This window comes from Massilia sp. Dwa41.01b (assembly GCF_014171775.1).
Lineage (GTDB): Bacteria > Pseudomonadota > Gammaproteobacteria > Burkholderiales > Burkholderiaceae_D > Telluria.
The window spans coordinates 3,986,298-4,099,539 of the sequence record NZ_CP050454.1; the positions used below are offsets into that span (position 1 = coordinate 3,986,298).

At 66.2% G+C, this 113,242-nt stretch carries 100 protein-coding genes and 13 pseudogenes (2 of these 113 only partly in view); 55 read left to right on the forward strand and 58 right to left on the reverse strand.

Annotated elements, in window-relative coordinates; translation table 11 throughout:
• Together G4G28_RS18330 and G4G28_RS18335 are read right to left on the reverse strand one after the other, a co-directional pair.
• Nucleotides 1-1,022, reverse strand: partial view of a VanW family protein gene (locus G4G28_RS18330; RefSeq protein ID WP_182989372.1) — the 5' portion only. It extends 715 nt beyond the left edge of the window; the window shows 1,022 of its 1,737 coding nt (coding positions 1-1,022); the start codon lies at nt 1,020-1,022; its stop codon lies beyond the left edge, outside the window.
• 62 nt (nt 1,023-1,084) lie between these two features.
• A complete protein-coding gene (locus tag G4G28_RS18335; RefSeq protein ID WP_182989373.1) occupies nt 1,085-1,564 on the reverse strand; it encodes a hypothetical protein in 480 nt (159 codons plus the stop codon).
• 494 nt (nt 1,565-2,058) lie between these two features.
• On the opposite strand from G4G28_RS18335, the gene G4G28_RS18340 reads away from it, so the two are divergent.
• The 5 genes from G4G28_RS18340 (at nt 2,059) to G4G28_RS18360 (ending at nt 9,552) form a co-directional block, all read left to right on the forward strand.
• A complete protein-coding gene (locus G4G28_RS18340) occupies nt 2,059-3,270 on the forward strand; it encodes a GDSL-type esterase/lipase family protein (RefSeq protein WP_183107679.1) in 1,212 nt (403 codons plus the stop codon).
• Nucleotides 3,271-3,330: 60 nt separating this feature from the next.
• The gene (locus tag G4G28_RS18345) at nt 3,331-5,502 is read left to right on the forward strand and encodes an acyltransferase family protein (RefSeq protein WP_183107680.1); all 2,172 of its coding nucleotides are present in this window, start codon (nt 3,331-3,333) and stop codon (nt 5,500-5,502) included.
• A gap of 19 nt (nt 5,503-5,521) precedes the next feature.
• Nucleotides 5,522-6,280 carry a transglycosylase SLT domain-containing protein gene (locus G4G28_RS18350; RefSeq protein WP_182989377.1) on the forward strand — a complete coding sequence of 253 codons (759 nt, stop codon included), beginning with the start codon at nt 5,522-5,524 and terminating at the stop codon, nt 6,278-6,280.
• A 118-nt stretch (nt 6,281-6,398) separates the two neighbouring features.
• Nucleotides 6,399-7,856 (forward strand): GDSL-type esterase/lipase family protein, encoded by a 1,458-nt coding sequence (locus G4G28_RS18355; RefSeq protein WP_183107681.1) that lies wholly within the window; start codon nt 6,399-6,401, stop codon nt 7,854-7,856.
• 277 nt (nt 7,857-8,133) lie between these two features.
• The gene (locus G4G28_RS18360) at nt 8,134-9,552 is read left to right on the forward strand and encodes a M20/M25/M40 family metallo-hydrolase (RefSeq protein ID WP_182989379.1); all 1,419 of its coding nucleotides are present in this window, start codon (nt 8,134-8,136) and stop codon (nt 9,550-9,552) included.
• A gap of 59 nt (nt 9,553-9,611) precedes the next feature.
• On the opposite strand, the gene G4G28_RS18365 is transcribed toward G4G28_RS18360, so the two are convergent.
• The 3 genes from G4G28_RS18365 to G4G28_RS18375 form a co-directional block, all read right to left on the reverse strand.
• On the reverse strand, nt 9,612-10,073 hold the full coding sequence (locus tag G4G28_RS18365; RefSeq protein ID WP_182989380.1) for a DUF3592 domain-containing protein: 462 nt from the start codon (nt 10,071-10,073) through the stop codon (nt 9,612-9,614).
• Between the two features lie 21 nt (nt 10,074-10,094).
• Nucleotides 10,095-10,475: a hypothetical protein gene (locus G4G28_RS18370; RefSeq protein ID WP_182989381.1), complete on the reverse strand. Its 381-nt coding sequence runs from the start codon at nt 10,473-10,475 to the stop codon at nt 10,095-10,097.
• A gap of 145 nt (nt 10,476-10,620) precedes the next feature.
• Nucleotides 10,621-13,791: an error-prone DNA polymerase gene (locus G4G28_RS18375; protein WP_183107682.1), complete on the reverse strand. Its 3,171-nt coding sequence runs from the start codon at nt 13,789-13,791 to the stop codon at nt 10,621-10,623.
• 271 nt (nt 13,792-14,062) lie between these two features.
• Between G4G28_RS18375 and G4G28_RS18380 the strand changes: the two genes are divergently transcribed.
• The 3 genes from G4G28_RS18380 to G4G28_RS18390 are packed head-to-tail and all read left to right on the forward strand — an operon-like array spanning nt 14,063 to nt 15,935.
• On the forward strand, nt 14,063-14,755 hold the full coding sequence (locus tag G4G28_RS18380) for an NnrU family protein (RefSeq protein WP_183107683.1): 693 nt from the start codon (nt 14,063-14,065) through the stop codon (nt 14,753-14,755).
• A 26-nt stretch (nt 14,756-14,781) separates the two neighbouring features.
• Nucleotides 14,782-15,588, forward strand: coding sequence for a PhzF family phenazine biosynthesis protein (locus G4G28_RS18385; protein ID WP_229507713.1), 807 nt, complete (start codon nt 14,782-14,784; stop codon nt 15,586-15,588).
• A gap of 56 nt (nt 15,589-15,644) precedes the next feature.
• Nucleotides 15,645-15,935 carry a hypothetical protein gene (locus G4G28_RS18390; RefSeq protein ID WP_183107684.1) on the forward strand — a complete coding sequence of 97 codons (291 nt, stop codon included), beginning with the start codon at nt 15,645-15,647 and terminating at the stop codon, nt 15,933-15,935.
• 262 nt (nt 15,936-16,197) lie between these two features.
• Here G4G28_RS18390 and G4G28_RS18395 read toward each other — a convergent pair whose 3' ends face one another.
• Entirely contained in the window at nt 16,198-16,554 is a 357-nt protein-coding gene (locus G4G28_RS18395) for a hypothetical protein (RefSeq protein ID WP_182989384.1), read from the reverse strand.
• Nucleotides 16,555-16,939: 385 nt separating this feature from the next.
• Here G4G28_RS18395 and G4G28_RS18400 point away from each other — a divergent pair, with 385 nt between their 5' ends.
• Nucleotides 16,940-17,155, forward strand: a complete 216-nt coding sequence (locus tag G4G28_RS18400) for a hypothetical protein (protein ID WP_183107685.1) — start codon at nt 16,940-16,942, stop codon at nt 17,153-17,155.
• A 181-nt stretch (nt 17,156-17,336) separates the two neighbouring features.
• Complete coding sequence (locus G4G28_RS18405) at nt 17,337-19,733, forward strand: TonB-dependent siderophore receptor (RefSeq protein ID WP_183107686.1); 2,397 nt, start codon at nt 17,337-17,339, stop codon at nt 19,731-19,733.
• A gap of 141 nt (nt 19,734-19,874) precedes the next feature.
• Here G4G28_RS18405 and G4G28_RS18410 read toward each other — a convergent pair whose 3' ends face one another.
• On the reverse strand, nt 19,875-20,918 hold the full coding sequence (locus tag G4G28_RS18410; protein ID WP_182989386.1) for a DUF4034 domain-containing protein: 1,044 nt from the start codon (nt 20,916-20,918) through the stop codon (nt 19,875-19,877).
• Nucleotides 20,915-22,108 (reverse strand): hypothetical protein, encoded by a 1,194-nt coding sequence (locus G4G28_RS18415; RefSeq protein WP_182989387.1) that lies wholly within the window; start codon nt 22,106-22,108, stop codon nt 20,915-20,917. The genes G4G28_RS18410 and G4G28_RS18415 overlap by 4 nt, the downstream gene beginning before the upstream one ends.
• Before the next feature lie 198 nt (nt 22,109-22,306).
• Between G4G28_RS18415 and G4G28_RS18420 the strand changes: the two genes are divergently transcribed.
• Nucleotides 22,307-22,753: an SRPBCC family protein gene (locus G4G28_RS18420; RefSeq protein WP_182989388.1), complete on the forward strand. Its 447-nt coding sequence runs from the start codon at nt 22,307-22,309 to the stop codon at nt 22,751-22,753.
• Between the two features lie 249 nt (nt 22,754-23,002).
• Here the strand turns inward: G4G28_RS18420 and G4G28_RS26725 are convergent.
• The 10 genes and pseudogenes from G4G28_RS26725 to G4G28_RS18465 all read right to left on the reverse strand — a co-directional run.
• Nucleotides 23,003-23,233: pseudogene (locus tag G4G28_RS26725) on the reverse strand (NADPH-dependent FMN reductase); the annotation flags it as partial.
• A gap of 102 nt (nt 23,234-23,335) precedes the next feature.
• Nucleotides 23,336-24,097, reverse strand: coding sequence for an ATP-binding protein (locus G4G28_RS18425; protein ID WP_183107688.1), 762 nt, complete (start codon nt 24,095-24,097; stop codon nt 23,336-23,338).
• Nucleotides 24,034-25,572 (reverse strand): histidine kinase dimerization/phospho-acceptor domain-containing protein, encoded by a 1,539-nt coding sequence (locus tag G4G28_RS18430; RefSeq protein WP_182989392.1) that lies wholly within the window; start codon nt 25,570-25,572, stop codon nt 24,034-24,036. Before G4G28_RS18430 ends, G4G28_RS18425 begins: the two co-directional genes overlap by 64 nt.
• A gap of 215 nt (nt 25,573-25,787) precedes the next feature.
• The gene (locus G4G28_RS18435; protein WP_182989393.1) at nt 25,788-27,272 is read right to left on the reverse strand and encodes a sodium:alanine symporter family protein; all 1,485 of its coding nucleotides are present in this window, start codon (nt 27,270-27,272) and stop codon (nt 25,788-25,790) included.
• Nucleotides 27,273-27,706: 434 nt separating this feature from the next.
• A complete protein-coding gene (locus G4G28_RS18440) occupies nt 27,707-27,847 on the reverse strand; it encodes a hypothetical protein (RefSeq protein ID WP_182989394.1) in 141 nt (46 codons plus the stop codon).
• A 168-nt stretch (nt 27,848-28,015) separates the two neighbouring features.
• A complete protein-coding gene (locus G4G28_RS18445; protein WP_229507714.1) occupies nt 28,016-28,513 on the reverse strand; it encodes a hypothetical protein in 498 nt (165 codons plus the stop codon).
• Nucleotides 28,514-28,515: 2 nt separating this feature from the next.
• Nucleotides 28,516-29,846: pseudogene (locus G4G28_RS18450) on the reverse strand (ATP-binding protein).
• Nucleotides 29,843-30,505: pseudogene (locus tag G4G28_RS18455) on the reverse strand (response regulator). The pseudogenes G4G28_RS18450 and G4G28_RS18455 overlap by 4 nt, the downstream one beginning before the upstream one ends.
• A gap of 45 nt (nt 30,506-30,550) precedes the next feature.
• On the reverse strand, nt 30,551-32,077 hold the full coding sequence (locus tag G4G28_RS18460; RefSeq protein WP_183107689.1) for a Do family serine endopeptidase: 1,527 nt from the start codon (nt 32,075-32,077) through the stop codon (nt 30,551-30,553).
• A gap of 338 nt (nt 32,078-32,415) precedes the next feature.
• Nucleotides 32,416-32,880: an Hsp20 family protein gene (locus G4G28_RS18465; protein WP_182989396.1), complete on the reverse strand. Its 465-nt coding sequence runs from the start codon at nt 32,878-32,880 to the stop codon at nt 32,416-32,418.
• A gap of 227 nt (nt 32,881-33,107) precedes the next feature.
• Between G4G28_RS18465 and G4G28_RS18470 the strand changes: the two genes are divergently transcribed.
• Nucleotides 33,108-35,033, forward strand: a complete 1,926-nt coding sequence (locus G4G28_RS18470) for a M61 family metallopeptidase (protein ID WP_183107690.1) — start codon at nt 33,108-33,110, stop codon at nt 35,031-35,033.
• A 23-nt stretch (nt 35,034-35,056) separates the two neighbouring features.
• Nucleotides 35,057-35,404, forward strand: coding sequence for a hypothetical protein (locus G4G28_RS18475; protein ID WP_182989398.1), 348 nt, complete (start codon nt 35,057-35,059; stop codon nt 35,402-35,404).
• 219 nt (nt 35,405-35,623) lie between these two features.
• Here G4G28_RS18475 and G4G28_RS18480 read toward each other — a convergent pair whose 3' ends face one another.
• From G4G28_RS18480 to G4G28_RS18490, 4 genes and pseudogenes are all read right to left on the reverse strand, one after another.
• Nucleotides 35,624-36,388 carry a S9 family peptidase gene (locus G4G28_RS18480; protein WP_183107691.1) on the reverse strand — a complete coding sequence of 255 codons (765 nt, stop codon included), beginning with the start codon at nt 36,386-36,388 and terminating at the stop codon, nt 35,624-35,626.
• Between the two features lie 69 nt (nt 36,389-36,457).
• Entirely contained in the window at nt 36,458-36,664 is a 207-nt protein-coding gene (locus G4G28_RS18485; RefSeq protein WP_183107692.1) for an SEL1-like repeat protein, read from the reverse strand.
• Between the two features lie 82 nt (nt 36,665-36,746).
• Nucleotides 36,747-36,794, reverse strand: a pseudogene (locus G4G28_RS29405) (hypothetical protein); the annotation flags it as partial.
• 73 nt (nt 36,795-36,867) lie between these two features.
• Nucleotides 36,868-37,689: pseudogene (locus G4G28_RS18490) on the reverse strand (tetratricopeptide repeat protein); the annotation flags it as partial.
• 454 nt (nt 37,690-38,143) lie between these two features.
• Here G4G28_RS18490 and G4G28_RS18495 point away from each other — a divergent pair.
• Nucleotides 38,144-39,338, forward strand: a pseudogene (locus tag G4G28_RS18495) (RNA ligase RtcB family protein).
• Between the two features lie 108 nt (nt 39,339-39,446).
• The gene (gene prfH, locus G4G28_RS18500) at nt 39,447-39,977 is read left to right on the forward strand and encodes a peptide chain release factor H (protein WP_374039742.1); all 531 of its coding nucleotides are present in this window, start codon (nt 39,447-39,449) and stop codon (nt 39,975-39,977) included.
• Here prfH and G4G28_RS28565 read toward each other — a convergent pair.
• From G4G28_RS28565 to G4G28_RS18510, 3 genes are all read right to left on the reverse strand, one after another.
• Entirely contained in the window at nt 39,945-40,673 is a 729-nt protein-coding gene (locus G4G28_RS28565) for a hypothetical protein (RefSeq protein WP_308600984.1), read from the reverse strand. The genes prfH and G4G28_RS28565 overlap by 33 nt on opposite strands.
• A gap of 396 nt (nt 40,674-41,069) precedes the next feature.
• Nucleotides 41,070-41,408: an FAD-dependent oxidoreductase gene (locus G4G28_RS28570; protein WP_308600986.1), complete on the reverse strand. Its 339-nt coding sequence runs from the start codon at nt 41,406-41,408 to the stop codon at nt 41,070-41,072.
• An 87-nt stretch (nt 41,409-41,495) separates the two neighbouring features.
• Nucleotides 41,496-41,807, reverse strand: coding sequence for a helix-turn-helix transcriptional regulator (locus G4G28_RS18510; protein ID WP_182989403.1), 312 nt, complete (start codon nt 41,805-41,807; stop codon nt 41,496-41,498).
• Nucleotides 41,808-41,943: 136 nt separating this feature from the next.
• Here G4G28_RS18510 and G4G28_RS18515 point away from each other — a divergent pair, with 136 nt between their 5' ends.
• The 4 genes from G4G28_RS18515 to arsH are packed head-to-tail and all read left to right on the forward strand — an operon-like array spanning nt 41,944 to nt 44,707.
• Nucleotides 41,944-42,270, forward strand: coding sequence for a helix-turn-helix transcriptional regulator (locus G4G28_RS18515; protein WP_182989404.1), 327 nt, complete (start codon nt 41,944-41,946; stop codon nt 42,268-42,270).
• Nucleotides 42,271-42,275: 5 nt separating this feature from the next.
• A complete protein-coding gene (locus tag G4G28_RS18520) occupies nt 42,276-43,556 on the forward strand; it encodes an arsenic transporter (protein WP_183107694.1) in 1,281 nt (426 codons plus the stop codon).
• Nucleotides 43,557-43,571: 15 nt separating this feature from the next.
• Nucleotides 43,572-43,994 (forward strand): arsenate reductase (glutaredoxin), encoded by a 423-nt coding sequence (arsC, locus tag G4G28_RS18525; RefSeq protein WP_182989405.1) that lies wholly within the window; start codon nt 43,572-43,574, stop codon nt 43,992-43,994.
• The gene (gene arsH, locus G4G28_RS18530; protein WP_182989406.1) at nt 43,991-44,707 is read left to right on the forward strand and encodes an arsenical resistance protein ArsH; all 717 of its coding nucleotides are present in this window, start codon (nt 43,991-43,993) and stop codon (nt 44,705-44,707) included. Before arsC ends, arsH begins: the two co-directional genes overlap by 4 nt.
• Nucleotides 44,708-44,811: 104 nt before the next feature.
• Here the strand turns inward: arsH and G4G28_RS18535 are convergent, their stop codons facing one another.
• The 6 genes and pseudogenes from G4G28_RS18535 to imuA all read right to left on the reverse strand — a co-directional run bounded on the left by G4G28_RS18535 (nt 44,812) and on the right by imuA (nt 49,991).
• Nucleotides 44,812-45,552 carry an SDR family NAD(P)-dependent oxidoreductase gene (locus G4G28_RS18535; protein WP_182989407.1) on the reverse strand — a complete coding sequence of 247 codons (741 nt, stop codon included), beginning with the start codon at nt 45,550-45,552 and terminating at the stop codon, nt 44,812-44,814.
• A 107-nt stretch (nt 45,553-45,659) separates the two neighbouring features.
• Nucleotides 45,660-46,418 (reverse strand): hypothetical protein, encoded by a 759-nt coding sequence (locus tag G4G28_RS18540; protein WP_182989408.1) that lies wholly within the window; start codon nt 46,416-46,418, stop codon nt 45,660-45,662.
• 171 nt (nt 46,419-46,589) lie between these two features.
• Nucleotides 46,590-47,213, reverse strand: coding sequence for a proteophosphoglycan 5 (locus G4G28_RS18545; protein ID WP_182989409.1), 624 nt, complete (start codon nt 47,211-47,213; stop codon nt 46,590-46,592).
• Between the two features lie 78 nt (nt 47,214-47,291).
• Entirely contained in the window at nt 47,292-47,675 is a 384-nt protein-coding gene (locus G4G28_RS18550; protein WP_182989410.1) for a hypothetical protein, read from the reverse strand.
• Between the two features lie 196 nt (nt 47,676-47,871).
• Nucleotides 47,872-49,352: pseudogene (locus G4G28_RS18555) on the reverse strand (DNA polymerase Y family protein).
• Nucleotides 49,282-49,991, reverse strand: a pseudogene (gene imuA, locus G4G28_RS18560) (translesion DNA synthesis-associated protein ImuA). The pseudogenes G4G28_RS18555 and imuA overlap by 71 nt, the downstream one beginning before the upstream one ends.
• 288 nt (nt 49,992-50,279) lie before the next feature.
• Here imuA and G4G28_RS18565 point away from each other — a divergent pair.
• Together G4G28_RS18565 and G4G28_RS18570 are read left to right on the forward strand one after the other, a co-directional pair.
• Nucleotides 50,280-50,624, forward strand: a complete 345-nt coding sequence (locus G4G28_RS18565; protein WP_182989412.1) for a PadR family transcriptional regulator — start codon at nt 50,280-50,282, stop codon at nt 50,622-50,624.
• Complete coding sequence (locus G4G28_RS18570; protein WP_182989413.1) at nt 50,621-51,145, forward strand: DUF2812 domain-containing protein; 525 nt, start codon at nt 50,621-50,623, stop codon at nt 51,143-51,145. The genes G4G28_RS18565 and G4G28_RS18570 overlap by 4 nt, the downstream gene beginning before the upstream one ends.
• Nucleotides 51,146-51,239: 94 nt before the next feature.
• Here G4G28_RS18570 and G4G28_RS18575 read toward each other — a convergent pair whose 3' ends face one another.
• Complete coding sequence (locus G4G28_RS18575; protein WP_183107695.1) at nt 51,240-51,659, reverse strand: hypothetical protein; 420 nt, start codon at nt 51,657-51,659, stop codon at nt 51,240-51,242.
• Between G4G28_RS18575 and G4G28_RS18580 the strand changes: the two genes are divergently transcribed.
• The 5 genes and pseudogenes from G4G28_RS18580 (at nt 51,640) to G4G28_RS29415 (ending at nt 54,574) form a co-directional block, all read left to right on the forward strand.
• Complete coding sequence (locus tag G4G28_RS18580; protein ID WP_183107696.1) at nt 51,640-52,650, forward strand: alpha/beta fold hydrolase; 1,011 nt, start codon at nt 51,640-51,642, stop codon at nt 52,648-52,650. The two genes, G4G28_RS18575 and G4G28_RS18580, sit on opposite strands and share 20 nt — an antisense overlap.
• A 10-nt stretch (nt 52,651-52,660) precedes the next feature.
• Nucleotides 52,661-53,079 (forward strand): annotated as a pseudogene (locus G4G28_RS26730) (ATP-binding cassette domain-containing protein); the annotation flags it as partial.
• A 75-nt stretch (nt 53,080-53,154) separates the two neighbouring features.
• A complete protein-coding gene (locus tag G4G28_RS26735) occupies nt 53,155-53,394 on the forward strand; it encodes a hypothetical protein (RefSeq protein WP_229508128.1) in 240 nt (79 codons plus the stop codon).
• Nucleotides 53,391-54,053 carry a hypothetical protein gene (locus tag G4G28_RS29410; protein ID WP_374039743.1) on the forward strand — a complete coding sequence of 221 codons (663 nt, stop codon included), beginning with the start codon at nt 53,391-53,393 and terminating at the stop codon, nt 54,051-54,053. Before G4G28_RS26735 ends, G4G28_RS29410 begins: the two co-directional genes overlap by 4 nt.
• Nucleotides 53,954-54,574, forward strand: a complete 621-nt coding sequence (locus G4G28_RS29415) for an ABC transporter permease (protein WP_374039744.1) — start codon at nt 53,954-53,956, stop codon at nt 54,572-54,574. The genes G4G28_RS29410 and G4G28_RS29415 overlap by 100 nt, the downstream gene beginning before the upstream one ends.
• A 48-nt stretch (nt 54,575-54,622) precedes the next feature.
• Here the strand turns inward: G4G28_RS29415 and G4G28_RS18595 are convergent, their stop codons facing one another.
• Nucleotides 54,623-54,823 (reverse strand): hypothetical protein, encoded by a 201-nt coding sequence (locus G4G28_RS18595; protein WP_182989416.1) that lies wholly within the window; start codon nt 54,821-54,823, stop codon nt 54,623-54,625.
• Between the two features lie 108 nt (nt 54,824-54,931).
• Here G4G28_RS18595 and G4G28_RS18600 point away from each other — a divergent pair, with 108 nt between their 5' ends.
• The 8 genes from G4G28_RS18600 (at nt 54,932) to G4G28_RS18635 (ending at nt 62,851) form a co-directional block, all read left to right on the forward strand.
• Nucleotides 54,932-56,170: a putative Na+/H+ antiporter gene (locus tag G4G28_RS18600; RefSeq protein WP_229507716.1), complete on the forward strand. Its 1,239-nt coding sequence runs from the start codon at nt 54,932-54,934 to the stop codon at nt 56,168-56,170.
• A gap of 11 nt (nt 56,171-56,181) precedes the next feature.
• A complete protein-coding gene (locus G4G28_RS18605; RefSeq protein WP_182989417.1) occupies nt 56,182-56,619 on the forward strand; it encodes a DUF86 domain-containing protein in 438 nt (145 codons plus the stop codon).
• A 252-nt stretch (nt 56,620-56,871) separates the two neighbouring features.
• On the forward strand, nt 56,872-58,899 hold the full coding sequence (locus tag G4G28_RS18610) for a TonB-dependent siderophore receptor (RefSeq protein WP_229507717.1): 2,028 nt from the start codon (nt 56,872-56,874) through the stop codon (nt 58,897-58,899).
• Nucleotides 58,900-58,901: 2 nt separating this feature from the next.
• Nucleotides 58,902-59,417: a YfiR family protein gene (locus G4G28_RS18615; RefSeq protein ID WP_183107697.1), complete on the forward strand. Its 516-nt coding sequence runs from the start codon at nt 58,902-58,904 to the stop codon at nt 59,415-59,417.
• Complete coding sequence (locus tag G4G28_RS18620) at nt 59,414-59,779, forward strand: CHASE sensor domain-containing protein (protein WP_183107698.1); 366 nt, start codon at nt 59,414-59,416, stop codon at nt 59,777-59,779. Before G4G28_RS18615 ends, G4G28_RS18620 begins: the two co-directional genes overlap by 4 nt.
• The gene (locus G4G28_RS18625; protein WP_183107699.1) at nt 59,776-61,257 is read left to right on the forward strand and encodes a bifunctional diguanylate cyclase/phosphodiesterase; all 1,482 of its coding nucleotides are present in this window, start codon (nt 59,776-59,778) and stop codon (nt 61,255-61,257) included. Before G4G28_RS18620 ends, G4G28_RS18625 begins: the two co-directional genes overlap by 4 nt.
• An 18-nt stretch (nt 61,258-61,275) precedes the next feature.
• Nucleotides 61,276-62,427, forward strand: a complete 1,152-nt coding sequence (locus G4G28_RS18630) for a diguanylate cyclase (protein WP_182989423.1) — start codon at nt 61,276-61,278, stop codon at nt 62,425-62,427.
• Nucleotides 62,428-62,614: 187 nt separating this feature from the next.
• Nucleotides 62,615-62,851, forward strand: coding sequence for a hypothetical protein (locus G4G28_RS18635; RefSeq protein ID WP_182989424.1), 237 nt, complete (start codon nt 62,615-62,617; stop codon nt 62,849-62,851).
• Nucleotides 62,852-62,920: 69 nt separating this feature from the next.
• Here the strand turns inward: G4G28_RS18635 and G4G28_RS18640 are convergent, their stop codons facing one another.
• From G4G28_RS18640 to G4G28_RS18660, 6 genes are all read right to left on the reverse strand, one after another.
• Nucleotides 62,921-63,814 carry an RMD1 family protein gene (locus tag G4G28_RS18640; RefSeq protein WP_183107701.1) on the reverse strand — a complete coding sequence of 298 codons (894 nt, stop codon included), beginning with the start codon at nt 63,812-63,814 and terminating at the stop codon, nt 62,921-62,923.
• Nucleotides 63,815-63,967: 153 nt separating this feature from the next.
• Entirely contained in the window at nt 63,968-64,894 is a 927-nt protein-coding gene (locus tag G4G28_RS18645; protein ID WP_183107702.1) for a ferritin-like domain-containing protein, read from the reverse strand.
• Between the two features lie 56 nt (nt 64,895-64,950).
• Nucleotides 64,951-66,186 (reverse strand): hypothetical protein, encoded by a 1,236-nt coding sequence (locus G4G28_RS18650; protein WP_229425189.1) that lies wholly within the window; start codon nt 66,184-66,186, stop codon nt 64,951-64,953.
• Between the two features lie 223 nt (nt 66,187-66,409).
• Nucleotides 66,410-68,371 (reverse strand): response regulator, encoded by a 1,962-nt coding sequence (locus G4G28_RS18655; protein WP_229508106.1) that lies wholly within the window; start codon nt 68,369-68,371, stop codon nt 66,410-66,412.
• On the reverse strand, nt 68,257-69,231 hold the full coding sequence (locus tag G4G28_RS26740; protein WP_229507718.1) for an ATP-binding protein: 975 nt from the start codon (nt 69,229-69,231) through the stop codon (nt 68,257-68,259). Before G4G28_RS26740 ends, G4G28_RS18655 begins: the two co-directional genes overlap by 115 nt.
• 3 nt (nt 69,232-69,234) lie before the next feature.
• On the reverse strand, nt 69,235-71,004 hold the full coding sequence (locus G4G28_RS18660) for a PAS domain-containing protein (RefSeq protein WP_183107704.1): 1,770 nt from the start codon (nt 71,002-71,004) through the stop codon (nt 69,235-69,237).
• Between the two features lie 378 nt (nt 71,005-71,382).
• Here G4G28_RS18660 and G4G28_RS18665 point away from each other — a divergent pair.
• The 4 genes and pseudogenes from G4G28_RS18665 to G4G28_RS18680 all read left to right on the forward strand — a co-directional run bounded on the left by G4G28_RS18665 (nt 71,383) and on the right by G4G28_RS18680 (nt 77,443).
• Nucleotides 71,383-71,906: pseudogene (locus G4G28_RS18665) on the forward strand (DUF2760 domain-containing protein).
• Nucleotides 71,903-73,758 (forward strand): annotated as a pseudogene (locus G4G28_RS18670) (Hsp70 family protein). Before G4G28_RS18665 ends, G4G28_RS18670 begins: the two co-directional pseudogenes overlap by 4 nt.
• A 10-nt stretch (nt 73,759-73,768) precedes the next feature.
• Nucleotides 73,769-76,606: pseudogene (locus tag G4G28_RS18675) on the forward strand (Hsp70 family protein).
• Between the two features lie 273 nt (nt 76,607-76,879).
• Nucleotides 76,880-77,443: a porin family protein gene (locus G4G28_RS18680; RefSeq protein ID WP_182989429.1), complete on the forward strand. Its 564-nt coding sequence runs from the start codon at nt 76,880-76,882 to the stop codon at nt 77,441-77,443.
• Between the two features lie 24 nt (nt 77,444-77,467).
• On the opposite strand, the gene G4G28_RS18685 is transcribed toward G4G28_RS18680, so the two are convergent.
• From G4G28_RS18685 to G4G28_RS18695, 3 genes are all read right to left on the reverse strand, one after another.
• Nucleotides 77,468-77,953 (reverse strand): MipA/OmpV family protein, encoded by a 486-nt coding sequence (locus tag G4G28_RS18685; protein ID WP_183107705.1) that lies wholly within the window; start codon nt 77,951-77,953, stop codon nt 77,468-77,470.
• Nucleotides 77,954-78,187: 234 nt separating this feature from the next.
• The gene (locus tag G4G28_RS18690) at nt 78,188-78,826 is read right to left on the reverse strand and encodes a response regulator transcription factor (protein ID WP_183107706.1); all 639 of its coding nucleotides are present in this window, start codon (nt 78,824-78,826) and stop codon (nt 78,188-78,190) included.
• Nucleotides 78,823-80,121, reverse strand: a complete 1,299-nt coding sequence (locus G4G28_RS18695) for a sensor histidine kinase (RefSeq protein WP_183107707.1) — start codon at nt 80,119-80,121, stop codon at nt 78,823-78,825. Before G4G28_RS18695 ends, G4G28_RS18690 begins: the two co-directional genes overlap by 4 nt.
• Before the next feature lie 147 nt (nt 80,122-80,268).
• Here G4G28_RS18695 and G4G28_RS18700 point away from each other — a divergent pair, with 147 nt between their 5' ends.
• Nucleotides 80,269-81,021: a hypothetical protein gene (locus G4G28_RS18700; protein ID WP_183107708.1), complete on the forward strand. Its 753-nt coding sequence runs from the start codon at nt 80,269-80,271 to the stop codon at nt 81,019-81,021.
• On the opposite strand, the gene G4G28_RS26745 is transcribed toward G4G28_RS18700, so the two are convergent.
• The 3 genes and pseudogenes from G4G28_RS26745 to G4G28_RS29420 all read right to left on the reverse strand — a co-directional run.
• The gene (locus G4G28_RS26745; protein WP_229507720.1) at nt 80,940-81,533 is read right to left on the reverse strand and encodes a hypothetical protein; all 594 of its coding nucleotides are present in this window, start codon (nt 81,531-81,533) and stop codon (nt 80,940-80,942) included. The genes G4G28_RS18700 and G4G28_RS26745 overlap by 82 nt on opposite strands.
• Entirely contained in the window at nt 81,518-82,663 is a 1,146-nt protein-coding gene (locus tag G4G28_RS26750) for a hypothetical protein (RefSeq protein ID WP_229508129.1), read from the reverse strand. The genes G4G28_RS26745 and G4G28_RS26750 overlap by 16 nt, the downstream gene beginning before the upstream one ends.
• A gap of 161 nt (nt 82,664-82,824) precedes the next feature.
• A pseudogene (locus G4G28_RS29420) lies at nt 82,825-83,247 on the reverse strand (gluconolaconase); the annotation flags it as partial.
• Between the two features lie 462 nt (nt 83,248-83,709).
• Here G4G28_RS29420 and G4G28_RS18710 point away from each other — a divergent pair.
• A complete protein-coding gene (locus G4G28_RS18710; RefSeq protein ID WP_183107709.1) occupies nt 83,710-84,330 on the forward strand; it encodes a PRC-barrel domain-containing protein in 621 nt (206 codons plus the stop codon).
• Between the two features lie 155 nt (nt 84,331-84,485).
• Here the strand turns inward: G4G28_RS18710 and hrpA are convergent, their stop codons facing one another.
• A complete protein-coding gene (hrpA, locus tag G4G28_RS18715) occupies nt 84,486-88,457 on the reverse strand; it encodes an ATP-dependent RNA helicase HrpA (protein ID WP_183108488.1) in 3,972 nt (1,323 codons plus the stop codon).
• 459 nt (nt 88,458-88,916) lie between these two features.
• Here hrpA and argA point away from each other — a divergent pair, with 459 nt between their 5' ends.
• Together argA and G4G28_RS18725 are read left to right on the forward strand one after the other, a co-directional pair.
• Complete coding sequence (argA, locus tag G4G28_RS18720) at nt 88,917-90,230, forward strand: amino-acid N-acetyltransferase (RefSeq protein ID WP_182989436.1); 1,314 nt, start codon at nt 88,917-88,919, stop codon at nt 90,228-90,230.
• A gap of 32 nt (nt 90,231-90,262) precedes the next feature.
• Entirely contained in the window at nt 90,263-90,535 is a 273-nt protein-coding gene (locus G4G28_RS18725; protein WP_182989437.1) for an oxidative damage protection protein, read from the forward strand.
• Nucleotides 90,536-90,734: 199 nt separating this feature from the next.
• Here the strand turns inward: G4G28_RS18725 and G4G28_RS18730 are convergent, their stop codons facing one another.
• On the reverse strand, nt 90,735-91,307 hold the full coding sequence (locus G4G28_RS18730; RefSeq protein WP_182989438.1) for a DUF488 family protein: 573 nt from the start codon (nt 91,305-91,307) through the stop codon (nt 90,735-90,737).
• Between the two features lie 119 nt (nt 91,308-91,426).
• Between G4G28_RS18730 and G4G28_RS18735 the strand changes: the two genes are divergently transcribed.
• The gene (locus G4G28_RS18735) at nt 91,427-92,269 is read left to right on the forward strand and encodes a DUF817 domain-containing protein (RefSeq protein WP_182991881.1); all 843 of its coding nucleotides are present in this window, start codon (nt 91,427-91,429) and stop codon (nt 92,267-92,269) included.
• 136 nt (nt 92,270-92,405) lie between these two features.
• Here the strand turns inward: G4G28_RS18735 and G4G28_RS18740 are convergent, their stop codons facing one another.
• Complete coding sequence (locus tag G4G28_RS18740) at nt 92,406-92,813, reverse strand: hypothetical protein (RefSeq protein ID WP_229425193.1); 408 nt, start codon at nt 92,811-92,813, stop codon at nt 92,406-92,408.
• A 222-nt stretch (nt 92,814-93,035) separates the two neighbouring features.
• Here G4G28_RS18740 and arfB point away from each other — a divergent pair, with 222 nt between their 5' ends.
• Nucleotides 93,036-93,434: an alternative ribosome rescue aminoacyl-tRNA hydrolase ArfB gene (gene arfB / locus G4G28_RS18745; protein WP_182989439.1), complete on the forward strand. Its 399-nt coding sequence runs from the start codon at nt 93,036-93,038 to the stop codon at nt 93,432-93,434.
• A 51-nt stretch (nt 93,435-93,485) separates the two neighbouring features.
• Here the strand turns inward: arfB and G4G28_RS18750 are convergent, their stop codons facing one another.
• The 8 genes from G4G28_RS18750 to edd form a co-directional block, all read right to left on the reverse strand.
• A complete protein-coding gene (locus G4G28_RS18750) occupies nt 93,486-93,725 on the reverse strand; it encodes a hypothetical protein (RefSeq protein ID WP_182989440.1) in 240 nt (79 codons plus the stop codon).
• Nucleotides 93,726-93,828: 103 nt separating this feature from the next.
• The gene (gene rpiA / locus G4G28_RS18755) at nt 93,829-94,506 is read right to left on the reverse strand and encodes a ribose-5-phosphate isomerase RpiA (RefSeq protein WP_182989441.1); all 678 of its coding nucleotides are present in this window, start codon (nt 94,504-94,506) and stop codon (nt 93,829-93,831) included.
• A 148-nt stretch (nt 94,507-94,654) separates the two neighbouring features.
• Nucleotides 94,655-95,152, reverse strand: a complete 498-nt coding sequence (locus G4G28_RS18760; protein ID WP_182989442.1) for a hypothetical protein — start codon at nt 95,150-95,152, stop codon at nt 94,655-94,657.
• Between the two features lie 119 nt (nt 95,153-95,271).
• The gene (locus G4G28_RS18765) at nt 95,272-95,844 is read right to left on the reverse strand and encodes a Rhs element Vgr protein (protein ID WP_202033671.1); all 573 of its coding nucleotides are present in this window, start codon (nt 95,842-95,844) and stop codon (nt 95,272-95,274) included.
• 101 nt (nt 95,845-95,945) lie between these two features.
• The gene (locus G4G28_RS18770; protein ID WP_202033673.1) at nt 95,946-96,344 is read right to left on the reverse strand and encodes a hypothetical protein; all 399 of its coding nucleotides are present in this window, start codon (nt 96,342-96,344) and stop codon (nt 95,946-95,948) included.
• A 45-nt stretch (nt 96,345-96,389) separates the two neighbouring features.
• Entirely contained in the window at nt 96,390-96,950 is a 561-nt protein-coding gene (locus tag G4G28_RS18775; protein ID WP_229425194.1) for an SRPBCC family protein, read from the reverse strand.
• Between the two features lie 160 nt (nt 96,951-97,110).
• Nucleotides 97,111-97,737, reverse strand: a complete 627-nt coding sequence (gene eda, locus G4G28_RS18780; protein ID WP_183107710.1) for a bifunctional 4-hydroxy-2-oxoglutarate aldolase/2-dehydro-3-deoxy-phosphogluconate aldolase — start codon at nt 97,735-97,737, stop codon at nt 97,111-97,113.
• A gap of 13 nt (nt 97,738-97,750) precedes the next feature.
• Complete coding sequence (edd, locus tag G4G28_RS18785; RefSeq protein WP_182989444.1) at nt 97,751-99,670, reverse strand: phosphogluconate dehydratase; 1,920 nt, start codon at nt 99,668-99,670, stop codon at nt 97,751-97,753.
• Nucleotides 99,671-100,019: 349 nt separating this feature from the next.
• Between edd and pgi the strand changes: the two genes are divergently transcribed.
• From pgi to G4G28_RS18820, 8 genes are all read left to right on the forward strand, one after another.
• A complete protein-coding gene (gene pgi, locus G4G28_RS18790) occupies nt 100,020-101,663 on the forward strand; it encodes a glucose-6-phosphate isomerase (RefSeq protein ID WP_182989445.1) in 1,644 nt (547 codons plus the stop codon).
• Nucleotides 101,664-101,677: 14 nt separating this feature from the next.
• Nucleotides 101,678-102,574, forward strand: coding sequence for an SMP-30/gluconolactonase/LRE family protein (locus G4G28_RS18795; RefSeq protein ID WP_229425195.1), 897 nt, complete (start codon nt 101,678-101,680; stop codon nt 102,572-102,574).
• 473 nt (nt 102,575-103,047) lie between these two features.
• Nucleotides 103,048-104,523: a glucose-6-phosphate dehydrogenase gene (gene zwf / locus G4G28_RS18800; protein ID WP_182989446.1), complete on the forward strand. Its 1,476-nt coding sequence runs from the start codon at nt 103,048-103,050 to the stop codon at nt 104,521-104,523.
• A 405-nt stretch (nt 104,524-104,928) separates the two neighbouring features.
• On the forward strand, nt 104,929-105,783 hold the full coding sequence (locus G4G28_RS18805; protein WP_182989447.1) for an SIS domain-containing protein: 855 nt from the start codon (nt 104,929-104,931) through the stop codon (nt 105,781-105,783).
• A 199-nt stretch (nt 105,784-105,982) separates the two neighbouring features.
• Entirely contained in the window at nt 105,983-107,176 is a 1,194-nt protein-coding gene (locus G4G28_RS18810) for a multidrug effflux MFS transporter (RefSeq protein WP_229425196.1), read from the forward strand.
• An 89-nt stretch (nt 107,177-107,265) separates the two neighbouring features.
• The gene (locus G4G28_RS26760; RefSeq protein WP_229507721.1) at nt 107,266-107,583 is read left to right on the forward strand and encodes a hypothetical protein; all 318 of its coding nucleotides are present in this window, start codon (nt 107,266-107,268) and stop codon (nt 107,581-107,583) included.
• A 163-nt stretch (nt 107,584-107,746) separates the two neighbouring features.
• Entirely contained in the window at nt 107,747-109,471 is a 1,725-nt protein-coding gene (locus G4G28_RS18815; protein ID WP_229507722.1) for an ATP-binding protein, read from the forward strand.
• Nucleotides 109,468-109,797, forward strand: a complete 330-nt coding sequence (locus tag G4G28_RS18820; protein ID WP_183107711.1) for a low molecular weight protein tyrosine phosphatase family protein — start codon at nt 109,468-109,470, stop codon at nt 109,795-109,797. Before G4G28_RS18815 ends, G4G28_RS18820 begins: the two co-directional genes overlap by 4 nt.
• Nucleotides 109,798-109,822: 25 nt before the next feature.
• On the opposite strand, the gene G4G28_RS18825 is transcribed toward G4G28_RS18820, so the two are convergent.
• Entirely contained in the window at nt 109,823-110,656 is an 834-nt protein-coding gene (locus G4G28_RS18825; protein ID WP_183107712.1) for a class I SAM-dependent methyltransferase, read from the reverse strand.
• 74 nt (nt 110,657-110,730) lie between these two features.
• On the opposite strand from G4G28_RS18825, the gene G4G28_RS18830 reads away from it, so the two are divergent.
• On the forward strand, nt 110,731-111,171 hold the full coding sequence (locus tag G4G28_RS18830; RefSeq protein WP_183107713.1) for a helix-turn-helix domain-containing protein: 441 nt from the start codon (nt 110,731-110,733) through the stop codon (nt 111,169-111,171).
• Here G4G28_RS18830 and G4G28_RS26765 read toward each other — a convergent pair.
• Nucleotides 111,168-111,389, reverse strand: coding sequence for a hypothetical protein (locus tag G4G28_RS26765; protein ID WP_229507723.1), 222 nt, complete (start codon nt 111,387-111,389; stop codon nt 111,168-111,170). The genes G4G28_RS18830 and G4G28_RS26765 overlap by 4 nt on opposite strands.
• A 484-nt stretch (nt 111,390-111,873) precedes the next feature.
• Here G4G28_RS26765 and G4G28_RS18840 point away from each other — a divergent pair, with 484 nt between their 5' ends.
• Together G4G28_RS18840 and tal are read left to right on the forward strand one after the other, a co-directional pair.
• Nucleotides 111,874-112,371 (forward strand): GAF domain-containing protein, encoded by a 498-nt coding sequence (locus G4G28_RS18840; protein WP_182989451.1) that lies wholly within the window; start codon nt 111,874-111,876, stop codon nt 112,369-112,371.
• 216 nt (nt 112,372-112,587) lie between these two features.
• Nucleotides 112,588-113,242: the 5' portion of a transaldolase gene (gene tal, locus G4G28_RS18845; RefSeq protein ID WP_182989452.1), read on the forward strand. It continues 275 nt past the right edge of the window; the window shows 655 of its 930 coding nt (coding positions 1-655); it begins with the start codon at nt 112,588-112,590; its stop codon lies off the right edge, out of view.

Consider the following 113,242-nt stretch of genomic DNA (forward strand, 5'->3'; position numbering starts at 1 on the left):
AGCCGCTTGCGAAACGCCAGCGCCGACATCTGGCGCGCCGCTCCCTGGTTCGACAAGCGACGGGACACCAGCGAGCGCCACAGTGCCAGCATCGGGAAGGTGGCGACCTTTCCGAAACCCTCGGTATGCCAGGCGTACTGTGGCCGGCCGTGCCGACGACCGTCCAGGGGCAGCATCAGCGTATCGCGAGGGCCTTTACGGGTCGCGATCCAGGCATCGAACTCCGGCCACAGCGCATCGACCATGAAGACGGTCCGGTGCGCCGCAGTCGCCGGCCTCGCGGCGGCCTGGCGAAAGCACGCCGTCTCGCCGCAGCTGTGGCAGCTTCGTGGTACCGGCATTTTCGGCGCGAAGGCAATGGATGCGATGGAAACGGCGCTTTTCGCCGGCACCGCGCGGGGTGAATGTTTGAGGATTCGCACACGCAGCTGCCCGTCTTCAATCCGCGCCGAGATCCCAAACGCTTCGGCGGAGCGGAAACGCAGGTCGACATAATTCCAGAACACGGTCGCATCGCGCCCGCTCTGCGCGGCTGAGCCGGGAATGACGCGGGAGTGCGCGTGGCGTTCGACGATATCGAGCCCGGCGTCGAGCGCAGCCTGATACAAGGCGTTCGACAACTGGCACAGCCCTCCGCCCACGGCCGGGATGATGCATCCTTCGCGCAGCTCTCGGCCTTCGACGTAGCCCCGGCCACGCCGCGCCTGTCCGACCTGCTTCCAGAAGCTCAATAGCTGGCCCGCCGGCACGTGCACGCCATCGATGGAGCGAAGCGCCACACGCAAGTTCTGGATTTTGCCGAGTACCAGCGCACGGTGCTCATCGGCACCGACAGTGTCGAGGACCGAGATCGCTTCGCTCCATACATGCGGCAGCGGGGCACCTGATGACCACCGCTTCAGGTCCCGCTTGAACGCGTCGGCGATCCATCGCCGCAGACGCAGCAGCGCCACCTTGCACCCGAATACGGCAGCATCGGCGCGGGTTGGTAGGCGCACTGCGCTGTCACTAGTGGTGTCCATCGTTAATAGTGTCTCTCGAGCTCGTTTGTTTGCAGAGCGCTTGCGCGCTGCGGCTTCGTCCTTCACCAATCGTCCGCATAAGTGCCTGGAACGATGATCCTGAGTGCGCGGCTTTTGAGGCTGATGGCAAGGCATTTATCCTCAATGCCTTTGATTTGATCCCAGTTATCGTCGTTGATCAACACCAGCCTTTCAACCTCGTCCATGTCGATCCTGGAGGCATAGCGGCGCGCACGGATCGACAGCGTTGAAGCGTCAAGACTGACCGTCCATGGCACGCGTGGTGTCGAGATCAGCCCCTGGGCGTTCAGGCCCAGCATCTGCGCGGCGTACGCAAGCCCAATACCACCTGTCGAGCCGACGTAAAACAGGATGACGACGATTCTCCAAAAGATGTTATCGGACCCGCGCAAATCCGACTGCTCAGGCCAGGTGATGGCGATCGCACCGAACACGAACGCCACAATCACCGCCACTGGGATCAGCCGTACGGCTAACTGGATGGTGGCAAACCTGATCGGAGATATGAGCGTCGTTGACATGCAGCTTGTTTTGAGGTGACGGGTATTGCAGTCAAAATGCGACTGCCGAGCCCTGCAGTAGACATACCCCGGTACCCGTCCGCCAAAATCATTGTCCGAAAATTGGAGGTTGAGAGCGCCTGACGAAGTCGCGAAAGCGACATGATCGCGTGACCGATCACGGACGTTCGGAATAGCTCAGTGTAAGGTGTTGTTGCTGTATGTACAAGCAAGGGGTTGTGCTAGGCGCTCTGCGCCGATTTCCTCCTGCTGCACGCGCCGCATATTTACTTGTTTTTGTTTGGCCGGTCTGCATGATGTGCGCTGCTGCACAGCAGGATCGGGCCGTAGCCCCCCGGTTCCGTGGCACGCCTGCCAGCAACAGATCCGCAACAAACATGCATCAACCCCTATAGCAGTTCAATAACAATTGCTATAATTCAATTAATACCCCGATGCAATCTCTTTGCCATCGCTCGGGTGGATTTTCCCCGGACGAACAAGAAGATGCATCCATGAAGAATCGGTCGCTGTCCATCGCGATAGCTGGCGTGGGCCTGCTGGCGGCTGGAGCGCTGCACGCGGCCGGCCTCGGCACATGCCCACGGCTGGACGCGGATGGCGGGGCGGGCGGCAGCTTTACCTGGACGACCACGTCCACGCCGGCATCCCCTGCATACGCCCCCGGCCTGCGCATCGCGCTCTGGGGCGACAGCCTCAGCTCCTCGCGCGACTTCATCGGTGCCGCCCTCGACACTGCCGGCATCGCCAAGGGCGCCGTGGCGCCCTCTTTCATCCAGGCCGGCATTCCGGTGCCCGGCTTGCAGCTACCCGTGAAAGCCGCCTGTGCCAGCAAGGGTTGGCGCGTGGCCTACGCGCACAAGGAAAAGCGCAGCCAGCCCGGATTTTCCAAGGGTTTTCTCAGCATGACAGCGGACAGCCCCGGCGAGACCATCGCGCTGGACCTGCGCGCGCCTGGATCGTCGGCGCGGGTCAAGGCTGTGACCCTGCTCTACGAGAAACCCGCGCCGGACGCCTCGCTCATGCTGGCCGTGTCGGTCGACGGCGGTGCGGAAGAGTTCGTGTCGCTGAGCCGGCGCAACAGCTCGGTCCTGCGCATCGTGCCGGACGTGCCGCTGGCCACGATCAAGCTACGCGTGGTGTCGGGAAAGGTCACCGTGCACGGCTTTGCGCCCGTCTACGACAGCGCGCCCGCGCTGCTGCTCGATTCCTTCAGCGTGCCGGGTGGCTTGCTGCGCAGCTGGTCGAACACGGCCGCGGCGCATTTTTCGGCGGCGCCGGAAGTGGCGGCCGACTACAACCTCGTCCTCGTCCAGTACGGCACCAACGAGGGCGCCGTTCCCAGCTTTTCGCGCACGAATTACCTGAGCTACCTGCGCGAGAACCTGGGGCGCATGCGCAGCTTCTATCCACGCGCGCGCTGCATCCTGGTCGGCCCGCCGGACCGCGGCAATGCCGGCGGCGGCGGCGCGCTGAAATTCGCGAACGTGCATGCCCAGATCGCGTCGGCGCAGAAGCAGGTCGGGCTCGAGCACGGTTGTGCCTTCTGGGACTGGCAGGCGGCAATGGGCGGTCCTGGCAGCGCCGCGCGCTGGGCCGCGATGCAGCCGCCGCAGATGCAGCGCGACCTGACCCACCTGACGGCAAAAGGCTACCAGCTCAGCGGCCGCATGTTTGCCCAGGCGCTGCTGCTGAACAAGCACTGAATCACGAACTGAATCACGAACTGAACCAAGAACCGAACGAAGAACCGAGCCGCTAGAGCCATGTCCCATTCCCCGATCAATCAAGGCCACCCACGTTTCGCCGAACTCGACGGCCTGCGCGCGCTGGCGGTGGCATCCGTGATCCTGTTCCACTGCGATATCTCCGGGCTGTTCGACGCAGGCTTCCTCGGCGTGGACGTGTTCTTCGCGATCTCCGGCTTCATCATCACGGCCATGCTGGTCAAGGACTACCGCGACAAGGGCGACTTCCGCTTTCGCGCGTTTTACTTTCGCCGCCTGAAGCGCCTGCTGCCGCCGGTGGTCGGCCTGGTGCTGCTGGCCACCGGCACCGCGCTGGTGTCCGATGCGGCCTTCGCCGCCTTCCGCGCCGACGTTCCAGCCGCCCTGGCGTATTGGTCGAACGTGTGGCAGATCGTCGAGAAGCAGTCCTATTTCGACACCACGCCCCACGTGCTCAAGCACCTCTGGTCGCTGGCGGTGGAAGAGCAGTTCTACCTGGTGTGGCCGCCGCTGGCCTTTTTCGTCCTGAAGCGCCATGGCCCGAAAGCCACTGGCGTGTTCGCCCTCGCGCTGGCCTTCGCCAGTACCGCCTGGATGTGGTACGGCTATGACCCGGCCATCGGCAGCGACGACCTGAACCGCCTGTACCTCGGCACCGATACCCACGCCATGGGCCTGTTCGCGGGCGCCGCGCTGGGCTGCTTCTGGAATCCCTGGGCGCGGCCCACGGCCAGCCCGCGTGCCCGCTGGGGCTGGCGCATCGCGGCCCTGGTGTCGCTTGGCGTGCTCACTTGCATGAGCGTGAGCCTGAACCCGACCAGTCCGGCCTTCTACCAGGGCGGTTTCCTGCTGGTGCCGCTGCTGACGGGCGTGGTGGCCTACTGCACCATGAACGACCGCCGCTTTTTTGTTTCGCGCCTGCTGCGCACCGACCTCGCGCAGTGGCTGGGCTCGCGCTCCTATTCCCTCTACCTGGTCCATTGGCTGGTCTTCGTCTGGCTGCAGCTGCGTGGCCATGGCGACTTTTCCAATTGGGCGGTGCTGCTTGGCGCCCTGGCGGCGGTGGCCGGTTTGTCCGAACTGATGTACCGCTGGGTCGAGATGCCTTCGAAACGCTTCAACCCGCGCAGCCTCGACAACCGCCGCATGGCGGCCTGCGTGCTCGTCTACATGGGCTCGGCCTGGTCGATCTTCGCGATCACGCTGCTCCACGCGCCGGCGGCACCGGTCGTCGCCAGCGCGCCGGCGCCGACGAGCGAGGCCGCTGCGCCCGCCGCGCCCGTGGCGGGCGCGGAACCTGCCGCCGCCGAACCCGAGGCCGCGCTTGACCCCGACGAGATGATCGCCGGCGGCGAAGACATCTTCGCCATCGGCGACTCGGTACTGCTGGGCGTGAAGCACCACCTGTCGAAAACCATTCCCGGCATCCGCGTCGACGCCCAGGTGGGACGGCAGGCGAGCCAGGGCCTGGAAGCGGTCAAGGCATGGCGCGCCAAGTCCGGCAAGGCCTCGACGGTCCTGCTGCACCTGGGGACGAACGGCTACATCAACGAAGCGCAGTTCCGCGCGCTGCTGGACGAGCTGGCGGACCGCAAGTCGGTCATCGTCATCAACGTGCGCGCGATCCGCCGCTGGACGGCGCCGAACAACGAGATGATCGCGCGCCTGGCGCCGCTCTACCCGAACGTGCACCTGATCGACTGGCATGCGCTGTCGGACGGCCATGCCGAGTTCTTCGTCAAGGATGGGATCCACCTGACGACCAAGGGCATGCGCGCGCTGACCGCGCAAATCAAGACTGCCACCGGCGGCGAAGTCATCGTGCCGGAGGAACGCGCTACAATGTTGGCTAAAGGAAATGGCGGCGAGCGTGAGCGTGGGGAGGCAGACAGGTCTGCCAAGGCCGGCAAGGCGCATGCTGCCGACGCGTCAAGGGAAGCCACGGCGGAGAAATCGACCGGCCACGCGGCTGAGCAAGCGCCGGACAAGCCATCCGAAACATCACCCGAGAAGCCGGCTGACAAGGCCGCCGAGAAGCCGGCCGACAAGGCGGCATCGGCACACGAAGCGCCTGCCGTCGCGCCACCCGAAGCCGCGAACGGCGGTGAGGCGGCAACGGAAGCGCCACCCCCTCCCCTGCGCCCCACCTGCCGCAGCCTCGATAGCGGCAGCCGGGGTGCCGGGGTGCCGGCAAGCGGGTGGTCTGACTAATTATTTGTGAAGGAGTGCCATGACTGCGATACGTGGCTTATTGACGCTCGTGAGAGTGGTGGGCGTGCTGGCGCTGGCGCTGGTGCTGTATGCCTGGGTCTATCCCGAGCAGCTGGGCAAGTGGATCGGCGCGGCGAGCAGCGAACCTGCCGTACCGGTAGCGGCGGTCGCACCCGCCGTGCCCGCCGCATCCGTGCCGGCCCAGGCTGCCCTGGCAGCTACTGGCCCGGCCGCGCCCCCGGTGGCGGCACCGGCACCGGAACCGGCCAAGCCGGCCGTCCCGCCGCCCCCGCCCGTCCCTTCGGTCCAGCTGTCGAAGTCCCAGGCCGCCATGGCCCAGTGGCTGGGCCTGAAATACCGCGTCTCGCCGGCGGCGATCGGCGCATTGATCGCCGAAGCGGACAAACTGTCGAAGTCCTACCGCCTCTCGCCCAACCTGATCATCGCGGTGATGGCCATCGAATCGAATTTTCACCCCTACATCCAGAGCGAGGCCGGTGCCCAGGGCCTGATGCAGGTGATGCCGCGCATCCACGCGAAGCGCTACCAAAAATATGGCGGCAAATCCAGCTTCATCGATCCGATCGTCAGCCTGAAGGTGGGCGCGGAGATCCTGCGCGATTGCGTCAAGCTCAAGGGCTCCGAAACCGAGGCGCTGCGTTTCTATTTCGGTGGCGGCGCGTCCAGCGACGCCTATATCGACAAGGTGCGCGCGGAGCAGCGCCGCCTGAACCAGGTGGCGGCCGGGGCACGCGTGCCGGTCGATGCGGCGCCCTGAGCGGCCCGGGCTGCACCACAGGGCATAATAACCCTGGCGCCGCCCGCCTGGCGGCTTGACGCTTTCGCCTGAATTTCTTTCATCTTTCGCCCGGCAATGCCGGCGCACGGAGGCTGCCATGCGCATCCCGGTTTTCCTGACCCTGTTTGCAGCCGTGGCGCTGCCTGTCGACGCCAATGCCCGGAGGGCGCCTGCCGTCATGCAGCTGGCCGTGCGCGCGGGTGCCAATGTGCAGCCGCTCGCCTGCGAGAAGAAGCCGGCACTCGTACGGCCCGCGGCGGAACCGAACCCGGATCCGCTCGAGATCCCCAGCGAAGACATGCTCGACGAACTCCCGGCGCCCCCACTGGACGTGCCCACCGCCGCGAACTCGCCCCTGTCCTCGCTGCGCGCGCTGCCCTCGAACGAGGGCTTTCGCATCGCCATCTGGGGCGACAGCCACCTGGCCGCGAATTTCTTCACCGAAGAGCTGGCAAAGCTCCTCAAGATCCCGGGCGACGCCCTGCCGAACCTGCTGATCCCGGCAAACATGGGCAAGGCCGGCGTGCGCCTGCCGCTGCGCCAGTCCTGCGTGTCCCCGCAATGGAAGTATGAACCCGTCTATGTCAGCGGCGAGGGGACGACGGCGCCCGGCCCGGGGCTGGTGAACATGGTCAGCGACCAGGCCGGCGCCACGCTGGCCTGGGATGTGCGCAAGGACGCGCAGTCGCCCGGCTACGAACGGGTACGCGTCCTCTACCAGCAGACCGAGGCGCCGATGCTAGTGGCCGTCAGCGTCGACGGCGGAGCGGAACAGGAAGTGACGCTGCAGCAGAAGGCCGGCCCGGCCGTGCTGGAACTCGCGGCCGACGCGCCGCTGGCGCAGGTGCGCCTGCGCCTGGTCGATGGGCGCCTGCGCTTTCACGGCCTGGAACTGGCGTCCGCGCAATCGAAGCCCTACGTGCTGGATGTCTTCGGCTATCCCGGCGCCACCGCCGCCAGCTGGAGGAGCGCCAACCAGGACTACCTGCGCGCCTGGTTCGCGCAGCGCCAGTACCAGCTGGTCATGCTCGAATTCGGCACCAACGAAGGCAACGTCAAACCCTTCGACCTGGCGGCCTACCGCAAGATGCTGACCGAATCGGTACGCAACATGAAGGCCACCTTCCCGACGGCGGCCTGCGTGCTGATCGGGCCGGGCGACCGCGGCGTGCTGGTACCGCGTTCGTTGAACGTGCGTCGAAAAGGCGCGGGCGCGGACAGGAAAGCGGGCAAGAAGGCAGGGAAAAAAGCGGCGCGGATTGCGGCGGCCAAGGGCGCGAAAAGCGGCAGGAAACGCGCGGCGGTCGACCTGTTCCAGTATTCGACCATCCACGCCGCCATCAACCGCGTGCAGGCCGAAGTGGCACAAGATGCCGGCTGCCTGGCCTGGAGCATGCAGGACGCGATGGGTGGACCGGGCCGCGCCTACGGGTGGGCGCAGCAGTCGCCGGCGCTGATGTCGAAGGACCTGATCCACTTCACGGTGGCCGGCTACCGGCGCCTGGCGCAGGAATTTGCCAAGGACATGGGCTGGACGGACGCGCCGGCGCCGTGACTGGCGTTCGCCGGTGGCTTGTCCGCCCGGTCGATCGCACGAGGCCTGCGTTCCGTCACCAGTCTTCCCTCCTCCGGGAAGCATGTACTGACAATCGCGGGCGCGCATGACGACAAGTATCGATATGCATTTGAAGAACGGTATGTAAAGATAGTAATACGTTCGTTCGCTGGCCCGAGGGCCGTGCGTTAGCGTGGTGATTTCACGCCGCACGAACCCGCATGGCCGCACCGCCATTCCACTTCGCTGTTCGTTGGCACTTTACCGAGGATGCACGATGAATTTGCCCGGAAAACGCCTTGCCCTGCTGTTTGCCGCCTCCCTGCTGTCGAACACGCTCCACGCGCAATCGCCTGCCCTGACGCCGGTGCAAAAGGATTTCCGGGCCATCTACCAGGAACTGGTGGAAATCAACACGACCAACTCCAGCGGCAGCTGCACCAACGCGGTGACGGCCATGGCGGCCCGGCTCAAGGCCGGTGGCTACAGCGATGCCGACATGCAGATCATCGTGCCGCCGGACGGTCCGACGAAGGGCAACCTGGTCGCGCGGCTCAAGGGCAGCGGCGCCAGCAAACCGCTGCTGCTGCTGGCCCATGTCGACGTGGTCGAGGCCAAGCGCGCCGACTGGGTACGCGATCCCTTCAAGCTGATCGAGGAAAACGGCGTGTTCTACGCGCGCGGCGCGTCCGACGACAAGGCGATGGCGGCGGCCTTCGTGGAAAACATGATCCGCTACAAGCGCGAGCGCCCTGCTTTCAAGCGCGACATCATCCTCGCCCTCACCTGCGACGAAGAGATCGTTCCCTCCAGGTTCAATGGCCTGGCCTACCTGCTGCGCAACCACCGCAAGCTGATCGACGCCGAACTGGCCCTGAACGAGGGCGGCAGCGGCTATCTCGACAAGGACGAAAAGCCGGTGCGCCTGAGCATCCAGGTCGGCGAGCGCGTCACCCAGAACTACCAGCTGGAAGTGACCAATCCGGGCGGCCACAGCGCCCGTGCGCCGCGCGAGAATGCGATCTACCGCCTGGCCGATGGCCTGGCCCGGCTCGAGCGTTTCGATTTCCCCTTCACGCTCTCGCCGGTGACCCGCGCCTTCTACGAGCAGATGGCGCAGATCGAAAAGGGGCAAACGGCGGCCGACATGAAGGCGATCCTGCGCACTCCGCCGGATCGCGACGCCCTCGAACGCCTGTACGCCCTCAATCCGGAACACAACTCCACCGTGCGCACCACCTGCGTCGCCACGATGGTCGATGCCGGCCATGCCCCCAACGCCCTCGCCCAGCGCGCCCGCGCCAACGTCAACTGCCGCATCCTGCCCGGCGAACCGGTCGATTCGGTGCGCGCGACGCTGGTGCGCGTGCTGGCCGACGACAAGATCACCGTCACGCCGGTGGGCGAAGCCGACCTGGCGCCCTCGCCGCCGCTGACGCCCACGATCATGGGACCGGTCAAGGCGGTCGCCAACGAGATGTGGCCGGGCGTGCCCGTCGTCCCGACCATGCTCGTGGCCACCTCCGACGGCCGCTACCTCAACAACGCCGGCATCTGGACCTATGGGATCAGCGGCATGTTCGTCGGCGTCGAGGGTAACGGCATCCATGGGCTGGATGAACATATCCGGGTGAAGTCGCTCTACGACGGGGTCGAATTCCTGTACCGCCTGGGCAAGCGGCTGGGCCAGCAATAAGCGCCGCTTGAACCTATCCCGGTTGCGGTAGCCGGAGAAGCCGGAACCGCAACGGGGAGTCAGGCTTTCCTGGTAGCGACCACCCAGCCATACAGCGAACCCGCAAACAGGCTTGCCGCCATCAGCGTAATGAGAATGGTCCCGTTCCCCCACCTGCGGATGAGTACCGAAAACGCAGGGCGTTTGACGCTGTAATAGACCAGGACGCGGTTATCTCCCAGGTACAGCGGTGTCTGATCAATGGACCCGCATTGGTCGCCCAGGACATATCGATCGCCGTGATACACAATGCCTTTGACGGTGTACTGGTAGCGTACCCATTGTTCGGTTTGCTTACGCCGACCGCAGCGGGACTGGCCCGCATCCAGGATCAGGCCCTGGGCCGTTTCGTATTGCATGAAGGGGCGAAACCCTTGCGCGTAGAACCCGCCCCAATACCATCCCATGCTCGCCAGGATGGCGGCCGCAAAGACCAGACAGAAGCCGCCGCGGGCTCCCTGATACTGTTTTTTCCTGCTCAAGCTTGCCCCTTGCATCAGGCCCTACTGCCAGAACTTCCACCACGGCTTGCCGGTATTGGCCAGATCGGAAGCAGCAGTGTGCCGCTCGGCGACCGACTCCGCACGCTCGAACTTGACATCGAATGACCAGCTGTTCTCGTGGCGGGAATAGGCGACGACCGCCTTGTCCCAGGTATCGCCTGCCTGGCGCATGGCCACGTAGAAGTCTTCGCACAGTTGGCGCAAGGCCTCGCTCATCTGGGCTTTTTCTTCGCTGTCGCTGTTTTTCAATGCATAGTTGAGATAGGCGCCGTTACAGGTAATGGTCAGCTCACCCTTGTTCCAGCTCGCGGGGGAACACCGGATCGCCTCGCCGACGAGCGACTCAAGGATGGGTGTGTAGCGATCGAATTTGTCGGTCATGCGGTTCGAGGTCGTCATGGATAAAGTGCATGCGTGTTGGCGTCACGGTCCCGCCAGCTGCCCAGTGTACTGGATGTGATACCGGCGATGACATCCAATGCATGCGGTTCAGCACAATAAACACGCACAGCAAACTGTCCAGCACTCAGCAAAAATCCCGGCTATTGGTCGTCAGCTTCCCCAGCAAGTGCGACATGTCCACCAGCCGCTTGGCCACCAGGTGGCGCACCTGCCCCTGGCTTTGCCAGATGCCGTATACGCCGAGCAGGCTCGCGCCCAGCACTTCGCGGCGTTGCTGCTCGACCAGGGTAGGCCAGACGATCACGTTCACATTGCCTGTCTCGTCTTCCAGCGTCAGGAACAGCACGCCCTTGGCCGTGCCGGGCCGCTGGCGCACCGTGACGATGCCGCAGCCGCGCGCCAGCTGGCCGTCCTGGTATTCGTTCAATACGGACGCCGGCATGAAGCGCTGCGCCAGCAAGGCTTTGCGCAGCAGCGCGACCGGATGGCGCCCCAGCGTGAGCCCCTGCGCGCGGTAGTCGCCAACGATCTCGTCGCCCTCCGATGGCGTGGCCAGCTGCGGCATCTCTTCGACCGGCGAGGTCGGGCGCAGCAGGTCCTTGTCGGGCACGGCGCCCACGGCCTGCCACAGGGCTTCGCGGCGGTTGCCGGCGAGTGTACGCAATGCGTTGGCACCGGCCAGCACCTGCAGGTCGCCCCGGTCCAGCCCTGCCCTTCTCGCCAGGTCGGCCACGCTGTCGAAAGGACGGATCGCACGCGCCTCCTCGATGCGCGCAGCCGCCTCGAAGCTCATGCCGCGCTGCAGCGAGAGCCCGAGGCGCACGGCAGGCTGGCGCGTGGAGTCGTGCAGTTCTTCCAGGGTCGACTCCCAGCCGCTGATGGTGATGTCGACCGGACGCACCTCAATGCCGTGGCGCTGCGCGTCCTGCACCAGCTGCGAGGGAGAATAGAAACCCATCGGCTGGCTGTTGAGCAGCGCGCACAGGAAAGCCGCCGGCTCGTGGCATTTGACCCAGGAGCTGGCATAGGCCAGCAGCGCGAAGCTGGCCGCGTGCGACTCGGGAAAGCCGTATTCGCCGAAGCCCTGGATCTGGCTGAAGATCTGCTCGGCAAAAGCCAGGTCGTAGCCGCGCTCGAGCATGCCGCGCACGATGCGGTCGTAGTAGTGTTCCAGGCCACCCTTGCGCTTCCAGGCCGCCATGGCGCGGCGCAGCTGGTCGGCTTCGCCTGGCGTGAAACCGGCGCCCAGAATGGCCACCTGCATCACCTGCTCCTGGAAGATCGGCACGCCCAGCGTACGCCCCAGCGCTTCCTTCATCTTGTCACTCGGGTAGACCACCGGTTCGAGGCCCTGGCGCCGCCGCAGGTAGGGGTGCACCATGCCGCCCTGGATCGGCCCCGGGCGCACCACCGCCACCTCGATCACCAGGTCATAGAACACGCGCGGCTTCATCCGCGGCAGCATGCTCATTTGCGCGCGCGATTCGATCTGGAACACGCCCACCGTATCGGCGGCGCAGATCATGTCGTAAGTGGCCTTGTCGTCCGGCGGGATGTCCTGCATCTCGAACAGGTTCCCGTGGCGCAGGCTGATCAGGTCCAGCGCGCGGCGCAGCATCGACAGCATGCCCAGCGCCAGCACGTCCACCTTCATCAGGCCCAGTTCTTCCAGGTCGTTCTTGTCCCACTGGATGACGCTGCGATCAATCATGGTGGCGTTCTCGATCGGCACCAGGCGGGAGAGCTTGCCCTGCGCGATGACGAAGCCGCCCGGGTGCTGCGACAGGTGGCGCGGGAAGTTCAGCAGCTGCTGCGCCAGCGTCGCCCACTGGATCGACAGCGGCGCCTCCGGGTCGAGCCCGGACTCCTTCAGGCGATTCAATAAGTCGGCCTTGCTGTCGAACCAGTGGTGCGCCTTGCTGACCTTCTCGATGATGCCGAGGTCGACGCCGAGCGCGCGGCCGCTGTCGCGCAGCGCGCTTTTCGGACGGTAGCTGATCACCACCGCCGCCAGCGCGGCGCGGGTGCGGCCGTATTTGGCATAGATGTACTGGATGACTTCTTCGCGGCGCTGGTGCTCGAAGTCGACGTCGATGTCGGGCGGCTCGTTGCGTTCTTTCGAAATGAAACGTTCGAACAGCAGGTTGGCGCGCGCCGGATCGACCTCGGTGATGCCGAGGCAGTAGCACACCGCCGAATTGGCGGCCGAACCGCGGCCCTGGCACAGGATATTGTTCGAGCGCGCGAAGCGCACGATGTCGTACACGGTGAGGAAGTAGTGTTCGTAGCCCATTTCGGCGATCAGTCCAAGCTCATGCTCGACCTGCGCCTGCACCTTGGCCGGTATCCCCTCGCGAAAGCGCCGGTGCGCGCCGATATAGGTCTCGCTGCGCAGGAAACTGCTGGCCGTCTGGCCGGGCGGGACGACTTCGTTCGGGTATTCGTAGCGCAGCTCATCCAACGAGAAGGTGCACAGGGAAGCGATACGCAGTGTCTCGTTCAGCGCCGCCTTCGAATAGATGTTCGCCAGGCGCAGGCGTGCGCGCAGGTGCTGCTCGGCGTTCTGGGCCAGCCCATAGCCGCATTCGGCCACGGGTTTACCCAGGCGCGTGGCGGTCAGCGTGTCCTGCAGGGGTTTTCTCGAACGGACGTGCATCACCACGTGGCCCAGCGCCACGATCGGCAGCCGGTGCTGCCAGCCGACTTCTTCCACCGTGGCGCGGTGGGCATCGTCGAAAGCGCGGTGCAGCAGCACCAGGCCAAGCCAGGCGCGGCCCGGGAAGTGCTCGGCAATCCACGCGGCCTGGGCATGCAGGCGGTCGACATCCTTCGCCTCGTGGCCGGGGTAGGCCGGCAGCAGGATCGCCAGGCAATCGGGCATGCCCTTCAGGTGCGCCAGTTCGCGCGGCGGATTGACGATGTCCTCGACCGTGAGGAAGTAGGTCCCCTTGTCGGCGCGCGTGCGCCCGAGCGTGATGAATTCGGACAGGTTGCCGTAGCCATTGCGGTTCTGCGCCAGCAGGATCAGCGACAGGGCCGGGCTGCCGTCGGGCTGCTTGAGGTGGAAATGGGCGCCAACGATGAAGGGCAGCGCCGCCTTCTTTGCTTCGGCGTGCGCTCGCACCACGCCGGCCAGCGAGCACTCGTCGGTCAGCGCCAGCGCCGAGTAGCCCAGGCGCACGGCCCGCTCCACCAGTTCCTCCGCATGCGAGGCGCCCTGCAGGAACGAGAAGTTCGACAGGCAGAACAGCTCGGCATAGTCGGGCAGGCTGGGCGTGGGCGGCGGGGTCGGCATCGGTCAGGCAAGGATCATCATGGTAAGTGTCCGCACAGTAATACTACTGTATAAAAACACAGTATAACCGACGAGGTCAACTTATCAAGCTTTTGTGCGTGAACCGCGGTGTCGTGGGGCCGCGGTTGAGTTTCCACTACCGATTCACCCAGGCGGAATAGGTCCGCTGCTTTTCGGTCAAGCTTGTCAGCTTGCCAGCGCTTTCTGCTAGAGTGGAATGCGCGCGCATGCGCGTGGCGACATCCATGCAGACAACCACGAAAGGTGAACCATGACCGATTCGATGACCGTGCTGGCGGCGGCCGCCTCCTTCGCAGGAAGCCATTTTCTGCTGTCCCACCCGCTGCGCGCGCCGCTGGTGCGCGCCATGGGCGAGAAAGGCTTCCTCGCCTTCTACTCCCTCATCGCCGCTCTTACGCTGGGCGCCACCGTCTGGGCATTCCGGCGCGCGCCAACGACGGCATTTCTCTGGGAGGTCGGCGACGGCCTGTGGGCTTTCGTGACGGTGGCGATGCTGGTCGCCTCGATCCTGCTGCTCGGCTCTTTCATTCGCAATCCCGCCCTGCCCGGCGCCGCCGCCAGCGCCGCGACGGCCCAGGCGCGCGGCGTCTACGGCATCACCCGCCACCCGATGATGTGGGCCTTCGCCATCTGGGGCGCCTGCCACATCCTCGTGTACCCGGTCGAGAAGAACATCATCGTCGCCGGCGCCATCATCGTGCTCGCCCTCGTCGGCGCCGCGCTCCAGGACCGCAAGAAGGCGGCGCTGGATCCAGACGGCTGGCAAGCCTGGCAGGCTCGCACCAGCTACCTGCCTTTCGCCGCCATCGCAGCGGACCGCGCCCAATTTGGCGGCTTCGGCATGCATGCGATTGCCGGCGGCATCCTCGTCTGGCTGCTGGCCACCTGGGCGCATATTCCGGCCGCGGGCTGGGCGGCAGGCATCTGGCGCTGGCTGGTGTAATGCTGCACAACCCGGGAGTACACGTCGTGAGCACATCCATGCACCTGCATCGCTTCGCCTGTTTCACCCATGGCAGCCGCGGCGGCAACCTGGCCCCGGTCGTCGAAGGCGGGCCGCCCGACCCGCTTGCCCGTGCCGCACTGGCACGTCAGCGTGCGCTCACTTGCGTCTTTATCGACCCTGCGGACAGTCCCGAGCTCGCAGCAGTGCTCGACTTCGTCTACCCGCACATGCGCAGTCCCTTGTGCCTGCACGCGACGCTGGCGGCGGCAACACTGCTGTTCTCCCGCGATCCAGCCGTGGCTCCCGTCGTCAGGACCGCGATGCATGGCCAGCGCTTGTCCCTGTCGCACCAGGACAGCAACCTGTTCGTCGGCCTGACCCGGCAAGACGCGCCCTCGATCGATATCGATATCGCCCTGGCGGCCCGCCTGCTGGATGCGCCCGGCCTGGCCCTGGCGAGTCCGCCCGCGATCGCCTCGGTCGGCAGCCCGAAACTGTTGCTGGAAGTGGCCGATCCCGACACGCTCTACCGGCTCGCGCCCGACCTGTCCGCCATCGCGGCCTGGGGCCGCGAACATGGCGTGAATGGCTGCTATGTATGGTGCCGCAGGCCGGATGGCGACTACGAAGGCCGCAACTTCAACCACCTCGATCCGCTGCTCGAGGACAGCGCCACCGGCGTCGCTGCCGGCGCGCTGACGGTATTGCTCGGGCATGGCCTGACCGTCCACCAGGGCCGTGCCACCGGGCGCGACTGCCTGCTGCGAACCCAGGTACGAAGCGAGGACATCCTCGTTGGGGGACTGGTACGGGCACTTGGGACAGCCTGACGCAGGCGCCAAGGTTGCCGTCCGTTACCACGTCGAGGCAAGGAGAAACGGTGAGAGTGATCGATCACGCGCCACACGGGTGGTTCCTGCTTGAAGAGGATGGCGCGCTTTTCCTCGATGTGAACTGCAGCCACAGCTTCGTCAGTTACAACTTCATGCTGCGGCTGGATGCGCAGGAGCGCAGCGCATACGAAAGCGAAGGGCGCGCCTTCATCAACCGCCTGGCCACGGCTGTCCAGGACAGCGGGCCGAACTCGCGCAGCTCCAGGTTCTACGAACGGAACCTGTCGGGGACCTACTCCGACGAGGTCACGAAAACGATCGAGGACTGGCGGGCGAGTAGCTAAGTACTCACCCAAAAATAAATGTGTTTTTGGCTTCCAGAACCGGCGCGTTGCTGCGTCGGCTCGCGTCCGCTTGCGGGGCAGTGCTCGCACTGCGGCGCTCTCGCCGTCTTGCACCGCATCCGAACCGGCACGTCCGGTTCTGTTTGCCAAAATTCCCATTTATTTTCGGTCGAGTACTTAGCCGATCGAGTCGGGCAACCACATCGACGATCACCCGGATGGCAGCTCCGAACAGACAACGCGCGACGGTGCCATGGCAAGCTCACCCGTTTTTGCTGACCTCTCTCAGGCTGAGCCAGATCGTGACGGCGATAACGAGCCACGAAGCGGATTCGATCAGAACCTGGTTTTTCTGGTAGTTCGGCATAAGCCCCAATAACCAAAGCGCGGGAAGACTGCACGCGGTGGCCGCGAAAGCCCGCAGTCGAGCGCCGCTTTGGGTACGCCAGAAAGCGATGACGATCGCCAGCACGAGCAACGCGACAATCCGGGCAGCCGCGAAAAAGACAATGGTCGGATCGCCCGAGGCCGCGGCCCATGGCGAAACGGTTGCAAGCACACCCGCCAGGAGGTAACGGTGCAAGGTATTGCCCGCATATCTGTTCAAGGTGTATCCCACGGCCCCTCTCCTGTGCACTGTTGTGGCTGCATGCTCAGTATTTCCGCAATGGCTGAAGAATGGTATTCCCCCAACAAAAAGAGCGCAGCTAGAAATAGAATTTTCTACTTTAAGGCGGCCATCGACAGGCCGGCATGGCGACCTGGTCAAATAGAATTGTCGCAGCTGGAGTCAGCCTCCGAGTGCATCTTCGCTTGTTCCCAACAGTATTCCAGCAGTGCATTCAACTCGGTATCCGTCCCTGGAAACAGCCCGGAAGCCACCGACTCCTCGAAGCCATCGAAGCACGTGCCCCGCAAAAGATGACACAAACCGCCCGTCACGCGATGCTGCGTTTCATTGATCTTGCGAAGCAAGCGCGGGTTTGAGAGATCATCGGTCCCTGGTGTTTGCCCTCGCCCTCCCGCTACAGTTGGCAAACGAGTTCATGGGCGAGCTTCTTCGGAATAACAAAGCCACACGCCTGGTGGAGCAAGGAACCGCAGCGAAGTCGTTCTCGCTACTGCGCATCGCTTATGGGGTTCTTCTGTTCCTGATAGTTACCGGTCTGCTGGTGGGCGCAGGCTATGGATGGCGCCTGCTACGCCCCCTGTTGGCTTGATATCGGATCCGATTTTCGGACACGGTCGAAAGACACCCTTCTTCCGACCAGCGCTCGGCGCTGCTTCAGACAACAGTCCTGGCATACAAGATTTCACCCTAATCGTTGTGTTTCAGACACACCCAGTGGTGCCATCGATCAATATTGATTAGCATGCATTTTTCCCTCATGGAGATGTTGCGTGATCAAACAGACTCAACTGCGCCGCGCCGTGCTGCTCGCGCTCTACGGCAGTACCGCCCTCGCCGCTTTCGCTCCTACCGCTTCGGCCCAGACCGCAACCCCTGACGCCGCCCAGGCCAGCGCCGTCCAGAGCGTGCACGTGGTCGGCAGCCGCCGTACCGGCGCGGCCTCGTCCACGGACACCGCGGTCCCGGTCGACATCATCCCGATGACCCGCCTGGCCGAACAGGGCAGCCAGTTCGACCTGGCGCAGACGCTGACCAACATCTCCCCTTCATTCAACTCGACGCGCCAGAGCGGCGCGGACGGTGCCGACCTGGTCGATTCCGCCGCCCTGCGCGGCCTGGGCTCGGACCAGACCACGGTGCTGGTCAACGGCAAGCGCCGCCACACGACGGCGCTGGTGAACCTGTTCGGCGCGCGCAACCGCGGCAATACCGGCACCGACATGAACGCGATCCCACTGCTGGCGATCCGCAACGTGCAGGTGCTGCGCGACGGCGCCGCCGCCCAGTACGGCTCGGACGCGATTGCCGGCGTGATGAACATCGAACTCAAGAAAAGCCTCGGCTGCGAAGCGGTGGCGGGCTTCGGCCAGTATTCGGCCGGCGATGGCGAGAACTACCTGGCCTCGGCCTATTGCGGCGTGGCGCTGGCCGGCGGCACCTTCGGCGTGACCGGCGAATACCTGGACCGCGGCCGTTCGAACCGCGCGGAAGCGGGCAACCCGCGCATCATCGGCGACAGCAAGTCGGAAAACCAGACCCTGTATGTCAATGGCGACATCCCGCTCGGCGAGGGCAAGCTGTACCTGACGGCCGGCGCCCAGCGCCGTGATGCCTCGTCAGCCGCGTTCGCGCGCGGCGGTATCGGTTCCGACGACATCCCGTCGCGCAACTCGGCCGCCATGTACCCGGAAGGCTTCGTCCCCTTCATCAACGGCGACGTCGACGACCGCTACGGCACCCTCGGCTACCGCCTGAAGTTCGGCGAGTGGAATGGGGACTTCTCGCAGACCTACGGCTACAACCGCCTCGACTACACCATCGCCAACACGCTCAACGCCTCGATCGCCAACCTCGACCTGGCCAACGGCGGGCGCGGCACCAGCGCGAATTCGTTCGGCGCGGGCGGTTTCGACTTCCGCCAGCTGACCACCAACGCCGATTTTTCCCGCTTCTACCCGGGCATCATGCAGGGCCTGAACGCGGCCTTCGGCTTTGAATACCGCAACGAGAACTACCGCATCTTCGCCGGCGAACCGGGCTCCTGGATCGACGCCGACGGCGTGGGCGTGGGCGGCAATGCCGGCAGCCAGGGCTTCCCGGGCTTCCAGCCGGGCGACGCGACCGACCGCAGCCGCCACAGCAGCGCCGCCTACATCGACCTGGAAGCGGACGTCACCGACCGCTTCAAGGTCCTGGCCGCGCTGCGCCACGAGCGCTTCTCGGACTTCGGCTCGACCACCGACGGTAAACTCGCCGCCTCGTTCAAGCTGGACGGCGACGTGCTGCTGCGCGGTTCGGTCAGCACCGGTTTCCGCGCGCCCTCGCTGCAGCAGGTCTACTTCTCCTCGACCTTCACCGACTTCGTCAATGGCCAGCCGCTCGACGTGGTGCTGGCGCCAAACGGCGGCGCGGTGGCCAATGCCGCCGGCATCCCGGCGCTCAAGGAAGAAAAGTCGAAGAGCCTGACCTTCGGCGCGACCTGGTCGCCGTCGCAATCGACCTCGGTCACGGCCGACCTGTACCGCATCGACATCGACGACCGCATCGTGCTGTCGGGCCGTTTTGATGCCGACAACTACCCTGCCCTGGGCGCCACCCTGCAGTCGCTGGGCGTGGGCCAGGCCCAGTTCTTCGTCAACTCGATCGACACCAAGACGCAGGGCCTGGACGTGACGGCGTCGCACCGCATGCCTGTGGCTTCCGGCCGCCTGAACACCTTCCTCGCGCTGAACTTCAGCAAGACCGAAGTGACCGGCGTGCATGCACCGAGCGCGCTGGAGGGCTTCGAGGACGTGCTGCTGTCCGAACGCGAGCGCCTGTTCATCGAACAGGGCGGCCCGCGCCGCAAGGCCACGCTCGGCTTCGAATACACCCAGGGCAAGCTCGGCACCGACTTCCGCATCATCCACTTCGGTCCGCAGACCCTCGGCACCTTCTCGGGCCCGCCGGTACCGAATGCCCGCTACGAGGCGAAGACCTCGGCCGACCTCTCCTTCAGCTGGTCCTTCAGCGAGAAGACCCGCCTCACCGTGGGCGGCACCAACATCTTCAACGTAAAACCGACCGCCCAGGATCCGAACGAAACCGACAACGGCTTCAAGTACGAGAGCGTGCAGTTCGGCCTGAACGGCGCGGCTTATTTCGCGCGCCTGTGGCACAAGTTCTGATAGTTCATACCTCAGGCCTGGCCTGAACAGCGAAAAACCACGGGGCACGCAAGTGCCCCGTGGTTTTTTACGTTCCGCCTCCCTGTAATGCGAGTCCAGCGATGCCGACCCGCGTTGCCTGCCAACGCAAGCTGCACCCGCTCAGCCGGGTACCGACGTCGCCCAAAGCCGGCAGGTTTCGAAAGCCCGTTTCGGATTGCGGCCCCACTCCTTAGTACGCACCTCGCTGCCGATTTCCTTCAGCAGCCGCAACATGACTTCCTTGTCTTTCGCTACGCACGCCATATGGGCATAACGGTTGCGCTGGCGGACGCTGGCGGGGTACCTGGCCAGCAGGTCTTCGTAGCCCCGCTTCATCTTGTCCCAGTCGGCGTAGCTGTCCTCGAACAGGCCACTGCCGAACTGGTCTTCCGCCGCGGCCGAATACAGGCGTGCATACATCCCGGTGCCGAACTGGCCGCGGGTCTTCTCGGTCGCCTGCAGGATATAGGTGTCGAGCTCCCTGGGCGTACCGTTCCACTTGGGCAGCAGGTGGTCCACCACGGCGAAATGGAGGCTGACATCGTCCGGGTTGCGCTTCAAGCCATCCTCGGCGATGGCCACCATCTGCTCGCTGCTCCAGCCCAGGCCGCGGCCGATCGACAGCAGCACGTAATGCGCATCGCTGTCCGTCAGTGCGACCTCCGCATGGTCCTTCAGGTATTCCGCGGCCTGGCGCAAATATTCATGGTAGAACTTCCAGGCCTCCGGCGGCACGTCCTTTGCATAGCTGCCGCCGCGATACGACTGGCCATGTGCCAGCAGCGACCTGGCGTGCAGGATATGCGCCAGCGCCGAGCGCGGATGCTCCTTCGCCCACTGCAGCGTCAACGCGTCGAGTTCCTTCAGGTAGATTTCAGGGTTCTTCGTACTGGCGTAGAGGACGTTCCCATACCCCTCGCGAAACAGGGAAACCTGGGAAGTGCCGTCCGGTTCCAGCCGCCCCGGCTGCATGAAGTAGGCGTTCTGCTTTTCGAGTGCGCCGAAATCGCCCCACCACAGCGCACGTTCGGATGCTTCGGTAATGGGCGAGCGTTTCGCTTCGGGCTCGGCGGCAATGACGGCAGGGGCGAGGCTCGCCAGTGCCAGCGCGGCAGGCAGCAGGAGCCGGTGTGCCAGGCTCGTTCGTGATTGCGACAATCTCATGGTTTCTTCTTTCGTGCCTTGGGTTGCGCAGGCGCCGAGGTTTCCTTGGTGCTGTCGGGCGGCGCCTGCTCCACCTCCAGGCTCCATACCATCTCGAACTCTTTTGCCCGGGTACTTTCCGGTTTGGCCGACGCGGCAGATGCCAGTGCATGGTTCAACGACGCCGCGTCGAACGCATCCTCGAAGGCGATGGGGCGCACGCCCGGCAGGGCGCCCGCCGTGATCTTTCGCTTGACGACAGTGACGCCGACGGGTTTGCCGGCGGCGTCGAATTCGCGGCGCAACCGGGTCACACCCTCGACTTCGAAGAGGGCCGCCATCCTGGGATAGACCGGCCGTCCACTCGTCTTGTCCTCGTCCGTCGGCTCGTACATGCCCTCGTAGCGCTCGGTGGCGGTGATCAGCGTACCGTAGCGGAAGGCATTGAGCACGGCAGCGGGGGCTTGGCCCTGCGCCAGGCTTTCGCTCAACCACCAGCGCTGGATGGCGCACTGCTCTTCGGCAGGCAATTGATCATACTGGTTGCCTGCCGACAGCACATGGTCGGCAAGATGCGGCGCCAGCGCGATCGCCGGCCGGGCGGTGCCGGCGGCGAGATTTGCAATCGCGTGCATCGCCGCGTCCCTGGGCAGCGGATTAGGCCAAGGCAGAGGCTCGGGCCGCGGCTTGCCCCAGCGCTCGAGCATCCTGCTTTCGCTTGCCAGCGTCATTTCCCGCTGTGCAGGGGACATTGCCTGTATCCGCAGTATCCGGCTCGAGAAATCGCGAAAACGTGGTTTGTCGCCGAACTGGCAGACCTGCGGCGAAGTCCGCAGCACCTCGAGCGTGGCCTGTTCGTAGCCGGCGTCGCCCGGCTCGATGTGCCAGTAAGCCAGTTCGTTGAGCATGCGCGCCGTCAGCGCGTACATCATCCTCTCCGTGAACGCCTGGTCGCGGCTGGCCGGCCGCCTTTTTCTTTCTTCCGCGGCCCACTGGGCGAACTGCTTTTCCATGCGAGCGAGGTGGTCCGCGCCCATCCGCTGCGCTGCCTCGCGCAAGGCGGGGTCAAGCTGCAGGGCCGCCGGCAGCGTGAACAAGCGGGACAGATCCTTGGTGAGTTCCTTTGCAGCGCGCGCATCTTCCGGAACCACGTTCGCCGGTGCGGCTCCGGCCGACGCCAGCCATCCAGCCAGCATTCCCGCGCTCGCCAACAGCCTCCATTGCAATCCGATTCTTCTCACCCGGTCTCCATCTTGGCGAAATGCCAATGAAAATAATGTTTCAGTAGAGCATTTTCATGACAGAAGGTCAAGCTTCAAAAAACGTGGAGGCGATGTCGAATTCCGGGCATCCCATTCGTCGACTATCCCGAGGGCCGTCCTCTGCCATGTCCAGATAGGGAAATCACCATGTCCACCAACACCGTTGAACTGCACCGCGTCTTCAAATCGACGCCCGACCACGTCTTCCGTGCCTTCACGACGGCCGCCGCCTTCGCGAAATGGCTGCCGCCGCACGGCTTCACCGGGACCGTGCACGAGCTCGATGCCCGGGTTGGCGGCCGCTACCGGATGTCGTTCACGAACTTCACGACGGGCCACAGCCATGGGTTTGGCGGCGAATACCTGGAGCTCGAACCCGGCCGGCGCCTGCGCTACACGGCCACATTCGACGACGCGAACCTGCCGGGCCGGATGCAGACCACGGTGCTGCTGCGCGAAGTGTTTTGTGGAGTGGAAGTGAAGATCACGCAGGAAGGCATCCCCGCCATGATTCCCGCCGAGGCCTGCTATCTCGGCTGGCAGGAATCGCTCGAGCTGCTCGGCAAACTCGTCGAGGCGCAGGTGCGCGACTGAGCGCAGCGGCCGGCGCCGGCCGCGCTCAGCCTGCCGGCGCAGGCCCCTGCGCATCTGCACGTGGCCGGCAATGGCTTGCAGGGCCACCGAAATGGCCGCGCGAAACGCCGGCACTTCGCCGATGGCGTCCAGCTCCACTCTTGAACCGATGACCGGAATTCGGACGCAGGCCTCGGGAATGAGATCGGCGGACATGACGCGCAGCGTCTCCTTCAAGGCCTCGTCGCCGTGATAAGACTGGTAGGCAGGATTGAAGAGTGCAACCGGTTTGCCGGCGAAGCCCGGATGGCTTACCAGCCAGTCGAGCGTATTCTTGATCGTTCCGCTGACGCCATGGGCGTATTCCGGAGTGGCGATGAGCACCGCATCGGCGGCGCTGATCAGGGTGCGCAATTCCTGCACCGGTGGCGGCAAATCGCCTTCCAGGTCGGGATTGAAGAGCGGCCAGTGCTTGTGGCCCTCGTGGATGCGCACGCGCACCCCCGGCGGCGCCAACCCCTGCGCCGCCAGCAGCAGCGCCGTACTCCGGAGGCGGCGCGCTGACTGCCGGACAAGGCAAGTATGTCGATATCGGCCATATCGCTACAGGACAGCCGGTTCCCCAACCGCCACCGGGCGCGGTGCCGCCGCCAGGATGCGGTCAAGTGCCGCAATGTCGATGGGCTTGACGAAGTGATGGTCGAAACCGGCGGCCAGCGCCATTTGCCGGTCGTGCGACTGGCCGTAGCCGGTCAGCGCGATCAGCACCGCGTCCTGTGTACCGGGAGTGCCGCGCAACTGGCGCGCGAGCGCGTAGCCATCCATGTCGGGCAGGCCGATGTCGAGGATGTAGAGCGGCAGCGGCGTAGTGCGGCTATGCTCGAGCGCGCTATGGGCAGTGGTCATCACCGTGACCTGGTGTCCTTTTGCCTCGAGCAGGCCGGCCAGCGTGCGCGCGGCGTCGACGTTGTCGTCGACGATCATCAGGCCGATCGGCGCGGCCGGCGCATCCGGCGTCGCCTGCTCCGCTGCCGCGGCCGGGTGCGCGGCGAACAGCGGCAGGGCCAGCGTAAAGCGCGTTCCCTTGCCGACGCCTTCGCTATGCCCTTCCACACTGCCGCCATGCAGCGCCATGATGCTGCGTACCGGGGCCAGGCCCAGTCCCAGGCCGCCACGGGAGCGGTCGGCCGTGCGGCGCGCCTGCCGGAACAGGTCGAACACATGGGGCATCAGCTCGGGATCGATGCCGATGCCGTTGTCGCTCACGCCCACCAGCACCTGGCCGTCGCGCACCTCGGCCGTCAATTCGATCCGGCCGCCCGGCGGCGTGTACTTGGCGGCGTTGGTGAGCAGGTTCGACAGCACCGGATCAGGCGCTTCTCGTCGCCCAGCACCAGCGCGTCGGGCGCGCGCAGCTCAAACTGCAGCGTATGGCCGCGCGCATTGATCAGGGGTTCGGCCTGCTCGACCGCGTGCTTGACGACCGCGGCGATGGCCAGCTGGCGTTTATCGATCGCCACCAGGCCGCGCGTCACGCGCGAGACGTCCAGCAGGTCGTGGATCAGGGCCTTCAAATGGTCGGCCTGGCGGATGATGATGGCGCTGGTACGCTGCACGAGCGCCTCGTCCCGCCGTGGCAGCTTGAGCATGTGGGCGGCGGCGACGATCGGCGCCAGCGGATTGCGCAATTCGTGCGCGAGCATGGCGAGGAATTCGTCCTTGGCGTGGTTCTGGTTTTCCGCTTCGCGCCGGGCTTCGCGCTCGCTGCCCAGCAGCTGCTCGCGTTCGGCCTCGAGCCGCTGGCGCGCCGCGTTTTCCGCCGCCAGCTGGACGCCGGCGTCGCGCAGGGCGCGCTGCAACGCATCGGCTTCGACCACGCCCGAAGGCGTGACCACCGGTATGCTGCCATGTTCCAGCGACTTCGCCGCCGCCAGGGTCAGGTTGAACGAGCCCGTGATGCGCCGGGCGAACATGACGATGCCCAGCACCGCACCGCCGAATGCCACTGCCAGGACCAGCGCCGCGATCACTGTCGCCGTGCGTGCCGGGCCGTCGATCACTTCCATCGGCGCGGCGACGGCAACGGTCCAGGGCGCGCGGGTCGTGTGCGTAAAGGTGTTGTAGGCCCAGAAGGCATCGCGGGTGATGTTCTTGATCCTGCCGCTGGCATGCGCCATTGCGGCCTTGTACAGCTCGGGTTTCACGGGTTTACCGATGAAATCGCGTTCGCGCAGGTTGCGGGCGATGCTGATGCCGTCCTCGCCGAAAATGCCGACTACCCAGGTCTGCGGCAGCTTCTGGTCGCGCAGCAGTTTCGTCAGGTGGCCGACGTGGAAGGAATGGGTCAGCAGGAAGCGGTGGCCGCTTGCGGTCACGATGGGCATGTTGACCGACACCACCTTCCACTTGCCCGCGCGGCCTTCGCGCAGGTTCGATACGCTGGGGCCTTGCCGCGCGATCGCCGGCGGTACCCAGTCGTTCAGCCCTTCGTTGAACACCGTCCCGTATGGATGGTGCGTATGCAGCAGCATGCGTCCGTCGGCGTCGTACAGCACGGCCCATGAATCGGATGTCGTGATGGTCTTGCGCATGAGCGCGTACAGCGCCGTGAAATCCTCGCCCGCCATCATCTCGGTCTGGGCGATGACGTGCAGCGCGCCTTCCGCGTTGGACAGCTCCTTGTCGATCGCCAGCGCGATCGCACGCGTCTTCTCTTCCACGGCGAGCAGGCGCGCGTCCTTTTCCTTTTGCAGCAGCAGGTCCAGGCCCCATACCGACAGGGCGAACAGCGGCAGCAGGATCGTCAGGATGATGGCAATGAGGTAGGTACGCGTCTTCATGGGGTTTTGCAAAGCCTGTGTTGATCAAGCATCAGCCTTTCATACGCCGCTGAGTTGACGTAATTGCACGCAAACTGATGGATTCTAACAGGCAAGCCGGATCCGCCCCGGGTCAATCGCGCGCGGCGTTTTTCCGCAACACGGCACGCGGGCACTGGCCGGCGCGCCAAAAAAAACGGCAGCCGAAGCTGCCGTCCCGGTCTGCCCGGCAGTCCTCAGCCAACCGTTGTCACACGCTCGTCGCCCTTGGCGCGGCCGCGTTCTTCCTCGGCAACGCGGCGCTCCCAGTAGTCGGCATTCTTGATGCCCAGCGCCACCGGGTTGAATTGCGGGTCCTTGCCCTGGGCTTTCTGCGCTTCGTAGTCGCGCAGGCACTTGAAGGCCACGTTACGCAGCAGCACGATCGCCACCAGGTTCAGCCAGGCCATCAGGCCGACGCCGATGTCGCCCAGCGCCCAGGCCAGGTCCGCGGTCTTGAGCGTACCGTAGACGGTGGCGCCGATGATGGCCGCTTTCAGCAGGAACTTCAGCCACGGATAGCGTGCGTGGCGGTCGATGTAGGAGATGTTGGTTTCGGCGATGTAGTAGTAGGCGACGATGGTCGTGAAGGCAAAGAACAGCAGGGCGATGGCGACGAACAGTGCGCCGAAGCCGGGCATCACGTTTTCCAGCGCCGTCTGCACGTAGCCCGGCCCGCTGGCCACGCCTTTCACGCCGGTGAACATGGCCGCGCCGTCCGGGCCCTCGACGTTGTACTGGCCGGTAATGAGCAGCATGAAGGCCGTGGCCGAGCACACGAACAGGGTGTCGATATACACCGAGAAGCCCTGCACCAGGCCCTGCTTGGCCGGGTGGCTCACTTCCGCCGCGCTCGACGCGTGCGGGCCCGTGCCCTGCCCCGCTTCGTTCGAGTAGACGCCGCGCTTGACGCCCCACTGGATCGCCAGGCCGATGATGGCGCCGAAGGCCGAGTCCATGCCGAAGGCCGAGCTGAAGATCAGGCTCATCACGCCCGGCAGGCGCTCGATGTTCAGGGCGATGATGACGACGGCCACCAGGATGTAGCCCAGCGCCATGAAGGGCACCACGATTTCGGCGAAGTTGGCGATGCGCTTGACGCCGCCGAAGATGATAAACGCCAGCACGACCGCCAGGCCGGCGGCGGTGATTTCGCGCGACAGGCCAGTGGCCGTCTGCAGGCCTTCGGCGATCGAATTGGCCTGCACACCCGGCAGCAGCAGGCCCGTGGCGAGCACGGTGGCGAACGCGAAGGTCAGCGCGTACCACTTCATGCCCAGACCCTTCTCGATATAGAAGGCCGGGCCGCCGCGGTATTCCTTGTCGATCTGCTCCTTGTAGACCTGGCCCAGGGTCGACTCGACGAAGGCCGAGCTGGCGCCAAGGAAGGCCACCGCCCACATCCAGAACACGGCGCCGGGGCCGCCGAAGGTGATCGCGGTGGCGACGCCGGCGATATTGCCGGTGCCGACGCGGCCGGCCAGGGTCATCGAGAGCGCCTGGAACGAGGACACGCCCTGCTCCGAACTCTTACCCTCGAACATCAGGCGAATCATTTCCTTGGCATGGCGCACCTGCAGGAAGCGCGAGCGCAGCGAAAAATACAGGCCCACGCCCAGGCACAAGGCGATCAGGGCCGGGCTCCAGATAATGCCGTTGATCGTGCTGACTAACTCGTTCATCTACATCTTCCCCATGCAATGCGGCGGCGACCAGGTCTGCCTTCGGTATCGAACAATCGCCGAATTAAGATTATCCGGCGGACAAAATGACAAGATACCTGAAGCTGGGGATGCTTAACGAATTTTTATTGCTGTGTGGGTGTTCATGTACTGCGTGGGGAGGTGGTGGATGGGAAGAATCGTAGGGTGGAGTCTTGACTCCACGCGGTACGGCGTAGGCACAACACCAGCTCCGTAGGGTGGGCACTCCGTGCCCACGCGGTACAGGCGTCAGCACACCCGACGGCGCCGGCTGGACAACGAAGGAAGCAGGCTCGCGGCCGCTGATATGCCGGCGATGAGACAGCGTGGGCTCGAGAGCCCACCCTACGGTACGATCGACGCAGCGAGACGATCGTACCGCGTGGGCACGGAGCGCCCACCTTGCGCCCCTTTCAAAGGAAACGCCCCGTGGCCGCCAAGCCGCCCAAACGTTCGGACTTGTCGAGCGTGAGCTGGGCGCCGTGGCGCTCGGCGATGGCCTTGACGATGGCCAGGATCGTAGGGTGGGCTCTCGAGCCACGCGGTACGACCAATGCACACCACAAAACAATCTTCGCAAGACAGCTTGCCTGCTGACGGATTGACCACTGTTGGCCGCGATGCTCTGCAAGCGCCGTACTGCCGGCGCGTTGCAGCCGTATCCGCCATCGCTTGCGATATCGCTGTGCCTGCTACGTACCGCGTGGAGTCAGGACTCCACCCTACGCTTCCAAGGGCATCCACGCGGCAGCGGGGCGTGCCAGATGCGCGTCGCGCGTCACCAGGAACATGGCAGGCGTGCCTGCACCAAGTACATGCAAGGGCTGGCTTGCCTGGACCTGCTCCCAGAAGGCTTCGGTGTCGGAATGGCCGTCCGCCAAGGGAGTGAAACCCCATCCATTCACGAACGCATGCGACGGCAGCACGGACGGCACAGCATCGAAGACGTACCATTCGTCGAATCCCGGTGTGTACGGGAAATCGGCGAGACCAATGATCGGGCTAATGGAGATGTTCTGCGGAGTCGTCCAACCGGCTGCGCGCATCGTTTCATCCACCGGGTAGGGGCCGCTGTCGCTCGACACGATCGCGACCCGATGGCCCCGCACCAGTTCGGGAATGTATCCGATCAGCTCGCCAAGGTCAGGATCCCATTGGCTCGTCCATTCGACGAGAAAATAGCCGCCGCGCTTCCCGGTGCGGACTGTGTGCCCATCCATGCTCATGCCGCCTTCGCCAGCGGGAAGCGCACCGTGGCCGCCAGCCCGCCGAGCCGTTCGGATGTGCCCAGCATCAGCTGCGCCCCGTGGCGCTCGGCGATGGCCTTGACGATGGCCAGGCCCAGGCCGCTGCCGGCGGCCTCGCTGCCGGCCACGCGGTAGAAGCGGTCGAACACGCGCTCGCGCTCTTCCCGGGGATGCCGGGGCCGCTGTCCTCGACGATGACGGAAACCGCGTCCTTGTCCTGGCGCACGGCGATGTCGACGGTACCGCCGCCAGGCGTGTACTTGATCGCGTTCTCGGCCAGGTTGCGCAGCAGGATGTGCAGGGCGTCGGGCTGGCCGTCGATGCTGACGCTGTCCGCGTGCTGCAGGCCGAGATCGACTTCCTTGGCCTGGGCCAGGCCGACCAGGTCGCCGACGGTACGGCGGGCCAGTTCCGCCAGGTCGACCGGGCGCGTGGCCGCCTCGCCGCTTGATGCTTCCTGGCGCGCCAGCACCAGCAACTGCTCGACCAGGCGCGTGGCGCGGTCGATGCCGGCCGTCAGGCGCCCCACCGCCACCTTGCGCGCTTCCGCGCTGTCGGCACGGTCCAGGCTTTGCGTCTGCAGGCGCAGCGCGGCCAGCGGCGTGCGCAGCTCGTGGGCGGCGTCGGCGACGAAATTCTGCTGGGCGTGGAAAGCCGTGCGCACGCGCCCGAACAGCAGGTTCAGTTCATGCACCAGCGGACGCACCTCGTCGGGCAGGCCCGCTTCCGACACCGGCGACAGGTCGTCGGCCTGGCGCGAGGCCACCTGCGAGCGCACCCGCGCCACCGGTTCCAGCGAACCGCTGACCACCCACCACACGACCAGCATCAGGATCGGCATCATCACCGCGATGGGGCCGAGGGTGCGCAGCGCCAGGTTGCTGGCCATGTTGCGGCGCACGGCCAGGTCCTGCGCCACCTGCACGGTCTGGTTTTCGGTCTGGATCGAGAACACGCGGTAGGTGGTGCGGTTGGCCTTTACGTTCGAAAAGCCGAGCACCGCGCGCTGCGGCAGGCGCGCGCGCGAGACGCTGTGGAAGACCTGCACGCCGTCGGGCGACCACATCTGCACGACCAGGTCGTCGCTGCCGGGACCGGCTTCGACGCGCTCGCGCGCCTCGCTGTTCGACAGCGGCGTGCTCGAACGCAGCGACAGCGCCATCTGCTGCATGTGGTAGTCGAAGATCTGGTCGGCGTCGGACAGCGCCGTGTTGTAGGCGATCGAGGCTTGCGCCAGTGCCGCCAGGGTGATGGCTGCGAGCAGGAACCAGAGCAGGCGCCCGCGCAGCGAGTGCGTTACCTTCATGCCTTCGGGACCATGTAGCCGACACCGCGCACGTTCTGGATCAAGTCGCTGCCGAGCTTCTTGCGCAGGCCGTGGATATACACCTCGACCGCGTTGCTGCTTACCTCATCGCGCCAGCTGTAGAGCTTTTCCTCGAGCTGGGCGCGCGACAGCACGGCGCCGGGGCGCGCGACCAGGGCTTCCAGCACGGTTCATTCGCGCGCCGACAGCGACACCGGTTCGCCATCGACCAGGGTTTCGCGGGTGGCGGGGTTGACGGAGATGTTCTTGTATTCGAAAACCGGTTCGGCGCGCCCGGCGGCACGCCGCAAGAGCGCACGGATGCGCGCCAGCAGTTCGTCGAGATCGTAGGGTTTCAATACATAGTCGTCGGCGCCGGCGTCGAGCCCGGCGATGCGCTGGGCGACGGAGTCGCGCGCGGTGGCAACCAGCACCGGGGTGCGGTCCTTGCGGGTGCGCATGGCGCGCAGCACGTCCAGGCCGTCCTTCCTCGGCAAGCCCAGGTCGAGCAGCACCAGGTCGTAGTTCTGGTTCTGCACCAGGGCCGTGTCGGCCATTTCGCCGTCCTTGACCCAGTCGACGGCGTAGTGCTCGGCCCGCAGCAGGTCGAGCACTACCTCGCCGATCATCGTGTCATCTTCTACCAGCAACAGCCGCATCATCTACCTCTTGAGTGTTACCCGGCTGCGCTGGCGAAACCCCGTTCAGCCAATCCGCACCGGAATGAAGATTCTGTCACTCCCGCGCTGGATCAGCAAGGCGACCGACTTGGTTGCCTTGCCGACCATCTCGCGCACCTGCTCGACGCTCGAGACCGGCTTGCCGTTGACCGACAGCAGCACGTCGCCCGGCTGCACGCCGGCGGCGATCGCGGGACCGGCCGCGTCCTCGATCACGAGGCCCGAGGCGATGCCGCTCTGGCGGCGCTCGATCGGCTCGAGCGGACGCAGGGCCAGGCCGAGCTTGGCGCCCTTGTCCATGGCCGCGACTTCCTGGCGATCTTCGAGCGAGGCCTTGTCGCTGGCGTTGGCAAGCGTCGCGTTCAGGCGGATGATCTTGCCATCGCGCCAGACGTCGAGGGCCACCTTCTCGCCCGGCTTCGACACCGCCAGCATGCCCGGCAGGTCGCCCGAACCGATGATCGGCTGGCCATTGGCGCGGCGCACGACGTCGCCCACCTTCAGGCCGGCGCGTTCGGCGGCGCTGCCGCGTTCGACGTTGGCGATCAGGGCGCCTTCGGGCGACTCGAGGTTGAAGGAGTCGGCAAAGCCCTGGTCCACTTCCTGGATCGAGACGCCGAGCTTGGCATGCTGCACCTTGCCGGTGGCGACGATCTGGTCCTTGATGCGGGCCGCGACGTCGATCGGGATCGCGAACGACAGGCCCTGGTAGCCGCCGCTCTGGCTGTAGATCTGCGAGTTGATGCCGACGACTTCGCCGCGGGTGTTGAACAGCGGGCCGCCCGAGTTGCCGGGATTGATGGCGACGTCGGTCTGGATGAAGGGCACGTTGCTGTCGCTCGGCAGGTTGCGGCCGGTGGCGCTGACCACGCCGGCGGTGACGGTCGACTCCAGGCCGAAGGGCGAACCGATCGCCAGCACCCATTCGCCCACCTGCAGGTTGCGGCCGTTCCCCAGCGGGACGGTCGGCAGGTTTTTCGCGTCGATCTTGAGCACGGCGACGTCGGTAGCGGTGTCGGAACCGAGCACCTTCGCGCGGAATTCGCGCCGGTCAGCCAGCTTGACCGTGACTTCGCTGGCACCGCGCACCACGTGCGCGTTGGTAAGGATGACGCCGTCCGGGCTCACGATGAAGCCCGATCCGGCGCCGAAAACGGGCGCGTCGCGTTGCGGACCACGCGGGTCCCCGAACTGACGGAAGAAATCATAGAACGGGCTGCGCGGATCCATCTGCGGCATGCCGCCATTGCTGGTCCGGGTGCTGCCCATGACGCGGATATTGACCACCGCCTTGCCATTCTGCTTGGCGATGCGGGTGAAGTCGGGCAGCGTGACGGTGGCAGCCGGCGCACCAGCGGCGACAGCAGGCGCCGCGCTTGGTGCCGGTGCCGGCGCGGGTGCCGCGGCGGCGGTCGCAGCCGCATTCTGGGCGGTGGCATTGTTGGAATTGACTGCAATCGCACCGACCGCGCCGCCAATAACGCCCGCCGCGCACAGCGCCAGCGTGAGACGTTTTGCGGTGATGGCGGTAACTGCACCTTCGTTTTGCATGGACGTGCTCCTGGATTAAAGGGTTGGCCGATAACGCTGTTATCGATGTTTTGTAGTGTCGCCGATCTGTCTTAGAAGATGCTTAAAGCTCATCTTTATGCCTGGTGCGTGTGCCTGACCTTGCGCCGCTGTGTATGACGTAGCGTAGGCGGGTTTCCCGCCTACGCGTCCAAGCAGTTGTCGAAACCTCGCGTCGGCGCATGCACTGTTTGAACGCGTAGGCGGGGGACCCGCCTACCCTACGATTGCGAAGCCCACGCGGACAAAGCTGTCCGCCGGCCGACGTAAAAAAGGGCACCCAAACCGCAGGTACCCTTTTCGCTACTGCCTGTGCTGCGTTACGCGGCCTGGCGCTGCTCGATCTGCTGGACGTTGTCGATGGTGCCGTTGGCGTCTGCGATCTGGATCTTGCGCGGCTTGAGCGCTTCAGGCACTTCGCGCACCAGTTCGATGGTCAGCATGCCGTTGTCGAAGGACGCGGTGGTGACCTTCACGTGGTTCGCCAGCTGGAAGCGCTGTTCGAAGTCGCGGGCGGCGATACCGCGGTGCAGGTAGGTACGCTGGGTATCGTCCTTCTGCTTGCGGCCGGTCACGTGCAGGGTGTCGCGCTCGGCGACGATTTCCACCTCATCGCGGGTAAAGCCGGCGAGGGCCATCACGATGCGGTATTTGTCCTCGGCCACCAGCTCGATGTTGTAGGGCGGGTAGCTCGGGGCCGACTCGGCGCGTTGCTCGAGCAGGCTGGCCAGACGGTCGAAGCCGATGGCGGAACGGTACAGGGGTGCGAGATCAAAAGTACGCATGATAAATATCCTTGTCAAAGTTAAGCGATATGTTGGCAGACCTCATCGTGAGCATCTGCTGGGACCAATCTAATGCCATGCGGAGCACTTTTCAAGGGATGCGAAATACGGATTTTTGGCGGATTTTGCAAATTTTATTTGCATGCGTGTTTCCGGGTGTTACATGGCCTTTTGGCACTTTCTGCGTGCTACACTCGTCCGGTTCAGTGACCTGCTTACCCTACAAGATGACCTCTCACGCCATGTTCTCGCGCCTGCTTCCAAGCGCCGCAAAATCCGCCTCCACCCTCGCCCTGGCGCTCGCCTTTGCCTTCCCTGCGCAGGCCGCCGTGCCCGCCCCGGTCGACCAGCCCTACCCCGGCACCATCGTGCTGAAAGTCGATGCGACGAATCTGTCGCAGCAGATTTTCCGCATGCGCATGTCGGTGCCGGTAAAACCCGGTCCGATGACCTTCCTCTACCCGCAATGGCTGCCGGCGAACCACGGTCCGAGCGGCCCGCTGACGCAGTTCGCGGGCCTGAAGTTCACGGCCAACGGCAAACCGGTCGAGTGGACGCGCGACCCGGTCGAAGTCTTCGCCTTCCACGTGACCGTACCCGAAGGCGTGACGACCCTGGAAGCGGAATACCAGTTCCTGTCGCCGCTCGACCCGGGCCAGGGCCGCATTGTCATGACCGACGATATCATCGGCCTGCAGTGGCCCTCGGTGACGCTCTATCCGGCGGGCTATGTGGCGCGCCGCATCCAGGTACAGCCTTCGCTCACGCTGCCTGCCGGCTGGCAGTACGGCACCGCGCTGGAAACCGCGCAGCGCACGGGCGACGAGATCCAGTTCAAGACCCACGACCTGGAAACCCTGATCGATTCGCCGCTGTTTGCCGGCCGCCACTTCAAGCAATTCGACCTTGACCCGGGCGCGAAGGTGCGCGTGTCGCTGAACGTCGTCGCCGACAATCCGGAAAGCCTGGAAGCGAAACCCGAGCAGATCGCCGCGCACCGCGCGATGGTCGACCAGGCGCTCAAGCTGTTCGGGTCGCACCACTACCAGCACTACGACTTCCTGCTGGCGCTGTCGGACGATTTCGGCGGCATCGGCCGCGAACACCACCAGTCGAGCGAGAACGGCGTCAAGCCGAACTACTTCACCGAGTGGACCCGCAACGAAGCCACGCGCGAACTGCTGCCGCACGAGTACACGCACTCGTGGAACGGCAAGTTCCGCCGCCCGGCCGGCCAGAACGTCCCCAACTTCAACACCCCGCTTCAGAATGAACTGCTCTGGGTCTATGAAGGACAGACCCAGTACTGGGGCGGCGTCCTGGGTGCGCGTTCGGGCCTGGTCTCGCAGGCGGGCGCACGCGATGCGCTGGCCGCCACCGCGGCGCGCTACGACAGCGTCGCCGGTCGCGCCTGGCGCGCAATGCAGGACACCGTGAACGACCCGATCATTGCCGGCCGCCGCGCGCTCGCCTGGAGCAACTGGCAGCGCAGCGAAGACTATTATTCGGAAGGCGCCCTGATCTGGCTGGACGTGGACACCAGGATCCGCGAGCTGTCGGGCGACAAGCGCTCGCTCGACGATTTCGCACGCGCCTTCTACGGTATCGACAAGGGCAGCATGCTGCCGGCCTTCTATACCTTCGAAGACGTGGTGGCCGCGCTCAACAAGGTGCAGAAATTCGACTGGGCGCCCTTCCTGCGTAGCCGCGTGGAAGGCCACGGCCCGGGCGCCCCGCTCGACGGCCTGGCGCGCGCCGGCTGGAAGCTGGTCTACACCGACACCCCGACCGACACCATCAAGGCCGCCGAGGAGCGCAGCAAGTCGGCCGACTTCAGCTATTCGCTGGGTTTCTCGGTGCGCGCCGACGGCGGCATCAGCAACGTGGTCTGGGACGGCGTCGGTTTCCGTGCCGGCCTGGCGGGGAACGCGACCATCGTCGCGGTGAACAGCAAGGTGTACAAGCCGGAAGTGCTGAAGGCGGCAGTCAAGGCGGCCAAGGGCGGCAAGGCGCCGATCGAACTGCTGGTGAAAAAGGGGAACACCCTGCGCACCATCGCGCTCGACTACCACGACGGTCTGCGCTACCCGCGCCTGGAACGCATCCCGGGCACGCCGGACCGGCTGGAAGCGATCTACAAGGCGCTCAAATAATCGGAAACTGGTATGCTGGGATCATGACTACCGATTCCGACATTGAACTGTCCGGGCCGTTCCAGGCCAAGGACAGCACCGGCCGTACCCTCGACGTCAAGGCGATCCGCATTTTCGACGAGGGTTACGGGATCATCGACGTGTACGTCGATTTCGCCGCTCCGGTCGATCCGGGTTTGCACCAGGATACCGTCCTGGTCAAGGCCATCATCGACCGCCTGCGCACGCTCGGCTACAAGGGCCCCGACTTCGGCCTCAGCGATCCCGGGCTGCAGGAGCGCAAGCTGATCGTGCTGGAAGCGCCGGAAGAGTTCGCGCCGTTTGCCAAGAGCCGCGGGTGGAAGAACCTGGCGGAAGATTTCGACGAATAACCGGTAGGGTAGGCGGCTCCACCCTGCGATTGGCGTGCCTGCGACCACTGTGCCGCCTACGCGTTCAAACCCTGCTTGCACGGACACGAGGTCTCAACCGCCCGTTGAACGCGTAGGCGGGAGACCCGCCTACCCTACCGCGAGGTTTCACCGGCCGCTTGAACGCGTGGGCGGCGCACACATTGTTGGAACGCCCGCTCCCGGGTGGAGCCGACCACCCTACACCCCATCGATATAGCGCGCGCTCCACGCCGCGATCACCGCCGCCACCTGTGCGGCGTCATGCCTCCCCGTCACCAGGTGATCCATCCCGTCGAGCGATACAAAACTCTTCGGATACGCCGCCATCCCGAAAATGCGCAGCGCATTCTCCACGTCGACCGTATCGTCCGCCGGCGCATGCATCACCAGCAACGCGCGTCCCAGATGCGCGATCCTGTCCGCCAGCCGGTGCCGGGTCGCGTCCTCGACGAACTGGCGGCGGATCTGGAAGTCGCGCCCTGCCAGCTGCACCCGCGCTTCGCCCAGCCGGGCGATGGTGTCGAGATGCTCGACCAGCAGCTTGTCGACGACATAATGCGGGTCGCTCGGCGCGGCGATCGTCACCACCGCCTTCGCTTCGGGAATGCGGTGCGCGGCGGCCAGCACGGCCGTGCCGCCCATGCTGTGGCCTACCAGCAGGCGCGGCGCCGCATGGTGCGCGCGTAGAAAAGCGCTTGCCGCCACCGGGTCTTCCACGTTCGACGAAAAATTCGTGTCGCTGAAGTTGCCGGCGCTGGCACCCAGGCCGGCGAAGTCGAAGCGCAGCATGGCCACGCCCTGCGCGGCCAGTCCGTGGCCGATGCGGTTCGCCGCCAGCACGTCCTTGCTGCAGGTGAAGCAATGGGCAAAGATGCCATAGGCGCGCGGAGTGCCTGTGGGAAGGTCGAGCTTGGCCGCGAGCCTGCCGTGCGGGCCTGCGAATTCGACGCGTTCGGTGCGCATGGGGTTCCCTGTTTTGACGAAGGCGCTACTCTGCACGGGTTGGCGCAGGCGGGCAAGGCCCGCACGCCATCAAGCCATCAGCCCGACGATCCGGCACGCCTCCGGGTGTCCCTGGGCCGCGGCCTTGCGCACCCAGCGTTCGGACGCGTCCGGGTCGGCGGCCAGCGGCCCTTCGCCCTCGAGCAGGATGGCGCCAAGCGAGAACTGCGCCTCGGCATAGCCCTTCTCGGCCGCCGCCCGGATCAGCGCATGGCCGCGCGCGAGGTCGGTTGGCAAGCCGTTCCCGGCGGTAGCACATGCCCAGCTCGAACTCGGACGGCGCATAGCCCTGCGCCGCCGCCTTGCGGTACCAGGCCAGCGCCTGTTCCGGGTCGGGGACGATGCCGTTTCCTTCGGCGAAGGTCACGCCCCAGGTTGTGCTGGGCCGAGGCAATACCCTGCCCTGCCGCCTTCGACAGCAGCGCGATGCCGCGCGCCGGATCGTGCGCCACGCCGTCGCCCTGCAGGCACATCACGCCCAGGCAGGTCTGGGCGTTGGGTTCGCCCTGCTCGGCGGCCCGCGTCAGCCACAGCGCGGCCGGTGCCTGCCGGCCCGCCGTCAGGTAGTCATACCCGACCATGTATTGGGCCGGTGCATAGCCCTGTTCGGCCGAACGCAGCAGCCACCTTGCCGCTTCGTTCTTGTCCGCAGGCGTGCCCTCGCCCCTGCGCAGCATGCGGCCAAGCAGGTACTGGCCTTCCGGCAAACCGGCCTGCGCGGTCATGCGCGCCCAGCGCAGGGCGATGGCTTCGTCCCGCGGCACACCCAGCCCCCGCGATAGCAGTCGGCCAGCACGGTCGCGGCGACGGCATGTCCGGGCGGCGGCTTTTTCGATCCAGGCGGCCGCCAGCGCGTCGCCTTGGGCGACACCGGCCTTCTTCGCGTATGCCATGCCGAGCTGGAACTGGGCCTCCGGATGGCCGGCCTGCGCGTCGGCTTGCAGTGCCTCCCACGCATTGCGCGGGCGCGAACCGGATGCGGCTTCGTCGCTGCCGATGCGGCAATCGCAGCCGATCTGCGCCAGGGTGTGGCGGTATTTCTCGGCCGTGACCCGGTCCAGTCCGCGCTTGACGACGGTGCCGGGTGCGTCCAGCAGGGCGCGCAGCTGCGCCGTTTCCTGCTTGACGAGCGCGGCCATGCGCACCAGCACCTGCTCGGGGTCGTGACCGTCCAGGACGCCATGAATGGCCACTTGCAAGTTGCTGCTGCTCCTGAACCAGTGTGACGGGAGCACAGGCACGACGTCGATGGTATGACTCATGGCGAAAATGGTGCCTTAATGAAATAATCGTTCTAGTGTGCCATGGTCTGGCAGCTCAGGTAAACAAGTCCCGAAATTGCAGGGCTGTGCGCGGAACCACGAAATCACTTGCAATGTTGACAAACCGCTACTATGATGGCGCACTTCTTCGCCAACCCATCTTTCAAGGAAGGAAACGATCATGACTTACCACGACACCGCATCGACTTTCCTGGGTCTGGCATTTTCCCTCCTGCGTTGACATCCGCGGCACAAGCCGCCTGGAGCACCTGACAAAACCGCCATAGCCGCCTTGCGCCGTCTCGCCCTAGATCAGTATTGTCTTCGGTGTCGCGCCTTGGCGTCGCCTTGCAGTGAAGGCCCGCCTTCACGGGCTCTGACAGTTTGGTCAGGCGCTCCATCGCGCCGGTATTGCCAGCACCCAATCCCTTTTCTATTTCTGGATTGGTATCGCATGGGCACTTTTGTTCAAGATATTTCTGATCGCACCAAGATCATCGCGTCGCCGCGCCTGTGGCTCGAAGACGCAGCAGTACAACAACTCGAGACGACCGCGCAGCTCGATGGCATGCAGCGGGTCGTGGGCTTGCCGGACCTGCATCCCGGCCGTGGCTATCCGGTCGGCGCCGCCTTCTTTTCGCTGGGGCGCCTCTACCCCGCCCTGGTCGGCAACGATATCGGCTGCGGCATGGCGCTGTGGCAAACCGACCTGGCCGTCGCCAAGGCCAGGCTCGACAAGATCGACAAGCAGCTGGCCAACCTCGACGCGCCGCTCGAAGACGAGGAATGGCCGCTCCTCGAAGCGCGCGATCCACTGCTGGCCGGGCTGCGTACCGAACTGGCCGAAACGCTGCGCGCGGCGGGACTCGACACCTCCCACCTGCGCTCGCTCGGCACGATCGGACGCGGCAACCATTTCGCCGAACTGCAGGCGGTCGACCATGTCGAGGACGACGCGCTATTCGCCGCCTCGGGTCTGGCGCCGAAGCGCCTGCAGTTGCTGGTGCACAGCGGCTCGCGCGGGCTGGGCGAAGCCCATCCTGCGTGGCCACGTGGACGCCTTCGGCCATCGCGGCCTGGCGCAGGACACGCCTGACGCGGCCGGCTACCTGGCCCGGCACGATGCGGCCCTGCGCTACGCCGAGCTCAATCGCCGGGTCATCGCAGTACGCATTCTCGCGCGCCTGCGCTGCAGCGGCACGCCGGTGTTGGACGTGAACCACAACACGGTGCTGCCCGCCCACATCGACGGTGTCGATGGCTGGCTGCACCGCAAGGGCGCCACACCCGCCGACGTCGGCCTGGTCGTGCTGCCGGGCTCGCGCGATGACTACAGCTACCTGCTGGCGCCGCGGCTGCACGCGGATGCGCCGAGTTTGCATTCGCTGGCGCACGGCGCGGGACGCAAGTGGGGGCGCAGCGACTGCAAGGCGCGCCTGGTCGACCTGGCCACGCCGGCGCAGCTGAGCCGGACCAGCCTGGGCGGACGCGTCATCTGCGCCGACCGTGCGCTGATCTACGAAGAGGCGCCCCAGGCCTACAAGAAGGTCGACAGTGTGCTCGACTGCCTGCTGGGCGCCGGCCTGGCGACGGTGGTCGCGCGCAGCCGCCCCGTGCTGACCTACAAGACGCGTGGGGAGTGCTGCTGATGATCTGGCTACAACTGTCTGCCAATACGGGGCCGGCCGAATGCTGCCTGGCCGTGACGCACGCGCTGGCGCGCCTGCACGAGGAGGCCCGCGCCTGCGGCGTCGCCCATGCGGGTCGTCGAGATGCTCGATGGCCCGGTGCGTGGCACCTGCGCCTCGGTGCTGCTCGAGCTCGATGGCGAGGATGGCGGCGCGGCTGCCGCCCTCGCCCGGCGCTGGTCGGGCACCCTGCTGTGGGTGTGCCAGAGCCCTTACCGGCCGGGGCACAAACGCAAGAACTGGTTCATCAGCGGCGCCGCGTTTGCCCCGCCGGTGCTGCCGGACGGCGCTGGCGAGATCCGCTACGAGGCGATGCGCGCGTCGGGTCCCGGCGGCCAGCACGTCAACAAGACCGACAGCGCCATTCGTGCCACCCACCTGGCGTCCGGCCTGTCGGTCAAGGTGCAGAGCGAACGCAGCCAGCTGGCCAACAAGCGGCTGGCTACCCAGCTCCTGGCCAGCAAATTGCAGGCACTGGCGCAGGCGCAGGCCGAGCGCGGCAAGTCCGAGCGGCGCCAGCTGCACTGGCAGGCCGAACGCGGCAACGCGGCGCGTGTCTTCAGTGGGTCAGGCTTCGTCGAAAGCACGGTCAACGTGTAGTGTGTACCCGTGCCGCGGCGGCTTACGAACAGCAGCGCGTCCCTGCCGCCGGCGCGGCTGCCGCCGGGGTACAACCGCATCCGGCTTTTCCCGCTTCCCTTGCCTGGACGTCCGCGACGCAGCAGCCAGCCGACGGCTCCGGCGCCGGCCCGCCACAGCAAGCGCTTGCGCCTGGTGCGCTTCCGGCCGGCGTGCCGCAGACGCCCGTTTGCGGCAGCGCCAGCTGCACGTCGTCGGCGGCGCGCAGATCTCCCGCCAGCGCGGTCCGACCGAGCGTACCTGTTCGTAGCCGGTCACCATCAGGAAGTTCGGCGCGCGGCCATAGCTTTTGGCGCCTACCGCGTAATAGCCCTGCTCGGGATGGGCCAGCTCGCGGTGGCCATGCGGCCGTACCGTGCCGCAGCTATGTTCGTTCGGGTCGATCAAGGGCGCCAGCAGGTCGGTGCTCTCCAGCCAGGGGTCGTGGCGCACCCGCAGTTCGCGCGTGATGTCGAGGTTCGGGCGGGCGCCGGTGGCGGCGATGATCTCGTCGATGCCTTCGATGACAGCAGCTTCTTCGCCGCGCACGGTGATGGCGCCGTCGGTGCGCGCCAGCGACACGATCCGGAATGCCCCGTGCAGTTCCAGCCGGCCGGCCTGCTGCAGCGCCTTCAACCGCATGCCCAATTCACCGCGCGCCGGCAGGCTGTCGGCCACGCCGCCGCCGAACAGCCTTGCATCCTGCGTCCCGCGGATGGCCCAGGCCACGCGCGTGCCTGCTGCCTGCTCGGCGAGCGTCGCCAGCGCCAGCAGGGATCCGGCAGCCGAGTGGCCCGCACCGGCGACGAGGACGCGACGGCCGGCATAGCGCCCCGTTCGCTCCCCAGCACGTCGGGCATGCCGTAGGCGATGTGCGCGCGCAGCGCGGCTTCGCCTCGTGCCGGCAAGCCGTAGGCGCCGAGGGGATTGGGCTGCGACCAGGTGCCGGTGGCGTCGATGACGGCGCTGGCCAGGTATTCACGCTCGCCTTGGGACGTGGCGACGCGAATGACAAAGGCGCATGCTCGCGGCCGCGCGTTTTCACCTTGTCGAAGCCGGCGCGGGTGATGGCAATCACCCGATGCGAGAGGTGCAGATGCGCGGCGATCGCAGGATGGGCGGCAAGCGGCGCCGGTAATCGTCGACCAGCTCCCCCGCCGTCGGCAAGGTTTCCGGGTTGGGTACGCGCCAGCCTGCCGCCAGCAGCAGTTGCCGGGCCGCGCGGTCGACGTTGTAGCGCCATGGCGAAAACAGGCGGACGTGGCGATAGGTCTCGAGGTTGCTCGCCACCTGCGCGCCCGCTTCCAGCACCAGCGGCACGATGCCGCGCGCGGCCAGGTGGGCGGCCGCGGCGAGGCCGACGGGGCCTGCGCCGAGCACGGCGACGGGAAGGGGGTGGACGGTCTGGTTCATGGTATCTCCCGGTTGATCAGCCTGGATACTGCGGGTGAGGATGCTATTAGGCATTCGTCGAATAACGAACACATCGGTAAAAATGTTTCAGAGATTTGCGATCATCTGCTTCAACTGGGCCAGCCGCTCCGCGTTCACGCAATAGTAGACACGCTGCTCGTTGGCTGAACCCGTGATCAGTCCTGCCTGCTTGAGCACGCTGACGTGCTGGGAAATCGTCGATGCCGCCAGCGGCAGCACGTCGGTCAGGCTGCCGAAATAGCAGGCACCAAAGGCCGACAGGTAGTTGAGCAGCTCGACCCGCGCCGGATGGGCAAGCGCCTTGCACAGCAGGGCAAGCTCATCGGCGTCAATCGCCGGCGCAACCGTGCTTTCCTTCGCTTCACAACAGGTCGTCATCGTTCTCTTTCGTAATTCGTCAATCTACGAATAAAGAATAGGGCGAGCTTCACACGCTGTCAACACGTTTCTACATTCCTGGAAGTGTCGTATTCATGTCGTATAATTTATCCTTTTTGCATTGCACAGGAAGCACATGGATACGAAGCCGGTACTCGCCGCCCTCGCCGCGCTGGCACAGGAAAGCCGCCTGGCGGTGTTCCGCCTGCTGGTACAAACGGGGCCGGCGGGCCTGGCCGCGAGCAGGATTGCCGGGCAGCTGGGCATGCCGGCCTCGTCGCTGTCCTTCCACCTGAAGGAGCTGACGCATGCGGGCCTGCTCGCTGCGCGCCAGGACGGCCGCTTCATCATCTATTCGGCGAACATCGCGACGATGAACGGCGTGATCGGCTTCCTCACCGAGAACTGCTGCGGGGGCGTGCCCTGCGGCGCGGCAACCGGCAACGTGTGCAAGACGGAGTGACGCCGGTGCTGATCGCTTCCCTGATTTTCCTCGCCACACTCGTCCTCGTCATCTGGCAGCCGCGGGGGCTCGGCATCGGCTGGAGCGCGGGTGCCGGTGCCGTCGCCGCCCTGCTCGCCGGCAGCGTCAAGATTGCCGACATCCCCGTCGTGTGGAACATCGTCTGGAACGCCACCGGCGCCTTCGTTGCCGTCATCCTCATCAGCCTGCTGCTCGACAAGGCGGGCTTCTTCGAATGGGCGGCCCTGCACGTGGCCCGCTGGGGCAAGGGCAATGGACGGCGCCTGTTCGTCCTGCTGGTCTTGCTGGGCGCGGCGGTGGCGGCCCTGTTCGCCAACGACGGCGCGGCGCTGATCCTGACACCCATCGTGATCGCCATGCTGGCTGCGCTGCGCTTTACGCCGCAGGCGACGCTGGCCTTCGTGATGGCCGCCGGTTTCATCGCCGACACTGCCAGCCTGCCACTGGTCGTGTCGAACCTCGTCAACATCGTCTCCGCCGATTACTTCGGCATCGGCTTCGCACGCTATGCATCAGTGATGGTGCCGGTGAACCTGGTGTCGGTGGCGGCGACGCTGGCGGCGCTGGTCTGGTTCTTCCGCAAGGACATCCCGGCGAAGTACGACCTCGGGCAATTGAAGCGCCCCAACGAGGCCATCCATGACCGCGCCACGTTTGTTACCGGCTGGTGGGTGCTGGCGATGCTGCTGGCCGGCTTCTTCTGGCTGGACGACATGGGTGTCCCGATCAGTGCGGTGGCCGCCGTGGGCGCGGCGCTGCTGCTGGCCGTTGCCGCGCGCGGGCACCGGATCTCGACGCGCGCGGTGCTGCGTGGCGCGCCGTGGCAGGTCGTCGTCTTCTCGCTGGGGATGTACCTGGTGGTGTATGGCCTGCGGAACGCCGGGCTGACGGCTTACCTGACCGCCCTGCTGGACCTGTGTGCCGGGTACGGAGTATGGGGCGCGGCGCTCGGCACCGGCTTCATCACCGCCATCCTGTCCTCGATCATGAACAACATGCCGACCGCGCTGGTGGGCGCGCTGGCGATCGACGCCACCGCGACCACCGGCGCCGTGCGCGAAGCGATGGTCTATGCGAACGTCATCGGCGCCGACCTGGGTCCGAAGATCACGCCGATCGGCAGCCTGGCCACCCTGCTCTGGCTGCACGTGCTGTCGAGTAAGAATATCCAGGTCTCCTGGGTCTACTACTTCCGCGTCGGCATCGTGCTGACGCTGCCCATCCTCTTCATCACCCTGTGCGCGCTCGCCGTGCGCCTGAGCTAAGAAAGGTTCTACAACATGGACGTCACCATCTATCACAACCCGGCCTGCGGCACCTCGCGCAACACGCTGGGCCTGATTCGCAATGCCGGTATCGAACCTGCCGTCATCGACTACCTGAAGAACCCGCCGGACCGGGCGACGCTGGTCGAGCTGATCGCACGCGCGGGCCTGCCGGTGCGCGCGGCCGTACGCGAGAAGGAAGCGCGTTTCGCCGAGCTGGGCCTCGCCGATCCGGGCACCACGGACGAGCAACTGATCGATGCGATGCTCGCGCGTCCGGTGCTGATCAACCGCCCTTTCGTCGTGACGCCGACCGGCGTGCGCCTGTGCCGTCCTTCCGAAGCCGTGCTGGACATCCTGCCGCTGCCGCAGGGTGGCGCCTTTGCGAAGGAAGACGGCGAGGCCGTGGTCGATGCCGAAGGCAAACGCATCAAATGAGCACGCTCCCGCACCTGCCCAACATCCGGCCGGAGCTGCTGGATGTGCCAAGCGTCGAGAAGCTCGCTCCGGTCGGCGACATGCGCCACCCGCCGCGCATCCTGCTGCTCTACGGTTCGCTGCGCGAGCGCTCGTTTTCCCGCTTCCTCACCTTCGAGGCCGCGCGCATCCTCGAGCACTTCGGTGCCGAGGTCAACATCTTCGACCCGATGGAACTGCCGATGGTGGGCAGCGCGCCCGAGACGCATCCGAAGGTGGTCGAGCTACGCGAACTGTGCCTGTGGTCCGAGGGCCAGGTCTGGTGCAGCCCGGAGCGCCATGGCGCGGTGACCGCCGTCATGAAAAACCAGATCGACTGGATCCCGCTCGAGATGGGCGCGATCCGCCCGAGCCAGGGCCGCACCCTGGCCGTAATGCAGGTCTGCGGCGGCTCGCAGTCCTTCAACGTCGTCAACACGCTGCGCCTGCTGGGACGCTGGATGCGCATGTTCACGATCCCGAACCAGTCGTCGGTGCCGATGGCCTACAAGGAGTTCGACGACGAGGGACGCATGCGGGCGTCGGCCTATTACGACCGGGTTGTCGACGTGATGGAGGAACTGGTCAAGTTCACGCTGTTGATGCGCGGGCGCAGTGAGTACCTGACGGACCGGTACAGCGAGAGGAACGAGCGGGCGGTGAAGGCGATCAATCGGCAGATCGGGAAGTTGTAGGCGCGGGCAGAAGTGGAAGCGGCGGTTGAGTCCGAGCTCATTGCCACTGGGGACAGTAGCTGCCTATGTAGGAGAAAGAGATTTACGCAGCATATCGATTCGCTTTATAGCCCGCCTGAAACGCGCAATATACTGCCGGTGACATACGAAGCTGCGCCCGAAAGCAGCCACACCACTGGCTCTGCGATTTCCTCCGGTGTCGCAAGACGCCCCATGGGAATGCGGGGAGCAACGCGCGCAGGCCGCTCGGGCTCGCCTGCCGCTGCATGAATGTCTGTGAGCGTGGAACCAGGCGATACGCCACACACGCGAATGCCTTCGGTCGCCAGTTCGCGCGCCAGGCCCAGCGTAAAGGCCTCGACCGCAGCTTTGCTCGCTGCGTAGTGCACGTATTCCCCGGGACTGCCCGATAGGGTGGCGGCCGAGGACAGGTTGACGATCACGCCGCCTTGGGCAGACCTGCGAAATGCGCCCACCGCGGCACGGGAGCAATGCATTGTTCCATGCACGTTGATGCGGAATACTTCCTCAATGGAAGCTGGATCCGTGTTCATGAACGACCCGATGCGGCCGGTAACACCCGCATTGTTGACGAGCGCTGACACGGGCCCCATTTCCTCGTGCACCCGCCTGAACATCGCATCTACTTCACCAGCGGCGCCGACATCCGCAGCAACCGCCAGCGCCCTGCCGCCACCTGCGCGGATCCGATCGACCACGCTCGCTGCCGCACGTTCGTCGTGGCGGTAATTGACTGCCACGGCATATCCTTCGCGGGCGGCGCGCAGCGCAATCGCCGCTCCGATACCCCGGCTCGCGCCGGTGACGATCAGTACTTTGCTCATTGGTCCTCCGATTGCGGCAACCTGCTGGCCTGCCCGATGCAAGGGTAAAAATGGGTGCTGAATCCGATCATCGTTTCATCGGTTTTCCATGCTGTTCAGCGCTCCCATCATTTGGCCTTTGATAGCACAATGCGCTCTTGAGGGACGGGCTTGCCAACCTGCACACTGACCGGCTCGGTCCGCACGACCATGTCGAACACGGGAATCACGTCACGCGCATGCAGGACGATCGGGTCGTTCGCTCCATCCCGCAGCAGACCCGCATTCGTGTCGGCTGCACACCTGTCCATCACTTGGGCGTTGAGCAGGGCGGCGGGTACGCAGCGCACGGCCATACCGCCGACCATTCTTTTCTCGGTGTAGGAAACCCCTTTGGAAGCCCCATTCGTAGGATCCTGCAACAAGGGCGTTGGCTCATCGACCTCTATTTGACCGTCGAGTGCGCGCCGCTGCGCGTATATCTTTCCGTCGCGCCCCACGCTCTCTTCGAGTGTCGAACCAATGCGCGTCTTGCAGCCCGTTTCCGGCGCCATATCGTTGATATCGACGACAAATTCCTCATGCCGGATGAGGTAGCCCTTCCCGCTGCCGAGATAGGTGCTGCGCTTGATCACGAAGTCGGCCGGCAACACTACCAGCGGCGGTGGGGGTGGAAGCTTCAGCGCCTCGCGCGCCAGCGCACACACGTCGTAGGCCTTGCGAGGAATTTTCATATAGGCCTCGAGCGACTCCGGCCGCACTTGCGTGACGATTTCATATGACTGGCCTGTCGCACCGGCGGTCTGGCGGTCGCAGGCTGCGAGGGCCGTGAACATCGCCAGGGCAGCGCCAACGCGACGCGCCGCTCGTTCCAGCATCATGACCATGTATTTTTCCTTGTAAGGCTCCGGCTGGTGCGGGTGCCACCAGGGCACGGTGTTCAGTTCTATCCTGCATTCATCGGCCGGGTCACCCCAGCCATCACTTTTGCTGTCACCGTCCGCTTACGACCTTCGATTCAAGCCATCAGCCAGCGAAACGGAGAGCGGACATGCAGCCTACAGACGCATCTCAAGAAATCTCCGGGCAGCGGCAACACCCGCCTGTATATCCCATCCCGGCACGGCGCTGGCGAGTAGTTCATGGGTTATCTCCGCATCAGCTGAAACCAGAGCCCGAAGGGCGTCGCTTGAAGGCACGCCGTCCAGGCCCGGCGCATCTGCTGCCGACTGCTCCAGCTGCTGCATGCCCGTGAGGCTGCACGCCCGAAGCAGGCCCACCTGGTCAAAGCCATCGGGCTTGCTGTATTGCGCTCGTTGCCATGTCTGGCCGTTCCACCCGTAGATGAAACCTATCCATTCCCCAACCGGTGGGAGGTCGAGCTTGCTAGCCCACCAGTCCGGCGCGCCACTCAACAGGTCCGTCTCCTCTTCGCCAAAGTACGTTGCCGCCTCGCCAAAGTAGGTTTCGGAGTACTCGTGGTCATGACCAATGAGAAGGACCTTGTCCTGTTCGACGAAGCGAAGGGAGGCCCAGTTGCCTCCGCCGTCGTGGTAGAACCATTCGTCGGGCGTTGCGCAGGCGTCGCGTCCCCATCCTCTCGCGCCAAGCACGGCTGCGAGTGCTGCCCATCCGCCTCGCATCTTGAAAGGGTGAGGAAGATCAAGGTCAACTAGCGGCATGGCATGCTTCCTTCATTTTCGGGGACGCGAAACGGCGTCCGGGGTTTCCGTTCTATCGTGTGTGCGTTGCGGGGGCCCCTAGCCGCCATTTTTTTCTGTCAACGTCCGTTTCCGACCAAAACGGACCGAAGCTGATTCAGGCGTCCAGCCCCATTCGACTGACGAGTTCATCAAGAACCACTTCTCTATCAGTGATATCCCAAGCCTTAAGAAGCCCGCAAAGCGACTCAGCTTTCCACGCGTCGTCCGCGCATGAGTAGCTATCGAGCTTGGCATCACATCAGTCCATGTCAGCACTCCACCTATCTCTTTCTTAAGCTCGAGGACATAAGCTTCGAATGAGTCGAGTTCAAAAGTAGGCCAATCGTTGATTGCTGAGGCTAACGCTCCAGCAATTCTGCGGGTGGCAGAAGGTTGCGACTTATCATCGGCAAGTTCTTCCAGTTTGCTCAGCGTCGTCATTCAAAAACAAAATTATCCATTGAGGTTTCGTCTGCTCCTGGCCCGATAGCGGACGCGCGGAATAGCTCAGTGTACGTTGCTGTTGCCATCAAGACAAGCAAGTGATTTGGCTGGGACGTCTGCGTATCCAGCTTTGACTACAGGCCAGGCACGGCCCACCCAAAGGCCCATGGCGACATAGGTAACGCCAAAACGCTCACCCAAACAAACCATGCAAAAACCATCTCGGCTCGGCATCCTCGCCCGCGCCGACGATGCGCTCGCGATACACCCAATACAGCGTATGGTCCTGCCCCTCGGCGATGAAATAATCGCGCGTCTGCGTGCCGCTCCACCAGCCGGCTTCGATGCGCTCGGGCGTCGAGGCCATTTTCAGCGGCGAGCCATAAAACGGACGGTGATTGCGCATCAGGAGCGCGATGGGTTTGGCGAGGATCCAGGTCGGGCGCGGCAGGCTCTGGACATCCGGCGGCATCTGGGCGTCGCGCGCTGCCTGGCGTACCTTCTGCTGCACGGGCACCCAGCTGTTGGCCACCTCCGGTCGATAATCGGCCTGGGGCAGCGCCTGCAGGACGTTGTCGGGCCCGAGCCTGGCCACCAGCAGTTCGAGCATGCGCACCCGGTCTTCCTCGGTGCCGCCCGGCTCGGGAAACAGCGATTCGCTCGGCGGCGCCATCGGCTGCAACTGCGCCGCATCCAGCGCGAGGCCGATGACGGGGGCTTCCAGCACCAGCTTGGCCAGCCGCTCCTTCAGCAAGCGGATCAGATGCTCGTCGCGCCAGGTCGGTTCGCCCGGGGCGACATCGACGGCGGTGGGCGCGCGCGCCACCCTGCCCCGCTCGTGTTCGAGCAGCAGTGTGATGCGCTCGACCGCCAGTTGGCGCGCGCACAGCCAGCCGGTCAGTTGCTGCACCAGGCGCTCGGCGCCGGCCAGGCAGGCATCGGCGCTCTCGATGCGGTCGAACAGTTCGATCTTCGCGTGGAACACGGTGGGCGCCTCGACCCATTCGAACAGTTCCGGCGCCATGCCATAGGCGGCATCGAGCATGTCGAGCAGGGGCCGGCCGCAGCGCCGCTGCAGGCCGGGTCGGGGCAGGCGCCGCAGCGCGGCCAGGTCGGCACAGCCGATGCCTTCGAACCAGCTGGCATAGGCGCGCGCGGGCGGCGGCAGGGTGGCGGGCAGGCGGTCGAGCCGGCGCGTGAGCGCATCGATCGTCAGGACCCGCCCCGCGCGGCGCCGTGCCAGCATCCAGCTGCCGCGCGCGGTGGGCGCGCAACTGAGGTAGCCGGAAAACCCAGCGCGCGCAGGCTGGCGCGCACGCGCCGGCACAGGGCGCGGATGCCGCCGAACAGGCGCAGGCTGGCGCCGATGTCGATGAGGAGGGTCGCTTCCTCGGCCTGCGCCACCTGCGGCGTGTACTGCAGCAGCGCCATTGCCACCGCGTGCAGGGCTTCGGCTTCGCGTTCGGGCGAGCGCTCGACAATGCGCGCCTCGGGCATGAGCATCAGGACGCCGCCGCGGCGCATGCCGAGGGTGACGCCGGCCGCGCGCGCCGCCGGGGACGCCGCCAGCACGCGCTCGTGCTCGAGCACGACGCAACCGGTGTCACTGCACCAGTGCGGGCTGAACACCTCGAGCGGCAGCTGGGGCAAATACAGGCCGATCCACAGACGCATGACGTTGGAACACGATAGGGTTAAGGGGCAGGAACAGCGGCGCATCGCGCTGCGGTCCCCGGCGTTTGACGAAGCTGATGTCGAGTCCGCCGGGAGCGGGGCGCAGCGACAGGCGCAGGGGAGCCGGCGAGGAATCTTGCGCGCTGGCGAGCGGACGCATCATGAAGAACAGGGTTTCGCCGCATTGGGCCGCCAGGTGCAGGCGGCGCAGGCTTTCTCCTCTTGCGTGGTTGGCCCAGAACAGCAACGCGCCACAACTGCCGCTGCGCAGCACCTGCTCGGCCGCCCACAGCGCATCGGCCCCGCGGCTGGTGCGCAGCCAGATCAGCTGGGAAGGCGGCACGCCGAGCGCGGCCAGCGCCAGCGCCTGGGGCGTATGGGGCGGCTGCAGCAGCACGATGCGCCGCCCGGTCGCCGCCGCCGCCAGGCCGGGCGCAGCAGGCGCATTTCGCCGATGCCGGGCTGTTGCAGGAGCAGATCGACCAGGGTGCCGACCGGCCAGCCGCCTCCGGGCAGCTGGCTCGACAGGGCCGCATGACCGGTATCGACACAACGCGTACCTGCCCGCGCCAGTTGCGAAGCGCGCCAGAGCGAAGGGTGCAAATCTTCCGGCGCGGCAAGATTTTGTGAACAAGACATGATAGAGAGAATGCAAAGTACTGGATGGATGTACAGTACTCGCTCGTTCAGCTTTTGACAAGATGTGTATCTTGCGTGCGCGCGTGACTTAACGTTGGCGCTTGATGTTGCTTAAGCGTTGCGAAGCTGTGTCCTCGAGATTGCTGGCGTACTCCGCTCTCGCCTACCCGTTCATTTTCTTGTTGACAAGCAAATTTCCAGTGCTACTATGTCGTTACCCGATATATCGGGATTCAATGCATCGGCACCAGATGTATCGGATGTCAATGCAGATAATGAGGAGCGCACATGGCAGTCAACGAGTATTCGAAATACCTTCCCTTGTCCGAGGCGACCTATTACATCCTGGTCGCCCTCGACGAACCCCTGCATGGCTACGCCATCATGCAAAAGGTCGAGGCGATGAGCGAAGGCACGGTGGTCATCGGGCCGGGCACCCTGTACGGCGCCTTTACCACGCTGGAAAAGCAGGGCCTGATCGCGATGGTCAAGGAAGAAGCACGCCGCAAGTCCTATGCCCTCACGGACCGCGGGCGGGATGTGCTGGCGGAACAACTGCGTCGTTTGGACATCATGGTTCGCAGTGGCAAAGAGGCCGCTGCGTCGTCGTCGAAAAAGGAAGGTGGGGTATGAAGGATCAACTGGTTAGCAAATTCAAGTATTTCTGGGACGATGACGACTACCTGATCGAACGCTGGCTGGAAGACATGGCGCGCCAGGGCCTGCACCTGCAGGGCGTGGACTCCCTGCGCACCCGCTTCGTCTTCCAGCGCGGCGAGCCGATGGAGATGACCTACCGGCTCGATTTCCAGATGAATACCGTGTCGCCGGACTATCTCCAATTGTTCGCCGACGCCGGCTGGGAGCGTGTCGATACATCGTTCGGCTGGCAGTTCTGGCGCGCCCCGGCGCAAGCCGGGCGCACGCGCGAAATCTTTACCGACACCGAATCGCGCATCGCCAAGTACCAGCGCCTGCTGGGCTTGTTTGGCATCTGCTATGGGCTCTATTTCATCACGATGGTCAACAAGGGCGCGCGCGCGTGGGATACGCTTTTCGAGATCGCCCTCAATCTGGTCATGATGGCCGTCGGTGTCTATGCGACGGTGCGCCTGGTAGTGCGCATACGCAAGCTGCGCAATCCCGAGTCTTAGGGCAAGGCCGGCGGTGCCAGCAGCCGCCACGCATCTTCCAGCTGATCCTCAGCTAATCCAGCTCTTCAAGGAGTTTCAAATGAAATCCCGGATTTCATGGGCGCTGCTCGCCCTGATGTTTTGCCTGCCCGGCCTGTCGCAGGCGGCCATGGCGCCAGGGCGCGACTGCCACCTGCCCGGCAGCCAGGAGTCCTTGCGCTGCCATGCCATCGCGGTTTCGCTCGACCCGCAACGCCAGGATGGCACCCAGCTCCAGCTGCATGTGACGGTCGCGCCGGCGTTTCGCCAGGGCGCAAGCAAGGATCCCCTGTTCGTGCTGGCGGGCGGGCCAGGCCAGGCCGGCTCGGACCTGGTGGCGCTGCTCGGCCCCGTCTTCCAGCGCGTGCGCGCCACCCGCGACATCGTCTTCATCGACCAGCGCGGCACCGGCCTGTCCGGCAAGCTGCGCTGCCCTGGCGCCCCCGTCGGCGAAGCCACCAGCGACGCCGCACTGCATGCCGCCTTCGCGCTGCATCGGCACCCTGCCGCATCCCCTCGGGTTCTATACCACCGCGCATGCGGCGCACGACCTCGAACGGGTGCGCCTGGCGCTGGGCTATGGCAAGGTGAACGTCTTCGGCGGCTCCTACGGCACCCGTCTCGGACAGAGCTATGCGCGCAGCTATCCCGGCAGCGTGCGCGCGCTCATCCTCGACGGCGTCGCCGCTCCCGAACGTGTGATTCCGGTCGCTGCCGCAAGCGCCCAGCGCGCGCTGGACGGTGTGTTCGCTCGCTGCGCGGCCGACGCGGCCTGTGCCGACGCCTTCCCCGGCCTGCGCGCCGAGTTCGATACCTTGCTGGCGCGCGTGAATGCCGGCAGCGTCACGCTAGCGTTCGCCCATCCGCGCACGGCGCAGCCCACCCGCCTGCCGCTGTCGAACATGCACTTCGTGTACACGATCCAGCGCAGCCTGTATTCGGCGCGCGACAGCCATCGCCTGCCTTACCTGATCCACAGTGCCCATCAGGGAAACTGGGGGCCTTTCCTCGCGCGCAGCCATGCCGACACCGATTATTCGCCGGAGGGCCCGCTCGCCATGCCGCTGCTCGTGGCCATCCTCTGCGCGGAAGACATCCCGCGCCTGACGCTTGAACAGCGCGAGGCCGACGAGCGCGGCTCCTTCCTGCGCGGCCATGCGCAGCGGCTCGCCGCGCTCTGTCCGCTGGCCGGGGTATCCGCCGCTGCGACGCCCCCGAACACGCCCATCCACGCCCCCGTCCTGCTGCTCTCCGGCGCACTCGACCCGGTCACGCCGCCCGACGGCGCCACCAGCGCCGCCAGGACCATGACGCATGCGCAGCACCTGGTTGCGCGCCATGCCGCCCACGGCGTCTCCGGCCTGGGCGACACGCCACGGCTGCTGCGCGCCTTCCTCGACGAACCAACCCGGGCGCTGGACAAGCGCGGCCTGGACGACATCCCCCTGCCGCCGTTCCAGCTCGACCACGCCGGCACCCATCCATGAAGGACGCACCATGATCGAAGCACACGACATCCACAAACGTTTCGGCGCGGTGCATGCCCTGTCGGGCGTGAGTTTCCGCGCCGCCGACGGCAAGGCCACTGCGCTGCTGGGCCCGAACGGCGCCGGCAAGACCACGCTGATGCGCACCCTTGTCGGCCTGCTCGGCCGCGACCGCGGCCAGGTAGCGATCGACGGCATCGACCCGGCCGTCGATCCGCTGGGCGCGCCCCGCCACATCGGCCTCCTGACCGACCAGTTCGGCCTCTACGAACGCCTGAGCACCCGCGAGTACCTGCGCTATTTCGGCCAGATCAACGGCATGGACAAGGCAGCCATCGCGCGCCGCACCGACGAGGTGACCGAACTACTGGGCCTGGAAGACATCCTGGACCGCGCTGCCAGGGCTTCTCGCAGGGCCAGCGCATCAAGGTGGCGCTGGCCAGGACCCTGCTGCACCGGCCGCGCAACCTGCTGCTCGACGAGCCCACGCGCGGCCTGGACGTGATGAGCACGCGGGCCTTGCGGCGCGCACTGGCGGCCCTGCGCGCCGAGGGCTGCTGCATCATCCTCGCCACCCACGTGATGCAGGAAGTGACGCAATTGTGCGACGACGTGATCGTCATCGCCCAAGGGCGGACCGTGGCGCAAGGATCGCCGCAGGAACTGTGCAGGCAAACCGGTATCGCCAGCCTGGAGGATGCCTTTGTCCACCTGGTCGGCACGGAAGAAGGAATCGCAGCATGACCCCGCTCTGGATCGTCGTACTGATGAAGGAATTGCTCGAGGCGCTGCGCGACAGGCGTACGCTGGGCATGTTGCTGATGCTGACCCTGGTCTACCCGGCGGTGATCGGCCTGATCCTGAAGAACATGATCGCGCGTGGATCGCCCGACGCGAAAGCCGGTATCGAGCTGGTCGTCATCGGCGGCGGGCAGGCGCCGAACCTGCTGGCGCAGCTGCGCGAGAAAAAGGTGCTCGTCAGCGAGCGCGGTCCGATGATGGCTGCCGACATCAAGACACTGCTGCGCGAGAAGAAGGCCGCCGGCGTGCTCCGGCTCGGCGCCGAGTTCACCGGCTACTATGCCGAGCTGCGCCCCGCGCCGATCGAGCTGTGGTTCGATTCGTCGATCGAACGGCGCGAGCAGCGCCTCGAGGTCGAAAACATCCTGCGCGACTACGCCAACGGCATCGCGGGCGCGCGCCTGGAAGCCCGCGGCGTCTCGCCGGTCGTCCTGTCCCCCTGCGGCTGGAACGCTACGATACCGGCAGCGACAGCGGCGCTTCCAGCGGCCGCATCGGCACCATGCTGGGCATGTTCTTCGTGCCGGTATTCCTGTTCGGCCTGTCGCTGGCCATCGACAGCACCGCCGGCGAACGCGAGCGCCGTTCGCTCGAGGTGTTGATGGCCCAGCCGATGCCTGCGCGCGACCTGGTCCTGGGCAAGTGGCTGGCAGTCTCCCTGCTCGCCGCGCTCGGCCTGGTGGTCGAACTGGTCGTCGCCCACGGCATGCTGTCGACCCTGTCGCTGGAAGAGATCGGCATGTCCTGGCACCTGGGCCTGCCGATGCTGGCCGCCGTCGTGCTGACCGCGCTGCCCCTGTGCCTGCTGGTGGGCGCGGTCCAGGTGGCGATGGCGATGAACTCCAAAACCTTCAAGGAAGCGCAGGCCACCGCCAGCGTCGTCACCCTGCTGCCGATCGTGCCGCTGATCGCCGTTCCCATGCTCGGGCTGGGCACGCAACCGTGGATGTACGCGGTGCCGGTGCTGTCGAACCAGGTCATGCTGCAGTCGCTGGCATCGAACCAGGCGCCAGGCCTGCTGCCTTTCCTGCTGACCTGCGTGCCGCCGCTGCTGGCGGCATGTGGGGCAGCTGCGTTTGCGATGCGCAGGATGCGCAGCGAGCAGTATGTGATGGGGATTTGAGACCTTGGCCGGATCTGGTGATCCGGCTCAAACGCCTGGGATAAAAGTTCATCCAGAGCGCTGAACGATAATGTAGAGGTGCTTCTGCGGGTGCTGGTCGAATTCCAGGTGCCTGCACACGCATCCGGCGTCGCCGATCACCGCGAGCAGCCCGGGTATGCCCAGGCTGCCGTAGTAGACCTCGGGACCCATGGTCGAATCGACATGCTCGGCAGGCGCGTCCAGCCCGCCGGTCGAGAAAATGAACACGCCTTCACAAGCCTGCCCGTCCCCTCATCAAAGGTGAAATAATAACGCTTCATCCATTATTTCCCTGACAATGACCAGATCCCCTTCACCTGCCCGGGAGCCGCGCCGATGACGACCATCCAGCTGGTCGGCGCCATCCTGTTCGCCTGCGCGCTCGTGCACACCTTCAGCGCCAAGCTGTTCGAGCGCCTCGCCGACCGCTATCCGCGCCATGAGGGACTGTTCCACCTGCTGGGCGAAGTCGAGGCCGTATTCGGCTTCTGGGCCTTCATCCTGATCGTCGCCATGGCCCTGATCAGCGGCGGCGACGCGGCGGTGGAGTATGCCGAGTCGCGCCACTTCACCGAACCGCTGTTCGTGTTCACGGTGATGGTGATCGCCGCCTCGCGTCCCATCCTCGACGCCGTCGACGTCCTGCTGCGCACGGTCGCGCGCCTGGCGCCAGTGCGCACCGAGGTGGCGCTGGCCTGGCTCGGCCTGGGCCTGGTGCCGCTGGCCGGTTCGCTCATCACCGAGCCGGTCCGCGATGACGCTGGCGGCCCTGATGCTCGCGCCCCAGGTGTTCCGCCCCGGCATACCGGAGTGGCTGAAGTACGGCGCCCGGGCGTGCTGTTCGTGAACGTGTCGATCGGCGGCACCCTCACCTCGTATGCCGCGCCGCCGGTGCTGATGGTGGCCGGTACCTGGGGCTGGGACAGCGCCTACATGCTGGCTCACTTCGGCTGGCGCGCCGCGCTGGCCGTCTTCATCAACGCCAGCGTCGTCACCTTTTTGCTGCGTCCGCACCTGAAGCCCGCAAGCGGCGAGGCGCGCGAGAGCGTGCCCCTGAAGGTATCGGCGATCCACATGGCCTTCCTGGCCGCGGTGGTGCTGCTGGCGCACCATCCGGTGCTCTTCCTCGGCCTGTTCCTGCTGTTCCTGGGCTTTACCCAGGCCTATGAACGCCACCAGTCGCCGCTGATCCTGAAGGAAGGCCTGCTGGTCGGCTTCTTCCTCGCCGGCCTGGTCGTCCTGGGCGGGATGCAGCAGTGGTGGCTGCAGCCGATCGTGTCGAACCTGGGGCCGACCGCCCTGTTCTTCGGTGCGCTGGCCCTGACGGCAATCACCGACAATGCGGCGCTGACCTATCTCGGCTCCCTGATCGCCGGATTGTCCGAACACGCCAGGTACATGCTGGTGGCGGGCGCCGTGGCCGGCGGCGGCCTGACCGTGATCGCGAACGCCCCGAATCCGGCCGGCGCCGCGCTCTTGCGGCGCGGCTTCAACGACGAGTCGATCGGCACGCTCGGCCTGCTGGCGGGTGCAGCCGGGCCGACGCTGGTGGCGGCACTGTTATTCCTGATCTAAAAGGAGAAGGCATGGACGAGACTATCTTGATCGGCAAAATCGGCACCATCGAACGCTGCTGCCGCCGCGCCCGCGAGGAATACGAGAAGGACCCGACCACCTTTGTCGGCGACATCACGCGCCAGGACGCGGCCACGCTCAACGTGATCCGCACCTGGGAAGCGGCCATCGAGATGGGCGACTACATCCTGGCGCTTGCCAACCTGGGTACCCCGCACGACGAACGCGAGGTGATTACCCTGCTGGCCGAGAACGGCTGGATCGAGCCCACGCTGGCCGAAGACCTGAAGCGCACCGGGGAATTCTGCCGCGCCGAATGGGACCACCAGGCCGCGCCCCTGCCGGCGCTGGTCACCATCATCAAGCGCGGGCTCGACGATTTCGCCGCGTATGGCCAGGCCCTGCTGGCCGGTGTGGCGGCACTGCCGGGCGCCCCCGTAGCAGACTGAGCGAACCACGCGGTTCCGGCCCTGCAAGGAACTGGCGGCGCACGCCGCATTGGCCTTTGCCATCATGGTGTGGACGAACTGAAAACAGCCGGACCGCCGCTGCGCCAGGATAGCCTCCCTACGCCGCCACCCGTGTTGTATTTGTGCCGGTTTGATCCCACAAATCGAACAAAGCGGCAACCCAACTGGTATGATCTGGTTCCATAAAGCAACTTTTCTTGCGTTGGCGTAGCCAGAACGCCTTTCCCTCACATGAATTTTTCTTCCTTGACGCCCGTTCGCGCCCGCGCTGCCATCTTCTCCGCAGTCGCGAGCCTGCTGGCCTGCCCGGCCCACGCCGCGCCGGAGGAAGCGCCACGTCCCGAGAACCTGGCCGGGCTGCCGCTGGAACAGCTGCTGGCCATGCGCACGGTCAGCGCCGCGTCGAAGTTCGAACAGCTGATCAGCGAAGCGCCCTCGGCGGTGGTCGTCCTGACTGCGGCCGACATCAAGGCCTACGGCTGGCGCACCCTGGCCGATGCGCTCGCGACCTTGCCGGGCGTGTACGTCACCAGCGACAAGAACTACAGCTACGTGGGCGCGCGCGGGTTCCTGCGCCCCGGCGACTACAACAGCCGCTTCCTGCTGCTGGTCGACGGTGCGCGCACCAACGACGCCGTGTACGGCCAGGCCTCGATCGGCTACGAAGGCCTGATCGACATGGACATGGTGCAGCGGATCGAATTCGTGCCCGGTCCCGGTTCGGCCGTCTACGGTTCGAATGCCCTGTTTGGCGTGATCAACGTGGTCACCAAGGATGGCAGCGACCTGAAGGGCGCACAAATCGCCGTCGGCACGGGCAGCCTGGGCGAGCGCAAGCTGCGGGCGAGCTGGGGCTGGCATGGCCAGAACGGCGCCGACCTGGTGCTCTCGGCCAGCAGCTATGGCCGCGATGGCGAGAACCTGTACTACCCCGAATACGACACGCCGGACCAGAACAGGGGCGTCGCCGAAGGGCTCGATTACGAGCGTGCCCACAATTTCCTGGTCAAGGCCAGCTATGCCGGCCTCACCCTGTCGGCCAGCCACGTGCGCCGCACCAAGGGCGTGCCGACCGGCTCGTTCGGCGCCGTCTTCAACACGTCCAACTGGACGGTGGACGCCCAGAGCATGATCAGCCTGGCCTATGCCCGCGACATCAGCCCGACCGTGAACCTGTCGGCCCAGGCCACCTGGGGCAAGGCCGACTACCTCGGCATTGGCGACTATCCGGGCGACACGCGCGCGCAGGTCACGAACGTCGATGGCGACCATGCGCGCTGGTACGGCGCCAGCGTGCAGGCCACGGTCACCACGCTGCCGCGCAACAAATTCGTCTTCGGCGCCGAACTCGGGCGCGATGCCCGGCGCGACCAGTTCAACTTCGACGTGGAACCGTTCCGCCAGCTGCTCGACGAACGCCGCAGCGCCAACCGCAGCGGCCTGTTCTTCGCCGACGAGATCCGCGTCTCGAACAACCTGCTGCTGAACCTGGGCGTGCGCCACGACCGCCACAGCACCGGCACGCGCAGCACCAGCCCGCGCGCGGCCCTGCTCTACAAGCTCACGCCCGCCGACACCGTCAAGCTGATCTACGGCACCTCGTTCCGCGTGCCCAATGCCTACGAGCTGTACTACGCCTATTCGCTGCCGGTCGAAGCGGGCAGCCAGATCACGAATCCGGACCTCGGCCATGAACGCATCCGCACTGTCGAAACGGTGCTCGAACACGCGCTCGGCAGCGCCGGCCATGCCACCTTCTCGGTCTTCCAGTACGACATGCGCGGCCTGATCACCCAGCAGGCCGACGAGGAGACCGGCGCCCTGGTGTTCCGGAATGTCGCCCAGGCGCGCGCGACCGGCGCCGAAGCCGCCCTCGAACGCCTGATCGGCGGCGGCGCCCGCGTGCGCGCCAGCTATGCCTGGCAGCGCTCGCACGACGGCAATGGCGCCGCCCTGGTCAGTTCGCCGCGCCACCTGGCCAAGCTCAACGCCGTCGTGCCGCTCGCGGCCAATACCCGGCTCGGCGGCGAAGTGCAGTGCATGTCCTCGCGCCTGACCGAGCATGCCCGCACCGGCGGCTATTGCCTGGCCAACCTGACCCTGGTGAGCAGCGAGGTGTTCGCCGGCGCCGACCTCTCGCTCGGCATCCGCAACGCGACCGACCAGCGCTACGCCGACCCGGCCGGCCCCGCCTTCGTGCAGGAAGCCGTGGCACGCGAAGGCCGCACCCTGCACGCCCGCCTGTCTTACCAGTTCTGACCATGACGCCGCGCGCCTTCATCCCTGTCGTCTGCACCGCGCTGGCCCTGCTGGCGCAGCTCGCGCTGCTGGCACCCGTGCCGGCATGGGCGCAGGTGCGCGATGTCGACCTGAAGGCGGCGTATATCTACAACTTCGTCCAGTTCACCACCTGGCCGGAACTGGGCCGCGCCAGGGAACCCTTCTTTGTCTGCGCCAGTCCCGACAGCGCCCTGTGGGCCAGCCTGCAGGCCTTCAACGGCAAACCCGTCAACAACCGCGCCTGGAGTACGGTCGATGCGGGCAGCCGCCTGAAAGCGGGCAGCTGCGACGTGCTGGTGCTGGCGCGCGCCGCCGACCGGCCGGCCCCGGCGCAGGGCACGCTGGTCGTGCGCGACGGCGCCGGCCGCGGCATGGCCGCCATCACCCTGGTCGACGGCGACGAGCAGATCCGCTTCGACATCAATACCGACGAAGCCACGCGCAGCGGCCTGCGCTTCAGCTCGAAACTGCTGCGCCTGGCGCGCAACGTGACATGACCCGCCCGCGCACACCCCGCAAGTTCCATCTGTCGAAGATGCTGGGCACGGGCCAGCTCACGACCGCCGTCGCCGCCCTTGGCGTGGCCGGCTTCATCCTGCTGGGCTATCAGTTCATCTCGCTGCGCCAGACCCTGACGGCCGACGTGACGGTGCACGCGGCGATCATGGCCGACAATATCGCCGCCTCGCTGATGTTCCGCGACAGCGAGGCCGCCACCGAAATGCTGCGCTCGTTCCGGCCTGCTCCCTTTCTCCAGGAAGCGGCCGTGTTCGACCGCGGGGGCAAGATCTTCGCCTGGTACCGCCGCGACGGCGCCGCCGCCCCCGTTCCCAGTTCTGGATCGAACCGGTCGCCGTGACGCGCCCGGTGGTCTACCGCGGCACCGAACTGGGGCAGGTGCGCCTGGTGGCCGATACCAGCGGCATCCGCGACAGCCTGTGGCGCTACGGCACGCTGCTGGGGCTCGCCTTCCTCGGCGCGCTGGTGACGAGCGGCCTGGTGTCGCGCAAGATGCGCTCGCGCATGGCCAGGGCCGAACGCGAACTGGCGTATCTCGCCTATACCGACCCCGTGACCGACCTGCCGAACCGCCGCGCCGGCCACGAGGCGCTCGACACGATGATCGAGCGCGCGCGCATCAAGGGAGAAAAGGTCGGCCTGCTCCTGATCGACCTGGACAACTTCAAGGTCGTCAACGACACCGCCGGCCATGACGCCGGCGACCATCTGCTGCGCCTGGTTGCCGGCCTGCTGCGCGACCAGACCCGCGAGACCGACCTGGTGGCGCGCATCGGCGGCGACGAGTTCGTCGTCATCGCCGGCCCGCTGCACGGATCCGACGAGCTGCATGTGCTTGCCGAGCGCATCATCGCCGCCCTGCAGCAGCCGCTGCAGCTGGACGGCCTCGAGTTCGTCGCCACCGCCAGCATCGGCTCGGCGGTGTTTCCCGACGATGCCGACAGCGCGCCGGAACTGGTCAGCAATGCCGACACCGCGCTGTACGACGCCAAGGATGCAGGCCGCAACCGCCTGGGCCAGTTCCGCCGCGAGATGATCGTCGCGGCCCAGCGCCGCGCCCAGCTCGAGCGCGACCTGCGGCGCGCACTCGAGCACGGCGCACTGGACGTGTTCTACCAGCCGCAGTTCGACTGCCCCTCGCGCACCCTCGTCGGCGTGGAGGCGCTGGTGCGCTGGAAGCATCCGGAGCACGGCTATATCGGCCCGGACGAATTCATCCCGATCGCCGAGCAGAGCGGCCTGATCGGCGAACTGGGCCGCTTCGTGCTCGAGCGCGCCTGCGTCGATATCCACGCCCTCGGCGAATACACGGGCCTGCCCCTGACGGTGGCGGTGAACGTGTCGGCACGCCAGTTCCGCGAGGACGAGTTCCTGCAGGTGGTGCAGGACATCCTGGCGCGCTCCGGCCTGCCGGCCGAACGGCTCGAGCTCGAGCTGACCGAAAGCGTGCTGATGGACGACGTCACCCGCGCGGTCGACTTCATGCATGCCATCCGCCGGCTCGGCGTGCGCATGTCGATCGACGACTTCGGCACCGGCTACTCGTCCCTCTCTTACCTGCAGTCCTTCCCGATCGACCAGCTGAAACTCGACCGCAGCTTCGTGCGCCCGCTGCCGGCCGGCGGCGCGACCCTGGCCAGTGCCGTGATCGCGCTGGCGCACGGCTTCAACCTGGCCGTGGTCGCCGAAGGCGTGGAAACGCCGGAGCAGCTGGCCTGGCTGCAGGCGGCGGGCTGCGATGTGGCGCAGGGCTACCTGCTGGGCCGCCCCATGCCGATCGACGCGCTGCGCGAGCAGGTCGCGGCGGTAGTCGTCTGAGTGCATCGAACGACCTTCATGACAGACCACCAGCCTGCCCGTGCCGACGATGTGCGTGGGCACCAGAAGACCCGTCGGCACAGGATGCTGATCGGATCGCTGTCCTACCTGTTCACCCTGTCGCTGGTGGTCGCGTTCTGGTACCGCGGCGATTATGGGTTCGATATCGTGCGCAACTACGTGCTCGCCGTATCCGCACTCGTCGCCACCTTCTATCTCCTGATCCGCAGCGATATCAACCTGCGCTTCGCCGACCCGAGCATGACCCTGGCGCAGGTCACCACGTCCATCCTGCCGGCGTTCTACGTGATGTATCACTCCCAGGACTCCCGTCCGGTATGCATGATGCTGTGCTTCTCCGCGGCGATGTATGGACTGTTCCAGTTCCGCATGCGCGACTTTCTCGTGCTGAGCTTCGTGGTCAGCGGTGGCTATGCCGCCCTGATTGCCCTCATCTATTTCACCAGGCCGGGTGAAATCCACCTGCAGCTGGAAATCCTGCTGTGGTGCGCACTCACGGCCACCTTCCTGCAGTTCAGCGGCCTGGGCGGCTACATTTCCAGCCTGCGCCACAAGGTCAAGGGGCATTACAAGGAACTGGCGACGCGTAACGCCGAGCTCGAGCAGGCCCTGCTGCGCATCCAGGAACTGGCCATGCACGACGAACTGACCGGCGTCTTCAATCGCCGCTTCCTGATGGAGACGATTCGTGCGGAAAAGCTGCGCGCCGACCGCACCGGCGAGGTATTCACGGTCGCCCTCCTCGACGTCGATCATTTCAAGAGCGTCAACGACCGCTTCGGCCACCTGGCGGGCGACCGCGTCCTGCAGGCGATCGCCCGGACCGCGAGCGGCGCGCTGCGCCAGACCGATTACTTCGGCCGCTACGGCGGCGAGGAGTTCGCGCTGCTGCTCACCAGTACGGATGCCGCAAGCGCCCGCGTCACGGCCGAGCGGGTGCGCGAGGCGATCGCGGCCTTGTCCCTTGCCGACATTGCTCCCGGCTTCCGGGTGACCGTCTCGATCGGCATCGCCGAGGCATGTCCGGACGAGAGCAACGAAATGACCTTCAAGCGTGCCGATGACGCCTTGTACCGGGCCAAGGAAGCGGGGCGCAACCGCTGTGTCCTTGCCGATGAAGCGGCCGAGGATGCAAGCGTGCACGGCTGATCGCGGCAGCGGACTGGCAAACAGGCATCTTGCATGGCTTTCAATGGGACATTTTGTCCGGATGCAGGGGAGCCGCTTTTCAGTAGAATGTCCTGGCAGGTGCGGCAATCCATCCTCCGATGGCGGCCGCCAAGGTCTTCTCCTCTCTCATCCGCATTCGGCACATCGCCTGGAAATACGCACCATCATGGATTGGTTCCCTATCGTTGCCGGTACGTTCAAGGTGCTCGCCCTGGGCACGGGCATGTTCTTCGCCATCAAGTGGCATTACGATCAAGGCAAGAAGGGGAAGGCGCGCGACAAGCGCGACCTGCTGCGCGCGGCCGGCAAGGTGGCAGCGGTGTTCGTGCTGGCGCTGCTGGCAATGGGGCTCCTCACTTTCGGCCTTCTCAGCACGCTCAGCCTGGACCTGGGCTTGCGGTGATGGCCAAGGCCACGCCATCGGCGCGGCCAACCCGGCACGTGGCCTGAACCCCGCCCGGGCCGCGGCGATTCAACCGATCGTCTGCCCGAAGTGGCCGTACAGCCCCAGGCACAGCTCGACGAAGATCAGCAGGAAGATCGCCTGCTCGAGCCGGTGCGAACTGTGGTAACGCATGGTTTCGACCAGGGTTTCCGAGGTATGCGACAGCGTCGTCAGCTTGCGGTCGAGCGCCTGCGCGCGGTCGTGCAGTTCGAAATCCCCTTCCAGCCTGGCGTACAGGCCCGACAGACCCGGGTTATCCCATAGCAGGTCGGGCCGGTCGAGCACACCGGCGCGGCCGTTCAGGCGGTTCTCCGCCAGCAGCATGTTGCCGGCCGCCTTCAGGAGTTCCGCCGGCTTTGCGGAAAAGCGGCCATCCTCGGCCAGGTCGCGCGCCAGCGGTTCGATGCGGTCGAAGTCGCGCGCGGCGCGGCGCTCCCGGAACGACAGCATGCTGGCCTTGGCCATCACCTCGGCAATGAGCTGCAGGCGCAGGCGGTCGGCGTTCTTGATCTTGATGCAGCTGCCCGCCGGGCCTTCTTCCTCGTCCGGGCGCACCTGGACCTGCGCCGTTTCCTCCGCGCCCGCGTCGCCCGGCCCGGAAGCATGCGCGGCAAGCGCCTGCAGCAGGCGTGCCTTCTCCTCTTTCGACGCATTGAACAGGACGATGGCGCCATAGCGGAAGACCGCGGCAATGCCGCCCTGGCCCAGTTTCACCGTGAAGGGCGAGGTGGCGATGACCTCGAAGCCGGACAGCGCCTTGAGGTCGATGCGCTCGGCCACCATGAGGGCAGTGGCGGCAAACTGCGTTCCGGCGATGAGCGGACGCTGGAAGGGCAGCTTCTCCGTTTTGAGGTGCAGGCCGGGACGGGTGCGCGGGCGTGGATTCCAGCGGATCTGTTGTCGTTCGAGGTGGCTATCCATAGTCTGTCATGTGCGCGCCGGGGAACGAGGACATGGTCCGTCGTGCCGCCTTTGCGCCGCAAGGATGCGGCATGCGGGGCGGCGCCGACGCAGCGCCGGCGCTGTCAAAACGTCATCATATCGGAACTTGCGGCGGCGCCGTTTTCGCTACGGCTACGGATGGGAGCCCGGACCCAGGCGGATCCGCGGCGGGGCGGATGGAAACGCCGCCCCTTGTCCCGGCTTGCCTTTGCCGGCCGCGGAGGCCTGCACGGCGCCATGGCTGGCGCCGTGCGGGCAGGACGACGCGCCTTTCAGGAAGTCGATCCGGGCGGCGCTATCGGTGCCGCGCCGGAGACGCCCGACATCGCCGTGCCGCTGTGCAGGGCGCGTGCGCGTCCCAGGTCGCTCAGTCCCACCGCCTCCTCGTACCAGGTCTGGATCATGGCCTGGTGCTTGCGCTCCCTGCAGCAGCGCATTGCCGAAACCTTCGACCATGTCGGCCTGCTCGTGCTCCTCCGCCAGCGCGATCAGGGTTTCCCAGCCGACGCCGTCGCTCAGTTCCGCCGTCAGGATTGCGTGCAGCGACTGCGCCAGGCTCGTACGCGGGTCGTTCAGCACCTGCACCAGGCCCATGGCCTCGACGCCGGCCATGTCCGCGCTGGGCGTCATGGCGGTCGGGTCGCCACCCATCGAGGTGATGGCGTCGCGCAGCAGCAGCGCATGGCGCGCCTCGTCGCCGCGGATGCTGGCGACGTCGTCGAGGTTGATCGAAGCCCGCCCTTCGTTGACCACCGCCAGCTTGGTCAAGAGCGCGTCGTAGAGCCGGGTCGCGGTGCGCTCCATGGCCAGGCGCTCGGCCAGCTTGTCGAGCAGGACTTGCGGCTTGTCGCCCTTGAGCATGTTGACGCCCATGCTGACCATCCCCTTCATCGTACCGGGCATCGGGATCGAACCGACGTTATCCCCTTCCGCGATATACGACTGGCGCAGCTGCGCCATCGCGGTTTCGTCGCCCGGGTGGCCCCGGGCGATGATCCTGTCGTCGTCGAGCATGGCCTTCGTTTGCAGCGGCGACATCTGCACGCCGGTCTTGTTCATGCCTACATGTTCCTTCTCTTGTGCCATATGGCCTCCTGAATGTTGTCGATGCGGACTCAGTGCGCCGTCATGCCGCTGGCCGGGCGCTGGGCCGCGGCCACCGTGCCGGTCGGGATGGTGGCCCCGCTGGCACCGTCGCGCGCCATCAGTTCGGTGCCGGGCGTCCAGATGTAGCCTGCCGAGACCGGGCCGCTCGGCTCCCCTTCGCTGTGCAGCATGGCGCGGTAGTCGATGCTGGCCTGGCTCTCCTGGGCCTTCGGCACGAATTGCGGGCCCATCCGGCGCAAGTCGACCTCGTCGACCAGCACCTGGCGGTAGAAATCGCGCTGGCTCTTCAGCTCGATGGGGCGCTCGAAGGGTGCGGTGATGATCTCGGACGGGTCGCGCCGTTCGTAGGTCCTGAAAGCCTCGCAGGCGGCATGGAAGTGGCCCAGCTCGTAGTCGAGGAAACGCTCCCAGATGGCTTTGATGCGCGGGTTGGTCTCGGACTCGACGCAGCTGTAGTAGTTGTAGCACTCGTTGGCTTCATGCAGCACCCATTGCTCGAGCCAGGTTTCCGAGGGGTCGAGCATCGACTCGTACTGGGTCACGTGCTGCTCCTCGACGGAGGCGATCTCGGCGTACAGCTGGCGCGCGATCGGATCGGAAAACACCGGACCGACGTTCATGTAGTAGTTGTGGGTCTGCTGCTCGGTCGAGGTGATGGTCAGCGCGTGCAGCTTGCTGAGCATGTGCGCATTGGTGCGGTCGTAGTGGTTGACCGGGTCGTCCGTCGGGTAGCGGTGGTGTTCCCAGGTCGGCCGCGCCGGCACGATGTCGGTATAGCTCTGGGTGATGTTGTTCGGGTCCTTGCCCTCGAGCCGGTCGAGCAGCGCCGAATAGCGGTAGAGGTGGTCGAAATCCTCCAGCAGGCCATAGCGGTAGGTCTGGGCCAGGTAAGGATCGGGCTCGCGCTGGGCGACGGCGGCGGTCAGCTCGATGGCCACCTGCTCGTAGGCGATGGTGATTTCGAGCGGCGAATGGTCGGCGGACAGCAGCCAGTTGATCATCGTGGCCTGGTGCTGCTCCGAACGGCGGATCAGCGCCAGCGGCAGGCGCAGGTCCTTGTTGAAGCGCGCCGCCATGTGCGAGAAGCGCAGCGCTTCGACCTCGATGCCGTTCATCATGATGACCCGGACGCGGGTGAAGGCATCGTCGTCGAGCTTGCTGATCGGCGCGCGCACCATGTCGCGCCAGGTATAGCGCTGATTCTCGATCGGCGTACCTTTTGAATCGAATAGGCTGAAAGCCATGTATTCCTCCCGGTTAATTGGATGCCCGGCCAAACCCAGGCCTGTTCACCACATTAACCACACCGGCAGGAAGATCAATCGGAATTCATTTGAAGCCCGATAGGCGAAATCTATTTAGAGCGCCTGACCATTCTCAAATGAATTGGATCTGCTCGACCATGATAACGGCAAGGATCGCCAGCATGGGCGGCATCCACGCGGCCCCGTGCGGGCGCAGCGCCGCCTAGTCGGCGGTGTCCTTCGCCGTCCGCTCAGCGAGCAGCAGGCCTTGCACCAGCCGTGTCATCTCGTCCAGCCGATACGGCTTGCGCAGCAGGGGTACGCGCTGGAAAACGGCGTCGTCGCGGCCGACCTCGCCCGGATAGCCCGAGGCGAACAGCACCTTCGCATCCGGCAGATGCTCGGCGGCGGCCAGCGCCAGGTCCTGGCCGCGCGTGGCCCCCGGCATCACGATGTCGGTGAACAGCAGGTCGATCGGCAGCTTCTGGCGGATCAGGCCGAGGGCGGTTTCGCCATCGGCCGCCTCGAGCACGCACAAGCCGAGTTTGCGCAGCACCTCGACACTGGCGCTGCGCACCGCGTCCTCGTCCTCGACCACCAGCACGGTCCGCACCGGCGCCGCGCCCGTTCCCGCGCCGTTGTCCGCAACCTGCTCCGGCGCTGCCGGAAAATACAGGGTCACGACGCTGCCCTGGCCGGGCGTGCTGACCGGGTCGATCTGGCCGCCGCTTTGCGTGACGAAGCCGAAGGCCAGGCTGAGGCCAATGCCGGAACGGCGATTGCCGGCCTTGGTCGAAAAGAAGGGTTCGAAGGCGCGCCGCTGCACTTCCGGCGTCATGCCGGCGCCGTTGTCGGCCAGGCGGATGCGCAGCCAGCCTGCCGCATCGGTTTCGCCGCCGCTGCCGGGGGCAGCCGCGGGCGCCAGCTCGATCGCCAGCTGCCCTTCCGGTCCCATCGCCTCGGCGGCATTGCGCACCAGGTGCAGCATCGTCTTGCCGAATTCGGCCTGGTCGAGCGCAACCGCCGGACAGGCGCCGTCGACGGCGATGCGCAAGCCGCGTCCACCCGGGGCTTCGCGCAGGCGCTCTTCCATGCCGAAGAGGAGCGCATCGACCCGGAGCAGGGCCGGCTGCAAGCGCTGGCGCCGGGCGAAAGCCAGCATCTGCGAGGCCAGCGTGGCGCCGCGGCGCACGCCATCGGCGGCGGCGTCGAGCCGGCGCAGCGTCGGCTCGTGGGTGCGGTGCGCGATGCGCAGCAACTGCAGGTGTCCGCTGATCAGGTGCAGGACGTCGTTGAAATCGTGCGCGATGCCGCTCGTCAGTTCGCCCAGCGCTTCCATTTTCTGCGCCTCGTGCAGCGAGGCCTGCGCCGCCGCCAGTTCCTCGCTCCGCTGCAGCAGGGCGGCCTGGCTGTCTTCGAAGGCGCGGCGTGCCTGGTCGCGCTCGACGATCGTGCGGTAGGCCCGGGTGTGTGCGCGAATGCGCGCGGCCAGTTCGATACGGTCCGGCCATTTGACGAGGTAATCCATGGCCCCGGCGGCAAAGCCCTGCGCTTTCGTCCCCGGGTTGTCGTTCGAGGACACCATGATGATGGGCACGTCAGCCAGCTGCGGGTGCGCTTTCAGCTCGCGGATGACTTCCAGCCCGTCGATCATCGGCATGTGCAGGTCGACCAGGATCACCGTCGGCGCGCAGGCTTGCGCATACGCGAGCGCGCGCGCCGGGTCAATCAGGTAGTCGACGGCAATGTCCGGTTCGGACGCGAGCATTCCGCGCACCAGGTCGGCATTGAAAGGCTGGTCGTCGATGAGCAGCAGGCGGGCGTCGCGGGTCTGGTTCGGCATGGCGGGCACCCGTTCGCTCAGCCGCACAGGGCTGGCGGCACCGGCGTCAGCTCGGCGATGCTCACCTGCAGCTGCAGCAGGTCGTAGGGTTTGGGGGAGCAGCATGATGGGACTGTCGGCGGGCAGCGCGATAGTGCCGCCCTCGCCCGAGGCCAGGATCACCTTCAGCGTCGGCTGCAGCGCGATCGCACGCGTGGCCAGTTCGATCCCGGACATGCCCGGCAGGTTCAGGTCGGTGAACAGGATGTCGACGGGACGCTCGCGCAGCAGCGCGAGCGCCTGCTCGGCCGAGCCGCTGCCGCTGGCGGCATGGCCGAGCGCGCAGAGCAGCTCGCAGGCCAGCTCGCGCGTGTCCTGGTCGTCCTCGACCACGAGGATGGACCGCCCATCCGGCGTTTCCAGCGCCAGCGTGCCCGGCCCGAAGGACGGCTCCGCGGGCATGCAGGCGGCAGCCGCGGCCGGCAGCGGCGCCGGCGCACCGGGTAGGTGGCCGCCATCGAGCAGGCGTGCGCGCACCGCGCGCCAGCTGCGCCCGGCCATAAGGCTTGGGCAGCAGCTCGATATCGACGTCGAACACGCCGTCGGGCAGGTGCCCGGAGGTCAGCAGGATTTCGGTGCCGGGGGCAAGCACGCGGCAGCGCGCCACCAGCGCCGCGCAGTCGACCGTGCCGGGCATCGACAGGTCGGTGAACAGCAGGTCGACCGCCACGCCGCTCTCGTATCGCCAGCGCCGCCTGGCCGTCGCCGGCACACAGCACGTCGTAGCCGAGGCCCTTCAGGATTTCCGTGGTCGATGCCACCACGGCCGCATCGTCGTCGACGACCAGGATGGTTTCGCCGGCGCCGTGCAGGCTGACGTGTTCGATGTCGCGCTCGTGCACCACGGCGCCATGCGCGCGCGGCAGGTAGATCAGGATGGTGGTGCCCTGGCCCGGCCGGCTCTCGATGCGGATTTCGCCGCCGCTCTGCTTGACGAAGCCGTAGACCATGCTCATGCCCAGGCCCGTTCCCTTGCCCGGGGCCTTGGTCGTGTAGAAGGGGTCGAAGATCTTGGCCTGGACTTCGGGCGGCATGCCGCAGCCGGTGTCGGTGATCGACAGGCACACGTGCTCGCCGCCGGCAGCACCGTCCAGGCGCACGTTGGCCAGGCCGATGGCCAGCCGGCCCTCGCCGCCCATCGCGTCGCGCGCATTGATCGCCATGTTTCAGATGGCGTTCTCGAGCTGGTTGCGGTCGACCTCGACGTTCCACAGGCCCCCGGCTTCCTCGCGCGCGATCTCGATGCGGTCGCCCAGCGCCCGCGCCAGCAGCGAAGCCATCTCCGCCAGCAGCTGGCCGAGATGGGTCACCAGGGGCTGCAGGGGCTGGCGGCGCGCGAAGGCGAGCAGCTGCGAGGACAGCTTCGAGCCGCGCTCGACGGCGGCCACCGCGTTCGTCACGCGCGCGCCCAATGTGCTGCTGACGCCATCGAGCTCCATCAATTGCAGGTTGCTCGAGATGATCTGCAGGACGTTGTTGAAATCGTGGGCGACGCCGCTGGCCAGCTGGCCCACCGCTTCCATTTTCTGTGCCTGGCGCAGCGCCTCTTCCACCTTGAAGCGCTCGGTTTCCTCGAGCACGACCTTGCGCTCGAGCGCCCCGTTCAGTTCGCGCAGCGCGATCTCGGCCTGGCGCAGGCTTTCTTCGGTGCGCTTGCGTTCGGTGATGTCGAAGGCCACGCCCAGGTAGCGCTGTTCGCCCGCCACGGTCGACGCGACCGGCTGGCCGCGGCGCGCAATCCAGCGTTGTTCGCCCGTGTCGACGCGGGTGATCTGGAACTCGGCATAGGCGATCGGATTGGCGTCGGTGGCCAGGCGCTTCGGTCCCGACAGGTGCGCATCGGTCGGCACGATATGGCGCATCAGGATGTCGGCACTAATGTCGGCATCGGGCGCAAAGCCCCACAGGCGGCGGTAGGCATCGGACACGATGACCTCGCCGGTGGACGGATACCACTCGAAAGTACCGATCTCGCCCGCCTCCTGGGCTACGCGCAGGCGTTCCTCGGTCAGCGCGTGTTCGGTGATGTCGACGCCCTCGACGAAAATGCCGTAGATATTGCCAGCGGCATCCCTGAGCGGCTGATATACGAAATTCAGGATGCGGCGCACCGCACCTCCGTCGCCGCTGTCGATCTGGACGTCGAGGCCCTTGGCGTGGAAGGGTTCGCCTGTCGCCCGCACCCGGTCGAGCACATCGATCAAGCCCTGCTCGACGATTTCCGGCAGGGCCTGGCGCACGGACTTGCCCAGCACCTGGCGGTGCTGGACCAGCCGCAGGTAGGCATCGTTGGCCAGCTCGAACACGTGATCCGGTCCCGTGACCACCGCCATGAAGCTGGGCGCCTGGCGGAACAGGGCGTTGAGGAAGTCCATGTCGCCGGCGAGCTGGCGGTTGGCGCGCTCGAGCCGCAGGCGCAAGGCGTCGAGGTCGGCGTTGACCCGGGCCAGGTGCTCCTGTTCGCGCGCACGCTGGCGCTCGCTGCAGACACGCGCCGTGGTTTCGATCACCGTCGAGACCACCCCGGCTACCCGTCCATCGTCGCCGACGACCGGCGAGTAATACAGGTCGAACCAGGCTTCCTCCGGCTCGCCGTCGCGCTCGAGCACGAAATGCTGGTCGCGAAAGACACGTTCTTCACCCGCGTAGCAGGCGGAAAAGACGCTGTCGTTGAATTCGCGCGCCTCCGGCCAGGCAGCCAGCACCGGCAGGCCGAACATGGCCGGATGACGGGCACCGGCAACGACGGCGTAGCTGTCGTTATAGATCAGGACATGCTCCGGCCCCCAGGCCAGCACCATCGCGATCGGCGAGCGCAGCACCATGTCCACCATGGTGCGCAGCGCCTGCGGCCAGCCTGCCGGCGCGCCCAGCGAGGTGCCGCTCCAGTCGTGGCCGCGTACCGGGCGGCGGTTGCCCCAGCACAGGCGGGCCAAACGGTGGTGCTCATTTCTGCCTCATGCGATGGTGGGTGGCGAGGGGGCGGAACCGCGGGAAAGCGCGATGATCGTGGGAAATATGACCAACAGTGTACCACCCGCAGCAGTTCGCGACCGTACGCGGCGCTAGCGTGCGCGCCTCTCCGGCCGCGTGGCGGCGCCAGCGAGGCAGGTTTCCCTGCCGCGGCGCGCCACCGGACAGCAGCCACGCGTGGCGCCCGCGAATGGGTGAACTGGTATCATTCGCGTTTGTCCGGACGCCGGCCCGGCGTTTGTCCGACAACGTTGTCGGACAGCGCGCCCGTCCTTCACCTTACAGAACATAAGAATGAGCACACCGACCCAACTGCCCCCTCTTTCTGGAGCCGGCTCTCCCTGGCTTTCGGCACCTTCTTCAAGACCATCGGCGACGCCGAATTCGCCGCCCGCGTGCGTGACGACGAGGTCGGCCCCGTTGCCGCGCCACCCGTGCAGGCCGCGCCTGCTCCCGCTCCCGCTCCCGCCCCGGCTCCGCTGCGGGTCGCGACCCCGGACGCCGCCCTGCAGCTCCTGACCCTGCTGCAGCGCGAAGCGCGCCTGGTCGACTTCGCCCACGAAAACCTGGCCGCCTACGCCGATGCCGACATCGGCGCGGCGGCCCGCGTCGTCCACGAGGCTGCGCGCGTGCTGAAGGAACACTTCACGATCGCCCCGTGCGTGCCGAAGCCGAGGGCGCGCGCGTCACCCTGGAGGAAGGTTTCGATGCCGCCAGCGTGCGCCTGACCGGCAACGTGGTCGGCAAGGCCCCGTTCAAGGGCACCCTGTCGCACCGCGGCTGGCGCGCCCTTGAGGTCCGCCTGCCGCAGCTGGCCCGGGAGCACGACGCGACCGTTCTCGCTCCCGCCGAGGTGGAACTGTGAGCGCGCGCTACGCCATCGGCATCGACCTGGGCACGACGCACAGCGCGCTGTCCTGGGTCGACCTGGAAGCCTCCGACGGCGAGAAGACCGCGCACGGCGTGCTGCCAGTGCCGCAGCTGACCGCGCCCGGCACCGTCGAGGCGCTGCCATTGCTGCCCTCCTTCCTCTACCTGCCGCACCCGGACGAACTGGCGCCGGGCGAACTGGCACTGCCCGAATACGGAGGGCGAGCTGGCTGTCGCCGGTGAGATGGCGCGCAGCCGCGGCGCGACCACGCCGATCCGCCTGGTGTCGTCGGCCAAGAGCTGGCTGTGCCACCCCGGCGTGGACCGCCGCGCCGCCATCCTGCCCGCGGACGCGCCGGAAGAAGTCACGCGCGTCTCGCCGCTGGACGCCTCCACGCGTTACCTGCAGCACCTGCGCCGCGCATGGGACCAGGCCCACCCGGAAGCACCGTTCGACCAGCAACAGGTCACCGTCACCATCCCCGCCTCCTTCGATCCGGGCGCGCGTACTGACCGCGGAAGCGGCGCGCAATGCCGGCTACAGCTCGGCCACCCTGCTGGAAGAGCCGCAGGCGGCTCTCTACAGCTGGATCCAGGGCAGCGGCGGCGCCTGGCGCAAGCAGGTCAAGGCCGGCGACATCGTGCTGGTGGTGGACGTGGGCGGCGGCACCAGCGACTTTTCGCTGATCGCCATCCTGGAACGCGAGGGCACGCTGGAGCCGCACCGCGTCGCCGTCGGCGACCACATCCTGCTGGGCGGCGACAACATGGACCTGGCGCTGGCCCACCTGGTGGCGCGCAAACTCGCGGCGAATGGCACCCAACTCGACGCCTGGCAGATGCGCGCCCTGACCTACGGCTGCCGCGGCGCCAAGGAACACCTGCTGGCCGACGCGAACGCCGGCGCCTGGCCGATCGTCGTGCCCAGCCGCGGCTCGAAACTCATCGGCGGTTCGATCCGCACCGAACTCACGCGCGAGGAAGTCACCACTTTCATCACGGACGGCTTCTTCCCGCGCGTGGAGGCAAGCGCACGGCCAGCCGTGCGTGCGCGTGCCGGTCTCACGCAACTCGGCCTGCCGTATGCCCAGGACGCCGCCGTCACCCGCCACCTGGCCGCCTTCCTTGCGCGCCAGGCCGGAGCGACTGCCGAACTGCAAGGTTTCGAAGGCCGCGTCAAGCCCGAACACCGCGACGGCGGACCGACCTTCCTGCACCCGAGCGCGGTGCTGTTCAACGGCGGCGTGTTCAAGTCCGCCATCCTGGCCCAGCGCGTGATGGACACCATCAACGACTGGCTGTATATGGAAGGCGCCGAGCCCGCGCGCATGCTCGAAGGGGCGGACCTCGACCTGGCGGTGGCACGCGGTGCGGCCTATTACAGCTATGCCCGCCGTGGCGGCGGCGTCCGCATCCGCGGCGGCACCGCGCGCTCCTATTATGTCGGCGTGGAGTCGTCGATGCCGGCCATTCCCGGCATGGAGCCGCCGATCCAGGCCCTGTGCGTGGCGCCCTTCGGCATGGAAGAAGGATCCGAGCTCGAACTGCCGGGCCAGGAATTCGGCCTGGTAGTGGGCGAGCCCGTGCACTTCCGCTTCTTCGGCTCGACCACGCGGCGCCAGGACCGCATCGGCGAAGTGCTGGACTTCTGGGGGCCGGACGAGCTGCAGGAACTGAACGAGATCCAGGCCACGCTGCCGGCAGATGGCCGCACGCCGGGCGACGTGGTGCAGGTGCGCCTGCATGCGCTGGCCACGGAGGCGGGAACGCTCGAACTGGTGGCGCAGTCGCCGGAAGGCCAGCGCTGGAAGGTCGAATTCGACGTGCGCCACAGCGCGGCTCAGTAAGCGCTGAACGGTGAGCACCTACCTGGTCAGCATCGACCTCGGCACCACCAACACGGTGCTGGCCTATGCCGCGCCTGGCGCGGCCGAGGTGAAACTCTTCGCCATCGACCAGCTGGTCGCTCCGGGCGAAGTGGCTGCCCAGCCCCTGCTGCCCTCGAACCGCTACCATCCTTTCGAGGGTGAACTTGCCGCCGGCGATTTGCAGCTGCCCTGGCAGCAGCCCGACGTGGCGGGCGTGCCGCTGGTCGCCCTTGGCCGCCTGGCGCGCACGCTCGGCGCGGGGACGCCCGGGCGCCTGGTCGCCAGCGCCAAGAGCTGGCTGTCGCATCCGGGCGTGGACCGCATGGCGCCCATCCTGCCCTGGGGTGCCGAGCCTGAAGTACCGAAGGTGTCGCCGGTGGCGGCCAGCGCCAGCTACCTGGCCCACCTGCGCGCCAACTGGAACACGCGCTTTCCCGGCCATCCGCTCGAACGCCAGCAGGTGGTCCTGACGGTGCCGGCATCCTTGATGAAGGCGCGCGCGCGCTGACCCTGGAAGCGGCGCGGCTGGCCGGCCTGCCGGACGTACGCCTGCTGGAAGAACCGCAGGCGGCACTCTACGACTGGCTGTACCGTCATCGCGCGACGCTGGCCGAGGATCTGGCAGACGCACGCCTGGTGCTGGTGGCCGACGTCGGCGGCGGCACCACCGACTTCAGTCTCGTCAAGGCCGCACTCGAGGACGGCGAACCGAAGCTCACCCGCATCGGCGTGGGCAACCACCTGATCCTGGGCGGCGACAACATGGACCTGGCGCTGGCCCACCTGGTCGAGGCGCGCATGGCCGAACAGGAAGGCAGCGGGGCGCAGCGCCAGCGCCTGAGCGCCGCCCGCCTGTCCCAGCTCACCGAGCGCTGCCGCGCGGCCAAGGAACAGCTGCTGGCAGCGGACGCGCCGGCACAGGTGACGGTCACGCTGCTCGGAAGCGGTTCGCGCCTGATCGGCGCCAGCCGCAAGGCCGAACTGCGCCGCGACGACATCGAACGCGTGGTGCTGGACGGCTTCTTCCCGCTCAACGACAGCCAGGACGACGCCAAACGCGCGCGCCGGCATCGTCGAATTCGGCCTGCCGTATGCGAGCGACCCAGCCGTCACGCGGCATCTGGCCAGCTTCCTGCGCCAGCATGCGGGTGCCGCGCGCGAGGCGCTGGGCCTGCCTGGGGACGACACCGCCCTGCCCGTGCCGGACACCCTGCTGCTCAACGGCGGCGTGTTCCGCGGCCAGGCGCTGGCGCAGCGCCTGCAGGACACGCTGGCAGGCTGGCGCGGGCAGCCGCTGCGTGTGCTCCACAACGACAATCCGGATGTGGCCGTGGCCAGAGGCGGCGTCGCCTATTCGCTGGCGCGCCAGGGCGCCGCGCCCGCCATCGAAAGCGGTGCCGCGCGCAGCTACTACCTGCTGCTGGAAGGCGAGCGGGCGTCGAACGGCATGCTGCGCGCCGTGTGCCTGCTCCCGCGCGGCACGCCGGCCGCGTTTGAGGCGCGCCTGGTCCGAACGCAGCTTCGCGCTGCGCCTGGGGCGGCCGGTGCGCTTCCACCTGGTGTCGACCGTGGCCGATCACGCCGCGCCACGGCCGGGCGACCTGGTCGACCTGGCGCCTGGCGAGGTCGTGCGCCTGCCGCCGATCGCGACTGTCCTGCGCGCGGCACCAGGCAGCAGCGCACGCACCGACGTCGCCGTACAGCTGGTGACGACCCTGAGCGAAGTGGGCGCGCTGGAAGTGCATTGCGTGGCCGAAGACGGCAGCGGACGCTGGCAGCTTGCGTTCGAACTGCGCGCGGCCGACAGCACGCCTGAAGACGCGCCCAGCGAGGCCGAAACCCTGCCGCCGCAACTGGACGCGGCCATCGACAGGATCGACCGCGTCTTCGGCACCCGCTCGAAAGCGGTCGACCCGAAGGAAGTGCGCCAGCTGAGGGCCAGCCTGGAACATCTGCTGGGCGCGCGCGAGCGCTGGGCCACGCCCTGCTGCGGCGCCTGTTCGACGCGTTGATGGAACGGGCGAAGGGCCGGCGGCGCTCCGCCGAACACGAGCGCGCCTGGCTGAACCTGGCCGGCTACTGCCTGCGCCCGGGCTTCGGCGACCCGCTCGACGGCTGGCGCATCGAGCAGCTGTGGGCCATGTTCGAGACCGGGGTGCAGTACCACAAGGACACCCAGGTGCGCGCCGAATGGTGGACCCTGTGGCGGCGCGTGGCCGGCGGCCTGGATACGCAGGCGCAGCTGCGCCTGCTGGATGATTTCGCCTTCAATTTGCAGGCCGATGCCTCGGAACGCGGCAAGCGCCCTGTTACCCTGGTCGACGGCAGCGAGGACGACATGCTGCGCCTGGGCGCATCGCTCGAGCGCATTCCTTCTGCGTACAAGGCGGAGATCGGCAACTGGATGATGGAACAGGTCCGTGCGATTCCCGGCTCCGCCGCCAAACTCGATGCGAAGACGGCGGCGGCCTACACCCGCTACCTGTGGGCGCTGGGCCGCGTCGGGGCGCGCCAGTCCTTCCACGCGAGCGCGCACGAAGTGGCCGCGCCCGCGGTCGCCGAGGCGTGGCTGGGCGAGCTGTTGAAGCTGGACTGGAAGAAGGTCGAGCCGGCCGGTTTTGCGGCCAGCCACATTGCCCGCATGACGGGCGACCGCTCGCGCGACATCGGCGAAGCGGTACGCGCCGAGGTGCTGCGCCGATTGCAAACGATCGGCGCGCCTGCCAACTGGATCGCCATGGTGCGCGAGGTCGTGGAGCTCGACCAGGCGAGCGAGACGCGCATGCTGGGCGAGGCGCTGCCGCCGGGGCTGAAGCTGCTGCGCTGACGATGCCCGCCGCTTCGCGGTCGTAGGGTAGGCGGCTATACCCGGCTGCCGGATCATCCAGGCTGCGAGCGCCGCCTGCGCGTTCAAGCGGCGGGTGATCGGTCGCGAGGCTTCTGGAGCCGCCTGAACGCGCAGGCGCCGCCGGGGCCGCGTTCGTGCAGAGAACCGGGCCATGGCCGCCTACCCCAGGTTTCGTATGCATGACCGATGGCACATGTGCCGATCGCTGTGCTTTCCTAGAATCTGGTCTCCACCATCTCAGGAAACAGCACCATGACCAAATCCCTCTTGTCCACCCTGATCGCCGCCAGCCTGTTCGCCTCCACCGCCCAGGCCCAGCAAGCCTATGTCGGCGCGACAGTCGCCGCCGGCGCGACCTGGCGCTACCAGGAAAGACCGGGCAGCCCGAACGCCGACGAAAAAGTCATGTTCGGCAAGCTGTACGGCGGCTACGCCTTCAACGATCACTTTGCACTGGAAGGCGGATGGGGCGCTTACGAGAAAGCGACTTTCGACAAGGCCGAGACCGGGGCGCCCCAGGATGCGGCCCTGCGGGCCAACCTGGTCTACCTCGCGGCGCGCGGCAGCTATCGCCTCAACGACGCCTGGTCGCTCACGGGCAAGCTGGGCGCGGTGCGTCACTTCCAGGAGGAGAGCATCGGCGCCACGTCCACGAAGTACCACGACGGCAGCGCGATGTTCGGCGTCGGCACGGCCTACCAACTGACGCCGCACGCCGCGCTGACGCTGGAGTACAACGACTACGGCAAGATCCGCACGCCCGATTCGAAGCGCACGGTGCGCCACCTCGAAGCCGGCTTGACATTCGGCTTCTAATGCCTGCGTGCACTCCCGGTAGCGTCAGTAACGGTACAGCAGCATCACGAACGACGTCTGGCTGTTGCGCCGGGCGGTCCGGGGGCTGGTCGCGGCGTCGCCCATCAGCCGCTTGAATTCGAGCCCGGTGACGAGCTCGTACTTTGGACCGAGTTCCCAGTGCCAGCGGCCGCCCAGATAGACGTCCTTGACGCCGGCCGACGCATCGGGCCCGGTACCGAAATGGGCCTGCAAGTAGCGCCGGTCCACCAGGCGCAGCCCGGCCGCGAGACCGATCGAATGGTGCGGCACCAAGCCGTTGTACGAGACCAGCTGCGCATCGATCATGGCGGTGCCGCGACTGCCTGTCATGCGACTGCCATGGGCGCCGATCGTCAGGTTGTGCAACAGCTTGTATTGCACGAAGGCGCCGGCCACCGGCATCAGGCGGGTCCCGTGGCCGGGCCGCGGCGTCGGTTCGCGCGCCAGCGACACGAGCGGTCCATAGCGCAGGTCCTGCGTGCCCGACAAGTGCATCCCCAGCCACCCCCGTCCGGAAAACGCCGTTGCTCCAGCGTGCTTCGAAGTGGGGATGGACGAAGTTTGCGCGCGCGTCGCTGCCTTCGTCTTTCTCGCCACGGCCGTAGGCGGCGCCGATCGCGAACTCGCTGGTCCCCTCCGGCATCATGAACGGCGACTCGGCGGCGTGGGTCGCGGGCGCGGCCAGGAACATACCCAGCGCCAGCGAGACGGCACGCGCCGCCATCAGATGCACCCCAGTTCCAGGCCGCGCAGCACGGCGCGTACGCGGTCGCGCACGCCGAGCTTGGCGAGAATGCTCGACACATGGTTCTTGATCGTGCCCTCGCTCGGCCCCAGCGCCGCCGCGATTTCGCCATTGTTCAGGCCTGCCGCCATCAGCGCCAGGATCTCCGTCTCGCGGCCGGTCAGCGGCGTGTGCGATCCCTGCACGGCCGCGCCGGCAACGCTGCTGCGCTCGAAATTCCCGCGCGTGCGCTCGGTCAGCGCGGGCCGGAACAGGGTTGCGCCGGCGGCCACGCTGCGGATGCCCTCGGCCAGGCGTTCCAGCGAAATGTCCTTCAACAGGAAGCCGCGGGCACCGGCACGCATGCCGTCGAACAGGGCCTCGTCATCGTCGAAGGTGGTCAAGAGGATCGTCGGCGGCAGTGCGGCGCCGCTGCGGCGCAGCAGCTCGATGCCGGACACCTGCGGCATGCGCACGTCGAGCAGCAGCACATCGGGCGCGTTCGCGGCGATCACGGCCGGGGCGGATGCGCCGTCGGCCGCCTCGGCCACCACGCGAATGTCCGGCGTCAGTTCGAGCAGGCCGCGGATACCGCTGCGCACCAGGGTCTGGTCGTCCACCAGCACGACCCGGATCATGCCGGCTCCCCTGCCGGCGCCGCCATCGACGCTAGGGTGGGCGCCATTTGCTCAGGCAGGGCGATCGCCAGCCGGAACCCCTGTCCGCGCGCCGTCTCGACATGCAGCCTGCCACCCAGTTCGGCCACCCGCTCGCGCATGCCCGTCAAGCCGTTGCCTTCGGACGCGATGCTGCCCTTGCCGTCGTCGGCAATGGTGGCCAGCACCTCCCCGCCGCGCAATGCGATATCGATGACAAGCCGGGATGCCTGTGCGTGCCGCACCGTGTTCGTCACCGCCTCCTGCACGCAGCAGAACAGCGCGTGGGCGACGCTTGGGGAGCAAGCCTCCACGCCGGCGTCCACCCGGGGTTCGATGCGCGGTGCCGGGATGCCCGCGCACAGCAGGCGCAGCGCTTCGCCGACATCGATCTGGCGCACTTGCCGCTCCATGCCGACCACGCCGCGCACCTCGGACAGCAGGCTGCGGGCCAGTTCGCGCGACGTACGCAGCGACGCGGAAGCGCCCTCGCCCGCCTGACGCAGGCCCAGGTCCAGGTGCAGGTTCAGCGCCGTGAGGTGATGGCCGACGGAGTCGTGCAGGTCGCGCGCGATACGCATTCTTTCGGACGCGCGCACGGTCTCGGCCAGCAGCGATTGGGTAGCCTGCAGTTGCGCATGCGAGGCCGCCAGCTGCAGGCGTGCAGCGCGATCCTTGCGTACCAGCCAGGTAAACCCAAAGGCCAGCAGCAGCATGCAACGCTCGAAGGTTTTCACCGCCAGCACGGTGCGGGCAGTGCCGTCGCTGAACTCGGCTCCGTTATGCAGCAGCAGGAGCACATCGGCCGCGAAGCCGGCGCTGAACTGTGCGGCCAGCCAGGCCAGGCCAACGCGCAGGGGCAGTAGCGCGGCCAGCTGGACCGTCGCCAGCAGGCCGAAGACGAGCGAATCGAGCAGCACGCCGATCGCCATCTGGGCCACAATCAGGAAAAGCGTGGCGGCACCCGCCTTGCGGAAGCTGGCCCGGTATAGCAGGACGACAAAGAGCCCGATCAGAAGCGCTTCGGCGCCGAGGAATAGCTGCAGCGCCATCTCGGCCCGGTCGGAACCGGCGCGCAGTAGCGAAGGCGCGGGCGTGAACATGGCTGCAGCCTGCGTTGCCGCAATGCCGAGAGGATTGAGCAGGTTGTCGTCCCCCGTCCCGCGCAGCCAGCGCGACACCAGCTCCGAGGTGGCGCAAATTGCGCTCGCGACGAGCGCTGCGGCGGCGTAGCGGGTAACGGCGGGCGGACGGCTGTCAGGGGAGTATGGGTGCATGCTTGCTGCTATGATAAGTCTGGCGGGCAATTCTACGCGAGGCTGCCCGATGCAGGAAGCATCGCGCCGCCCGGGCATGACTTTTGGCACATGGGGTGCCAGGCCAGACGCCGTAGAATGCGCCGCCGCGACATACCACAGGATGCGATGAGAACGACGATGTATGCCAGCACGCCGCTGGTACTGATGCTGGCGCTGACGCCCATGCCGTCCCCGGCGGCGCCGGAACCGGAACCGGTAAGGGTATTCGTGAACGCCGCGCGCGACTCCGAATGGCACAGCTACCGCCACGCCTACAAGGCCGCCCGCTTTTTCGAGGCCTACACCCGCACCCGGCCGCTGATCCAGGCCCACATGCAGATCCGCCCGCTGCGGCCCGACCTGCCCCTGACTGGCCTGCGCATCGAGCTCGCCGGCGAAACGACGAAGATCGATATCCCCGTCGACGACATGGGCCGCGCCGTGCTGCCGATGCTGAAAGCCGCCTACGACGAGGACGCGGTGCTGCGCCTGAACCGCCAGAAGGGCCACTACACCTTCAGCGGACGCTATTCGATCCGCGAGCGCGACGACGGCGTCTACCGTGGAGCCGACCTGCGCGCCTGCGCCTGCGAGCAGCTGCTGAGCGCCCAGCGCGAATCGGGCTACCGCTTCCGCCTGCTCGGCAAGAAATGCGCCGGTGTGAAGTTCGTCTACAAGCTGGCCGACGCCACGCCGCAGGTGCTGCACCGCGACGCCGCCGGCGCCGAACGCCTGCTGCCGGTGGTGGAAGCGCAACCGTTCGAGAACAACACGATGGGCCTGTACAAGGTGGCCGTCTACCGCTTCGCCGACTGGCCCGCCGACGGTAGCGTCGTCACGCAAACCAGGGCGCTGGCGATCGGCACGCTGTACGACTGAGCGTCGCCAGGGTGGGAGCTGCGCGCGCAAGCTGTCTTGATGCGGCGCGAACGCGTCCCTTGCGCAAGCTGCGACGGTTCACAGGGCCGCGCCCTACTCCACCGTGATCGCCAGGTCCCGCCCTTCCAGCGCCACCTGCCCGGCAAAATCCGCCGCAAAGATGCGCAAGATGTAGTCCCCGGCGCCAGCCCACCGACACGCCACGAACCGCGCACGGCCTGGCCGTCCTGCAGCCGGTTGTTGACCGCATAGGCGAAGCGCGTGGCCTTGCTGCCGTAGACGGTGATGCCGCTGCTGTCGGCGTAGACCAGCTTCACGGCTTCGCGCTCGCGCGGCAGGCGGTCGTAGACCTGGGTGATCAGGGGCTGTTCGTAGCCGGCCACCGGGCTGCCGTCGGCGTGCAGCACCTGGTAGCCCAGCTTGTAGAGGCCGAGGCGCCGCCGCGCCAGGTTGCCGTCCATCTGGTCGTAGCCGTCGGCCACGATCGTCACCTCTCCTATCGTGCGGGCCACGCGCAGGCGCTCGCCCTTTTTCGGCCGCAGGCGGCGCCCGGCGTCGTCGTAGAGCGCGATACCGGGATGCGCGGCGCGACCGTATCGCGCAGGCCGATGAAAGGCAGGGTCAAGGGATTGACCATGGCGCCGCCGGGGTAGTAATCCATGTGCACGTGGGCCATCGGATTGATGGTGCCGAGGGCGTCGCCGACGGCGAAGCGGGTGCCGCGCCGTACCCGCACCCGTTCGGGCTTGCCACGCGCACCGAGCAGCAACTGGAAGCGCGGATCGAGCGCCTTGCCGGCACTGTCGCGGCCCACGCGCATGTGGATATAGGAGAATGGACCGAGGCTCATGCCCTCGCCGAGATTGCCGAAGGCCCAGTTCGGATAAGGGTCGCTCACCTTCGAGGGCAGGATCGCCAGCACGCGTGAACCGACGTCGGCGCGGATATCGAGACCGCCGTGGAAGTGGTCGCGGCTTTCGCCGTCGTAGCTGCCGCGCACCTCGCCCATCACGCCGACGACTTCGTGCGCCTCCGTCTGCGGGCCGACCGGCCAGGGCATCGGTTCGCGCCGCACCAGCGCGGCGGCCGGCAAGGCCTGCGCTGGCGGCATCGCGGTGCCCGCCTTCGGCGCGGCCAGCGTGAACACGCGCAGCGCCTGGCCGTCGCTGACCGCCAGCGAGCCGTCGCGGCGCACGGCGATCCCGCGCGGCGCGTACAGGCGCACCGTGCCGTCGCTGGCATAGCTCGATTCCGGCGGGCGGTCGACATCCGGCAGGGCGCGATACTGCCCGCCCGGCGCGACCTGGACGATGCGTCCCCCTGCCCCGCTCGCGACATACAGGTAACCGTCGAAGGTCAGCGCCAGCGCGACGGGACGGCGCAGCATCGGGCGCGGCTCATCCTCCAGCGCCGCGGCGAAGGTCGTCACCGCGCCGAGCTTGTCGATGCGGCGCACGGCATCGTTGCCGGTATCGGCCACGTACAGGATGCCCTCCTTGTCGACGGCGATCGCGCTCGGCGTATCGAAGAGCGCGGCGCCGCCCGTGCCATCGGCCTTGCCTGGCGTACTGCCGCCGGCCAGCGTGGTGACGGTACCGTCGGGCGCGATGCGGCGGATGCGGTCGTTATAGGTATCGGCCACGTAGACGACGCCATCGCGATCCACCGCCACGCCGACCGGGCCGTTGAAGCGGCGCGGCCGATGCCGTCCGCGAAGCCGGCTTCGCCGCCGCCCGCGAGCGTGGTGACGCTGCCGTCAGGCGCGATCTTGCGGATGGCGTGGTTGCCGGTGTCGGCGACGTAGAGGTTGCCGCGGCGGTCCAGCGCCAGGGCGGAAGGGGTATCGAAAGCGGCGGCGGCGCCGATGCCGTCGGCAAAGCCGGCCTGCGCGCCGGCGAAGGTGCTCACCGTGCCGTCGGGCGCAATGCGGCGGATGCGGTTGCTGTCGCCCCCGTCGGCCACGAATACGTTGCCTTGAGGATCGGCGACGGCGCCGAAGGGATCGCTGAAACGGCTGGCAGTGGCGGCGCCGTCGACGACGCCACCGACACCGTCGCCGGTCAGTGGGGTGACGCGTGCCGCCCAGTCCGGTTTCGTGGGCAGCTCGGCCTGCACCGGGATGGCCCGGCCAGGCGTGGCATTCTTGCTGGCCGTGAAATAGAAGGCCGCGCCTGCGGCGAGCACGGCGGCGCTCGATACCGCCGCGATGAGGATTTTTCGGTTCACTGCTGCTGCCTGCAAGTTGCTCAGGCCGCAAGTCTAACCGATCGGCCGAGCCCGCGCGGGACGGCAGGGCGTGCCGGCAGCGGGCAGCGGCGGCAGTTCAGCAACCCGGCGGTTCAGCTGCGCAAAGGCGCCAGCGGATCAGCGCTTGCGCAGCAGGCGCGCGAACAGCGACGAGATGGAGCGGGTCGGGATCAATTTCACGAGTGGGCCGGGATGATTGCAGCGGGAGGTAATGGTCATGGTTGTGTGCTCCGAAACAATGTTTGTCAGGATAGCCATACTGATGAGTTCGCTCTGTGCGCCAGTTCGCATAGCGTGACAGGCGCGCATGACGGGCACGTGACAAGCGCGCGCGGCGCACCGGGTTTGATCCATATCATGGATATCACGCTGCTGCGTCCTACTCTTTTGAGTGGGATCAGCCGTTTCGGGGAGTTCCAACACACACCAGGGAGAAACGAGATGAGCTATGCAGATCGTGACAAATACGGGATGTACAAAGGCAGCAGCAGCGCAGGTCCGGGGCCGGCGCTGATGGGCGCCGACACCCTGATCGGCGACCACGTCGTCAATGGCGCCGACGAAAGGCTCGGCGACATCAAGGAAATCATGCTCGACATGAACAGCGGCCAGGTCGCTTATGCCGTGCTCGCTTTCGGCGGCTTCCTCGGCCTGGGCGAAAAGCTCTTTGCCGTGCCATGGCAGGCCCTGCACCTGGACACCGTGCACAAGCGCTTCGTGCTGAACATGGACAAGGAGAGGCTGAAAACCGCACCCGGCTTCAACAAGGACGCCTGGCCCGACATGAGCGACGTCGGCTGGGCCAGCCAGATCCACACCTTCTACGGCACCGATCCCCAGCGCAGCGGGGCGCCGACCATGGGCCCCGGTTCCATGATGGGCGGCATGGGCAGGGCCGGCTCGGGCATGGCGTCCGGCATGGGCGCGGGCATGGGCGGCAGCATGGGAGCCGGGCAGCCGGCTCGAGCTCGGGCAGCAGCTATGGCGCCGGTGGCGGCATGGGTAGCGCCGGGGGCGGCTCGGTTGGCGGGGCCGGCGGCGGCGTGTCGGGCACGGGCGTGAGCGACGACTCGGCACTCGGCACCGGAGGCGGCGGCAGCATCGACCCGCGCCCAGGCAACCTCGGCGACGACAAGGACATCAGCAAGATTCGGGGTAGCAATATCGGCTGACCCCGGGGTGGCGCCACGCAGGCCACTGGCCGGCACGGCGCCACCTTACCTGATCATCGACTCCCACACCTTCTGCAAGCGCTTTGCCGACACCGGCATCGGCGTGCGCAGCTCCTGCGCGAACAGGGACACGCGCAATTCCTCCAGCATCCAGCGGTATTCCGTCATGCGCGGATCATTGCTTTTTCCCGGCTGTCTGGAGATGCGCTGCCACTGGCTGGCGGCGCTCTGCCACTCCGCCATCAGCTGGGCGTCGCGCGAAGGGTTGCCGCGCAGCTTTTCCAGGCGCACGTTCATCGCTTTCAGGTAGCGCGGGAAGTGCGCCAGCTGGCTGTACTCGTTGTCGGCGATAAAACGCTTGTGCACCAGGCCCTGCAGCTGCGCCTGCATGTCGGCAGCGACCGCCGGCGGCAAGCCGTTCAGGCGTTTCGGCATGCCATGGAACTCGGCCAGGATGGAACCGACCAGGCGCGCGATCTCGTTGATCAGGAGGCCAATGCGGCCCTTGCCTTCATCCTTGCGCTTGTTGAAGGACTCCGCGCTTGTGGGCAGCGGGTCCTGCAGGCAGGCGATGTCGATCGCCTTCTGCACGATCTGGTCGCGCAGCTCTTCCTGCGAGCCGACCGTCATGAACTGCATGCCCATCCCCTGCAGGCCGGGGATGTTCTTCTCGGCGAATTTCAACTGGTCCTTCAGCTGCAGCGCGAACAGGCGGCGCAGGCCGACGCGGTGGGTGCGCGCGGCCACGTTCGGGTCGTCGAACACTTCCAGGTCGCAGTGGCTGCCCTTGTCGACCAGGGCCGGGAAGCCGATCAGCGTCAGCTTGCCCTGGGTGATCTCGAGCAGCTCGGGCAGCACGCCGAAGGTCCAGCTGGTGAGTCCCGTATGCTGGCCGGCGGCGGCTGCCGGCGCGTTCGTGGCCGGTGCGTTGCCGCCCTTGGCTTTTGCAGCAGGCGCCCCGCCCTTCGCCGGACCAGGCGCGGCTGCCGGCGTCGGCGCCAGCGGTGACGGCGACTTCGCCACCACGGCCGGTGCCGATGCTGTCAGAGGTGCGGCCATCTTCTGGAAGCTCTGGCGCGCCTGCCCGCCCAGTTCCGCCTGCAGGGTCGCCAGGTTGCGGCCCATGTCGAGCTGGCGTCCGTGCTCGTCGATCACCTTGAAGTTCATGAACAGGTGCGCCGGCAGGGTCTCGATCTTGAAGTCGCCGGTCAGGACGTTCACGCCGGTCTCGGCGCGGATATCCAGGATCAGCACGTCGATCAGGTCGCCACGGCCGAAGGCACGCGCCGCATGGATGCGTTCGACGAAACGGGCCGCGTAGTCCGGCAGCGGCACGCAGTGGCGGCGCAGCTTCTGCGGCAGGGATTTGAGCAGCAGGTGCACTTTCTCCTTCAGCATGCCCGGCACCAGCCAGGCCGCGCGCTCGAGCGGAATCTGGTTCAGTGCGAACAGTGGCACCGACAAGGTCACGCCATCGCGCAGGCTGCCCGGCTCGAAGTGGTACGAGAGTCCCATCTCGATGCCGGTGACGTTCATCGTCTTCGGGAAGAGTTCCGTCGTGACACCAGCCGCTTCGTGGCGCATCAACTCTTCGCGGTTCAGGAACAGCAGCTTCGGGTTGTCGCGCGACGCGTCCTTGTACCACTTCTCGAACCCGGCGCCGTTGACCACGTCCTGCGGAATCTCGGCGTCGTAGAAGGCGGCGATCAGCTCGTCGTCGACCAGCACGTCCTGGCGGCGCGATTTATGCTCGAGGTTCTCGATCTCTTTGACCAGCTTGTGGTTGTGCGCGTAGAACGCCGAGCGGGTTTCGTAGTCGCCCGCTACCAGCGCATCGCGGATGAAGATCTGACGCGCCTCGTACGGATTGTGCAACGCGTGGTTGATGCGGCGGCCGCTGTAGACGACGATGCCGTACAGGGTCGCGCGTTCCAGTGCGCTCACCTGCGCCGGACGCTTCTCCCAGCGCGGTTCGCCCCAGGATTTCTTCAGCAGGTGCGCGCCGATCTTCTCGACCCACTCGGGCTGGATCTGCGCCACGCAGCGCGCGTACAGGCGCGTGGTCTCGACCAGTTCGGCGGCCATGATCCACTTGCCCGGCTTTTTCGTCAGCGAGGAACCCGGCCAGACGTGGAACTTGATGCCGCGCGCGCCAAGATAGCCCGCGCCCGGCTCGTCCTCGCCCTTGAAGCCGATATTACCGAGCAGGCCGGTGAGCAGCGCCATGTGCAGCTGGTCGTAGGTGGCGGCGGCCGCGTTCAGGCGCCAGCCCTGCTCGCGCACGATGGTGAGCAGCTGCGAATGCACGTCGCGCCACTCGCGCAGGCGCACCTGCGACAGGAAATTGGCGCGGCAGTTTTCCTGCAGCAGGCGGTTCGATTTCTTGTGCTCGATCGCGTCTTCGAACCAGGCCCAGATCTTCAGGTAGCTGAGGAACTCGGACTTCTCGTCGGCGAATTTCTTATGCTTCTCGTCGGCCTGCTGCTGGTATTCCATCGGCCGGTCGCGCGGGTCCTGCACCGACAGCGCCGAGGCAATCACCAGCATTTCGCTCAAGCAGTCGTTGTCGACCGCCGCCAGGATCATGCGGCCCACGCGCGGGTCCAGCGGCAGCTTGGCCAGTTTGCGGCCCAGGGGCGTGAGTTCGTTCGTCTCGTCGACCGCGCCCACTTCCTGCAGCAATTGATAGCCGTCGGCGATCGCCCGGCCTTGCGGCGGTTCGATGAAGGGGAAGGTCTCGACGTCCGTCAGGTGCAAGGACTTCATGCGCAGGATGACGGCGGCCAGCGAGGAGCGCAGGATCTCGGGGTCGGTGAATTTCGGCCGCTGGTTGAAATCGTCTTCCTCGTACAGGCGGATGCAGACGCCGTCGGCCACGCGGCCGCAGCGGCCGGCGCGCTGGTTCGCGGCCGACTGCGCGACCGGCTCCACCTGCAGCTGCTCGACCTTGTTGCGGAAGCTGTAGCGCTTCATGCGCGCGAGACCCGTATCGACCACGTAGCGGATGCCGGGCACGGTCAGCGAGGTCTCGGCCACGTTCGTCGCCAGCACGATGCGGCGCGCGTTCGTGGTGCGGAAGACGCGATCCTGCTCTTCCACCGACAGGCGCGCGAACAGCGGCAGGATTTCCACATGGGGCGGATGGTGCTTGCGCAAGGCCTCGGCGCAGTCGCGGATCTCGCGCTCGCCCGGCAGGAACACGAGCACGTCGCCCGAACCGATGCGGCACAGTTCATCCACGCCGTCGACCACGGCATCGATCAGGTCGCGCTTCTCGCGGGCCTGCTGGGCCTTGGGAGCAGGCTTGTTGTCGACGCCGCCGCTTCCACCACCTGCGGCGACCGGATCCCGGTCCACCGGGCGATAACGCACCTCTACCTTGTACAGGCGGCCCGACACCTCGATCACCGGTACCTTCTTCTCGCCCTGCTGGAAGTGGCGCGCGAAGCGCTCGGCGTCGATCGTCGCCGAAGTGATGATCACCTTCAGGTCCGGGCGGCGCGGCAGCAGCTGCTTCAGGTAGCCGAGCAGGAAGTCGATGTTCAGGCTGCGTTCGTGCGCCTCGTCGATGATGATGGTGTCGTAGGCACGCAGCAGCGGATCGGTCTGGGTTTCGGCCAGCAGGATACCGTCGGTCATCAGCTTGACCGAGGCGCCCGGCTGCAGCGTGTCGTTGAAGCGCACCTTGAAGCCGACGTGTTCGCCCAGCGGCGAGCCGAGTTCCTGGGCGATGCGTTTCGCGGTCGAGGACGCGGCGATACGGCGCGGCTGGGTGTGGCCGATCATGGCGTGCTCGCCGCGGCCCAGTTCCAGGCAAATCTTCGGTAGCTGGGTGGTCTTGCCCGAGCCGGTCTCGCCGGAGACGATGACGACCTGGTTCTCCATCAGGGCCTTGGCGATTTCGGCGCGGCGTCCCGAGACGGGCAGGTCTTCGGGATAGGTGATCGGAGGGAGCGGCGTACGTACGCGCGGTGCGCGCGGTGCTTTCTCGGCAGCCGGCGCGCGTTCGCGTGGCATGCGTTCGCCCTGAGCACGCGCGCCTTGCGGACGGTTCTCGTCTTGCGGCCGTGCTTCACCGCGCGGGCGCGGTTCGTCTTGCGGCCGTGCTTCGCCGCGCGCACGCGGTCCGGTTTGCGGACGCGGCGCACGCTGGGTGCGCTCGCCCTGCGGCCGTGGTGCACGCCCCTCGCCTTCCGCGCGCACGGGCCGCGGCTGTCCGCCGCGCGCTTCGCCGGCAGTGCGCCCTGGCGTGCGCTCTTCGCCCGGATGCCTGCGCTCGGGCTTCGTCTGCAGGACTTCGCCCGTCTGCGTCAGCGGTGCGCGCAACTCGGCATTCGCCCGTTCGCGCGCCGGGTTCGATTCAGGCTGGGGAACTGCTGCGCGCGCCGTGTCCGGCGAAGGCTTGTTACTCTGTTCAGACATTGTTTTTACGAGGTATTTGGTGCGCAAGTCGCGCAGCGAATTATAATGCGGCAAATGGAAAACCCTACCCAATTCGTCCAGTGGCTGCGTTCTGTCGCGCCGTATATTCATGCCTTTGGCGGCAAGACGTTTGTTGTTGCATTTCCCGGCGAACTGGTCGCTGCCGGCGCCCTGCCGGTGCTGGCGCAAGACCTGTCCCTGCTGGTCGCACTCGGCATTCGCGTCGTGCTGGTACACGGTTCGCGTCCGCAGGTGGCCGAACAGCTGGCGCTGCGCAGCGTCGAGGGCCGCTTCCACAACGGCGTACGCATCACCGACACCGCCGCAATGGAATGCGCGAAGGAAGCTGCGGGCGAACTGCGTCTCGATATCGAGGCCGCTTTCAGCCAGGGCCTGCCGAACACGCCGATGTCGAACGCCCAGATCAGCATCGTCTCCGGCAACTTCGTCGTCGCCCGTCCGCTGGGCGTGATCGACGGCGTCGACTTCGAACTGACCGGCATGACCCGCAAGATCGCCGCCGACAAGATCGCCCCGATCCTGCAGACCGAGGACAACCTGGTGCTGCTCTCGCCGCTGGGCTTCTCGCCGACCGGCGAAGTGTTCAACCTGACGATGGAAGATGTTGCGGCCTCGGCGGCGATCGCCCTGCATGCCGACAAGCTGATCTTCATCACCGAAACGCCGATGATGTCGGATGCCGCCGGCACCGAGATCCGCGAACTGTCCTCGCACCAGGCCGAGGCCGTGCTGCAGGCGAACTTCCTGCCGCCGGACGCGGCCTTCTACCTGCGCCATGCGATCAAGGCCTGCAACAGCGGCGTCGACCGCGCCCACATCGTTCCTTTCGAGATGGATGGCTCGGCCCTGCTCGAGCTGTTCACCCACGATGGCGTGGGCACCATGATCAGCCACGAAAACCTGGAAAGCCTGCGCCAGGCCACAATTGAGGACGTCGGCGGAATTATCAAGCTGATCGAACCACTGGAAGCGGACGGCACGCTGGTGTATCGCGGCCGCGAACTGATCGAGCGCGAAATCGACCAGTTCTCCGTCATCGAGCACGACGGCGTGATTTTCGGCTGCGCGGCGCTGTATCCGTTCCCCGAAGCGAAGATGGGCGAGATGGCCTGCCTGACGGTCAACCCGGACGTGCAGGCCCAGGGCGATGGCGAGCGCATCCTGAAGCACATCGAGAACCGCGCGCGCGCTTCGGGCCTGACCAAACTGTTCGTGCTGACGACCCGCACCGCGCACTGGTTCAAGAAGCGCGGCTTCCAGCCGGCCAGCGTGGACGACCTGCCGAAGGACCGCCAGCACATGTATAACTGGCAGCGCAAGTCACAGATTTTCATCAAGACTTTATAATCGCTGTTTTCTCACCGAATCTGGAGCGCATCATGGCCCGTATGGTCAACTGCATCAAGTTACAAAAGGAAGCCGAAGGCCTGGACTTCCCGCCCGTCCCCGGCGAAATGGGCAAGAAGCTGTATCTGTCGGTGTCGAAGGAAGCCTGGCAGGCCTGGCTGAAACACCAGACCATGCTGATCAACGAGAATCGCCTGAACCTGGCCGACGACCGCGCGCGCAAGTACCTGGCGACGCAGATGGAAAAGCATTTCTTCGGCGAAGGCGCGGATCAGGCTGTGGGTTACGTGCCGCCGACGGCGTAAGTACTACGTCCTCATCGGGACCTCGAGGCGGGCTTCAGGCCCGCCTTTGTTTTTGTGGTTCGTAGGGTGGGCTCTCGAGCCCACGCTGTCGTACTGTCGCGTACCGCACAGTCAGTAAATGTCCGCTGTTCATGCACTGCAACCTGATGGATGCGTTTCGACATGGATGGGCTCGACGGCGTGGGCTCGAGAGCCCACCCTACTCACAGCAGCCTTCAGCTTTCGTCGCTTCCGGAGCCTCTCCTGATTCCTCCGGTGGATACAGGATCCGCGTCCCCTCCACGCTTGCAAACGGCGTCAACTTCGCCGGCCGCCGCTTGCCCGGGTTGATGATGTGCTCGACCGGAATGCCGCGCACCAGCAGCGCATCCGCCACCAGCGAGCGGTGGCAGCGCCAGGGAACCGACTCGGCGCACATCAGCGCGCAGCGCGTGGTGGCGGCCAGCGCGATCACCATCTCGACGTTTTCCACGAATTCCGCCGTCTGCATGTAGTCGGCGTAGCCGCGAAACGAGGTATTGCGCCAGCCGCTGTTGGGCGAATCCTTGCGCGCACGGCGCAGGCCGCCAAGGCCCGGCACCTGGCGGTATTCGATGCCGGCCGCCGCCAGCGAGACGGGCAGCTGGTCCTGGCCGAACTGCGGGTTGTGGCGCGACTTGGGCACCGTGCGGATGTCGAGCAGGCAGGCGACGCCGTTCTCCTTGAGCAAGGCAATGAATTCTTCGATCGGCCGGTTCGAGTGGCCGATCGTGCAGACGAGGTCCGTGTTCACTGGGGCACTCCAGAATGACTGAATGTGTATTGTCGCGCCGACAGGACTATACCGGCGCCGCCCAGCCCATCGTAGAATGACGAGTCCGCCCCTTCCCGCTTCGGCGCACCGACATGAACATGATTGCCGCGATCGACAACCTGCTGCTCGACAACCGTCCGCGCCAGCTGGCCGGGCTGCGCCGCGGCCTGCTCGAGTTCTGGTATTTCGGCATCAAGAACGCGCGTTCCTGCCTGTTCGTCTTCCTGTTCATGGCAGCCGTCCTCCTGATGCCGCGCGCCGGCATCCTCGGCATCCCCCGCTACGACGTGCTCCTGCTCGTGGCTGTGGCAATCCAGTTCTGGATGGTGTTCTCGAAGCTGGAAACCTGGGACGAACTGAAGGCCGTGTGCCTGTTCCACGTGGTCGGCTTCGCGCTGGAGGCCTTCAAGGTCTCGGGCAACATCCAGTCGTGGAGTTATCCGGATTTTGCCTACACGAAATTGCTGGGCGTGCCGCTGTTTTCCGGCTTCATGTATGCGTCGGTCGGCAGCTATATCGTCCAGGCCTGGCGCCTGTTCGACCTGCGCATCCGCCATCATCCGCCCTACTGGATGGCAGCGACCATCGCCATGCTCATCTACGCGAATTTCTTCACCCATCACTATATCGGCGATTACCGCTGGTACCTGGCCGCCTGCGCACTGGGCCTGTATTCGCGCACCGTCGTGATCTACCGCCCGCTCGACCGCGACCGGCAAATGCCGCTGATGCTGGGCTTCGTGCTGATCGGGTTCTTCATCTGGCTGGCCGAAAACATCGGCACCTTCTGGGGCGTGTGGCGGTATCCGAACCAGCTGGGCGCGTGGTCGCTGGTACACCTGAGCAAATGGAGTTCGTGGTCGCTGCTGGTGATCATGACCTTCACGATCGTCGCGAGCCTGAAGCACATCAAGAGCAAGATTCACATCGCCGAGCAATAGCCGGAGCGGCTAGCTGACCTGGAGGAGAGAAAGGCGAAAGGCTCCGCACAGCCGCGTGTCTGCCCCACAGAAAGGCGGCTGCCGGAGACACGGCACCGACAGAATCGGTGCCGCAACGGAGGGACCTCCGAAAACTTTACTTGGAAGCGTCCTGCATCTTTTCGCCAGCCTTCTCGAGGCCCTTGCCGGCCTTTTCGGTGACGTTGGCGGCGCCTTCCTTGACGTCCTGGCCGGCTTCGCGGGTTTCCTGCTTCACTTCGGCGCCGGCTTGCTTCAGGTTCTCGCCCGTGCGCTCGGCGGCGTTCTCGATTTTATCGCCGGCATGGTCAGCGGCCTGGCCAACGTTCTCGGCAGCGCGCTCGGTGGTTGCACCGACGACGGCAGCGCCTTCCTTCACGTCGCTGGCGACAGCGGCGCCAGCCTGGTCGACGGCCTTGCCGGCTTCCTGGGCAGGACCGGTCGATGGATCGTTATCGGCTTTTTTGCAGCCGGTAGCCAGGACCGCGACAGCCAGCATCAGTGCGGAGAGGGTGGTCTTGTTCATGGTGGAACTCCTTATCAATTTGTTATGAATAAGATTACCGCTTTCGAAAAAAAGATGCCACACGTTACATTTGTTACGAGTGCGACGATAGGAATCCGCTTCCAGCTTCCAGGTGCGCGCGATCCGGTTACACTCGCGGCCAGCACGCAATCGACACGCATGTCGCACACATCAGGGAACGATTTTGAGGACTGAACAATCACAGCAAACCGGGAACCCGACGTGACGGTCCCTATTAACCCGGCTGAAGTCGAATTCATTGCCATTCGCGCGCAGGGACCGGGCGGGCAGAACGTCAACAAGGTGTCCTGCGCCGTGCACGCGCGCTTCGACGTGCATGCCTCGTCGCTGCCGCCGCATATCAAGGAGCGCTTGCTGGAGTTACGCGATGCCCGCGTCACCCGCGAGGGCGTCGTGGTGCTCAAGGCGCAGAGTTCGCGCAGCCTGGAACAGAACAAGGAAGACGCGCTGGGCCGCTTGCAGGCGCTGGTCGACCAGGCGGCCGTGGTGCCGGTCGTACGCCGTCCGACGAAACCGACGCGCGGCTCGCAGCGGCGCCGGCTGGACGAAAAAACGCGCAGCGGCCAGATCAAGGCGCTGCGCGGCAGGGTGACCGACTAGGAACTGGCGCGGCAGATATGCCGGCGCCGTCTCTTCAAGCCGCCGGCAGCATTACATCTTCTTGCACTGGCGCAGTTCGCAGCGAGCCATGAACACCCTGCCGTCGGCGCACTGCAAGCGGTAGATCTCGACGGGGCCCGGCACCGTCACCAGGCCGGCGCCCTGCCCCGTGCAGGCATTCTGGCGCGCCATCTGTTCCACGGTCGTCGAGGACACGCCGATGCGGTAAGGGATGCGCTCGATCGGCGTGCCGTTGGCATCGACGAGCCCGGGCGCCGGCTTGGCCGCCACAGCGGGCGGCGCGGGCGGCGCCTTCGGCTTTTCTGAACATCGAACAGCCGCCCAGGGCAGCAATCATCACCAGTACCAGCACACGTTTCATGGTCGCTCCGAATCAGAAGGTCAGGGTCTTGACGCCGTCGGCGGTACCGAGCAGGCAGACGTTGGCGCCCTGCTGGGCGAAAAGGCCGACGGCGATCACGCCGACGATGCCGTTGATCTGCGTTTCCACACCCACCGGGTCGGCAATCTCCATGCCGGCCACGTCGATGATCTCGCCGCCGTTGTCGGTAATGAAGGGATCATTGCCGCCCGCCTTCGTGCGCAGGCGCGGCTGGCCGCCGAGTTGCGCGAGCTTGCGCATGACGGCCGCGCGTGCCATCGGGATGACTTCGACCGGCAGCGGGAACTTGCCCAGCGTGTTCACCAGCTTCGAGCCGTCGGCAATGCAGACAAACCGCTTCGACACCGAGGCGACGATCTTCTCGCGCGTGAGCGCCGCGCCGCCGCCCTTGATCATCGCGCCCGCTGCGGTGATCTCGTCGGCGCCATCGATATAGACGGCGATCGACTCGACATCGTTCAGGTCGAACACGGGAATGCCGTGGCCGCGCAGGCGCGCCGCGGTGGCTTCGGACGAAGCGACGGTGCCCTTGATGCGGTCCTTGATCTTCGCCAGTTCGTCGATGAAGAAGTTCGCCGTCGAGCCGGTGCCGACGCCGATGATTTCGCCGTCGACCACGTAATCGATGGCCGCGCGCGCCACGGCTTGCTTGAGTTCGTCCTGAGTCATGATGTCCGCAATGGGAAATGTGGAAATGCAGACATTTTAACGGATCGGCCCTGCCCTTCCCCGTCTTTTGCGGACCTTCGACAAGGAGGCATCCGGCACCCTTTCGATTGCAGCGCGGCGCCGATCCGGGCGGGACGGAAAAGACGGCTCAGGCGCCCGGCGCAGGGCAAGTGGGAACGGCGCGTTCGGACTGCCCGCTCGCGCCGATGCGGTGCACGCGAGCGACGCCCCGCCCTTCGCGCACCAGGCAGAAACGGGCGAGGTAATGCGTGGGGCGATTGCCTGTCTGGCGCGTGTCGATCTGTACCTGGTAGACGACGCCTTCTGCCAGGGGAGCCGCCGCCGTCTGCGGCAAGGCCGGCACCCGCCCTCCGTAGGGGATGCACATGCTTGCATTGAGCGGGAAAGTCCGCTCGCGCGGCATCGCCATCTTCCACATCACCGTTCCGCCGGGCGCACTGACCTTCACCGACTGGAACTCCGGGCCGCCGCCGCGGCGCTCCTCGTCCATCGCAATCGTGAAGCATGCGTTGCCATTCGCTCCCGCGCGTACCTCCGCCTCGCCGACACGGCCTGCGGCCTGCACCGGGAGCACAAGCTGGAAGACGGGGCATATGACGAGGAGTCGTGTCAGTAGACGCTTCATGACCGTGTCGGAAAACAGGAAGGAGCGCCTAGCCTAAGGCCTGGTTGCACAGCAGTATTGAGCCGACTCAATGCAATCAGGGTAGACAGGCGCTGCTGTCCTGTGGCGTGGCAGACGCCCTACCCCAGACGGGCAATGCGCCCGGCCAGGCCGCGGTGGAGATGGTCGCGGCTGCCCGGATCGGCCAGGAAGCCAGCCAGCACCCGTTCGTACAGCGCCAGCGCGCCGCCGTAACGGCGCTGGCGCATCGCATCGGGTCGCTTCAAGAATTTCAGCACGAAGTAATCGGCCAGCAGGTCGCCCTGCGCTTCCATGTTGTAGTCCGCCAGGCTCGCATCCTCGTGCAGGTCGTAGTGGTACGGCAGCTTGATGCGGATGGCGCCGCGCAGGCGCACCGGGTAGCCCAGCTGGTGCTGCCAGACATGCACCATTTCGTGCATGAACCAGTGCTGGCCGGTGATGTTCGCTTGAGAGTAGTCGTCGAGGAAGCAGGACTGATGGAAGTACATGCTGCCGTTCGGAGTCATGCAGCAGTTCTTCGGCTGGAAAGGCATGTAGCGCCGGCCGTGGATGCGCACGCGGCCGTAATCGACGGCATCGCGGAACAGCAGCGAGGCCATGGCGATTTCGCCTGCGCTGAGGGGGCGCCAGCGATGCACATGCGGACTGCGGGCACGGAGGACATTCTTCATTGCTTGCTTGTACACGATTGAGAGGCTAGCCAATCTTAATTGATGCAGGTCGGGAATACAGGTCGAAGTAGCCTCTCAGGCGCACGTCGCCACCGGGAACGTTATGGCACGTACACCATATGAACGGTCACGGCATATCCATTGTCTGCTTCCGATACCTGAACCTGCAATACGAGGTCGCTACGGCCCTCCTCTTCCGTCCAGAGATCGACAAGCGCATCCCAGTGACCGTTCATCCAGATGCAAACGGAGGTGTCCCATGATGCTTCTGGAAGCGGAAGCAGCGTCGCGCCGTAGTCCTCAATGTACTCGCGGATCTGGATAGCGGTGTCCTCGGATATCGGAGCCACGCCGCTCACCCGATCCGCAAGAGCGTAGTCTTGAAGAGCGAACGCATCGACGACGTTCTTCAGGACCGGCCGCCACGCCGACGGGATGAGCCCTTCGCTTGCGGAGTCTTTGCTTACCGGAACTTCCGTCTGCTCGGTATGTAGTCGCATTTCCAATGCCTCTATCTGCCTCTGCTGAAGTTGCGCCCGGAGCTGTTACTCCTGCCGCTCCGCCCGCTGCAACACGGCCCCCATCATCCTGCCGATATCCTTCCTGACCACGCCCGTGCCCACGATCCCCGGCACATCGAACTTCGGCGCGATGGTCGCGTTGTAAACGACGCGAGTGCCGCCCGCGCCGGGCACCGGTTTGAGCTCCCAGCTGGCGCGGAAGACCTTCATGTCGCCGTCAATCAGGCTGATATCGATGCGGTCGGGCGACGATTCCTGTACCTGCACGCGCAGGCGGATGGTCTGGCTGAAAAAGAGAAAACGGGCAGTGCCCAGCTGTTCGACGACGACCTTGTCGCCGCTACGCGAGACGACACGCGCGCTTTTCAGGTTGGGCAGGAATTCGGCCAGATGGTCGTAGTCGGTGAGGACGCGCCAGACCGCGGCCCGGCTGGCCACCACCGTGCCGCTCGAGGCGATCTGGTAGACCTTGGCGCCCTCGCTGCCGTCGACGTGCTCCACCTTCAGGTCGAACGCGGGCGCGCCAGGCTGCGCTGCCGCGGAGGGAGAGCTCGAGGCGAGCAAGGCGCACCCGAGCAACAGCATGTTTAACAGGCGAAATAGCATGCGCCGAGGGTACCATGCTGATGGGCTCGCGTCATGCCATCGCAGCGCAGTGTTCATTGGCGGCGCCTGCGGGCAGGCGCCGCTTCAGTACCCGGGCAATACCTTGCGCAGCAAAGCATGCCCGGTGAAACGGATGACCTCAGGCCTGCTTGCGCAGCGCCGCCGCGGCCCGCGCCAGCTCGGTGATGCGGCCCCAGTCGCCCGCCAGCATCGCATCTTTCGGCGTCAGCCAGGAACCACCCACGCAGGCCACGTTTTTACAGGCGAGGAAGCTCGGCGCGGTATCGATCGAGATGCCGCCAGTCGGGCAGAAGGTCACGTCCGGCAGCGGACCGCCGATCGCGTTGAGCATGCCGACGCCGCCCGCCGGCACCGCCGGGAACAGCTTCAGCTGTTTAAAGCCCGCTTCGCGCGCCGCCATCACTTCCGACGGCGTCATCACGCCCGGCAGCAGCGGCAGGCCGCTCTTTTTCGCCGCCTCGATCAGCGCCGGGGTCAGGCCGGGCGAGACGCCGAAGACCGCGCCGGCATCGCGTGCGGCGGCGAATTCGTCGCCTTGCGTCAGGGTGCCGACGCCGACAATCGCGCCTTCCACCTGCGCCATGTCGCGGATCGCCTGCAGCCCGTGCGCGGTGCGCAGCGTCACTTCCAGCACGCGGATGCCGCCGGCCACCAGGGCTTTTGCGAGCGGCACGGCGTGGTCGGGATCGTCGATCGCGATCACGGGGATCACGCTCGCCGAGCGCATGATGTCAAGTACGGTCATGGTCGTAGTCATCTTATTTCTGTGCCTTGAAAAGAAAGTCTTCGTCGGAACCGGGCTGGCCTTCTTCGGCATGCATGCCTTCATGCAGCGGCACGGTAGTGGGAATCGGCGATGGCAGCGGGAAGGTCGCGGCGCCCTCCTCCGCCGGGCTGGAGTGGTTGCGGAACATGGCGAACAGCTCGCGGCCCATGCCGATGTGGCTCTTCGAGATGTCGGCGGTGGCCATGCTGCGCCCTGCCCATTCCTGGGCCGGAACCAGGGCGTCGAGCGTGCCCTCGACCGCGTCGACGCGGATCATGTCGCCATCGCGCACCAGGCCGAGCGGGCCGCCGGCCAGGATTTCCGGCGAGACGTGGATCGCCGCCGGCACCTTGCCGGACGCGCCCGACATGCGGCCGTCGGTGACCATCGCCACCTTGAAGCCGGCATCCTGCAGGTTCGACAGCGCGGGCGTCAATGCATGCAGTTCCGGCATGCCGTTGGCACGCGGGCCCTGGAAGCGGATCACGGCCACGAAGTCGCGGTTCAGTTCGCCCGCCTTGTAGCGCAGCATGAAATCTTCCTGCGAATCGAAGGTGATGGCCGGTGCCTCGATCACGTGGTAGTCCGGCTTGACGGCCGAGATCTTCATCACCGCGCGGCCCAGGTTGCCCTGCACCAGCACCATGCCGCCGTTGCTGGCGAAGGGGTTCGAGGCCTTGCGCAGCACCGACTCATCGCCGGATTGGGCCGGCACGTCGCGCCAGACGACATTGCCGGCATCATTCAGGAACGGTTCCTTGCAGTGGGCGCGCAGGCCGTGTCCCAGGATGGTGTTGACGTCTTCGTGCGCCAGGCCCGCATCGAGCAGCTCTCGGATGACGAAGCCCGGACCGCCGGCGGCCTGGAAATAGTTCACATCGGCTTCGCCGTTCGGGTAGATGCGGGTGAGCGAAGGGACGACCTTCGACAGCTCGTCGAAGTCGTTCCAGTCGATCACGATGCCGGCCGCGCGGGCGATCGCCACCAGGTGCAGCGTGTGGTTGGTCGAGCCGCCGGTCGCGTGCAGGGCGACGATGGCATTGACGATGCTTTTCTCGTCGACGATGTGGCCGATCGGCATGTAGTTACCGCCCTGCTGGGAGATCGCCACCGCCTGCTCGCTGGCCGCGCGTGTCAGTGCGTCGCGCAGCGGCGTGCCCGGCGTGATGAAGGCGGCGCCCGGCATGTGCAGGCCCATCATCTCCATCAGCATCTGGTTGCTATTGGCGGTGCCGTAGAAGGTGCAGGTGCCGGCGCCGTGGTAGGAGGCCGACTCGCCTTCGAGCAATTCCTCGCGGGTGGCTTCACCCTTGGCATAGCGCTGGCGGATGGCCGCCTTTTCCTTGTTCGACAGACCCGAGGTCATCGGGCCGCCCGGAACGAAAATGCCCGGTATATGGCCGAAGTGCAGCGCGCCGATCAATAGGCCCGGGACGATCTTGTCGCAGATGCCGAGGTAGAGCGCTGCATCGAACATGTTGTGCGACATCGCCACGGCGGTAGCCATGGCAATGGTGTCGCGCGAGAACAGCGACAGTTCCATGCCCGGCTGGCCTTGCGTCACGCCGTCGCACATGGCCGGCACGCCGCCCGCGAACTGGGCCACGGCGCCGACGTCGCGCACGGCGTCCTTGATCACTTTCGGGAAATATTCGAAGGGCTGGTGGGCCGAGAGCATGTCGTTGTAGGACGAAACGATCGCGACCGACGGTTTTTTTTGCTCGCGCAGTTTCAGCTTGTCGTTCTGGGGGAAAGCAGCGAAACCGTGGGCGAGGTTGGTGCACGACAGCGACCCGCGCTGCACGCCCTGGACCCGCGCCGCCTCGAGGTGCGCAAGATAGGCAGCGCGCGAGGGCCGGCTGCGCTGGATGATCCGCTTCGTTACCTGTTCAACTACGGGATGGAGCGCCATAATCGTTCCTTCGAAATTGTATTCTGAAATTTTACTACAAAATGGGAATGGGGTTGTGGCGAGGTCTCGCTTTTCGACTTGCAGCCGTGCTATACGGCGTGGACACGAGTGTCCACCCTACGGTGTGCCGCCTGCCGAGGTACAAAATAGTGTCGTTGGCGCCCGCGTAACGTAGGGTGGGCACTCGTGCCCACGCGGGCTGACGACGTGATCAATCGAACACTTTTACGATAGAACGTTTGCATTCGGATTACACGCCACGAATTCTCGCTCAGGCATTACGTAGTGAATTTACGGACGATTCCTGTATCATTCGATAATCTGTCTAAAACAACATCGCATGCTCAACATGACCGCCATCCCACTGACCAGTACGACCAGTTTCCAGGCCCTCGAAACCCATGCCGTAGAGGCGGAAGACTGGCAGATGCGCAGCCTGTTCGCGGCTGATCCGCAGCGCTTCGAGCGCATGTCGATCGAGGCCGCCGGCCTGTTCCTAGACTATTCAAAAAACCGCCTTGACGGGCGCACGCTTGAACTGCTGGCAGCGCTGGCGCGCGAGCGCGGCGTGGAGGCCCGGCGCGACGCGATGTTCGCGGGCGAAAAGATCAACAACACCGAAAACCGCGCCGTCCTGCACACCGCCCTGCGCGCCCCGCGCGACCAGCAATTGACCGTGGACGGCCAGGATGTGAGTGGCGACGTGCATGCCGTACTGGCCCGCATCAAGACGTTTACGGACGCGGTGCGCAGCGGCGAATGGCTGGGCCATACCGGCAAACCGATCACCGACATCGTCAACATCGGCATCGGCGGCTCCGACCTTGGTCCGAAAATGGTTTGCCTGGCGCTGCGCCAGTACAGCCACCCGCGCCTGAAGATGCATTTTGTGTCGAACGTCGACGGCCACGACATGGACGCCGCGCTGGAACAGGTGAACCCGGAAACCACGCTCTTCATCATTGCCTCGAAAACCTTCACCACGGCCGAGACCATGATGAACGCCCAAACCGCGCGCGTGTGGTTCCTGCACGATGCGCCGGAAGAGGCCTTGGCGAAACACTTCGTCGCGGTCTCGACCAATGTGGAAGCAATTAAAACCTTCGGCATCGACCCGGCCAACATGTTCCCGTTCTGGGACTGGGTGGGCGGGCGTTATTCGGTGTGGTCAGCGATCGGCCTGCCGGTCGCGCTGGCGGTCGGCTTCGGCTACTTCAGCGATTTCCTGGCCGGCGCCCACGCCATGGACCAGCACTTCCGCACGGCACCTGTCGAGCAGAACATGCCGATGCTGCTGGCCCTGGTCGGCTTCTGGAACCGCCAGTTCCTCGGCGCCAGCTCGGTCACGATCGCCCCCTACCACCAGGACCTGAACCGTTTCCCGGCCTACCTGCAGCAGCTCGACATGGAGAGCAACGGCAAGCGCGTCACGCGCGATGGCGAACCGGTGGACACGCCGACCTGCCCCGCCATCTGGGGCGAGCCCGGCACCAACGGCCAGCATGCTTACTTCCAGCTGCTGCACCAGGGCACCGACGTGACGCCGATCGACTTCATCGCCGCGCTGCGCCCCGCGCACGAACTGCAGAACCACCATACGGCGCTGCTGGCGAACTGCTTCGCCCAGTCGGAAGCCTTCATGAAGGGCAAGACGATCGACGAGGTGCGCGAAGACCTGCAACAGCAAGGCCTGTCCCTTGCCGAGATCGAGCGCCTGGCGCCCCATAAGACCTTCCCCGGGAACCGTCCGAGCAACACCATCCTGATGGAATACCTGACGCCCGCCACGCTGGGTGCCCTGATCGCGCTGTACGAACACAAGACCTTTGTGCAGGGTGTCATCTGGGACCTGAACAGTTTCGACCAGTGGGGCGTGGAACTGGGCAAGGTGCTGGCCAAGCAGGTCGAGGCGGAACTGAAGGGAGAGGCGCGGCTTGACGCGCACGACAGCTCCACCAATGGCCTGATCGCCCGTGCCAAGGCGGCGGTGTAATGATGGGCGCCGACATGAAATCCCTGAAATTCGAGGTCGTCCATCACGAGCCGATGCAGGTCGGCGAATGCCCTCTCTGGCACGATGTGGAATCGGCCCTGTACTGGGTCGACATCAACGGCCTGACGGTCAACCGCGTGCACCCGGCCAGCGGCAAATTCTCGAGCTGGACGATGGCCTCGGAACCATCGGCCATCGCGGCGGACGACGACAACAACCTGGTCGTGGCGACGCGCCTGGGTTTCGTGCGCCTCAATACAACCAGCGGAGCGATGACCGACATCTGCCCGGCGCCGTACGACACGAAGATTGTCCGCTTCAACGACGGCCGCGTCGATCCGCAGGGCCGTTTCTGGGTCGGCACCATGTACGAGCCGCGCGACAAGCCGATGGCGGAAATGTACGTGCTCGAACGCGACGCGTTGCACCTGGCCTGGTCGGGCAACATGACCAATTCGAACGGCCTGGCCTGGAGCCTTGACGGACGCGCCATGTTCCATGCCGACACCACCAGCCACCGCATCGACCGCTACGATTTCGATGCCGCCAGCGGCACGCCGGCGAACGGCCGCACCCTGCTGAGCTTTTCGACCGACAAGACTGCCGCCGACTATGGTGGTCGCCCGGACGGCGCCACGGTCGACAGCGAAGGAAACTATTGGGTGGCGATGTTCGAGGGCGGCCGGCTGCTGAAGCTCTCGCCCGAAGGCGAACTGCTGCGCGAGATCCCGCTGCCGGTGCGCTGCCCGACCGCCGTTGCCTTCGGCGGCGCCGACCTGCGCACGCTGTACATCACCAGCGCCAGCCATGGTCGCTCGGCCGCCGAGGTCGCGCAGTATCCGTTGACGGGCAAGGTGCTGTCGCTGCGGGTGGATGTGCCGGGAGTGGTCAGCGCCGACTACCGGCGCTGACGCGTAGGGTGGTCGGCTCCACCCCGCTTCGTGCATTGACGTGGCGTGTGCGCCGCCCACGCGTTCAACCGGCGCATGCAGGGCCGCTCCCCTCACAAGGTCCGCCTTTCCTTCGTGCGAGGCCGCGACATATCGGGCGAACGTTGAACGCGTAGTTCAACAATCCTTGAGACGACGCGGTCCTGCATAAGGAGGAATCGGCCCTGTGAAGCAGCGCGATCGTCATGCGGCTGTTAAACGCGTGGGCGGCGCATATGTAGTCGTCGATCATATCGTCGGGTGGAGCCGACCACCCTACGCCGTGACTCATCCCACTCCCACCCACCAGAAGAGGCGCGCCCTACCTCCCTCTCTTGTGGCACCATCAACCCGCGCCACGCCGCAATTACGTAGTAGAGTTTCTTGCCAAGAGCATATTCATGTAGTAAATTTACATCAATAGCTCCTTCTCCTCTTTGCGAACCGAATACACCATGGCTCTTCTTGACTTCGACCTCGTCTTCTTTGGCGGCAGCGGCGACCTTTCCATGCGCAAGCTGTTGCCGGCAATGTATGCGCGCGATGTCGCCAACGACCTGCCGCCGACCGCGCGCATCATCTGCGTCGGGCGCGACGCGAGTTCGCAGGAAGCCTTCCTCGACTTCGTCGACACGCACTCGAAGCAGCACATCAAGGACCAGGACAGCATCGATGTGCAGAAGTGGCAGAGCTTCCTGCAACGCATCACCTATGTCGCCCTCGATGCGACGAACGTGAAGACCTATGCCCCACTGGTCGACGCCTTGCGCCAGGACGATGCGATCACGCGCGTGTACTACCTCGCCACCCCGCCCCACCTGTTCGCGCAGATCTGCGACAACCTCGCCGAAACCGGCCTGGCGACGCCAAATTCGCGCGTGGTGCTGGAAAAGCCCCTGGGCCGCGACCTGGAATCGGCCAAGCAGATCAACCTCGACGTCGGCAAGGTGTTCGCCGAATCGCAGATCTACCGGATCGACCATTACCTGGGCAAGGAAACCGTGCAGAACCTGCTGGCGCTGCGCTTCGGGAACGTGCTGTTCGAGCCGCTGTGGCGGCGCGAATGGATTTCCGACGTGCAGATCACCATCGCCGAGAAGATCGGCGTCGGCAACCGCCTCGGCTACTACGACACCTCGGGCGCCCTGCGCGACATGCTGCAGAACCACCTGCTGCAACTGCTGTGTATCGTGGCGATGGAGCCGCCCACCTCGATTTCGCCGGACGCCGTGCGCGACGCCAAGCTGCAGGTACTGCGTTCGCTGAAGCGCTTCACCCCGACCACGCTGGCCCAGAACATCGTGCGCGGCCAGTACCGCGCCGGCTATGTCGACGGCCAGCCGGTGCCGGGCTACCGCGACGAGCCGGACGCGCCGAAACAGTCGAAGACCGAAACTTTCGTGGCCATGAAGGCCGAGATCGACACCTGGCGCTGGGCCGGGGTGCCCTTCTACCTGCGCACCGGCAAACGCATGGCCGACCGCCTGGCCGAGATCGTGGTGCGCTTCAAGCCGATCCCGCATTCGATCTTCAACCAGCCGACGTCGAGCTTCCAGCCGAACAGCTTGGTCATCCGCCTGCAGCCCGACGAGGGCCTGTCGCTGAACCTGATGGCAAAGACGCCAGGCGACTCCATGCGCCTCAAACAGGCCGAACTCGAACTCGATTTCCGCGAGCAGTTCAAGGCGCCGCGCATGGAAGCCTACGAGCGCCTGCTGCTCGATGTGCTGCGCGGCCAGCTGACCCTGTTCATGCGCGGCGACGAGCTGGAGGCGGCCTGGGAATGGGTCGAGCCGATCCTGGACCACTGGGAGCAGGACGACAGCACGCCGGTGCCGTATGCATCCGGCACCTGGGGTCCGGCGGCATCGTCGGCGCTCATTGGGCGCGACGGCTTGCAGTGGCGCGAAGAAGCGTTGCCCGAAGACTAAAAATGGCAACGCAAGGAGTCCGGCCAAGCTTGGCCAGACCGTTCCGCAGGCGCATTGCGATGCAATGCGAAACCCTGCTTCACCGCTCCCGGAAGATTAATAATGAGAGCGCAAGGAGTCCGGCCAAGCATGGCCGAACTGTTCCGCAGGCGCGTCGCGATGCAACGCGAAACCCCTGCTCCACCGCTCCCGGAAGATTAATAATGAGAGCGCAAGGAGTCCGGCCAAGCATGGCCGAACTGTTCCGCAGGCGCGTCGCGATGCAACGCGAAACCCCTGCTCCACCGCTCCTGGAAGATTAATAATGAGAGCGCAAGGAGTCTGGCCAAGCATGGCCAGACCGTTCCGCAGGCGCATTGCGATGCAATGCGAAACCCCTGCTTCACCGTTCCCCGAAGATTAAGCATGCTGCTCGACTCGATCCGCACCCAGCTCGACTCGCTCTCCAAATCGGAGCGCAAGGTGGCGCTGGCCGTGCTGGAGTCCCCCAACACCACGGTCAGCCAGAACATCACGGCGCTCGCGAAAAGCGCGCAGGTATCCGAACCGACCGTGGTGCGTTTCTGCCGCACGCTCGGCTACGACGGCTGGCACGAATTCAAGCTGAAACTGGCGCAAGGCCTGGCGCTGGCCCTGCCGGCCGCCAACGAGCAGCCGGCCCAGGACGACCTGGCGGCGGACCTCGTCAATAAAATCTGCAGCCGCTCGATCAACACCCTGCTCGACCTGCGAAACAACCTGAAACCTGAACTGATCCAGAGTGCGCTCGACATCCTGAAACGCGCCAACAAGATCGAGTTCTACGGCCAGGGCACGTCTGGTTTCGTGGCCGCCGACGCCCAGCACAAGTTCTTCCGCTCGGGCGTGCCCACCGTGTCCTATACCGACCCGGCCATCCACTCGATCGCCGCCGCCCTGCTGCGCGAAGGCGACTGCGTGGTGGCGATCTCGCAGCGCGGCAACAACCCGGCGCTGGTGCGCTCGGCCAAGCTGGCGCGCCGGGGCGGTGCCGACGTGATCGTGCTGGCGCCCTCTGGCACGCCGCTGGCCGACATGGCCAGCGTCCTGATTCCGATCGACCTGGTCTTCAACATCGACCCCTACACGCCGATTTCCGCGCGCCTGGCTTACCTGGTCGTGATCGACGTGCTGGCCGTGGGCCTGGCCTTGCAGCGCGGGCCGGAGTTCAGGAAGAAAATGCAGAACGCGCAGAAGGCGCTCGAAGAGTTCGACATGCAGTTCGATTCGTTTATTGGGTAACATGCGCGGCTGACACGCGCGGCGGACAGGCACGAAGCCCGGCCCGCGGGTATTCGCTGGAACGGCCGACGCAGCACCCGCCAGGACGTATTGACGCGCGCAGCCGGGCGCGCCAGCCTGCGCCGATCGGCTACGCTGGCAGGAACACGCGACCATGCTCCGTGTATCAGGCCACCCAACTGCTGACCAGGACCTCCGCTTGCATTCCCGTACCCTCACCGTCATCCTCGCAGGCCTGTCGATGGTCGGCGCCTTCGCCATCGACACTTTTCTGCCCTCGTTTCCCGCCATCGCGGCGGACTTCGCGGTCGACGCGGCACTCGTGCAGCAGACCCTGAGCGCCTACCTGCTGGCGTTTTCCGTCATGAGCCTGTTCTATGGCACCTTGTCCGATGCTTTCGGGCGGCGTCCGGTCATTCTTGTGTCGCTGCTCATCTTCATCGTCGCCTCCATCGGCGCCGCCTTTGCCACCAGCTTTGGCGCCCTGCTGCTGTGCCGGGTGCTGCAGGGACTGTCGGCCGGCGGCGGCCGGGTGATTGGCCAGGCGGTGGTGCGCGACCGCTTTTCCGGCGCTGAGGCCCAGCGCTTGATGGCCAGCATCACGATGGTGTTTGGCCTCGCACCCGCGATTGCGCCGGTGATCGGCGGCTACCTGCACACCACCTTCGGCTGGCGCTCGGTTTTTGTGTTCCTCACCGCCGTCGGCCTGGTGCTACTGGCCGCGACCTGGCGCTATGTTCCCGAAACGCTGCCGCCCGAGAAGCGCGCGCCTTTCCACATCCGCAGCCTGGCCGCGCACTATGTGAACGCACTGCGCAATCCCCGTTTCGTGGCCGGCGCCTTGGCGATCGCCTTTGCCTTCGGGGGCCAGGCCATCTACATTTCCGCCGCGCCGCACTTCGTGATGGAGATCCTGAAGCTGCCTGAAACGGCGTTCGGCTGGCTGTTCATTCCCATGATCGGCGGCCTGGTGGTCGGCGCCGCGGTCAGCGGCCGCCAGGCCACCCACTCGGCGCCCGCCGCCCTGCTGCGTATCGCATTCGCCTGCATGGGCGTGGCGGCCATCGCCAACCTGACCGGCAATCTGCTCTTCCACGCCCACTTGCCCTGGGCTGTCCTGCCGATCATGGGCTATGCGTTCGGCGTCGGCCTGGCGATGCCGATGATGAGCATCGCAACGCTCGACCTGTATCCGCAGATGCGCGGCCTGGCGGCATCTCTCATCAGCTTCGTGCAGATGCTGGTGTTTTCGCTGATGTCGGGCGTGGTCGCGCCCCTGGTCTTCGAGAGCGCAGCCCGGCTGGCCGGGGTGGTCGTGGCCTGCTTCCTGCTCGCCTTCGGGTGCTGGCGCTTTGCCAGCCGTTCCATGCCCGGGCTAGCACAGGGAGCGTAAGCAGGAGCCATGCCTGCGGCCTTCCCGGGCAGCCGCCCCGGACGGCGCGACAATTCGCCGTATAATGATTTTTTGCCCTGAGGCTAGTGATGCGGCCACCCGGTTTTACTCTCTCCCTGCGCCGCCTGCTCATCCTCCTCAGCGCGATCGGCCTGCTGCCGCTTGCCTTGCTGGGCTTCTGGTCGGTGCATACCACGAGCCAGTACCAGCAGCGCGAGCAGGACCGCGCACTGCTCGACCTGGCGCGTGCGCTGTCGAGCGCCGTCGACGCGGAACTCGACGGTTCGATCGCCACGCTCGCCAGCCTGGCACGGGCACCGGCCATCGGCGCCGGCGACATCCATCTTTCTACGACATCGCGCGCGACCAGGTCAAGGCGCAGCCGGAATGGCTGGCGATCATCCTGACCGATGCCGCCGGCAAGATCCTGTTTCGCACCACCGACCCGTTCGGCACACCTGCCGGCCATATCACCGATCCGGACAGCCTGCGCCAGCTGCTGGAGGTGCAAAGGCCGCTGGTGGGCCATGTGGCCCGTGGCGGGCGGAAAAAGTCGCATTTCCGGTACGCGTGCCGCTGCGCGACGAGGCCGGGCACCTGTATGCGCTCACCGCCGTCATCAAGCCCGACCGCATCCTCGGCGTCGTCAGGCGCCAGGCGGCGCCCTCCGGGTCGGTCATTGCCGTCATCGACGCCGACGGTTCGATCGTGGCGCGTTCGAAAGACCACGACAAGCGCGTCGCCGGTCCGGCCGGCCCGGTGCTGACGCAACTGATGGCCGGCGGCCTGCCGGAGGGTGTCGGCCGCAATGTCAACTATGAGGGCGATACGCTCACGAGCGCCTTTACGCGCCTGTCGCGCCATGGCTGGACGGTGGCGGTCGGCGTACCTCGGCCCAGCATCGGCCCCGCATCGCTTGCCGGCATCACCATGTATGGCTGGGGCCTGGCCGCCTCGCTGCTGGCCTGCGTGGGCCTGGCCTGGCTGCTATCGATCCGCATCACCCGCAGTTTCGCCAATTTGCAGCGCGGCGCCGCGGCGCTTGGTGCCGGCGAACAGGTCGAGGTCGCGCCCACCCGTATCCGCGAACTCGATTCGATGGGCCAGGCGCTGGAAAAGGCGGCAAGCCAGCACGCGGCCCATGAACAGGAACGTTCGCGCCTGCTCGCCTCGCTGGAAGAAGCGCTGGCCGCCAGCCGCGACGCCAGCCGCGTCAAGGACGAATTCCTGGCCGTCCTCGGCCACGAGCTGCGCAACCCGCTCAGCCCCATCGTCGCCTCGCTCGACCTGCTGGACCTGCGTGCCGATGCCGGCAACGCGCGCGAACGCACGATCATGCGGCGCCAGGTGAACCACCTCAAGCGCCTGGTCGACGACCTGCTCGACGTCTCGCGCATCACCTCCGGCAAGATGCAGCTGGACCTGCGTCCGCTGAACCTGGCCGAGCTGGTGCGGCATACGACGGGCGAGCGCCCCGGCGTGCCGGTGGCGCTGTCGGCCCCTGCCGAAGTCTGGGTGAATGGCGACGAGAGCCGGCTGGTGCAGGTATTGAACAACCTGCTGTCGAACGCCGAGCGCTTCGGCGCCGGCAAGCCGATACGGGTGCTGCTGGAGGTCGACGGCGACCAGGCGCGCCTGGAAGTGAGCGACGGCGGCATCGGCATGCCGCACGAACTGCTCGCCAGCGTCTTCGAGCCCTTCTACCAGGCGCCGCAACAGGTGGCGCGCAGCACCGGCGGCCTGGGTCTCGGCCTGGCCATCGTGCGCCGCATCGCCCTGCTGCATGGCGGGCAGGTAAGCGCCCACAGCGAGGGGCCCGGCAAGGGCAGCCGCTTCGTGGTCTGCCTGCCGCTGGCGCCTGCCCAGCTACCTGCTCCGGCGGCACCGGCAGGTCAGCCTGGTGTCCGCACCTCCGTACTGGTGGTGGACGACAATATCGACGCCGCCGCGACGACCGCGCTGATCCTGCAAGGGCTCGGCCACGAGGTCCACGTGGCGCATTCGGGCGCCGAGGCGCTCGCCGTCTTCGAACGCAGCAGGCCGGCAGTGGCAATCCTCGACATCGGCCTGCCCGACATGGACGGCCATGCCCTCGCGGCCGCGATGCGCGCCCACGCCGACGTGCCGGCACCGCGCCTGGTCGCCCTCACCGGCTATGGCCAGCAGGCCGACATCGACCGCGCGCGGCAAGCCGGTTTCGACCTGCACCTGACCAAGCCGGCCACGCTGGACGACCTGGCGGGGGCGGTGTCGGATGCGGGTGTCGAGACCGGGCAATCGGACTACACGCGATGACCAACGCACTGTTTATCTGTACGCAGAACCGCCTGCGCAGCCCGACCGCCGAGCATGTATTCGCCTCCTGGCGCGGCGTGGAGACCGACTCGGCGGGACTCGGTGCCGACGCCGACATTGCGCTCTCGCCCGAGCAGCTGGCCTGGGCCGACATCGTCTTCGTGATGGAAAAGACGCACAAGGCGCGGCTCTCCACCAGATTCAGGCAGCACCTGAACGGCAAACGCGTCATCTGCCTGGACATCCCCGACGAGTACGAGTACATGCAGCCGGAGCTGGTACGGCTGCTCGAATCGAAGGCCGGGCGCTTCCTGCGCCAGGGCTGACCGCCCGCCGCGCCCGCGGCATTACTCACGCGCTGGCACGCACCCGCCAGCAGGCGGCATCGAAGCGCACCTCGTCGCCGCGCAGGTAAGGGTCGAAAGCCCGCTCCAGTTGGGGCAGGATCCTCTTGCGTGCCTCTTCGTCCATCCCTTCCAGCAGGCGCCCCACCGGCCCCATGCGGCTCAGGTAGCGCGCCAGTTCGTGGGCGGGAAAACCGCAGGCGACGTCGAGCGCGTCGATGGCGATTCCCTGCCAGCCGCTGTGTTCAAGGATGCGGGCGACGCGTTCGCGCCGGGCAAAGGCGAACTGTCCCGGCCCGCTTGGATCGCGCGCGGGCAGCGACAGCAGATCCTGCGCGGCGCGTTCGGCCGCCGTCATGAAGGGATTCTCGTCGGGACTGCGCCAGACGATGGCATCGAGGCGTCCGCCCGGCCGCGCGGCGCGGCGCAGGTTCGTGAAGGCCGCGACCGGGTCGTCGAAGAACATGAGGCCGAAGCGCGATACGATCAGGTCCATGCTGCCCGGCTCGAAGGGATAGCTGCCGGCGTCGGCACAGGCGAAATCGACCCGTAGTTCTTCGTTTGCGGCCCGCGCCCACGCCAGGTCGATGAGCGGCTGCGCGATGTCGACACCCATGCACGACGCGCCCGCACCGGCGCGCCGTGCCAGCGCCAGCGTCGTCGCCCCGGCACCGCAGCCAACGTCGAGTATCCGGCGGTCGCTGCCCTGCACGGCCGCGGCCAGGAGCGGCTCGAACGGCCTGTACATCCCGTCGAGCAGCACCTGCAAATCCGCCCAGGCCTGCCCCGCGCTGCCGTTCCACAGCTGCGCCTGTCCACCGTTGGATTCGTGTGCTTCCATGCCGTTCTCCCGTTGTTTGCCGTCGCTGGCCGATGCTGCTATCGTGCCACTTCGAGTCGACTTGAGGTCAAGGGATGAAACTCGATATTGGCGAGGTGGCGCGCCGGGCGGGCCTGCCCGCTTCGACCTTGCGCTTTTATGAGGAACGGGGACTGATCGCCTCGAGCGGCAGGCAGGGCTTGCGGCGCCTGTTCGACGCCGGCGTACTGGAACGCCTGGCGCTGATCGCCACGGGCCGCGCCGCCGGCTTTTCGCTGGGCGAGATTGGCGCCATGTTCGACGCCAATGGCCGGCTGGCGGTCGACCGCGCCCTGCTGCTGTCAAAAGCCGATGAACTCGACAGGACCATCGCCCGCCTGTGTGCGATGCGCGACGGCCTGCGCCATGCGGCGCGCTGCACGGCGCCCAGCCACCTGGAGTGTCCGCGCTTCCTGCGCATCCCGGAAGCTGCCGGGGTCGGGGCGCTCGGCCGCGGCCGTCACCGCAGCCGCCAGGCGAAAGCCCCGCTTCGCTAGCGTGCTCGGGTCGCCAGTGCCACGATGGTGGCGCCCGCGGCCACGATCAGCGCGTCCTCGATCAGGCCACTGCGGGTCTGGCCGATGCGCGCCATGGCCTGCTTGCGGGCTGCGAGGGTCAGGTAGGCCAGCGGTACGGCGGCCGCCACCGCCAGGGCGGCGCCGCTGCGTTCGCGTCCCGCGGGCGCCAGCGCCGAGCCGGCGATCCCGGCGCTCATCACGCGCCCAGCAGGCCCGGAAGACGGTACGGTCGGGCGCGGTTTTCATCTTGTCGCCCGCCAGTTCGCCGACGCCCATCGCCAGCGCGCCGTAGGTGAACAGGGGCCGGTCGAGCAGGACGAGGTGCCCCGGCGTGCGGCGCCCTGCCAGGCGTGCCGCCGCGATGGTGGCCATCGGTGTCATCGAGCGCGCGCTGGCGACGGCGCCGATCAGGATGGAAGAAAGCAGGCTGCGAATCGTCATCGGGAATTCACCATGAAAAGAAGTGTTCGGAAGCGGGACAGCAGGCCACGAACCGGCAGGTTCCGGTTGGGGCGCCAGCGGGCCATGGTCTGTCTTGTCAGAATGCCATTCGATTGTAGAGAAGCGGGCTGAACATGGCGCCACGCAGGCGAGCGCCCGGGCGCGCGTCCCGCCACAGCCACACGGCGGGCGTGCTGGCTGTAGAATAGGCTCTTTCGCCATACACCTTTCCCGCTTCTCATGCACATCAACCCAGAACGCAGCACCCGTCCCGACTATGACCTGCTGGTGCGCCAGGTCGCCAGTGTCCTGGAGGGCGAACGCGACCTGACCGCGAATGCGGCGCAGTTTTCCGCGCTCGTCTACGACACCCTCGCCGACCTCAACTGGGCCGGCTTCTACCTGACCGTGCCATCCAAAAAAGGCGAAGGCCAGGATCTGCTGGTCGGCCCTTTCCAGGGCAAACCTGCCTGTGCGCGCATCCCGTTTGGACGCGGCGTCTGCGGCACCACCGCGGTCGAGCGCAAGACGATCGTGGTGCCGGACGTGCATGCCTTCCCGGGCCATATCGCCTGCGATTCGGCCTCGAATTCGGAGATCGTGCTGCCGGTCATTAAGGACGGCAAACTGGTGGGCGTGTTCGATATCGATAGCCCGAGGCTGGAGCGGTTTTCGGACGAGGACCGCATCGGGCTGGAGGCGATGGTGGCGGCGTTTATTGCGGCGACGGATTGCTGATTGCCGCTCCGGGATGCGCTGGCAGGCAGACGATATGCGTTTGCGACGTTAACGATATGCATCTACGGGGCTAACAATCTGCAGTTGAACCATTGACAATATGCATCGTTCCAGCGTGGGTCATGAAGGCCAGCGGCTCGATGACGGCTTGACTTCGCAACGCCCACCCTACGCAATGCAAATATTATTTGATCGTTTCACCATTCAGGCAAATATATGAATCAACTCGAACAATTGAAGCAATACACCACCGTCGTTGCCGACACCGGCGACTTCCAGTCGATCAAGGCCTATGCGCCGCAGGATGCGACCACCAACCCGTCGCTGATCCTGAAGGCCGTGCAGAAGCCCGAATACCTGCCGCTGCTGCAGAAGGCAGTGGCCGATTCGCAAGGCGGCTCGCTTGAGTCGATCGTCGACCGCCTCCTGATCGCCTTCGGCGTCGAGATCCTGAAGTATGTGCCGGGCCGCGTCTCGACCGAGATCGATGCCGCCCTGTCCTTCGACACCGAAGCGACGGTGGCCAAGGGCCGCGAACTGATCGCCCTGTACGAAGCGGCCGGCGTGTCGCGCGAGCGCGTCCTGATCAAGATCGCCTCGACCTGGGAAGGCATCCGCGCCGCCGAAATCCTGGAAAAGGACGGCATCCACTGCAACCTGACCCTGCTGTTCTCGCTGTGCCAGGCCGTCGCCTGCGCCGAAGCGGGCGTGCAGCTGATTTCGCCCTTCGTCGGCCGCATCTACGACTGGTACAAGAAGTCGACCGGTACCGATTATCAAGGTGCCGACGATCCGGGCGTGCAGTCGGTCAAGCGCATCTACCAGTACTACCGCAAGTTCGGCTACAAGACCGAAGTGATGGGCGCGAGCT

Bases quoted from the DNA above. Each gene is read 5' to 3' on its own strand.
- G4G28_RS18335 (WP_182989373.1), bottom strand. From the start codon at position 1,564: ATGTCAACGACGCTCATATCTCCGATCAGGTTTGCCACCATCCAGTTA.
- G4G28_RS18340 (WP_183107679.1), top strand. From the start codon at position 2,059: ATGAAGAATCGGTCGCTGTCCATCGCGATAGCTGGCGTGGGCCTGCTG.
- G4G28_RS18345 (WP_183107680.1), top strand. From the start codon at position 3,331: ATGTCCCATTCCCCGATCAATCAAGGCCACCCACGTTTCGCCGAACTC.
- G4G28_RS18350 (WP_182989377.1), top strand. From the start codon at position 5,522: ATGACTGCGATACGTGGCTTATTGACGCTCGTGAGAGTGGTGGGCGTG.
- G4G28_RS18355 (WP_183107681.1), top strand. From the start codon at position 6,399: ATGCGCATCCCGGTTTTCCTGACCCTGTTTGCAGCCGTGGCGCTGCCT.
- G4G28_RS18360 (WP_182989379.1), top strand. From the start codon at position 8,134: ATGAATTTGCCCGGAAAACGCCTTGCCCTGCTGTTTGCCGCCTCCCTG.
- G4G28_RS18370 (WP_182989381.1), bottom strand. From the start codon at position 10,475: ATGACCGACAAATTCGATCGCTACACACCCATCCTTGAGTCGCTCGTC.
- G4G28_RS18375 (WP_183107682.1), bottom strand. From the start codon at position 13,791: ATGCCGACCCCGCCGCCCACGCCCAGCCTGCCCGACTATGCCGAGCTG.
- G4G28_RS18380 (WP_183107683.1), top strand. From the start codon at position 14,063: ATGACCGATTCGATGACCGTGCTGGCGGCGGCCGCCTCCTTCGCAGGA.
- G4G28_RS18410 (WP_182989386.1), bottom strand. From the start codon at position 20,918: ATGAGATTGTCGCAATCACGAACGAGCCTGGCACACCGGCTCCTGCTG.
- G4G28_RS18420 (WP_182989388.1), top strand. From the start codon at position 22,307: ATGTCCACCAACACCGTTGAACTGCACCGCGTCTTCAAATCGACGCCC.
- G4G28_RS18430 (WP_182989392.1), bottom strand. From the start codon at position 25,572: ATGAAGACGCGTACCTACCTCATTGCCATCATCCTGACGATCCTGCTG.
- G4G28_RS18435 (WP_182989393.1), bottom strand. From the start codon at position 27,272: ATGAACGAGTTAGTCAGCACGATCAACGGCATTATCTGGAGCCCGGCC.
- G4G28_RS18445 (WP_229507714.1), bottom strand. From the start codon at position 28,513: ATGGATGGGCACACAGTCCGCACCGGGAAGCGCGGCGGCTATTTTCTC.
- G4G28_RS18460 (WP_183107689.1), bottom strand. From the start codon at position 32,077: ATGCAAAACGAAGGTGCAGTTACCGCCATCACCGCAAAACGTCTCACG.
- G4G28_RS18465 (WP_182989396.1), bottom strand. From the start codon at position 32,880: ATGCGTACTTTTGATCTCGCACCCCTGTACCGTTCCGCCATCGGCTTC.
- G4G28_RS18470 (WP_183107690.1), top strand. From the start codon at position 33,108: ATGACCTCTCACGCCATGTTCTCGCGCCTGCTTCCAAGCGCCGCAAAA.
- G4G28_RS18475 (WP_182989398.1), top strand. From the start codon at position 35,057: ATGACTACCGATTCCGACATTGAACTGTCCGGGCCGTTCCAGGCCAAG.
- G4G28_RS18480 (WP_183107691.1), bottom strand. From the start codon at position 36,388: ATGCGCACCGAACGCGTCGAATTCGCAGGCCCGCACGGCAGGCTCGCG.
- prfH (WP_374039742.1), top strand. From the start codon at position 39,447: ATGCGGGTCGTCGAGATGCTCGATGGCCCGGTGCGTGGCACCTGCGCC.
- G4G28_RS28570 (WP_308600986.1), bottom strand. From the start codon at position 41,408: ATGAACCAGACCGTCCACCCCCTTCCCGTCGCCGTGCTCGGCGCAGGC.
- G4G28_RS18510 (WP_182989403.1), bottom strand. From the start codon at position 41,807: ATGACGACCTGTTGTGAAGCGAAGGAAAGCACGGTTGCGCCGGCGATT.
- G4G28_RS18515 (WP_182989404.1), top strand. From the start codon at position 41,944: ATGGATACGAAGCCGGTACTCGCCGCCCTCGCCGCGCTGGCACAGGAA.
- arsC (WP_182989405.1), top strand. From the start codon at position 43,572: ATGGACGTCACCATCTATCACAACCCGGCCTGCGGCACCTCGCGCAAC.
- arsH (WP_182989406.1), top strand. From the start codon at position 43,991: ATGAGCACGCTCCCGCACCTGCCCAACATCCGGCCGGAGCTGCTGGAT.
- G4G28_RS18535 (WP_182989407.1), bottom strand. From the start codon at position 45,552: ATGAGCAAAGTACTGATCGTCACCGGCGCGAGCCGGGGTATCGGAGCG.
- G4G28_RS18540 (WP_182989408.1), bottom strand. From the start codon at position 46,418: ATGGTCATGATGCTGGAACGAGCGGCGCGTCGCGTTGGCGCTGCCCTG.
- G4G28_RS18545 (WP_182989409.1), bottom strand. From the start codon at position 47,213: ATGCCGCTAGTTGACCTTGATCTTCCTCACCCTTTCAAGATGCGAGGC.
- G4G28_RS18550 (WP_182989410.1), bottom strand. From the start codon at position 47,675: ATGACGACGCTGAGCAAACTGGAAGAACTTGCCGATGATAAGTCGCAA.
- G4G28_RS18565 (WP_182989412.1), top strand. From the start codon at position 50,280: ATGGCAGTCAACGAGTATTCGAAATACCTTCCCTTGTCCGAGGCGACC.
- G4G28_RS18570 (WP_182989413.1), top strand. From the start codon at position 50,621: ATGAAGGATCAACTGGTTAGCAAATTCAAGTATTTCTGGGACGATGAC.
- G4G28_RS18580 (WP_183107696.1), top strand. From the start codon at position 51,640: ATGCCGCCTTCGCGCTGCATCGGCACCCTGCCGCATCCCCTCGGGTTC.
- G4G28_RS18575 (WP_183107695.1), bottom strand. From the start codon at position 51,659: ATGCAGCGCGAAGGCGGCATGCAGTGCGGCGTCGCTGGTGGCTTCGCC.
- G4G28_RS26735 (WP_229508128.1), top strand. From the start codon at position 53,155: ATGAGCACGCGGGCCTTGCGGCGCGCACTGGCGGCCCTGCGCGCCGAG.
- G4G28_RS29410 (WP_374039743.1), top strand. From the start codon at position 53,391: ATGACCCCGCTCTGGATCGTCGTACTGATGAAGGAATTGCTCGAGGCG.
- G4G28_RS29415 (WP_374039744.1), top strand. From the start codon at position 53,954: ATGCTGGGCATGTTCTTCGTGCCGGTATTCCTGTTCGGCCTGTCGCTG.
- G4G28_RS18600 (WP_229507716.1), top strand. From the start codon at position 54,932: ATGACGACCATCCAGCTGGTCGGCGCCATCCTGTTCGCCTGCGCGCTC.
- G4G28_RS18605 (WP_182989417.1), top strand. From the start codon at position 56,182: ATGGACGAGACTATCTTGATCGGCAAAATCGGCACCATCGAACGCTGC.
- G4G28_RS18610 (WP_229507717.1), top strand. From the start codon at position 56,872: ATGAATTTTTCTTCCTTGACGCCCGTTCGCGCCCGCGCTGCCATCTTC.
- G4G28_RS18615 (WP_183107697.1), top strand. From the start codon at position 58,902: ATGACGCCGCGCGCCTTCATCCCTGTCGTCTGCACCGCGCTGGCCCTG.
- G4G28_RS18620 (WP_183107698.1), top strand. From the start codon at position 59,414: ATGACCCGCCCGCGCACACCCCGCAAGTTCCATCTGTCGAAGATGCTG.
- G4G28_RS18630 (WP_182989423.1), top strand. From the start codon at position 61,276: ATGACAGACCACCAGCCTGCCCGTGCCGACGATGTGCGTGGGCACCAG.
- G4G28_RS18635 (WP_182989424.1), top strand. From the start codon at position 62,615: ATGGATTGGTTCCCTATCGTTGCCGGTACGTTCAAGGTGCTCGCCCTG.
- G4G28_RS18640 (WP_183107701.1), bottom strand. From the start codon at position 63,814: ATGGATAGCCACCTCGAACGACAACAGATCCGCTGGAATCCACGCCCG.
- G4G28_RS18645 (WP_183107702.1), bottom strand. From the start codon at position 64,894: ATGAACAAGACCGGCGTGCAGATGTCGCCGCTGCAAACGAAGGCCATG.
- G4G28_RS18650 (WP_229425189.1), bottom strand. From the start codon at position 66,186: ATGGCTTTCAGCCTATTCGATTCAAAAGGTACGCCGATCGAGAATCAG.
- G4G28_RS26740 (WP_229507718.1), bottom strand. From the start codon at position 69,231: ATGGCGATCAATGCGCGCGACGCGATGGGCGGCGAGGGCCGGCTGGCC.
- G4G28_RS18680 (WP_182989429.1), top strand. From the start codon at position 76,880: ATGACCAAATCCCTCTTGTCCACCCTGATCGCCGCCAGCCTGTTCGCC.
- G4G28_RS18690 (WP_183107706.1), bottom strand. From the start codon at position 78,826: ATGATCCGGGTCGTGCTGGTGGACGACCAGACCCTGGTGCGCAGCGGT.
- G4G28_RS18695 (WP_183107707.1), bottom strand. From the start codon at position 80,121: ATGCACCCATACTCCCCTGACAGCCGTCCGCCCGCCGTTACCCGCTAC.
- G4G28_RS18700 (WP_183107708.1), top strand. From the start codon at position 80,269: ATGAGAACGACGATGTATGCCAGCACGCCGCTGGTACTGATGCTGGCG.
- G4G28_RS18710 (WP_183107709.1), top strand. From the start codon at position 83,710: ATGAGCTATGCAGATCGTGACAAATACGGGATGTACAAAGGCAGCAGC.
- hrpA (WP_183108488.1), bottom strand. From the start codon at position 88,457: ATGCCACGCGAACGCGCGCCGGCTGCCGAGAAAGCACCGCGCGCACCG.
- argA (WP_182989436.1), top strand. From the start codon at position 88,917: ATGGAAAACCCTACCCAATTCGTCCAGTGGCTGCGTTCTGTCGCGCCG.
- G4G28_RS18725 (WP_182989437.1), top strand. From the start codon at position 90,263: ATGGCCCGTATGGTCAACTGCATCAAGTTACAAAAGGAAGCCGAAGGC.
- G4G28_RS18735 (WP_182991881.1), top strand. From the start codon at position 91,427: ATGATTGCCGCGATCGACAACCTGCTGCTCGACAACCGTCCGCGCCAG.
- G4G28_RS18740 (WP_229425193.1), bottom strand. From the start codon at position 92,813: ATGAACAAGACCACCCTCTCCGCACTGATGCTGGCTGTCGCGGTCCTG.
- rpiA (WP_182989441.1), bottom strand. From the start codon at position 94,506: ATGACTCAGGACGAACTCAAGCAAGCCGTGGCGCGCGCGGCCATCGAT.
- G4G28_RS18760 (WP_182989442.1), bottom strand. From the start codon at position 95,152: ATGAAGCGTCTACTGACACGACTCCTCGTCATATGCCCCGTCTTCCAG.
- G4G28_RS18765 (WP_202033671.1), bottom strand. From the start codon at position 95,844: ATGAAGAATGTCCTCCGTGCCCGCAGTCCGCATGTGCATCGCTGGCGC.
- G4G28_RS18770 (WP_202033673.1), bottom strand. From the start codon at position 96,344: ATGCGACTACATACCGAGCAGACGGAAGTTCCGGTAAGCAAAGACTCC.
- G4G28_RS18775 (WP_229425194.1), bottom strand. From the start codon at position 96,950: ATGCTGTTGCTCGGGTGCGCCTTGCTCGCCTCGAGCTCTCCCTCCGCG.
- eda (WP_183107710.1), bottom strand. From the start codon at position 97,737: ATGACCGTACTTGACATCATGCGCTCGGCGAGCGTGATCCCCGTGATC.
- edd (WP_182989444.1), bottom strand. From the start codon at position 99,670: ATGGCGCTCCATCCCGTAGTTGAACAGGTAACGAAGCGGATCATCCAG.
- pgi (WP_182989445.1), top strand. From the start codon at position 100,020: ATGACCGCCATCCCACTGACCAGTACGACCAGTTTCCAGGCCCTCGAA.
- G4G28_RS18795 (WP_229425195.1), top strand. From the start codon at position 101,678: ATGAAATCCCTGAAATTCGAGGTCGTCCATCACGAGCCGATGCAGGTC.
- zwf (WP_182989446.1), top strand. From the start codon at position 103,048: ATGGCTCTTCTTGACTTCGACCTCGTCTTCTTTGGCGGCAGCGGCGAC.
- G4G28_RS18805 (WP_182989447.1), top strand. From the start codon at position 104,929: ATGCTGCTCGACTCGATCCGCACCCAGCTCGACTCGCTCTCCAAATCG.
- G4G28_RS26760 (WP_229507721.1), top strand. From the start codon at position 107,266: ATGCGGCCACCCGGTTTTACTCTCTCCCTGCGCCGCCTGCTCATCCTC.
- G4G28_RS18820 (WP_183107711.1), top strand. From the start codon at position 109,468: ATGACCAACGCACTGTTTATCTGTACGCAGAACCGCCTGCGCAGCCCG.
- G4G28_RS18825 (WP_183107712.1), bottom strand. From the start codon at position 110,656: ATGGAAGCACACGAATCCAACGGTGGACAGGCGCAGCTGTGGAACGGC.
- G4G28_RS18830 (WP_183107713.1), top strand. From the start codon at position 110,731: ATGAAACTCGATATTGGCGAGGTGGCGCGCCGGGCGGGCCTGCCCGCT.
- G4G28_RS26765 (WP_229507723.1), bottom strand. From the start codon at position 111,389: ATGAGCGCCGGGATCGCCGGCTCGGCGCTGGCGCCCGCGGGACGCGAA.
- G4G28_RS18840 (WP_182989451.1), top strand. From the start codon at position 111,874: ATGCACATCAACCCAGAACGCAGCACCCGTCCCGACTATGACCTGCTG.